The organism is Azospirillum himalayense (assembly GCF_042657465.1).
GTDB classification, from domain to species: Bacteria; Pseudomonadota; Alphaproteobacteria; order Azospirillales; family Azospirillaceae; genus Azospirillum; species Azospirillum himalayense.
In genome coordinates, this window is the sequence record NZ_JBHSLC010000023.1 from 1 (window position 1) to 112,300 (window position 112,300).

Annotated in this window: 100 protein-coding genes, 1 tRNA gene, 1 rRNA gene and 1 pseudogene (1 of these 103 cut by a window edge); 55 read left to right on the plus strand and 48 right to left on the minus strand. The window is 68.8% G+C overall.

From position 1 onward, the window contains the following. Window positions 1-178, plus strand: a 23S ribosomal RNA gene (locus tag ACFPMG_RS14080); the annotation flags it as partial. A gap of 151 nt (window positions 179-329) precedes the next feature. On the opposite strand, the gene ACFPMG_RS14085 is transcribed toward ACFPMG_RS14080, so the two are convergent. From ACFPMG_RS14085 to ACFPMG_RS14135, 11 genes and pseudogenes are all read right to left on the minus strand, one after another. Further along, window positions 330-1,436, minus strand: coding sequence for a GNAT family N-acetyltransferase (locus tag ACFPMG_RS14085; protein WP_376995721.1), 1,107 nt, complete (start codon window positions 1,434-1,436; stop codon window positions 330-332). Beyond that, on the minus strand, window positions 1,433-2,440 hold the full coding sequence (gene nadE / locus ACFPMG_RS14090; protein WP_137141467.1) for an NAD(+) synthase: 1,008 nt from the start codon (window positions 2,438-2,440) through the stop codon (window positions 1,433-1,435). The genes ACFPMG_RS14085 and nadE overlap by 4 nt, the downstream gene beginning before the upstream one ends. Window positions 2,441-2,532: 92 nt before the next feature. Further along, entirely contained in the window at window positions 2,533-4,551 is a 2,019-nt protein-coding gene (gene asnB / locus ACFPMG_RS14095) for an asparagine synthase (glutamine-hydrolyzing) (RefSeq protein WP_376995722.1), read from the minus strand. A 54-nt stretch (window positions 4,552-4,605) separates the two neighbouring features. Next, window positions 4,606-6,165, minus strand: coding sequence for a class I adenylate-forming enzyme family protein (locus ACFPMG_RS14100; protein WP_376995723.1), 1,560 nt, complete (start codon window positions 6,163-6,165; stop codon window positions 4,606-4,608). Between the two features lie 64 nt (window positions 6,166-6,229). Continuing rightward, entirely contained in the window at window positions 6,230-6,526 is a 297-nt protein-coding gene (locus ACFPMG_RS14105; RefSeq protein ID WP_376995724.1) for an acyl carrier protein, read from the minus strand. Window positions 6,527-6,926: 400 nt separating this feature from the next. Next, window positions 6,927-7,838: a polysaccharide deacetylase family protein gene (locus ACFPMG_RS14110; protein WP_376995725.1), complete on the minus strand. Its 912-nt coding sequence runs from the start codon at window positions 7,836-7,838 to the stop codon at window positions 6,927-6,929. 117 nt (window positions 7,839-7,955) lie between these two features. Then, a pseudogene (locus ACFPMG_RS14115) lies at window positions 7,956-9,104 on the minus strand (glycosyltransferase family 4 protein); the annotation flags it as partial. Between the two features lie 57 nt (window positions 9,105-9,161). Continuing rightward, entirely contained in the window at window positions 9,162-10,370 is a 1,209-nt protein-coding gene (locus ACFPMG_RS14120) for a glycosyltransferase family 4 protein (RefSeq protein ID WP_376995726.1), read from the minus strand. Window positions 10,371-10,377: 7 nt separating this feature from the next. Next, entirely contained in the window at window positions 10,378-11,310 is a 933-nt protein-coding gene (locus ACFPMG_RS14125; RefSeq protein WP_376995728.1) for a glycosyltransferase family 2 protein, read from the minus strand. A 61-nt stretch (window positions 11,311-11,371) separates the two neighbouring features. Further along, entirely contained in the window at window positions 11,372-12,709 is a 1,338-nt protein-coding gene (locus tag ACFPMG_RS14130) for an O-antigen ligase family protein (protein WP_376995729.1), read from the minus strand. A gap of 281 nt (window positions 12,710-12,990) precedes the next feature. Next, window positions 12,991-14,436: an exopolysaccharide biosynthesis polyprenyl glycosylphosphotransferase gene (locus ACFPMG_RS14135; RefSeq protein ID WP_376995730.1), complete on the minus strand. Its 1,446-nt coding sequence runs from the start codon at window positions 14,434-14,436 to the stop codon at window positions 12,991-12,993. 860 nt (window positions 14,437-15,296) lie between these two features. Here ACFPMG_RS14135 and ACFPMG_RS14140 point away from each other — a divergent pair. Next, entirely contained in the window at window positions 15,297-16,778 is a 1,482-nt protein-coding gene (locus tag ACFPMG_RS14140; RefSeq protein WP_376995731.1) for a lipopolysaccharide biosynthesis protein, read from the plus strand. A 171-nt stretch (window positions 16,779-16,949) separates the two neighbouring features. Here ACFPMG_RS14140 and ACFPMG_RS14145 read toward each other — a convergent pair whose 3' ends face one another. The 5 genes from ACFPMG_RS14145 to ACFPMG_RS14165 all read right to left on the minus strand — a co-directional run bounded on the left by ACFPMG_RS14145 (window position 16,950) and on the right by ACFPMG_RS14165 (window position 25,249). Next, complete coding sequence (locus ACFPMG_RS14145; RefSeq protein ID WP_376995733.1) at window positions 16,950-19,433, minus strand: cellulase family glycosylhydrolase; 2,484 nt, start codon at window positions 19,431-19,433, stop codon at window positions 16,950-16,952. Window positions 19,434-19,662: 229 nt separating this feature from the next. After that, window positions 19,663-20,589, minus strand: a complete 927-nt coding sequence (locus ACFPMG_RS14150) for a class I SAM-dependent methyltransferase (RefSeq protein ID WP_376995734.1) — start codon at window positions 20,587-20,589, stop codon at window positions 19,663-19,665. 146 nt (window positions 20,590-20,735) lie between these two features. Continuing rightward, a complete protein-coding gene (locus ACFPMG_RS14155; protein WP_376995735.1) occupies window positions 20,736-21,995 on the minus strand; it encodes an endo-1,4-beta-xylanase in 1,260 nt (419 codons plus the stop codon). A 191-nt stretch (window positions 21,996-22,186) separates the two neighbouring features. Beyond that, a complete protein-coding gene (locus ACFPMG_RS14160) occupies window positions 22,187-24,553 on the minus strand; it encodes a GumC family protein (RefSeq protein ID WP_376995736.1) in 2,367 nt (788 codons plus the stop codon). A 3-nt stretch (window positions 24,554-24,556) separates the two neighbouring features. Then, window positions 24,557-25,249 (minus strand): WecB/TagA/CpsF family glycosyltransferase, encoded by a 693-nt coding sequence (locus ACFPMG_RS14165; RefSeq protein WP_081863175.1) that lies wholly within the window; start codon window positions 25,247-25,249, stop codon window positions 24,557-24,559. Window positions 25,250-25,807: 558 nt separating this feature from the next. Between ACFPMG_RS14165 and ACFPMG_RS14170 the strand changes: the two genes are divergently transcribed. Continuing rightward, window positions 25,808-28,084, plus strand: coding sequence for a helicase-related protein (locus tag ACFPMG_RS14170; protein ID WP_376995737.1), 2,277 nt, complete (start codon window positions 25,808-25,810; stop codon window positions 28,082-28,084). Window positions 28,085-28,240: 156 nt separating this feature from the next. On the opposite strand, the gene gpmA is transcribed toward ACFPMG_RS14170, so the two are convergent. After that, window positions 28,241-29,002, minus strand: a complete 762-nt coding sequence (gene gpmA, locus ACFPMG_RS14175) for a 2,3-diphosphoglycerate-dependent phosphoglycerate mutase (protein ID WP_376995738.1) — start codon at window positions 29,000-29,002, stop codon at window positions 28,241-28,243. A gap of 225 nt (window positions 29,003-29,227) precedes the next feature. On the opposite strand from gpmA, the gene ACFPMG_RS14180 reads away from it, so the two are divergent. After that, window positions 29,228-29,506 carry a MarR family transcriptional regulator gene (locus ACFPMG_RS14180; protein ID WP_236778250.1) on the plus strand — a complete coding sequence of 93 codons (279 nt, stop codon included), beginning with the start codon at window positions 29,228-29,230 and terminating at the stop codon, window positions 29,504-29,506. A gap of 12 nt (window positions 29,507-29,518) precedes the next feature. Beyond that, window positions 29,519-29,860, plus strand: a complete 342-nt coding sequence (locus ACFPMG_RS14185; protein ID WP_035678243.1) for a hypothetical protein — start codon at window positions 29,519-29,521, stop codon at window positions 29,858-29,860. Window positions 29,861-29,875: 15 nt separating this feature from the next. Here the strand turns inward: ACFPMG_RS14185 and ACFPMG_RS14190 are convergent, their stop codons facing one another. Together ACFPMG_RS14190 and glgX are read right to left on the minus strand one after the other, a co-directional pair. Then, window positions 29,876-30,073, minus strand: a complete 198-nt coding sequence (locus tag ACFPMG_RS14190) for a Nif11-like leader peptide family natural product precursor (protein ID WP_376995740.1) — start codon at window positions 30,071-30,073, stop codon at window positions 29,876-29,878. A gap of 170 nt (window positions 30,074-30,243) precedes the next feature. Then, window positions 30,244-32,529 (minus strand): glycogen debranching protein GlgX, encoded by a 2,286-nt coding sequence (gene glgX / locus ACFPMG_RS14195; protein ID WP_376995741.1) that lies wholly within the window; start codon window positions 32,527-32,529, stop codon window positions 30,244-30,246. Window positions 32,530-33,098: 569 nt separating this feature from the next. Here glgX and ACFPMG_RS14200 point away from each other — a divergent pair. The 3 genes from ACFPMG_RS14200 to ACFPMG_RS14210 all read left to right on the plus strand — a co-directional run bounded on the left by ACFPMG_RS14200 (window position 33,099) and on the right by ACFPMG_RS14210 (window position 37,158). Further along, a complete protein-coding gene (locus ACFPMG_RS14200) occupies window positions 33,099-35,237 on the plus strand; it encodes a hybrid sensor histidine kinase/response regulator (RefSeq protein WP_376995742.1) in 2,139 nt (712 codons plus the stop codon). Window positions 35,238-35,345: 108 nt separating this feature from the next. After that, on the plus strand, window positions 35,346-36,638 hold the full coding sequence (locus ACFPMG_RS14205) for a pentapeptide repeat-containing protein (RefSeq protein ID WP_376995743.1): 1,293 nt from the start codon (window positions 35,346-35,348) through the stop codon (window positions 36,636-36,638). Window positions 36,639-36,678: 40 nt separating this feature from the next. After that, entirely contained in the window at window positions 36,679-37,158 is a 480-nt protein-coding gene (locus ACFPMG_RS14210; RefSeq protein ID WP_376995744.1) for a hypothetical protein, read from the plus strand. 28 nt (window positions 37,159-37,186) lie between these two features. Here the strand turns inward: ACFPMG_RS14210 and ACFPMG_RS14215 are convergent, their stop codons facing one another. After that, entirely contained in the window at window positions 37,187-37,456 is a 270-nt protein-coding gene (locus ACFPMG_RS14215; protein ID WP_376995746.1) for a hypothetical protein, read from the minus strand. A 167-nt stretch (window positions 37,457-37,623) separates the two neighbouring features. Between ACFPMG_RS14215 and hisG the strand changes: the two genes are divergently transcribed. From hisG to ACFPMG_RS14295, 16 genes are all read left to right on the plus strand, one after another. Next, window positions 37,624-38,358, plus strand: coding sequence for an ATP phosphoribosyltransferase (gene hisG, locus ACFPMG_RS14220; protein WP_247877033.1), 735 nt, complete (start codon window positions 37,624-37,626; stop codon window positions 38,356-38,358). Next, a complete protein-coding gene (hisD, locus tag ACFPMG_RS14225) occupies window positions 38,342-39,649 on the plus strand; it encodes a histidinol dehydrogenase (protein WP_376995748.1) in 1,308 nt (435 codons plus the stop codon). Before hisG ends, hisD begins: the two co-directional genes overlap by 17 nt. Then, window positions 39,646-40,128: a UPF0262 family protein gene (locus tag ACFPMG_RS14230; RefSeq protein ID WP_376995749.1), complete on the plus strand. Its 483-nt coding sequence runs from the start codon at window positions 39,646-39,648 to the stop codon at window positions 40,126-40,128. Before hisD ends, ACFPMG_RS14230 begins: the two co-directional genes overlap by 4 nt. A gap of 16 nt (window positions 40,129-40,144) precedes the next feature. After that, window positions 40,145-40,606, plus strand: a complete 462-nt coding sequence (locus tag ACFPMG_RS14235) for an arsenate-mycothiol transferase ArsC (protein WP_376995750.1) — start codon at window positions 40,145-40,147, stop codon at window positions 40,604-40,606. Window positions 40,607-40,741: 135 nt separating this feature from the next. Continuing rightward, complete coding sequence (locus ACFPMG_RS14240; RefSeq protein WP_376995751.1) at window positions 40,742-43,048, plus strand: hybrid sensor histidine kinase/response regulator; 2,307 nt, start codon at window positions 40,742-40,744, stop codon at window positions 43,046-43,048. 109 nt (window positions 43,049-43,157) lie between these two features. Continuing rightward, a complete protein-coding gene (locus tag ACFPMG_RS14245) occupies window positions 43,158-44,237 on the plus strand; it encodes a lysozyme family protein (protein ID WP_376995752.1) in 1,080 nt (359 codons plus the stop codon). A gap of 142 nt (window positions 44,238-44,379) precedes the next feature. Then, window positions 44,380-44,598 carry a translation initiation factor IF-1 gene (gene infA, locus ACFPMG_RS14250; RefSeq protein ID WP_014198195.1) on the plus strand — a complete coding sequence of 73 codons (219 nt, stop codon included), beginning with the start codon at window positions 44,380-44,382 and terminating at the stop codon, window positions 44,596-44,598. A 56-nt stretch (window positions 44,599-44,654) separates the two neighbouring features. After that, window positions 44,655-45,275: a Maf family protein gene (locus ACFPMG_RS14255; protein WP_376995753.1), complete on the plus strand. Its 621-nt coding sequence runs from the start codon at window positions 44,655-44,657 to the stop codon at window positions 45,273-45,275. Beyond that, window positions 45,272-46,528: a ribonuclease E/G gene (locus ACFPMG_RS14260; protein ID WP_376995754.1), complete on the plus strand. Its 1,257-nt coding sequence runs from the start codon at window positions 45,272-45,274 to the stop codon at window positions 46,526-46,528. Before ACFPMG_RS14255 ends, ACFPMG_RS14260 begins: the two co-directional genes overlap by 4 nt. Window positions 46,529-46,531: 3 nt before the next feature. Next, a complete protein-coding gene (gene yacG / locus ACFPMG_RS14265) occupies window positions 46,532-46,732 on the plus strand; it encodes a DNA gyrase inhibitor YacG (RefSeq protein ID WP_376995755.1) in 201 nt (66 codons plus the stop codon). 98 nt (window positions 46,733-46,830) lie between these two features. Then, window positions 46,831-46,906 (plus strand) — tRNA-Phe (locus tag ACFPMG_RS14270). Window positions 46,907-47,072: 166 nt separating this feature from the next. Continuing rightward, window positions 47,073-48,050, plus strand: a complete 978-nt coding sequence (locus ACFPMG_RS14275) for a glycosyltransferase family 10 domain-containing protein (RefSeq protein WP_376995756.1) — start codon at window positions 47,073-47,075, stop codon at window positions 48,048-48,050. Between the two features lie 22 nt (window positions 48,051-48,072). Next, window positions 48,073-48,795, plus strand: coding sequence for a hypothetical protein (locus tag ACFPMG_RS14280; protein ID WP_376995757.1), 723 nt, complete (start codon window positions 48,073-48,075; stop codon window positions 48,793-48,795). Window positions 48,796-48,803: 8 nt separating this feature from the next. Further along, a complete protein-coding gene (locus ACFPMG_RS14285) occupies window positions 48,804-51,290 on the plus strand; it encodes a tetratricopeptide repeat protein (RefSeq protein ID WP_376995758.1) in 2,487 nt (828 codons plus the stop codon). Beyond that, window positions 51,287-52,072 (plus strand): galactosyltransferase-related protein, encoded by a 786-nt coding sequence (locus ACFPMG_RS14290; protein ID WP_376995759.1) that lies wholly within the window; start codon window positions 51,287-51,289, stop codon window positions 52,070-52,072. Before ACFPMG_RS14285 ends, ACFPMG_RS14290 begins: the two co-directional genes overlap by 4 nt. Before the next feature lie 131 nt (window positions 52,073-52,203). Beyond that, window positions 52,204-53,283 (plus strand): ParA family protein, encoded by a 1,080-nt coding sequence (locus ACFPMG_RS14295; protein ID WP_376995760.1) that lies wholly within the window; start codon window positions 52,204-52,206, stop codon window positions 53,281-53,283. 16 nt (window positions 53,284-53,299) lie between these two features. Here the strand turns inward: ACFPMG_RS14295 and ACFPMG_RS14300 are convergent, their stop codons facing one another. Both ACFPMG_RS14300 and ACFPMG_RS14305 read right to left on the minus strand, forming a co-directional pair. After that, window positions 53,300-53,728, minus strand: coding sequence for an Lrp/AsnC family transcriptional regulator (locus ACFPMG_RS14300; protein WP_376995761.1), 429 nt, complete (start codon window positions 53,726-53,728; stop codon window positions 53,300-53,302). Between the two features lie 74 nt (window positions 53,729-53,802). After that, entirely contained in the window at window positions 53,803-55,233 is a 1,431-nt protein-coding gene (locus ACFPMG_RS14305; protein WP_376995762.1) for a DUF2142 domain-containing protein, read from the minus strand. A gap of 314 nt (window positions 55,234-55,547) precedes the next feature. On the opposite strand from ACFPMG_RS14305, the gene rocF reads away from it, so the two are divergent. The 3 genes from rocF to ACFPMG_RS14320 all read left to right on the plus strand — a co-directional run bounded on the left by rocF (window position 55,548) and on the right by ACFPMG_RS14320 (window position 59,206). Continuing rightward, a complete protein-coding gene (gene rocF / locus ACFPMG_RS14310; protein ID WP_376995763.1) occupies window positions 55,548-56,522 on the plus strand; it encodes an arginase in 975 nt (324 codons plus the stop codon). Window positions 56,523-56,565: 43 nt separating this feature from the next. Further along, entirely contained in the window at window positions 56,566-57,783 is a 1,218-nt protein-coding gene (gene rocD / locus ACFPMG_RS14315) for an ornithine--oxo-acid transaminase (protein ID WP_376995764.1), read from the plus strand. Window positions 57,784-58,024: 241 nt separating this feature from the next. Further along, window positions 58,025-59,206 carry a M14 family metallopeptidase gene (locus ACFPMG_RS14320; protein WP_376995765.1) on the plus strand — a complete coding sequence of 394 codons (1,182 nt, stop codon included), beginning with the start codon at window positions 58,025-58,027 and terminating at the stop codon, window positions 59,204-59,206. A gap of 153 nt (window positions 59,207-59,359) precedes the next feature. Here the strand turns inward: ACFPMG_RS14320 and ACFPMG_RS14325 are convergent, their stop codons facing one another. Continuing rightward, window positions 59,360-60,118, minus strand: coding sequence for a hypothetical protein (locus ACFPMG_RS14325; RefSeq protein WP_376995766.1), 759 nt, complete (start codon window positions 60,116-60,118; stop codon window positions 59,360-59,362). A 235-nt stretch (window positions 60,119-60,353) separates the two neighbouring features. Between ACFPMG_RS14325 and ACFPMG_RS14330 the strand changes: the two genes are divergently transcribed. The 5 genes from ACFPMG_RS14330 (at window position 60,354) to ACFPMG_RS14350 (ending at window position 63,127) form a co-directional block, all read left to right on the plus strand. Further along, window positions 60,354-61,034, plus strand: a complete 681-nt coding sequence (locus tag ACFPMG_RS14330) for a calcium-binding protein (protein WP_376995767.1) — start codon at window positions 60,354-60,356, stop codon at window positions 61,032-61,034. A gap of 121 nt (window positions 61,035-61,155) precedes the next feature. Then, window positions 61,156-61,806, plus strand: coding sequence for a TetR/AcrR family transcriptional regulator (locus ACFPMG_RS14335; protein WP_376995768.1), 651 nt, complete (start codon window positions 61,156-61,158; stop codon window positions 61,804-61,806). Then, complete coding sequence (locus ACFPMG_RS14340; protein WP_145689923.1) at window positions 61,793-62,257, plus strand: SRPBCC family protein; 465 nt, start codon at window positions 61,793-61,795, stop codon at window positions 62,255-62,257. The genes ACFPMG_RS14335 and ACFPMG_RS14340 overlap by 14 nt, the downstream gene beginning before the upstream one ends. Window positions 62,258-62,291: 34 nt before the next feature. Beyond that, entirely contained in the window at window positions 62,292-62,723 is a 432-nt protein-coding gene (locus ACFPMG_RS14345; RefSeq protein WP_376995769.1) for a VOC family protein, read from the plus strand. A 38-nt stretch (window positions 62,724-62,761) separates the two neighbouring features. Beyond that, complete coding sequence (locus ACFPMG_RS14350) at window positions 62,762-63,127, plus strand: DUF1428 domain-containing protein (RefSeq protein ID WP_145689925.1); 366 nt, start codon at window positions 62,762-62,764, stop codon at window positions 63,125-63,127. A 9-nt stretch (window positions 63,128-63,136) separates the two neighbouring features. Here the strand turns inward: ACFPMG_RS14350 and ACFPMG_RS14355 are convergent, their stop codons facing one another. The 3 genes from ACFPMG_RS14355 to gabD form a co-directional block, all read right to left on the minus strand. Then, a complete protein-coding gene (locus ACFPMG_RS14355; RefSeq protein WP_376995770.1) occupies window positions 63,137-64,021 on the minus strand; it encodes a CgeB family protein in 885 nt (294 codons plus the stop codon). A 146-nt stretch (window positions 64,022-64,167) separates the two neighbouring features. After that, the gene (gabT, locus tag ACFPMG_RS14360) at window positions 64,168-65,454 is read right to left on the minus strand and encodes a 4-aminobutyrate--2-oxoglutarate transaminase (RefSeq protein WP_376995771.1); all 1,287 of its coding nucleotides are present in this window, start codon (window positions 65,452-65,454) and stop codon (window positions 64,168-64,170) included. 27 nt (window positions 65,455-65,481) lie between these two features. Further along, a complete protein-coding gene (gene gabD / locus ACFPMG_RS14365; protein ID WP_376995772.1) occupies window positions 65,482-66,942 on the minus strand; it encodes an NADP-dependent succinate-semialdehyde dehydrogenase in 1,461 nt (486 codons plus the stop codon). 140 nt (window positions 66,943-67,082) lie between these two features. On the opposite strand from gabD, the gene ACFPMG_RS14370 reads away from it, so the two are divergent. Continuing rightward, window positions 67,083-67,667 carry a cupin domain-containing protein gene (locus tag ACFPMG_RS14370; protein ID WP_014198218.1) on the plus strand — a complete coding sequence of 195 codons (585 nt, stop codon included), beginning with the start codon at window positions 67,083-67,085 and terminating at the stop codon, window positions 67,665-67,667. A 17-nt stretch (window positions 67,668-67,684) separates the two neighbouring features. On the opposite strand, the gene ACFPMG_RS14375 is transcribed toward ACFPMG_RS14370, so the two are convergent. The 6 genes from ACFPMG_RS14375 to ACFPMG_RS14400 form a co-directional block, all read right to left on the minus strand. Then, complete coding sequence (locus ACFPMG_RS14375; RefSeq protein ID WP_376995773.1) at window positions 67,685-67,966, minus strand: CCDC90 family protein; 282 nt, start codon at window positions 67,964-67,966, stop codon at window positions 67,685-67,687. Window positions 67,967-68,062: 96 nt separating this feature from the next. Then, window positions 68,063-68,893, minus strand: coding sequence for an ABC transporter permease (locus tag ACFPMG_RS14380; protein WP_014198219.1), 831 nt, complete (start codon window positions 68,891-68,893; stop codon window positions 68,063-68,065). Beyond that, complete coding sequence (locus ACFPMG_RS14385; protein ID WP_376995774.1) at window positions 68,890-70,152, minus strand: ABC transporter permease; 1,263 nt, start codon at window positions 70,150-70,152, stop codon at window positions 68,890-68,892. The genes ACFPMG_RS14380 and ACFPMG_RS14385 overlap by 4 nt, the downstream gene beginning before the upstream one ends. 169 nt (window positions 70,153-70,321) lie before the next feature. After that, window positions 70,322-71,368, minus strand: coding sequence for an ABC transporter substrate-binding protein (locus ACFPMG_RS14390; protein ID WP_376995775.1), 1,047 nt, complete (start codon window positions 71,366-71,368; stop codon window positions 70,322-70,324). Between the two features lie 96 nt (window positions 71,369-71,464). After that, window positions 71,465-72,562: an ABC transporter ATP-binding protein gene (locus ACFPMG_RS14395; protein ID WP_376995776.1), complete on the minus strand. Its 1,098-nt coding sequence runs from the start codon at window positions 72,560-72,562 to the stop codon at window positions 71,465-71,467. A gap of 290 nt (window positions 72,563-72,852) precedes the next feature. Further along, complete coding sequence (locus ACFPMG_RS14400; protein ID WP_376995777.1) at window positions 72,853-73,770, minus strand: LysR substrate-binding domain-containing protein; 918 nt, start codon at window positions 73,768-73,770, stop codon at window positions 72,853-72,855. Window positions 73,771-73,878: 108 nt separating this feature from the next. Here ACFPMG_RS14400 and ACFPMG_RS14405 point away from each other — a divergent pair, with 108 nt between their 5' ends. The 3 genes from ACFPMG_RS14405 to ACFPMG_RS14415 all read left to right on the plus strand — a co-directional run bounded on the left by ACFPMG_RS14405 (window position 73,879) and on the right by ACFPMG_RS14415 (window position 77,480). Further along, window positions 73,879-75,081 (plus strand): acyl-CoA dehydrogenase, encoded by a 1,203-nt coding sequence (locus tag ACFPMG_RS14405; RefSeq protein ID WP_137104749.1) that lies wholly within the window; start codon window positions 73,879-73,881, stop codon window positions 75,079-75,081. Window positions 75,082-75,265: 184 nt separating this feature from the next. Next, the gene (locus ACFPMG_RS14410) at window positions 75,266-76,468 is read left to right on the plus strand and encodes a CaiB/BaiF CoA transferase family protein (protein ID WP_376995778.1); all 1,203 of its coding nucleotides are present in this window, start codon (window positions 75,266-75,268) and stop codon (window positions 76,466-76,468) included. 85 nt (window positions 76,469-76,553) lie between these two features. After that, a complete protein-coding gene (locus ACFPMG_RS14415; protein ID WP_376995779.1) occupies window positions 76,554-77,480 on the plus strand; it encodes a DMT family transporter in 927 nt (308 codons plus the stop codon). Here the strand turns inward: ACFPMG_RS14415 and ACFPMG_RS14420 are convergent. The 3 genes from ACFPMG_RS14420 to ACFPMG_RS14430 are packed head-to-tail and all read right to left on the minus strand — an operon-like array spanning window position 77,477 to window position 80,292. Beyond that, window positions 77,477-77,857 carry a hypothetical protein gene (locus ACFPMG_RS14420; RefSeq protein WP_376995780.1) on the minus strand — a complete coding sequence of 127 codons (381 nt, stop codon included), beginning with the start codon at window positions 77,855-77,857 and terminating at the stop codon, window positions 77,477-77,479. The genes ACFPMG_RS14415 and ACFPMG_RS14420 overlap by 4 nt on opposite strands. Window positions 77,858-77,875: 18 nt before the next feature. Continuing rightward, window positions 77,876-79,186 carry a hypothetical protein gene (locus ACFPMG_RS14425; protein ID WP_376995781.1) on the minus strand — a complete coding sequence of 437 codons (1,311 nt, stop codon included), beginning with the start codon at window positions 79,184-79,186 and terminating at the stop codon, window positions 77,876-77,878. 2 nt (window positions 79,187-79,188) lie between these two features. Then, window positions 79,189-80,292: a hypothetical protein gene (locus ACFPMG_RS14430; RefSeq protein ID WP_376995782.1), complete on the minus strand. Its 1,104-nt coding sequence runs from the start codon at window positions 80,290-80,292 to the stop codon at window positions 79,189-79,191. A 192-nt stretch (window positions 80,293-80,484) separates the two neighbouring features. Here ACFPMG_RS14430 and ACFPMG_RS14435 point away from each other — a divergent pair, with 192 nt between their 5' ends. After that, window positions 80,485-82,503, plus strand: a complete 2,019-nt coding sequence (locus ACFPMG_RS14435; protein ID WP_376995783.1) for an AsmA family protein — start codon at window positions 80,485-80,487, stop codon at window positions 82,501-82,503. Between the two features lie 32 nt (window positions 82,504-82,535). Beyond that, a complete protein-coding gene (locus ACFPMG_RS14440; protein WP_376995784.1) occupies window positions 82,536-84,317 on the plus strand; it encodes an SLC13 family permease in 1,782 nt (593 codons plus the stop codon). Window positions 84,318-84,479: 162 nt separating this feature from the next. On the opposite strand, the gene ACFPMG_RS14445 is transcribed toward ACFPMG_RS14440, so the two are convergent. Both ACFPMG_RS14445 and ACFPMG_RS14450 read right to left on the minus strand, forming a co-directional pair. Then, window positions 84,480-85,304: an aldo/keto reductase gene (locus tag ACFPMG_RS14445; RefSeq protein WP_376995785.1), complete on the minus strand. Its 825-nt coding sequence runs from the start codon at window positions 85,302-85,304 to the stop codon at window positions 84,480-84,482. Between the two features lie 41 nt (window positions 85,305-85,345). Further along, complete coding sequence (locus tag ACFPMG_RS14450) at window positions 85,346-86,539, minus strand: MFS transporter (RefSeq protein WP_376995786.1); 1,194 nt, start codon at window positions 86,537-86,539, stop codon at window positions 85,346-85,348. Window positions 86,540-86,668: 129 nt separating this feature from the next. On the opposite strand from ACFPMG_RS14450, the gene ACFPMG_RS14455 reads away from it, so the two are divergent. From ACFPMG_RS14455 to ACFPMG_RS14480, 6 genes are all read left to right on the plus strand, one after another. Continuing rightward, entirely contained in the window at window positions 86,669-87,568 is a 900-nt protein-coding gene (locus tag ACFPMG_RS14455; RefSeq protein ID WP_376995787.1) for a LysR family transcriptional regulator, read from the plus strand. 57 nt (window positions 87,569-87,625) lie between these two features. After that, entirely contained in the window at window positions 87,626-88,090 is a 465-nt protein-coding gene (locus ACFPMG_RS14460) for a MarR family winged helix-turn-helix transcriptional regulator (RefSeq protein WP_376995788.1), read from the plus strand. A 223-nt stretch (window positions 88,091-88,313) separates the two neighbouring features. Next, the gene (locus tag ACFPMG_RS14465; RefSeq protein WP_376995789.1) at window positions 88,314-89,219 is read left to right on the plus strand and encodes an efflux RND transporter periplasmic adaptor subunit; all 906 of its coding nucleotides are present in this window, start codon (window positions 88,314-88,316) and stop codon (window positions 89,217-89,219) included. Continuing rightward, complete coding sequence (locus ACFPMG_RS14470; RefSeq protein WP_376995790.1) at window positions 89,216-91,288, plus strand: FUSC family protein; 2,073 nt, start codon at window positions 89,216-89,218, stop codon at window positions 91,286-91,288. Before ACFPMG_RS14465 ends, ACFPMG_RS14470 begins: the two co-directional genes overlap by 4 nt. Continuing rightward, window positions 91,285-91,491 carry a DUF1656 domain-containing protein gene (locus ACFPMG_RS14475; RefSeq protein ID WP_014198238.1) on the plus strand — a complete coding sequence of 69 codons (207 nt, stop codon included), beginning with the start codon at window positions 91,285-91,287 and terminating at the stop codon, window positions 91,489-91,491. The genes ACFPMG_RS14470 and ACFPMG_RS14475 overlap by 4 nt, the downstream gene beginning before the upstream one ends. Window positions 91,492-91,881: 390 nt before the next feature. Then, window positions 91,882-92,115 (plus strand): hypothetical protein, encoded by a 234-nt coding sequence (locus tag ACFPMG_RS14480; RefSeq protein WP_014198240.1) that lies wholly within the window; start codon window positions 91,882-91,884, stop codon window positions 92,113-92,115. Here ACFPMG_RS14480 and ACFPMG_RS14485 read toward each other — a convergent pair. Next, window positions 92,106-92,870 carry a glycosyltransferase family 2 protein gene (locus ACFPMG_RS14485; protein ID WP_376995791.1) on the minus strand — a complete coding sequence of 255 codons (765 nt, stop codon included), beginning with the start codon at window positions 92,868-92,870 and terminating at the stop codon, window positions 92,106-92,108. The genes ACFPMG_RS14480 and ACFPMG_RS14485 overlap by 10 nt on opposite strands. A 74-nt stretch (window positions 92,871-92,944) precedes the next feature. Here ACFPMG_RS14485 and ACFPMG_RS14490 point away from each other — a divergent pair, with 74 nt between their 5' ends. Beyond that, a complete protein-coding gene (locus ACFPMG_RS14490; protein ID WP_376995793.1) occupies window positions 92,945-94,618 on the plus strand; it encodes a CHAT domain-containing protein in 1,674 nt (557 codons plus the stop codon). Between the two features lies 1 nt (window position 94,619). Here the strand turns inward: ACFPMG_RS14490 and ACFPMG_RS14495 are convergent, their stop codons facing one another. From ACFPMG_RS14495 to ACFPMG_RS14505, 3 genes are all read right to left on the minus strand, one after another. After that, window positions 94,620-94,865, minus strand: a complete 246-nt coding sequence (locus ACFPMG_RS14495) for a hypothetical protein (RefSeq protein WP_376995795.1) — start codon at window positions 94,863-94,865, stop codon at window positions 94,620-94,622. Between the two features lie 116 nt (window positions 94,866-94,981). Next, the gene (locus tag ACFPMG_RS14500; protein WP_376995796.1) at window positions 94,982-97,144 is read right to left on the minus strand and encodes an O-linked N-acetylglucosamine transferase family protein; all 2,163 of its coding nucleotides are present in this window, start codon (window positions 97,142-97,144) and stop codon (window positions 94,982-94,984) included. 45 nt (window positions 97,145-97,189) lie between these two features. Further along, on the minus strand, window positions 97,190-97,708 hold the full coding sequence (locus ACFPMG_RS14505) for an RT0821/Lpp0805 family surface protein (protein ID WP_376995798.1): 519 nt from the start codon (window positions 97,706-97,708) through the stop codon (window positions 97,190-97,192). A gap of 176 nt (window positions 97,709-97,884) precedes the next feature. On the opposite strand from ACFPMG_RS14505, the gene ACFPMG_RS14510 reads away from it, so the two are divergent. The 5 genes from ACFPMG_RS14510 to ACFPMG_RS14530 all read left to right on the plus strand — a co-directional run bounded on the left by ACFPMG_RS14510 (window position 97,885) and on the right by ACFPMG_RS14530 (window position 102,142). Next, window positions 97,885-99,510 (plus strand): acyl-CoA synthetase, encoded by a 1,626-nt coding sequence (locus tag ACFPMG_RS14510; RefSeq protein ID WP_376995799.1) that lies wholly within the window; start codon window positions 97,885-97,887, stop codon window positions 99,508-99,510. A 192-nt stretch (window positions 99,511-99,702) separates the two neighbouring features. Next, entirely contained in the window at window positions 99,703-100,446 is a 744-nt protein-coding gene (locus ACFPMG_RS14515; protein WP_376995800.1) for a sulfite exporter TauE/SafE family protein, read from the plus strand. Window positions 100,447-100,552: 106 nt separating this feature from the next. After that, the gene (locus ACFPMG_RS14520; protein WP_376995801.1) at window positions 100,553-101,257 is read left to right on the plus strand and encodes an ABC transporter ATP-binding protein; all 705 of its coding nucleotides are present in this window, start codon (window positions 100,553-100,555) and stop codon (window positions 101,255-101,257) included. A 92-nt stretch (window positions 101,258-101,349) separates the two neighbouring features. Continuing rightward, window positions 101,350-101,763 (plus strand): MerR family transcriptional regulator, encoded by a 414-nt coding sequence (locus ACFPMG_RS14525; RefSeq protein ID WP_376995802.1) that lies wholly within the window; start codon window positions 101,350-101,352, stop codon window positions 101,761-101,763. After that, window positions 101,714-102,142, plus strand: coding sequence for a carboxymuconolactone decarboxylase family protein (locus tag ACFPMG_RS14530; protein ID WP_376995803.1), 429 nt, complete (start codon window positions 101,714-101,716; stop codon window positions 102,140-102,142). Before ACFPMG_RS14525 ends, ACFPMG_RS14530 begins: the two co-directional genes overlap by 50 nt. A 3-nt stretch (window positions 102,143-102,145) precedes the next feature. On the opposite strand, the gene ACFPMG_RS14535 is transcribed toward ACFPMG_RS14530, so the two are convergent. Both ACFPMG_RS14535 and ACFPMG_RS14540 read right to left on the minus strand, forming a co-directional pair. Continuing rightward, complete coding sequence (locus ACFPMG_RS14535; protein WP_035678432.1) at window positions 102,146-102,424, minus strand: GNAT family N-acetyltransferase; 279 nt, start codon at window positions 102,422-102,424, stop codon at window positions 102,146-102,148. A gap of 43 nt (window positions 102,425-102,467) precedes the next feature. Continuing rightward, entirely contained in the window at window positions 102,468-103,100 is a 633-nt protein-coding gene (locus ACFPMG_RS14540; protein ID WP_376995804.1) for a trimeric intracellular cation channel family protein, read from the minus strand. A 169-nt stretch (window positions 103,101-103,269) separates the two neighbouring features. On the opposite strand from ACFPMG_RS14540, the gene ACFPMG_RS14545 reads away from it, so the two are divergent. Next, window positions 103,270-103,968, plus strand: coding sequence for a pirin family protein (locus ACFPMG_RS14545; RefSeq protein WP_376995805.1), 699 nt, complete (start codon window positions 103,270-103,272; stop codon window positions 103,966-103,968). A gap of 228 nt (window positions 103,969-104,196) precedes the next feature. On the opposite strand, the gene ACFPMG_RS14550 is transcribed toward ACFPMG_RS14545, so the two are convergent. From ACFPMG_RS14550 to ACFPMG_RS14560, 3 genes are read right to left on the minus strand one after another with little or no spacing between them, the layout of a single operon-like run. After that, the gene (locus tag ACFPMG_RS14550; protein ID WP_376995806.1) at window positions 104,197-104,757 is read right to left on the minus strand and encodes a hypothetical protein; all 561 of its coding nucleotides are present in this window, start codon (window positions 104,755-104,757) and stop codon (window positions 104,197-104,199) included. Window positions 104,758-104,816: 59 nt separating this feature from the next. Beyond that, a complete protein-coding gene (locus ACFPMG_RS14555) occupies window positions 104,817-105,242 on the minus strand; it encodes a hypothetical protein (protein ID WP_376995808.1) in 426 nt (141 codons plus the stop codon). A 12-nt stretch (window positions 105,243-105,254) separates the two neighbouring features. Then, window positions 105,255-106,094 (minus strand): TIGR02587 family membrane protein, encoded by an 840-nt coding sequence (locus tag ACFPMG_RS14560; RefSeq protein WP_376995809.1) that lies wholly within the window; start codon window positions 106,092-106,094, stop codon window positions 105,255-105,257. A gap of 150 nt (window positions 106,095-106,244) precedes the next feature. On the opposite strand from ACFPMG_RS14560, the gene ACFPMG_RS14565 reads away from it, so the two are divergent. The 3 genes from ACFPMG_RS14565 (at window position 106,245) to cueR (ending at window position 109,535) form a co-directional block, all read left to right on the plus strand. Further along, window positions 106,245-106,451 (plus strand): heavy-metal-associated domain-containing protein, encoded by a 207-nt coding sequence (locus ACFPMG_RS14565; RefSeq protein WP_376995810.1) that lies wholly within the window; start codon window positions 106,245-106,247, stop codon window positions 106,449-106,451. A 253-nt stretch (window positions 106,452-106,704) separates the two neighbouring features. Next, window positions 106,705-109,104 (plus strand): heavy metal translocating P-type ATPase, encoded by a 2,400-nt coding sequence (locus ACFPMG_RS14570; RefSeq protein WP_376995811.1) that lies wholly within the window; start codon window positions 106,705-106,707, stop codon window positions 109,102-109,104. Beyond that, the gene (gene cueR / locus ACFPMG_RS14575) at window positions 109,101-109,535 is read left to right on the plus strand and encodes a Cu(I)-responsive transcriptional regulator (protein ID WP_465252021.1); all 435 of its coding nucleotides are present in this window, start codon (window positions 109,101-109,103) and stop codon (window positions 109,533-109,535) included. The genes ACFPMG_RS14570 and cueR overlap by 4 nt, the downstream gene beginning before the upstream one ends. 128 nt (window positions 109,536-109,663) lie before the next feature. On the opposite strand, the gene ACFPMG_RS14580 is transcribed toward cueR, so the two are convergent. Further along, a complete protein-coding gene (locus ACFPMG_RS14580) occupies window positions 109,664-110,629 on the minus strand; it encodes an NAD-dependent epimerase/dehydratase family protein (protein ID WP_376995812.1) in 966 nt (321 codons plus the stop codon). Between the two features lie 18 nt (window positions 110,630-110,647). Further along, entirely contained in the window at window positions 110,648-111,268 is a 621-nt protein-coding gene (locus tag ACFPMG_RS14585; RefSeq protein WP_376995813.1) for an ABC transporter substrate-binding protein, read from the minus strand. Window positions 111,269-111,441: 173 nt separating this feature from the next. Between ACFPMG_RS14585 and ACFPMG_RS14590 the strand changes: the two genes are divergently transcribed. Beyond that, on the plus strand, window positions 111,442-112,300 hold the 5' portion of the coding sequence (locus ACFPMG_RS14590) for a sulfotransferase family protein (protein WP_376995815.1). The gene runs 269 nt beyond the window's last position; only the first 859 of its 1,128 coding nucleotides appear in the window; it begins with the start codon at window positions 111,442-111,444; the stop codon falls past the right edge of the window.

Sequence of the window (112,300 nt, forward strand, 5' to 3'; positions counted from 1 at the left end):
CATGGCCGGGTAGCTAAGTATGGACGGGATAACCGCTGAAAGCATCTAAGCGGGAAACCCACCTCTAAACCAGAACTCCCTTGAGAGCCGTGACAGACCACCACGTCGATAGGAGGCATGTGGACGGGCGGCAACGCCTGAAGCTGAGCCTTACTAATCGCTCGATCGGCTTGATCCTTCATGAACGTCGCGTGCAGCGGCAAACCGCTCATGCGCTCGGAAAATGCATCCTCACATTCTCGACTTTACGCACGACCCATACGAAAAGGGCGCCCGCAACGATGCGGGCGCCCTTTTCGTTTTGACCGAGTTGCCGTTTGCGAAACCGTTTATCCGCCGAGATCCTTGAAGCCCATATCGCTGTCGGCGGCGGTGACGAACCAGTTCTTCGGATCGCCGATCAGCGGAGTCAGTTCCGGACGGTCGGCCGCGGGGCGGGCCATCATCCGGGTCGGCTGGCGCAGACCGTTCTTCAGGCAGAGGAAGCCCATCATCGACAGGGGACGGGCGGCCTGTGCGTTCAACGTGCGGCAGACCAGGGCGGCCAACCGGTCCCGCCGGGCGCGCTCGACCAGAAGGGCGAAGGCGGGCATCAGCCAGCCCGGACGGGCCAGATAATCGCAGACCACCCCGACGCTCTCGCCGCGCCAGCGGTCCACCCGCAGAACCACATAGGCCATCACCGTGTCGCGGCGCATGACGAGGAAGCGGCGGTGCCGCGCCGCGTTCGGGATCTTGTCGAAGCGCCACTGGAGATAGGCGTGGTCGCGCCGGGCGGCGCACAGATGCTGCGGCGCTGCGGCCTCCCACAGCCCGTCCATGCGCTCGTCGAAGCGGTCGACCTCGACCAGCCGGGCGCCGAAGGTCCGGGCGGCCGCGTGGCCGACCAGCGAGGCGGCGCTCATCGCCGGCTTTCCCAGCCGCGCCATGAGGCGGGCCAGCCCGCCGTCGTAGGGGCTGACGCGCAGGCAGCGCGGCGGATCGATCACGCGCAGATAGGTCGGGATGTTCCCGAGATCGAGCCAGCCCGCCCGCTTGTAGGACTTGTAGGCGGCGTCGGTCATCGACAGGGAGACGCTCACCTCGCTGGCGGCGGCGTGGGTCTCCGACAGGCCCGGCCCGACGCCGCGCAGCCGCCATTCCGGGGCGACCATCAGGTCGACCGCCCAGGAGGCGCGGCGCATCCGCTGCCCCACCTTCAGCGCGAAGGGAATGCCCGCCTGCTGGCCGACGATCCCCCCGTTCCGCTTGCAGACCCAGAGCTGCATCCCCTCCGGATCGGGGGTCGGCGGCTCCTCGAACAGCCAATTGAAATGGGTGTCGTCCAGCAGCGAGGAGTCCGCGCCGAAGTGGTCGCGCTGGAAGGACTCCAGCGCGACACGATCCTCGGACATGAACCGTTCCACACCCCGCTGAAGCCAGGGCATTGCGGTCATGCGTCGCTCCCATCCACCTCGACCGGCTGCACCAGCGCGGCGTTGCGCAGGATGCGGCCCGACGTGCGGCGCTTCAGGACGATGTCCTTGTAGACACGGCGGACCTGCTCGACCGACAGGTTGAGGGCGCGGGCCGCCTCGTCCTCCGGCACGCCGCGGCCGTAGGCGCAGAGCGCCAGGTCCAGCTTGTCGTAGGGGATGGCGTAGTAGAACTCCTCCTGCGACTGCGGCAGGGTGTAGGTGTCGGTGCTCGGCGACTGGCTCTGGATGTCGTCCGGCAGGCCGAGATAGGCGGCCATCTGGTAGACCTGGGTCTTGAACAGGTGGGCGATCGGCTTCAGGTCGGCCAGACCGTCGCCGCCGCGCACGAAGAAGCCCAGCTCATACTCCAGCCGGTTCGGCGTGCCGAGGACCGCGTAGTTCAGCCGGTCGGCGTGGGTGTATTCCATCGTCTTGCGGACGCGCTGCTTCAGGTTGGTGGCGGCGACCACCGACAGATAGACGTCCACCGGCATGCGGCTGGTCTGGCGGTCGCCCTCCGGCGATTCCACCGTCATGGTGAAGTAGTTGACGCGGTCGGCGTCGAGCAGGCCGGCGGCCAGGCCGATCTTCTGCTTCCAACCCGGACCGTATTCCGGGAAGAGGCGGCGGATGGCGCTGTCGCGGCGGTCGTAGCAGCCGAGCGCGGTCAGCGGAGCGGTAAGGTTCTCCATGATCGGCTCGATGCCCAGGCTCTCGCAGAGCAACCGGCCCCGGCGGGTGCTGTCGGGCGAGGATTCCTTCTCCGGCATCAGGATGGCCAGGACGCGCTCCGGCCCAAGCGCGCGGACGGCCAACGCCGCGCAGACCGAGCTGTCGATGCCGCCGGACACGCCGAGCACGATGCCCTGGCGCTTCAGGTCGTGGGCGACGGTGCGCTGGATGAACTGTTCGATCTCCCGGGCCGCGGCCGCGCAGTCGAGCGAGAGGGCGTTGGCGTCGAAGGGATGCAGGGCGTTCAGCATGGTGTCGGTTTTCCCGGTTGGCGTTGTTGCATCGACTGTGGAAGGGGACTGTAAGACGGACTGTGCCTTGGGGACCGCGCCGGGCCGCCGGATCAGGCGGCGGCGGCGCTGTCCAAATGCTCTTCGAGAATGTGGATGGGAGCGGCGTCCAAGCGGGCGCGGAGCGTCGAGGCCCGGCCCGGAAGCTCGTCCAGCACGTTCCGGGCGAGCATCTGGAGGGTGAGAACGCCGACCAGGGCCATCTCCTCGCGCTCGCCGGCCATGCGGCCGTCGGTGCGATGGGCCTTGGCGGCGAGGGCAGCGACGCCGGCGGCATCGACCAGCCCGTAGCGGTTCAGCGACTCCTCGGACAAAAGGTCCCGGACATAGGCCGGGGCCTGGGCGCCGAAGAGGGCGGTGGTCATCGGGGCGCGGTAGGGGCGCTTCGGGCGGTGGAAGATCTCCGCCGGCAGCAGGCGCGAGGCGACGCGGCGCAGCGCCAGCTTGTCGCGCAGCCCCAGCATCTTGACCCGGTCGGGGAGGGCGGCGCAGAGGTCGTCCACCTCCGGATCGAGGAAGGGGTAGCGGACCTCGATGCTGTTGGCCATCGCCACCCGGTCGCCCTGGCTGGTCAGCAGGTAGGGCGACATGAAGGCGGCAATCTCCGTCCACTGGGTGCGGGCGAGCGGGCTCCAGCGCGACCAGCCGGCGGGCAGATGGGCGGCGACGGTCTCGTCGAAGGCCTGCGCGTTGGCGGCGGAGCGCACGTCGGGGGCCAGCAGGCGCTGGGTCCAGGCGGTGTTCTGCCAGCGGATGCGGTGGGCGTAGAAGGGATCGTCCGTCTCCGTCATGCCGCGCTTCCAGAAGGCCTGCCAGAGCGGGCTGTCCTTCTGGCCGCTGGTGGCGGCGTAGGGATGGATGCGGCTGAGCAGCTTCGGCCGCGCCGCGGAGTGCGGCTGCCGCGCCCAGAAGCGGCGGACCTTGTCCTCCTTGAAGATGTCGTAGCCGGCCAGCCACTCGTCGGCGCCCTCGCCGGACAGCACGACGCGGATGCCGCTGTCGCGGACAAGGCGGGACAGCAGGAAGAGCGGCGCCGGGGCGGTGCGGACCAGCGGCGATTCGCCGTGCCAGATCACGTCGGGCAGGGCGGCCTGGATGTCCTCCGCCGTGCAGAGGATGTCGTGATGCTCCGTCCCGACATGGCCGGCGACCAGCCGCTGCTGCGGCGTCTCGTCGAAGGCGTTGTCGGCGAAGCGCACGCCGAAGCTGTGCATCTGCGTGGTGTCGAGCTTGCGGGCCAGCGCCGCGATCACCGAGCTGTCCAGGCCGCCGCTGATGTATACGCCCACCGGCACGTCGGCGCGCAGCCGCAGGCGGATGGCGTCGAGCAGCTTCTCCTCCAGCCGGTCCGCCGCCTCGTCCAGCGTGATGCCGGACAGGGCGGGATCGCCGGCCATGTCCGGCTCCCAATAGCGGGCCTCGTGCAGGCGCAGGTCGGCGTCGATGCGGATGGCGGTGGCGGGCGGTACGCTCTGCACCCCGGCGAAGACGCTGCCCTGGGGGGCGACGCTCCAATGAGTGAAGACCTGGGCGAGCCGGGCGGCGTCGAAGCGCGGCTCGATGCGGCCGCCGCCGAACAGGGCCTTGGCCTCCGACGCGAAGGCGAGGTGGTCGCCGCTGCGGGCGTAGAACAGCGGCAGGATGCCCAGCCGGTCGCGGACCAGCCACAGCTCGCGCTTCACCGCGTCCCACAGGCTGATGGCGAACTGGCCGTTCAGCTTGGCCCAGGCGGCGGGGCCGTACTCCTCGAAGGCGTGGACGATCACCTCGGTGTCGGTGCGGGTGTAGAAACGGTGCCCGCGCGCCTCCAGGTCACGCCGCAGCTCGACGTGGTTGAAGATCTCGCCGTTGAAGGTGATCCACAGCGTCCGTTCCTCGTTGTGGATCGGCTGGAAGCCGCCGGCCAGACCGACGATGCTGAGGCGCGCGTGGGCGAGCCCGATCCGCCCATCGCGGTAGAAGCCGTAGCCGTCCGGGCCGCGATGCCCGATCATGGCGATCATGCGCTTCAGTTCGTCGAGTCCGGCGGGCTCGGCACGCGGCCCGGCGAGAACTCCGGCGACACCACACATCGCACGTTCTCCTGTGTGTTGAAGGCCAGCGGAAAAGGATCAGGCGGAAAAGGGTCAGGCGGTTTCGGCGAGCATCGCGCGCTTGATCTTGCCGGACTCGGTCTTCGGCAACTCGTCGCGGATCTCGATGAATTTGGGCACCAGATGGCTTTCCAGGCGGCCCCGGCAGTGCTGGCGGATCGCCATCTCGGTCAGGGTGGCGCCGGGGCGGACGACCAGATAGGCCTTCACCGCCATGCCGTCGGCGGAGTCGGGCACGCCGAGAACGGCGGCCTCGACAACGGCTTCCAGCTCGTAGAGGGCGTTCTCGACCTCCTTGGGGCTGACCTTCTCGCCGCGGCACTTGAACACGTCGTCCTTGCGGCTGACGAAGTAGAGGCAGCCGTCGGCGTCCATGGTGAAGAGGTCGCCGGTGTAGAGCAGGGTCTCGCCCTGCGGCCCGCTGCGCAGGCGCTTGGCGGTTTCCTCCGGACGGTTCCAGTAGCCGCGCATCACGTTGGCGCCGCGGACCACCAGCTCGCCGACCTCGCCGGGGGCGGCGCGGTTGCCCAGCTCGTCCACCACATAGGCTTCGCAGTTGGGGATGGCCCGGCCCACCGAGGCGGTCTTGGTGCCGAGGTCGCGCGGGTCGAGGTAGCAGATGCGGGTGCAGCATTCCGTCATGCCGTACATCGAGTAGAAGGCGGCATCCGGGAAGCGCTCGCGCAGGCGGTCGATGTGGGCGGTCGGCAGGGGGGCCGCAGCGTTGGTCAGGTAGCGCAGGGAGGACAGGTCGGCGGTCTTCAGCGCCTCCATCCCGAGAAGGGTGGAGAAGAAGGTCGGCACGCCGGGCAGGCCGGTGATGCGGTGCTTCACCATGCGCGCCAGCGTTTCCGCCGGGAAGGCGAAGGAGCGTTCCAGAACCACCGTGAAGCCGACCCGCGCCCCGGTCAGGATCTGCGACAGGCCGTACCCGAAGGTCAGCGGCAGGACGCACATCACGACGTCGTCGGGCGTGTTCTCCAGATAGGTGGAGATCGACCAGGTGGTGTTCACCAGCGCGGCGTGGCTGAGCATGACGCCCTTGGGCCGCCCGGTGGTTCCCGAGGTGTAGAGGATGGCGGCCAGATCCTGGTCGATCAGACCGCGGCTTTGCGGCTTGGTGCGTCCGGACTGGGGGTCCGGGTGGGTGGCCACGATATCCGTGAAGGAGAGCCCGCCGGCCCCGGCCGGCACGGCGGGCCCAACCCACAGCGTGGTGGCGAGGTGAGGCGCCTCGCCAGCCGCCGGCACAACCTGCCGGGCGAGCGCGGAGGGCGCGATGAGCGCCCGCACGCCGGCGTCGGTCAGGATGTAGGCCAGCTTGTCCGCCTTGGTGGACGGGTTGACGGGAACATAGACGGCCCCGGCCTTCAGCGCGCCGAACAGGCCCGCGACATACTCGATCGAGTTCTCCAGCATGACCGCCACGCGGTCGCCGCGCACCACCCCGGCGGACTGGAGCGCGCAGGCGACGGCGTCGCTCTGGCGGTCCAGCTCGGCGAAGGTGACGGCGTTCTCCCCCGCGATCAACGCGGTGTGGTCAGGCCGCCTTGCGGCGGTTTCGCTGAGGAACTGATGAAGCAGGTGCGCCATGACGCTGTTCCCTTGCCTGGCTTCGGTGACTGTCCCGATGGCCCGTTCCGTCCTGGCGGACGGATCAGGCCGCGTCCTTCAGGGTCCGCTTGCGCTCGACATAGGCGGCGATGCGGCTGACCGATTCGAGGTTGTCGGCCACCATGTCGTCATCCTCGACGATGATGCCGAAGTGCTCTTCCAGGAAGGCCACGACGTGCATGATGCCGGTGGAGTCGATGATGCCGGTTTCCAGCAGGGATTCGGCGTTGTCGAAGCCGGAGTCGCTGCCGAGCAGGAAGTTCTCCACGATAAAGGCGCGGATCTCCTGGGTGGCGGGTGCGCTCAGGGTCGTCGTATCGGTGGTGATGGCGGTCCGCATGTCGCTGGCAACTCCTGTGGGTGTGGTCGTCGATCCTTGGCCGGCAGATCGGGACGGAGGGTCGACTACGTTGGGGGTTAATCCAAAGGGGCCGATCCGTTCCTTTCGGTGTTACCGCCTCGTTGCGTGGGATCGGGAAAGGCAATTCCCGTTCCTTGCAGCGAGTTTTCGGCAACGCCGCCGAGTACGTCATTCTTTATTGCATTCGAATGCGGTGTTTTCGAGAGTGCAAAGGACGATCGGACGGTGAAGACAGTGGCTAACCACTCAGGGTCATTGCAATTGAGCAAGGAATACCTTCTCGTACTCTTGGGGAGCCCTCTCTGACTTGCGGCGTAGGAGGGCCTATCGCTCTCGTCATGGTTGCTGAGGGGGCAAGGAGGAACGCGCGTCGCCAGGATCACGCCGCCGGCAGCGGATCGCCGTGCGTCGGGGTTGGGGCTTGCGCGACGCCGCCGTTCTTGCGCTTGCGCAGCCAGGCCGGAATGCCGGTCACCTGCACCGACAGCCAGTCGACCGAGGCGTCGTCGGAAATGGGCACGGCGTGCAGCCGCAGCGGGTCGGTCTTCGGGCCGTTCCAGCCCGGATCGATGGTGCGCGCGGTGCGGTAGCCGGCCTGCCGGATGATCGCCACCTCACGGTCGCTGAAATCGCCGTTGGGGAAGGCGAAATGACGGCAGGGCAGGCCGGTGGCCTCCTCCAGCTCGGTCTTGCACAGCGCGATCTCCTCGGCGCAGCGCTGGTCGTCGCATTGCAGGAGGATCGGGTGGGTGCGGGTGTGGGCGCCGTAATCGGTGACGGCGGCCAGATGCCGGACCTCGTCCCAGGTCAGCGACTGGCGGTCGGCGCCGTCCCGGTCGGGGTCGTCACCGGCCTCGGCGAGCCGGCGGCGGCGTTCCGGGTCGGGGAGGCGTTTCAGCGTCTCGGCGCCGATTCGCCCGGCGGCGGCGGTCTTCCACCAATAGGGGCGGGCGGTGCCGACCACGCGGCTGCACAGGTAGATGGTCGGGCGCACCCCGAACTCTTTGAACAGGGGTTCCAGGCGGGCGTTGTTGCGGTGGCCGTCGTCGAAGGTGACGACAAGAGGATAGGGCGGCAGGTCGCCCCACCGCCCGCTCTCCAGCGCGTCGGCCACCGCGTCCAGCGTGGTGAAGCTGTAGCGTTCGGCGTACCAAGCGAGGTGCGCGCGCATCACCTCCGGGTCCGGGTCGTGATACACGACGATGGTCACGTTCCGGCGCGCGAACAAGTTTCGGAACAGGGCACCGACTCCCGTCCAGCGCACGATTCCGGCCGCGATGGCTTGCTTCATGGGGATTGGACCTCTGCTGTGTGTCCGGTCCTTTGTTCACGGCTGGCGAGGCGGTTGCGGACCGGTTGAAAGGCAGGACGGGCCCGGTGCTGGACCGGGCCCGAAGCGGCAGGAACCTCAGCCGGAGCGTGCCCGGCGCGGGCCGATCGAAGCCGCGGGCGCCGGCTCGGACATCCAGCCGCGGGCGTTGCGGCGGTAGATTTCGACGATGCGCTCCCGGTAGACGGCGATGTCGAACTGGCGTTCAAAGCGGCGACGAGCGCCCTGGCCCAGCCGGCGGCGCAACTCCGCGTCGTCGATCACGCGGGCCAGCGCCTCGGCCAGGGCCGCCCGGTCGCCCGGCGGCACCAGCAGGCCGGTCTCCTCGTCGGCGATGGCGTCGCCCACGCTGCCGACCGGGGTGGCGACGATGGTCAGGCCGTTGGCCATGGCCTCCAGCACGGACATCGGCAGCCCTTCGAACATCGAGGGCTGGACCAGCACATGGGCCTGCACCAGCTCCTTGCGGCAGCCGGTCTGGTCGAGCCAGCCGGTGAAGCGCACGCGCTCCTCCAGCCCCAGCGCCTTGGCCTGGGCGCGGTAGGTCTCCAGGTCGCCGTCGCCGGCGATGGTCAGTTGCCAGGAGCGGCTGCGGCACGCGTCGGACGCCAGGGCGTCCAGCAGGACGTCGATGCCCTTCAGCTTGATCAGGCGGCCGAGGAACAGCAGGCGCACCGGCCCGCCCTCCGCGCGCTCCGTGATCGTCTCCGGCCCCGGCACGGCGTTGTGCAGCAGAGTCACGCGGCGCACCGCCGGGAAGGTGGTGACCACCCAGTTGCGCCAGTATTCGCCCAGCACCACCACCTCGCTGGTCATCTCCATCATGTGGCGGATGGCCCAGCGGGACAGCGGCTTCGCGTCCTCGTAATGCTTCGGGAAACGGCCGCCGTGCAGATGCAGGACGACCGGCACCCGGAACAGCGAGGCCATGGCGACGATCAGCCCCTTGCGGAGCACGCTGCCGTATTCGGCCATGTGGATGTGCACGAGCTGGGCCTTGCCGGTCGCGAAGCAGCCGAACAGGCGCAGCATCGCTGCGGCGAAGTAGAAGGGCATCAGGTGGAATTTCGCGTCCGGCCCGTAACTGTCGATCACCTCGAACTTCACGTCGGGACGGTTCTCCCGTAAGTCCGCCGTGAAGTTGTCGACGATTCGCCCCATGCCGCCCTTTTCGAGCGTGCCGCCGGGTGAAACGATGTAGATCATATCCGCTCCTGACTGTCGCGCTCCCCTCGCGAGGCTTCAGGGAGGAAGGAATTAGGGACCCCGCGGAAAAATGGGTTCTTACTGCCGGCCCGCGCGGGTCAGCGATGGCTTCGCCGCCGCGGCGTCGGGCAGCGCTCCCAATGAGGGGCGCCGAACGGCGTCGGGGCGGTTCAGCTCCGCATAGATGTCCTGAAGGCTGCGGCCATAGGACTCGATGACGAATTTCTCCAGGAACAGCTGGCGCCCCTGCGCCGACAGGCGCGCGTAGAGCGCCGGCCGGGCGGCGAGATCGCGGACCGCGTGGGCCAAAGCCTCCGGGTCGTTGACCGGAACGATGCGCGCCGTCTCCCCGTCGGTCAGCACCTCCGGGATCGAGCCGACCGGGGTGGTGACGACCGGCATGCCGGTGGACAGCGCCTCCAGGATCACCATGGGCAACCCCTCGTGGGTGGAGGGCAGAAGCAGCATGTCGTGGTCGCGCAGATGGGCGTGCGCCTGCTCGCGGGAGATCCAACCCTCGAACCGGCATTCGCCGTCCACGCCCAGCTCCGCCGCCATGCGGCGGTAGCCCTCGACGTCGCCGCCGCCGCCGATCGTCACGCGGAAGCGGAAGCCCCGGTCCTTCATCAGCCGGCAGGAGCGCAGCAGCGTGCCGATGCCCTTGCGCTCCGACAGGTTGGCGAGCACCAGGAGCGACACGATCGCCCCCTCCGGCGGCGCCGCGCGGACGGGCAGGTCGGCGCCGATGTCCGGCACCGCGTTGTAGAGCACGCGCACCTTGTGCGGGTCCGTCCCGACCGACTGCACCAGGAAGTTCCGCCAGCTCTCGCCCAGCACAAGCGCGACGCCGCAGCGGTCGAACAGCCAGCGGCTGATCGCGCGGGACACCGGCCCCTTGTCGAAATACTCCATGAAGGACGCGCCGTGTAGATGCACGACCGTGGGGCAGGAGAACAGCCCGGCGAAGAGCTGGACCACCGCCTTGCGCCAGACGCTGGCGTTCTCCGACACGTTAATGTGCACGACCGTCGGGCGGCGGCGCAGCATCAGGGCGCCCAGCCGCGCCAGCGTGCCGGCCAGATAGGCCGGCGACAGCAGGGCGCTGCCGGTGCCGCGGGTGTCGAGCACCACGGTGTCCGGGGCGTTGGGGCTGTTCTGGAAGGCGTCGACGATGTAGCCCGTCATCCGCCCGATCCCCCCGCCGCCGTCGAGCGCACCGGGGGTGGCGAAGACAATGCAGGCGCGGGACGCCTTCTTGCGCCGGAAACCCATGTCGATCAAACCCATGCTGACCTCACGCCGCGCCGGGAGCCGAAAAGATGGCCTGACGCAGCCGGCGCCGCAGCCCGACCGGCATCAGCGAATGCATCAGGAAGGTGGTCAGCGCCATCGGGGTCGGCGCGCCGTCCCGCAGCGCCGATTTCAGGATGCGCTTGCGCACCGCCGGGGTGCGCGCCGCCTGCTCTCCGCCGGTGGCCTGGAGCAGCAGGCTGGCGTAGGCGCGGGGCGACAGCTTGGGCCGCACCGTCTCCGCCCAGTTCAGGGCCATGTCGATGTTGTGGCAGGTCGACAGGGTGATGCGGTCCGATTCCGTGTAGTGGATCGCCAGCACCTCCGGCACCGTCACCAGGGCGCAGCTTTCGATCTGCCCGCAGGAGATCAGCCACTCCCAGTCGTCGAAGGCCGATTTCGGGATCGGCTGGCGCTGGAGCAGGGCTTTCGGGGCGAGAAGGGTGGTGGTGGGGGCGAAGGTCTCGCCTTTGAACAGCCCGTGGCGGACGAACAGGTAGTCGCCGATCCGGTCCCGCGGGGTGCACAGGCGCCGCGGCCATTCGAAATCGCCGCGGGCCGTCACCACCTTGCAGCGGCAGCTCATGATCGGGTAGCGCACGCCGGGCGGGCGGGCGGCCATCTGCAAGGCGATCTTGCCCGGCATCCATTCGTCGTCGTCGTCGAGGAAGGCGATCCAGGCCCCCTTCGCGCGCTCCACGCCCAGATTGCGGGCGCCGGCGGCGCCGCGATTCTGTTCCAGCGCGATCACGGTCAGCCGCGGATCGCCGAACGCCCTCAGGCGCTCCTCGGTGGCGGGGTCGGGGCCGTCGATCACGACGACGACTTCGAGCGGGGCGTAGGTCTGGGCCAGGGCGCTCTCCACGGCCCGCGCGACCATGTCCGGTCGGTTGCGGGTGGGGATGACGACGGTGACCATCTCTTGCGGGGACGTCATGACATTACCTTCTGTCGCGACGGAAATTTCGGGGGGCGGAACATGAGGGGGCCTCCTTCCGTCAGCCGGGCCGGGCCGGACCGCTCCAGCCGGCGGCCGGAGGCCCGCCGTAGGAGGTTCCGTAGGGGGAGGAACTGGCGAAGCCGGCGTGATACGCCTGCTGCTGGTCCTGCATCCGGGCCTGCATCTTCGCCCAGCGGCGGCGCTGCACGAGGCGGGTCACCGCGATCACCAGCACGATCCAGTTCAGGGAATGGCGTTCCAGGAACACGCTCTCCGACACCGAGATCAGCATCAGCGCGCAGCCGACGGTGAAGATCCAGGCGGGCTCGGCGCGGTTCTCGCTGTAGCGGATGGCGGCGAAGCCCTGGATCAGCAGGCGGCCCATCAGCATCGCCGTCAGGATCACGCCAGCCAGGCCGAGGTCGAGCCACGCCTCCATCCACCCGTTGTGCGCGGAGTTGATGCCCCAACCCTGGGTGAAGGTGCTGCCCGGCCCGTAGGCTCCGTACCAGTAGGCGCCGTAGCCCCAGCCGAGCAGGAAGCGATCCTGGATGGACATCAGCGTGTGTTCCCACAGCACCGTGCGTCCGGTCAGCGTCGGGTCGCGGCCCAGCATGTAGAGGATGTCGTGCCAGAAGGTCGTGCCGCTGGTGATGCCGATCACCGCGACCAGCAGGACGAAGGCCATGGCCGGCGCGAAGCTGCGGATGCCGCCGCGCACGAAGCCGCTGACCAGCAGCAGGCCGGCGACCAGGATCGAGGTCACCAGACCGGTGCCCGACCGGCTCATCACGATCAGCAGCAGGGCCATCAGCAGCAGCGGGCGGACAACCCAGCGCTTGCCCTCGCGCGTCCAGTCGAGCCAGAGCAGACAGAGCACCAGCCAGACCATCATGCGGCCCGTGACGTTCTTCTGCCAGAAGATGCCTTTCCAGGCGCCGACATGCTGCTCGTGGTCGAGTCCGACCGCGGGCATGGCGAAGACCGAGACGTAGGACAGCACCATCAGGATCGACAGGCCCGTCGCCAGCATCCGGACGATTTCCGGGAAGGTGTAGCGCAAGGCGAGATAGACGGCGAAGGCGGTGGTGAACAGGAAGGCCACCGCGCGGCGCAACGTCACGTCCGGGTAGATCGACCACAGGGCCGACAGGAAGGCCAGGGCCACGATCAGCGACACCGCCGGGCTTCCCGTCGGGATGCGGAAGGCCAGGCTGGGCCGCAGCGCCATCAGGCCCAGGATCATGACGTAGACGGCCATGAAGTAGATCACCGCGCCCGGCGCGTCCGGATCGGTCGCGCCGCCGCCGGTCAGCAGCGCCGGGAGCACCGACCCGCCGAACGAGACGATGCAGAAGACGGTGATGCTCTTTTCCAGAACTTCGAGGACTTTCATGGGGCCGCTGTTCCGGTGAAAGGGCTGCTATGGCAGTGAACGCCCGTGACGGGCGCACCGCATCGTTTTCTGAAGATGCCAACCCGATGCTCGGACCTGTAGCCGGGCGGAGGCATTAGGCCTAAGGAGGCCGCCCCCGTCAGGGCTACCTCCGGTTGGGCCACCCACCCCGATCTTGCGGGTCCCGCAGGGCATAGGCAGCCCAGATCCCGAAAAGACCCCAGAAAAGGGAAGGCCCCTCTCCCGCGTGGGAAGAGGGGCCTGGATGGAGCGCCGCGGGGTCATGACCCTTCGCCCTTGAGGACGATCACCGCGGTCTTGCACAGGATGTAGAAGTCGAACAGAAGGCCGCAGTTGCGGACGTAGAAGACGTCCATCGCGACGCGTTCCTGGAAGGTGGTGCGATGGCGCCCCGACACCTGCCAGTAACCTGTCAGGCCCGGACGGACGGAGCCGATGACCTCGGCCGCAGCGCCGACCTCCGGCAATTCCTTCGGCATGTAGGCGCGCGGGCCGATCAGGCTCATGTCGCCCATCAGGATGTTCACCAACTGCGGCAGCTCGTCGAGCGAGGTCTTGCGCAGGAAGCGGCCGATCGGGGTGATGCGCGGGTCGTAGGTCAGCTTGTGGTAGGTCATATACTCTTCGCGCATCTTCGGATCGTTCTCCAGCAGGCGCTGGAGATGCTCCTCCGCGTTGATGTGCATCGAGCGGAACTTCAGCACGTCGAAGGTCTTGTCGCCGCCGGCCCAACGCTTCTGGCGGAACATGACCGGACCCGGGCTGTCCAGCCGGATCGCCGCGGCGATGCCCAGCATCAACGGCGCCACCGCCACGAGCAGGATGCCCGACAGCAGGATGTCCAGGGCGCGGCGGATGCGCAGGTAGCTGGTCGGCGGACGGACCGAGACGCGCAGCGCCAGCGAGCCGTGCAGGTTGTGGTAGGTGGCGTCCACCGCGCTGACGTTGCCCTCGCCCAGCAGGCAATAGACCTGCTTGAAGGGCAGCCGCCCGACCAGCGTCGTCAGGTCCGCGCCATGGCGCCCGATGTCGGCGACGATGGCGGCCTGGGCCTGCTGCGCGTAGGCCGGGGACTTGGCGAGCAGGTCGGTCGAGCCGACCACCGGCAGGTTGGCGACGCGGGTCTGCCACAGCGTGTCGTCATCGTCGAAGAAGCAGACCGGACGCATCCCCAGCCAGGGCAGGCGCTGGAGCTTCTCGGCGATGGCCGCACCCTGCGGGCCGGCGCCGACGATCACCACCGGGGTGCGCCAGTTCAGCGCGCTGGCCATCAGGCCGTGCACCAGCAGCAGGTCGGCGGCGTAGGTGATCGCGAAGCCGATCAGCGCGACCGACAGCGCCTCCACGAAGAAGGAGCGGAAGCCGTCCATGACGATGAAGGGCACGGCCAGCACGGCGACCGACAGCAGGGCCGCCTGGAAGGTGCGGCGGGTCCGCTCCAGATAATCGAAGCGGCCCAGCGAATAAATTCCGAAAACCGATTTCACCAGCGGCACCAGCATCAGGCCGGTGACCAGGGCGCGCTGCGACAGGTCCGCTTCCGGGGTCAGGGTGTCGCTTCCGAACAGCTGGATGAGCGTCCAGCCGAGCAGGGCGAGCATGAAGCCGTCGGACAGCGCCAACAGCAGCCCGGGTCCCACCGTCGGCATGGCCGTCTTCTTAACCGGGGCCAGATTGATGACCGCTTCTGGGTCGAGTTTGCTCATCGCAGGTCCCATTTATGTGTGAAACGGAATGTCATCCGTCTCGCGCTTGACCTAACGCGCCGCAGCGTAAGACGGTCTCTCATCAGCTTTTTCTTTGAGTCTTTCTGTGTTCCGAAAGACACACAAATATCAGCGCTTGCTTCGCCTCTGTGCAGACAGATCAGAAGGTTGCGCTGTTCTCCACGAATTAGGATAAAGGCGGCCGTCAATCAACAAATCACAAGAGGCCTCCTCGGCCAGCGGCGATACCCCTTACATCCGCAGTGGATTCCCTTGGGTGACTGTGAAGAGATTAAGGAAAGTGGGTGACTTCGTCCGGATCATCCGGATCGGTGGCGACGCTGCCCCCGCCGCTCCCCGGCTACCCCTTTCCTTCCCGCAAATTGGGGGTATCCGGGGGATGTTCCCGGTCTCCTATGGTCGGGTGTGGCGCCGTGCGGCGGCGGGTTTTCCCCGGGTTGGCCTGCCCGTCCCGTCGAGGCGGCGGCGCGGACGTATCCCATAAGAATCCAACCGACGATTTCGGATGAGGCGGTGTCTCCAACGCCCCGTTGATCGCGGTGGAGTGCCCTCGCAGGCTGGGTCGGTTGCCTGCCGGACTGGTGGACCGTGTTGCCCCCACCCTAACCCTCCCCCGCTGTCGCAGGGGGAGAGGACGGCCGCCGCTCCGCGATCATCTCCTTCCCCTGCGCAGCGGGGGAGGGCCGGGGTGGGGGCACAGGTTGCCATCGGGATAAGTCCGAAGAGGACGTCGACGGCACCAACGCGAAATTGAAACGTCCCGGTCCGGTCCCAATCATCGGAATTGCGTTCGCGGGTGCGGCAGAGCCGCCCCACCGGAGTTCTAGGCGGAGTTCCTGATGGCGTCCGAAGCAGCGACGATCTTGAAACACGGTTGGCTGTTCATGCTGGCCAACGTGGTGAACCGGGCTGCCGGGCTTCTGCTCCTGCCGCTCTACACCCGGCTTCTCAGCCCTTCCGAATTCGGCGTCTACGCGCTGGTGGTGGTGGTCGCCGACCTGCTGGCGGTCATGCTGATGATCGGCATGAACAACGCCTTCACCGCCGTCTATTTCGAACACGCGGAGGAAGGCGACCGGCGGCGCGTCGCCAGCACCTGCCTGCTGGCGGTGGTCGGCACGTCGGTGGCGATGGTCGGGCTGGCCTGGCCGCTGGGCATGGCGGGAAGCTGGGCGATGTTCGGCGACACCGGCCACGCGGCGGTGATGGCGATCGCGCTGGCCGGCGTCGCCCTGACCACCCTGTTCGAGCTGGCGCTGGCCTATTACCGGGCGCGCAAGCGGTCGGGCCTGTGCCTGCTGGTGTCGCTGGCCAAGGTGGTTGCCCTGCTCGCCTTCAACCTGCTGTTCCTGTGGGCGCTCGGCCTCGGGGTGGAGGGCATCTTCCTGGCGAACGGCGCGTCCTTCCTGGCGCTCGGCCTCCTGCTGGTGGTGGCGATCCTGAAGGACACCGGCTTCTCCTTCTCCCTGCCGATCCTGAAGCGGGTGGCGGCGCTGGGGCTGCCCTACGCGCCGCAGTCGCTGCTGGACATCGCCAACAACTTCGTTTCGCGCTGGCTGCTGAACATCCTGCTGTCCACGGCGGCGGTCGGGCTGTTCGCCTTCGGGATGCGGCTGTCGCAGATCCTCTTCATGTTCCTCACCGCCTCCTTCCTGCAGATCTGGTCGGTCAGCCGGCTGGAGTCCCAGCATGGCGCGGCGGACCACGCCCAGGCGGATTTCGTCTTCCACCTGTTCGTCGTCCTGCTGACCGGGGCCGGGTTGGGGCTGGCGCTGACCGCGCCGGAGATCCTCTGGCTGATCGCGTCGGCCGACTACACGCCGGTCCTGACCAGCATGCCCTTCCTGGTCCTTGCCTATGTGCTGCACGGGGTGCGGATGAACCCGGAGGTGGCGATCCTGAAGGCCAAGCGCGTCGGCGTGCTGCCCTGGATCTCCGCGGCCAGCCTCGCGGTGGGCTCGGCGCTGGCGCTGGCGCTGGTCTGGCAGTGGGGCCTGCCCGGCGCCGCGCTGGCCAACCTCGGGCGCGAGGTCTTCCAGATTGCGCTCACCGAGACGGTGCGCCGCCGCATCTGCCGCGACGAGGTGCCGCTGAATGCCGTGCGGATCGGCTGGATCCTGGTGCCGGCGGCCTTCGCCTACGCGGCGGGCTGGTACCTGTTCGGCACCGAGGTCGACCCGGCCTTCACCGCGGAGAAGGTGGTGTTGGTGCTGGTGTTCCTGGCGGCAGCGGTGTTCGGTCCGGGCATGGGGTCGGCGGGCCGGGCGATGCTGGGCAAGCTGCTGCTCGGCCGCGTCCGCCGCCTGCAATCGGCGTCCTGAGATTTTCCCTCTCCCGGCCCGGGAGAGGGAAGGGGCCCACGCGCCGGCGTGGGAAGGGTGAGGGTGCCGCCAAGGATCGGTGCCCTGATCCTCGTACGACCCTCACCCGCCCGCTGACGCGGGCACCCTCTCCCGAGGCGGGAGAGGGGTCCTTCACCGCTTCGGCGGTCGTTAGGCGGCCTGATGCTCGAGCATCAGGTTCGCGGCGTCCACCGTCATATGCGAGACGTCGACCGACGACAGGTCGAGCGCGGCCTGCGCGTCCACCGACTGAGCGGTCGCCGTGTCCTGGGCCAGGGCGTGGGCCAGCAGGTCCGCCGACAGGGCCTGGGCCGAGCCCGGCGGGTTGATGGTGCCCACACCGGTCCCGTCGGCGATGGTCGCCTGCGTCGGGTTGGAGAGCTTCAGGTTGAAGGTCTCGACGCCCTCGACCACGTCGTCGCTCAGCACCTTGACGGCGACCGTCTTGGTGGTCTCGCCGGCGGCGAAGGTCAGCTTGCCGCTGGTCGCCAGATAGTCCGAACCGGCCTTGGCCGTGCCGTCCGCCGTGGCGTAGTCCACCGTCACCGTCTGGTTGTAGGCCTGGGACAGCTTGATCGTGAACACCGCGTCGGTGGTGACCGGGCTGGCGGCGGTGCTGCTGTACAGACCCGCCTTGATGGCGTTGTACTTGTTGTAGTCCACCTTCCAGCTGTCGTTCATGATGCCGCCGGTGTCGCCCGAGCCGGGGCTCCAGGCCCAGTAGGTCCAGCTCGCCCCCTGGTCGCCCGCGGCGAGGTCGATCTTGCCGTCACCGTTCCAGTCGCCGTTCATGTACTGGATCAGCTTGGGCATCCACGCCTTGTCGATGGCGGTTTCCATGCGGCTGCCGAACTCGCCGACCAGGATCGGGGTCTCGTCGTTCTGGATGAAGTGGCCCCACATCTGGTCCCACTTCGCCGGCATGTTGTTCGGGAAGTTGTTGGCCTTGAACCAGTCCATCATGTAGAGCGACGGGCCGTAGTCGTGGACCGAGTAGACCAGCTTGCCCGGCTCGTTGAACTTGACCTCGTAGTTCTTCTCGCCGAGCAGGTTGCCGCCCCACCAGTACCACTGGTTCTGATAGGTCTCGACGCCCTCGACGATCAGCAGCCAGTCCTTGTTGACCGACTGGATGGCGTTGCCGATGCGCTCCGCGGCGCGGGCCCAGTCGTTCGGGCCGCCGTCGCCCCAGGTGGCCGGGTTGTGCGGCTCGTTGTGCAGGTCGGCGCCGATGACGGCGTCGTTGCCCTTGTAACGGGTCGCCAGCATCTTCCAGTTCTCGATCATCTTCGATTCCGGGTACTGGCTGGTGTACCAGAGCCCGTTCTCGTTGGCCGACGCGCCATCGCCGGAGCGGTGGTGGTCGAGGATGATCTTCATGCCGATCTTGTCGGCGTAGTCGATGATCTTGTCGAAGACCTCCAGCGAGGTCTTGCCGCGCAGGTCCGGGTTCTTCGAATAGTCGATGCCGGTCGGCATGCGGCCGTTGTCGAGCATCGCGTCGGAGTAGGGCAGGCGGATGGTGTTGAAGCCCAGATCCTTCATCTGGTTCATGTGGCTCTGGTAGCTGTCCATCCACAGCCCCTGCGGCGCAAAGGCGTAGCCCTCGGACCCGAACCAGTTCACGCCGGTCAGCTTCACGGCCTTGCCGCTGCTGTCCATGATCTGGCCGCCCTCGGTGTGCAGGAAGCCCGGCGCGATGCCGCTGGTCTTGCCGGTCGGCTCGGTCACCGAGACGTCGCTGACCGTCAGGGTCGGCTTGGTCGGGGTGGGGGCCGGCGGGTTGGTCGGCGTGGTGGGGTTGGTCGGGTTGGAGGAGCCGGGGAAGAAGCTCTTGTCGGCGTCGACCACCAGCGTGCCGTTCCACCACATGCCGGACTGGCCCTTAACCACGTCCTTGCCGTCCAAGGCACCCTTGTCATAGGTGACGATGCTGTCGGTGGGCATGACCGACTTGCCGTTGATGGTGATCTTGTTGACCAGCAGGTTGCGGTCCTGGCCGTTCACCGTGGCGTCGTTGTCGTACTGGATCTGGATCTTGTGCGCCTGGTCCGCCGTGGCGTTGATCGAGAAGGCGTAGTCCTTGGCCGACGCGCCGGCGACGCCCTCGCCGACCTTCTTGCCGTCGATCAGCAGGTTGAAATGCGCGTTGACGCCGCCCGCGGCGTTGCCCTGCAGGTTCAGGATGACCTGGGTGTTGCCGGCGGGGGCCGGCGGCGTCGGGACCGGGAAATAGTCCTTGGTCAGCGCGAAGTCGAGCGAACCGTCCCACCACATGCCTTCCTGGCCGGGAATCACGTCCTTGCCGTCGGAGGCGCCGCGGTCGTAGCTGACCAGCGAGCTGGTGGAGGCGACGGACTTGCCGTTCACTTCCAGCGACTTGACGAGCAGGTTGCGGTCCTGCCCGTTCACATAGCCGTCGTTGAAGTAGACGATCTGCAGCTTGTGAGCCTGGTCCGGAGCGACCTGGGCCTTGAAGGTGTAACGGCCGGCGCTGGTCGAGCTGACCGTCGCCTGGCCGAGGTTGACACCATCCAGGAGCAGCCGGAACTGCGGCCAGATCCCGCCGGCAGCCTGCCCCGAGGCGTTGACGACGAAGGTCGTGTCGACGAGACCCGTGGTGGTCGTTGCCATTGGAAGTAACCTCTCTCCATTTTCGGTGGAGCAAAGGTGAGGCCCAATTGGTTAACGAGGTATTTCGGATTTTAGGGAAATGCGGCTTAAAAGCCACGACGGGCTGTGAAAAGAATGAGGCGCGAAAAACCGCCTTCGCTGCGGTTTCCGCGCCACAGTGGGGCCTTGCGGCCACGGGGAGGGGAAAGTGTAAAGTCTTGTTACAGAATGGTTTCCGGAATCCGCTGCCTCAGCCCTCGTGACTTTTGTGAGCCACCATGAAGACCTCCGGCCGGAACAGATAGAGCTGGCCGAGCTTGCCGAGCTTGCGCCGCAGGGTTAACGGCATTGCACCCATGACGGATTCCACGGCCTTCACGTAGGCGAGGTATCCACGCCCGGACCCATGGATGTGCATCCGCCGGCGGACTGCCATCGGGGCGACGTAGACGGCCTCCATCCGGTTGAAGCCGGCCTCGCGCAGCGCGCGCTCCGTCTCGCTCCAGGTGTATTCGCGCAGGTGCATGCAGATCGGCTCGTCCAGCCCGAAGACCTCCGACAGGTCCATCGGCCCGGCGTGCTTGTGCGGCATGCTGAGCACGTAGCGTCCGCCCGGCTTCAGGATGGCGTGCACGTTGGACAGGTGCACGGACACGTCCTCCGGGTGGAGATGCTCGATGACATGGGTGGAGACGACGGCGTCGTAATGACCGCGCGGCTCGAACTCGGCGAGGTTGACGCCGTCGCAGCAGCGCCACGTCACGTTGGAGCGCTCGTCGGTCCAGCGCTCACCGCGCTCGCGGGTGATCTCGGTGGCGACGCAGCGGTGGCCGTGGCGGGCCAGATAGCTGAGCAGCCGGCCCTTGCCCGACCCGACCTCGTAGACGTCCCGCGCGCCCTTGAGCAGCGTCAGGAAATGGCGGAAATCCAGCTCGTCGTTCTGCGCCGCCGTGTCCACCGCGTCGTTCAGCCAGGGGCATTCGCTGTAGAGGGTGGTGTAGTTCCGCTCGAACACCGTCCAGCGCTCTTCGCGGCGGGAGTCCAGCAACTCGCGGGCGAGCTGGCGTTCCAGGTCCCAATGCTGGCGGACCATGGTTTCGCTGAGGGGATAGTTCGGGGCCAGACCGAACTTCCGCTTGTAGCGGGCGACCAGCTCATCCGACGTCAACGTGTCCACAGATCACCTCGTTGGGAGAAACGCCGCTGTTCCGATAATCTAAGATCGCTGTCGGAAATCCTTACAGGCGCGGACGGCGGAGCGGGCCGCGCGATCGGGCGGGGTAGCGGGACCGGAAGGGGTACCGCGCCGCCTGCCGACTGCGCTTATCCAGACCGGTTGCGCCCGCGCAGCGCCTGCACCGACGCCTCGTACAGCGGCAGCGGGCGCGACGCCGCGTCGTAGGGGGAGGGGTGTGGCTTCAGTTCCGGCATCTCCCGGGAGATGTAGTTGAGGTCCGAGCGCAGGTGCCACCAGCACAGCTCGGCCAGCCGGGCGTTGCCGGCGATGTCGCCCAGATACTGCCCGGCCAGGAAGGCCATGGCGCGGTCCTTCTCCGCCCGCGACCAGGAGCGCGGCAGGTGCTTCTCGTTCACGTCGAACTCGGTGACGTGGATGGGCAGGCCCATCCGGTCCATGGCCCGCAGGAAGCCCTTCATGCCCTCGCGGTCGTAGGGCTTGCCGGCCATCAGGTGGCTTTGCAGCCCCACCCCGTCGATCGGCACGCCGCGCTTGACCGCGTCGGTCAGCCAAGTCTGGAAATAGGCGCGCTTGCGCTGCTGCCAGCCCTCGTCGATCTCGATGCCGAACTCGTTGATGACCAGCTTGGCGGAGGGAAACTCCTTGCGGATGTGGTGGAAGAAGGGGTCGAGCCACTCCGGTCCCTTGGCGCCGCCGGCCACCACCCACCACATGCCCTTGCGGAAGCCGTAACGGTCCTGCTCCTGGGGGTGGCTGCGCTCGGTCTCCCAGAAGAAGGCTTCGTTCATCACGTCGATGCGGTAGAAAGTGTCGCCGTAGCGCCGCTTGACCGCCGCGACCATGGCGGTGAAGCGCGGCCAGTAATTGTCCTCGGACAGCGTGCCGTCGGCCGAGAAATAGGCGCTCTCCGCGATGCCCAGCGCGCGCTGGCGGCTGGCCGGCAGCGTCATGTAGTCGGGCATGCCCATGTGCTGCCATAGGGCGCAGTGCCAGTTCGGCTTGGCGCCGATGCGGCGGGCCAGCTCCACCCCGGCGTCGAAGCGGCCCCAGTCGAAATTGCCCTCCTGCGGCTGGAAGACGGCCCATTTGCCGCCGTTCTCGGGCGTCACCACGTCGCATTCCCGCGCCATCAGCGTGTCGAGCATGGGGTCTTCCGGCTCGATCAGATGGTCGCGGGCGGCGCCGTGGAGGATGCCGGCGGCCCGGCAGGCATCGCGCAGGGTGGGGTTGGGCACCGCGGCAACGGACGCCGCTTCGGCGACGGCGGGGCCGGCGGCGGCCTTGCAACTCGCCAGCACCGCGGCAGCGGCGGCGGCGCGCAGCGCGTCCCGGCGCGTGACGGAGATGGGGTTGGGCGAGGAGGATTTCGGCGAGGTCTGGGCCATGGGCGTCGGGCCTCGTGTGGTTTGGAATGAAATGAAAATTTCCTCTCCCGTCCCGGGAGAGGGAAGGGGCCCGCGCGATGCGCGGGAAGGGTGAGGGTGCCGCCGAGGATAAGGCTGTGATCCTCGCGGTACCCTCACCCGCCCGCTTCGCGGGCCTCCTCTCCCGGGACGGGAGAGGGAGGAGACGTCGCTTACGGCGCGGCGCGCAGGGTCTGGTCGCCGTAGTATTTCCGCGTGGCGACGTAGCTGTTGTACGGACCCTGGTAGCCCTTGCTGGCGGCCTTCTTCAGGTTCACGTCGGTCATCACGCAGACGAACTTGCTGTGGTCGATCGGCCCCAGGTCGGCCACCGCGTCCAGGTCGCTCGCCGTGGTGTGGCCCCAGCGGGTGACGAACAGCACCTTGGAGGCGGCGCCGCAGACGATGCGGGCGTCCGACACGGCCAGCGCCGGGGCGGTGTCGAACACCACCAGATCGAAGCTGGGCGACAGGCCGGCCATCAGCTGCACCAGGCTGTCGACGTTGAAGCGGTCCAGCGTCATCGGGTTCAGCTTGCCCGCCGGAACCATGGCGAAGGGCACGTCGTCGGAGGTGTGGACGATCTCGTCCAGCGTGGCGTCACCGGCGATCCAGTCCGACAGGCCCTTCTTGGAGGACAGGTCGAACAGCCCTTCCATGCGGGAGCGGCGGAAGTCGGTGTCCACCACCACCACCCGGCGGCCGGCCTGGCTGGCGACCTGGGCGACGGCGAGCGTCAGCGAGGTCTTGCCGTCCTGCGGGCGGGCCGAGGTCACCGCCAGAGCACCGACCGGGCCGAGATCCGACAGGTGGTTGCGGAACAGGGCGCGCAGGGATTCGCTGAACAGCGAGAAGGGGTGGCGCTGGAAGATCTTGTAGAGCCGGCCCTTGGCCCCGCGGTCGCTGTGGTGCGGCACGATGTGGACGGTGCCGACGCCCAGGATGCGGCGCACGGCGTCCGGGGTGTGGATGCGGCGCTGGAGAAGCTCCAGGCCGAAGACGCTGAAGATGGCCAGGGCGAGGGCGGCGACGAAGCCGGCCAGCAGCAGGAGGACGCGGAAGGGACCCGACGGCTCGTGCGGCACCTGCGGCGCGGAGACCAGCTTGACGGCGGCCGGGAAGGCGCGGCTGTCCTTCTGGGCCTCGACCTCTTCCAGACGGCCCAGCAGGCTGTCGAGAAGCTGGCGCTTGGCGGTCGCCTCGGATTCCAGGGTGCGCAGCGGGATGGCCTGCTCCTGCATGGTGGCGTAGCTGCCTTCCATGCGGGTGATCATGGCGCGCAGCGCGGTCTCCTGCTCCACCGCGACCTGGGCGGCCTCGCGGACACCATTGATCTCGCGGCGGATTTCCTGCTGGAGCGAGGAGTTGGCCTCGTTCAGGCGGCCCTGGAGCTCGACGATGCGCGGGTGCTTCGGACCGTACTGGCGGGAGAGCTGGGCCATCTCCGTGGAGATGGCGGCGACCGTGGCGCGGAGCTGGGCGACGACCGGGGAGGCGATGCTGCCGCCGATGGCGTTCCAGTTGCCGGCCTTCAGGTTGCGCTCCAGCGTGTCGGCCTGGGCGACCGAGCGGGCGCGGATGGCCGAGGCCTCGCTCAGGCGCAGGCGGGTCTGCTCAAGCTCGTTCTGGGCCATCAGGCCGGTGCCGCCTTTCAGCAGGCCACCCTTGACGCGGGCTTCCTCGACCTTGGCGTCGGCCTCGGCCACCTCCTTGCGCAGCAGGACGATGCGGTCCTGCAGCCAGGAAATCGCGCTGGTCGACAGGTCGCGGTCCATCTGCTGGCGGGTTTCCATGTAGCGGCGGACGATGCCGTCCACCACGTCGCGGCTCAGTTGCGGCTCCTTGGAGGTGAAGCGCACCTGGATCACGCGCGACCGGCCGACGATGGCGACGTCCAGCTTGCGGTGGATGCGCGCGATGATCTGGTCGTTGCCCAGCGCCGCATGCGCCTCGCGCGCCCGGATGTCCTGCGCCACCTCGTCACCGTGGCTCAGCAGCCAGGCGACCGGGGCCGGCGGGGCGCCGTCCCAGAAGCGCGAGGCGAGGTCGCGGCCGTAGGCCACCGCGCGCTCGACGAGCGGGAGCGTCTCGTCCTCCTGCGCCGGCGGGTTGAATTCAGGATGCTGGGCGAGCTGGAGATCGTTCACCACCTGGTTCAGCACCTGGGGCGACTTCAGGATCTCGATCTCGCTCAGGATGGCGGCGTCCTCGGTTGGGATCGCGCCCACCACCTGCTCGACCTCGCGGACGACGCGGACCTGCCGGTTGTCGACCAGCAGAAGGGCTTCGGACGTGTACTGGTCCTTGAGCGTGGAGACGCCCAGGGCCGACAGGCCGGTCAGCACCACCACGATGGCCGCGATCAGCCACTTGTGGCTGCCCAGCACGCGCAGGATGAAGCGGAAGTCGGGACCCATGGACGGGGTCTGGGATTCGAACTCGCTGCGCCGGGACGGGCCGGGGGCGGCGGGCCATGCCGGAACCGGAGCCGGCGGACCGCCGTGGTGGCCGCCATGATTGACTTGGGGCAGATTTTCCACGTCTCAAAGCTCCTTATGCATGGGCGCTGGTGCTGGGGCGCTGGACGAACGCATGGCGGCACGGCGCATAAGCATGACGGTGTGGGCGAAGCCGAAAGCGCCGACGCAATAGCGGCGAAACAGACGGCGGGGCTCCTGGACCAGCCGGAACGCCCATTCCAGCCCGATGCGCTGGACGGCGGCGGGGGCCCGGGTGAAGCGCCCGGCGAGGAAATCGATGATGGCGCCGCCGTTGACGATCAGCACCTTATGATCCAGCGCGCGCTTGAGCTGCACCGCGACCTCCTCCTGGCGGGGCATGCCCATGGCCAGGATGATGACGTCGGGCTGAAGCTCCCGCGCACGGGCGATGTAATGCTCCACGGAATGGAACCCGTGCTGGGCATCGACATAGTCGTGCGGGGTCCGCTCCTTCAGCCGCTCGATCCCTTCGTCCAGCCAGGGCGCCGCGGTGCCGTAGACGGCGACCCGACGGGGCGACAGGTGGCGGAGGAGAAGCGGGATGAAGTCGGTGCCGTTCATGTTCAGCCCGACCGGCTGGTCGAGCCACGGCAGGGCCGTCTCCAGCGCCACCCCGTCCCGCAACAGGACGTCGGAGGCGCGGAAGGCCGACCAAGCGGCGGAGGACCCCGCGCAGAGGTTCACGCCGTGAGCGTTGAGGAACGACAGGATGGTCGGTCGCTCGACGGCTGACAATGTCTTTATCAATGCATGGCGCTCGTCCTCGCAAGAAATACACCGTATTCTCTCGATCAGTGCCAGGACGTCACGAGGGGTCGGCATGCACATCTCCTAACCAAATCTGCGAAGCGACGACAGTTACGTTGTCTGTGCAACGATGATGCCCGACGGTTTGCGGTGCAGTAAGACGATATTGCTTGCTAACACTTTCGATTGGTGGCATCCGGCAAGACCGTTACCGGGTACCCCTTTCGACGCGACCGCCGGACAACAGGGAATGATGTGGCCGGCACCGCCCCTTTTTCGCAGCGGTGGGATGGGAGAAGGGAAAGTTCAGGCGAATTAGCCCGGCCACGCCGGGGGAACCCCTGAATCGGCTTGCCCTATCCTATGGCTCCGACCATATAGGTACGCCCGTGGGGCGCCGGTGTGCAGAATAGGGGGTGGGCGTCCGCCCCGCGGCGCGGCACTGTTCGAGAGCCGGCAAAGCCCCCTTGAGACCGCCAGCCCCAACCAGTTCCTTGAATCCCCAGGCCGATCTCTCAGGGGGCGGCGACGGAAGAAGACCAGTCCATGAGCAACGACGAGACCACCCCCCGCCAACCGGGCACCGCCCCAGGGACTGCTGACGAGTTCGACCGCCGCGACGCGCTGCGCGCCATCGCCGCGGTGGTGCGCGGCGACGGGATCGAGGTGGACGCCGACAGCACCCCGGCCCGCTGGTCGGTCGCCGTCGTGCATGAGGTGGTCGTTCCCGGAACCGACCGGAAGCTGAAGCTGCGGTTCCGCGTGGCGCTCGGCCCGCTGCCCGACATCGAGGCGGACCTCTGGGGCCTGATGACCGCGGAGGAGGGCTTCGGTCGTCCTCAGGCGAAGGCGCTGGGCAAGCGGGTCAAGGCCGCCTGCCTGTCCTCCGCCGCCATCGAGAAGGCGCGCGGGCGGGTCGATGGCTGGTTCGCTTCCATGGCCCAGCGCGCCAACGGCTTCGGCGAGGCGTGGCGGCCCAAGGGCTTCGCCGACGAGCTGGGCCGGGTGATCGGCTTCGGCGGGCGCATCCCGCGCCTGCAGACGCTGCTGGACGCGCTGGAGGAAGCCTTCTCCACCGCCGCCGCCCGCGCCGGCTTGAAGGTCCGTCGGGAGCGGCTGGAGAACGCCTCCGGTCTCGGCGTCTATCTCGACAGCTTCGCCACGGCCCGCGCCATGGTGCGCAAGCTGCGGCTGTTCGTCGGTCCGACCAACTCCGGCAAGACCCACGCCGCGATGGACCGGCTGGCCGAGGCGCAAAGCGGCTGCTACCTCGCCCCGCTGCGCCTGCTGGCCTTGGAAGGGCAGGAGGCGCTGGAGACGCGCGGCCGCCCGTGCAGTCTGGTGACCGGCGAGGAGCGCGATGTGCGGCCCGGCGCCTCCTTCACCTCTTCGACCATCGAGATGGTCAACACCTCGAAGGTCTGGGGCGCCTGCGTCATCGACGAGATCCAGATGATCGGCGACCCCGACCGCGGCTGGGCCTGGACCCAGGCGGTGGCCGGCGTGGCCGCTCCGGAGATCCTGATGACCGGCTCCGCCGACGCCATCCCCTACGTTCAGCGCCTCGCCACCGCGCTGGGGGAGGAGCTGGAAGTCGTGGAGTTCACCCGCAAGTCGCCGCTGCGCGTGCAGGAGGAGCGGGTGCCGCTCGAGAATGTCCGCCGTGGCGACGCGGTGATCGCCTTCTCGCGCAAGGACGTGATGGGGCTGCGGCGCGAGCTGCTGGCCCGCGACCACACGGTGGCGGTGATCTACGGCGCCCTGTCGCCGGAGGTGCGGCGGGCCGAGGCGCGGCGTTTCCGCGACGGCACGGCGGACGTGCTGGTGGCGACCGACGCCATCGGCATGGGGCTGAACCTGCCGGTCGCCCGCGTCGTCCTGTCGACCACCCGCAAGTACGACGGGCGGGAGGAGCGCGAGCTGAATTCCTCCGAAATCCGCCAGATCGGCGGGCGGGCCGGGCGTTTCGGCATGCACGAGGAGGGCCGCGTCGCGGTGCTGGAGGGGGAGAACATCAACCCGGTGCGCCGGGCGCTGACCACCCCGCCGGTCCCGCCCGAGGACCCGCGGGCCTGGATCAGCCCCAACCTGACCCACGTCGAGGCCATCGCGCGGGAGCTGGACACCGACAGCCTCGCCAAGGTGCTGCGCACGGCGGGGCAGGAGTTGCTGCGCGCCAACCAGACCTTCCGGATGACCGACCTGGAGCAGCGCATCCAGGCCGCCGCCGCGGTGGATCGGGCCAAGCTGCCGCTGGCGGTGCGCGACATGCTGGCGCGCTGCCCCATCGACGTGCGCGACCAGAACAACCTGCGTCTGCTGGCGCTGTGGGCGACCAACCAGGGCAAGGGGATACGCAATTCCGCCCCCGACGCCGCCGAGCGCTTCCACCACCGCGTCGGCACCGACGTGGAACTGGAGAAGGCGGAGCGCGCGGTGAAGGAGCTGACCGCCTACGCCTGGCTGGCCTACCGCTTTCCCGACGCCTATCCGGACATGGACCTGTGCCAGGAGCGCCGGGCCATGCTGAACGCCTTCATCGAGCGGACCCTGGCGGAACGCTCGCTGGCCCGCGCCTGCCCGGTCTGCGGCACGCGGCTGAAGGCGAACCACCGCTTCCGGGTCTGCGACAGCTGCTACGCCGGTCGGGTGGAAGAGCGGCAGGGTGAGCGGCGCGGGCGCCGTCCCGATGGGGCACGCGGCCCGGACAAGGGAGCGGCTCCGGCGGAGGGCGGCCACCCGCATTTCCACCACCCGCTGCCCGGCCGCAAGCGCGGCAAGGGCGGGGCGGGGCATCGCGGGCGACGCCCCGCGGGGGGATGAGTTCGTTCCCTCTCCCGCCCCGGGAGAGGGTGGCCCGAAGGGCCGGGTGAGGGTTATGCGAGGATCAGGGGCTGATCCTTGGCTGGACCCTCACCCTTCCCGCGCTTTGCGCGGGCCCCTTCCCTCTCCCGGGGCGGGAGAGGGAAAGTGTCGTCGTCACGCTGCCACGACGCCGCTTTGACCAGCGTCGTCCCGGCGGGTCCAGGTGATCTCCTCGGCCCCACCGTCCTCGGTCAGGAAATAGCGGCGCAGCGGGACCAGATCGGCGCCCAGCTCATAGACCAACGGGCGGCTGGTCGGGATCTCGAACAGCGGGATGTCCTGGTCGGGCACCTTGTCGAGATGCTTGACGAGGCCGCGCAGGCTGTTGCCGTGGGCCGACACCAGAACCCGCGCGCCCAGCCGGAGGGCCGGGCAGATGCCCTCCTCCCAGAAGGGGATCACCCGGTCCGTGGTGTCCTTCAGGCTTTCGCCGCGGGGCAGATTCGCGCGGCCGATGCCGGCGTAGCGCCGGTCCGACACCGCGGAGCACGGGTCCTCGGGCTCGACCGGCGGGGGCGGGACGTCCCAACTCCGCCGCCACAGGAAGACCTGGTCGGCGCCGTGGCGGGCCGCCGTTTCCGTCTTGTTCAATCCCTGGAGCGCGCCGTAATGGCGCTCGTTCAGGCGCCAGTGCTTGTGCACCGGCAGCCACATCCGGTCCATCTCGTCCAGCACGATGTCGAGCGTCTTGATCGCCCGCTTGAGGACGGAGGTGAAGGCCACGTCGAAATCGAACCCGGCCTGCTTCAGCAGGCCGGCGGCGTGGCGGGTCTCGGCCACCCCCTGTTCGGTCAGATCGACGTCGGTCCAGCCGGTGAACAGATCCGAGCGGTTCCAGACGCTCTGACCGTGCCGCAGCAGCACGAGCCGATGCATGGTTCCTCCTCCTGACGTGACGGTGTCTCCTTCCGGGAACCGCAGGCCGGGGGAAAGGGTTCCGGCCGGGGCGTCACGAACGGCGCGGGTTTATGTCAATTTGGAAACGCGCGAGACACATTCGGACAACAATGGCGGGGTAACCTGCGGAGCAAGCGAAATTATACGTCCGGCGCGTGCGCAGCCGGACTGCGACGCCGAGCCAACTTGCGTTCCGAGGCCGCCATGCAGCATCATGACCTCCTCTCCAGGACCGTTTCCACCGATCGGGACATCACCCTGGAGGCGCTTCGTGTGTTCACCTATCTGAGCCGGCGGCTCCATTTCGACCGTCCCGTGCCGGTGCTCCAGTCCGAATTGGCTGATGCGCTCGGCATGCAGCGGCCCAACGTCAACCGGGCCATCAAGCTGCTGGAAACCAAGCAGATTCTTCTGCGGGATTCCAAACTGGGGCGTGCGATCACGTTCCGGTTGAACCCGGAACTGGAGGGCGGCCGGGCCTGAAACTGGTCCGGAATGATTTTCGAAACGCGTCACCTTGTCTTCACGAACTCGGCCCTCAAGAAAGCCTTCGGCTGGTATCAAAAGGTGCCGAATCAAACCGATCTTCCCTTGGGGCTGATCGCCTCCGTCGTTCCGAAATCGGACGGAGGTGTGGTGGTCATGGTGCAGCAGGGGGCTGCGAAGGTGAGGGACGTCGCCTTCATGCCCAGCAAGACGCTCGGCATCCTCCTGCTTTTCTGCCGCCGTCAGAAAATTCCCATTCCGCGCGATGCCGACAAGGACATCTTCCCGTCCGACGATGGGATCATGCTGACGATCCGTGGCAGCTGCAGCACGACGGCTCCGCCGCCGTGACCTCGTCGGGTGTGGTCAGTCGATCCCACAGCCCGTGGGTCGGGCAACGGCCAGGGGAATGTCCGCCTCGGTGAAGCGGTAGCCGTGACCGGCGGCAAAGTCCACCAGATCGCCCAGCGTCAGCAGGCCGCGCGACGCCCGCCGCAGCGCCGCACGCAGGGCCGGATCGGCCTCGGTCGCGACCAGGAACCGGATGTAGTCGCCATGACACATGCCCAGACCTCCTGATGTCGTTGCGGCGTTGCAGACACAAGCAATGGCGCGACGCTGATAGTCAGCTGCCTTGATATCGTCTATTTGCCTAAAATTGTAGATAAAAATCAGAAGAGAACGGTGCGGCGTCCTGCCGCACCGTTCCTTGACGGCCTATCCGGACCCGGCGATCACTCGCCCGGCTGCTGCACCGTCTCGGCGGGGCTGGAGCCCGTCGCGATGCTGTCCGGCGTGATGGCCGCCACCGGTTCGCCCGGCCCGGAAGCGGCGCGCAGAGCCCGCGCAGCGGCCTTCAGCCCCATGTCGGAGCGGCGATCGGGCATCAGCTCGAACAGCAGCAGGGAGCGTCCGTTGACCGGGATCTCGTCACCGGTCCGGGCGGTGGCGACTTCCAGCCGGTCGGGCTCCGTGGTGTCCACCAGCGTCAGCCAGCGGCTGCCGCCGGCGACCTCCGGCAGCTTGAAGGGCACCACGTCGTGGTAGGCGTTGATGATCAGCAGCAGCGTGGCGTCCGACGCCACCTTCTTGATGCCGGTGGCCTGCGCCCGCCCGTCGAGCAGCATGCCCAGACAGCGCGCCATGGGGTCCTGCCACTGCTCGGTCGTCTTCTCCTCGCCGGCGGGGGTGATCCAGGTGAGGTCCTTCACCTCCAGATCGGGGTTGTAGGCACCGGTGAAGAAGCGCCCGCGGCGCAGCAGCGGATGGCTCTGCCGCAGCCCGATCAGGTGGCGGACGAAGTCGGTCAGCGCCCAGCCCTCGTCGCTGACGCCCTCCCAGTCGATCCAGCTGATCTCGTTGTCCTGGCAATAGGCGTTGTTGTTGCCGTTCTGGCTGCGGGCGAACTCATCGCCGGCCAGGATCATCGGCGTGCCCTGGGACAGCAGCAGCGTGGCCAGCAGGTTGCGCATCTGGCGGAAGCGCAGGGCGTTGATCTCCGGATCGTCGGTCGGCCCCTCCGCCCCATGGTTCCAGGAGATGTTGTGCGAATGGCCGTCGCGGTTGTCCTCGCCGTTGGCGTCGTTGTGCTTGTCGTTGTAGGAGACGAGATCGTGCAGCGTGAAGCCGTCATGGGCGGTGACGAAGTTGACGCTGGCCCAGGGCTTGCGCCCACGCCGGTTGAACACGTCCGCCGAGGCGGCCATCCGGGTCGCCAGCTCGGGCAGCTTGCCCTCGTCGCCCTTCCAGTAGGAGCGCACGGTGTCGCGGAACTTGTCGTTCCACTCCGCCCAGCCCGGCGGGAAGCCGCCGACCTGATAGCCGCCGGGGCCGCAGTCCCACGGCTCGGCGATCAGCTTGACGCGCGACAGCACCGGGTCCTGGCGGCAGGCGTCGAGGAAGCCGCCGCTGTGGTCGAAGCCGTAGGTTTCCCGCGCCAGGATGGTGGCGAGGTCGAAGCGGAAACCGTCCACATGCATCTCGGTCACCCAGTAGCGCAAGGAATCGGTGACCATCTGGAGAACGCGCGCATGCACGAGGTTCAGCGTGTTGCCCGTGCCGGTGTCGTTGATGTAGTAGCGCGGGTCCGGCGCCAGCCGGTAGTAGGAGGCGTTGTCGATGCCCTTGAAGGACAGCGTCGGCCCCATCTCGTTGCCTTCGGCGGTGTGGTTGTAGACGACGTCGAGGATCACCTCGATCCCGGCGTCGTGCAGGCGGGCGACCATCTCCTTGAACTCGTGGATCGCGCCGGTCGCCATGTAGCGCGGGTCGGGCGCGAAGAAGGAGATGCTGTTGTAGCCCCAGTAGTTGCGCAGCCCCTTTTCCAGCAGGTAGCGGTCATCCACGAAGGCATGGACCGGCAGAAGCTCCACCGCCGTGACGCCCAGCGAGCGGATGTACTCCACCACCTCCTGCTGGGCGAGGCCGGCGAAGGTGCCGCGGTACTGCGGGGGCACCGCCGGGTGCCGCATGGTGTAGCCGCGCACGTGGGTTTCGTAGAAGATCGACTTCTCCCAGGGGATCGCCGGGTGGCGGTCGTGGCCCCAGGTGAAGGCCGGGTCGATCACCACGCATTTCGGCATGCCGGGGGCGCTGTCGCGCCGGTCGAAGGACAGGTCGCCGCGCGGCGAGCCGACGCGGTAGCCGAAATGCGCGTCCGACCAGCGCAGCGGCCCGACCATATGCTTGGCATAGGGGTCGAGCAGCAGTTTGTTCGGGTTGAAGCGGTGGCCCGCCTTGGGCTCGTAGGGCCCGTGCACGCGGTAGCCGTAGACGGTGCCGGGCCGGGCGTCCGGCAGATAGCCGTGCCACACCTCGTCGGTGTATTCGGGCAGCTCGATCCGTTCCAGCTCGCGGCGTCCTTCCTGGTCGAACAGGCACAGCTCCACCTTGGTGGCGTTGGCGGAAAACAGCGCGAAGTTGACGCCCAGCCCGTCCCATGTGGCGCCGAGAGGGTAGGGAAGACCTTCCCGGATGCGGGACTGGCGGAAGACCTTAGGAGCGAACGGCGGCTTCTTCACGGTTGAACCTCGTGTGGGCGCGTTGCGGCATGAAGCAGCACAGGAACGCGCAGACCGTCCCGGTGATCCCGTCATCGGCACAATTTCCGATGAATGCCGAAGCCTCAACTCCTGGCCGAAGCAATTCGTGATCCCTCACCCAAAGAGTGGGTCCGGTATGAGCATGGTCATAGTCGTCATGGCGAGTCGCGCCGATAACTATCGCATGCTATCATCGGTTCCGGACAATAAAGGCAAATAAACTTCTGGGAGGTGTCCGGGAGCTTTTCGACAAGAGGCTGAGGAAACGGGTGTAACGCAAATGACAACTTTCGCCTTTCCATGCCGTTGCCGGGTCTTCGAATGTGAAGACGTGGAAGGATCAATGAAGGGCGAAGCCGGCGGCCATTCCTCTGCGACCTTCCCGACACAGGCGCGCTTTGCTGTCCGGCGATCCGCGGACCATTGAAACCGCTTCCCACCCATCGATCATCGCCTCAGGCACAGGCTTCGCCGGTGACCCATGGCATCGTGCATCCGGCGGACCGGCGACGCCGTCTCCGCTCCGCCTCACCAAGACGCCCCCACCCATGATCCGGCTCTCGGTCAACGCCCTGCTGAACTTCCACCCGAAGGCCATCCTGGCAGCCATCGTCCTCGTGATGACGCTGCTCGGCGGTGTGGCCTGGGGTGCGCTGTCGCTGGTCGATTACGTCAGCACGCTCGACCGCGCCGAACACGGCACACGGCAGGCCGCGGCCTTCCTCGAAGGGCACGCCGACGCGGTGCTGGACGGCGCCGCCGCCGCCCTGGCGCGGGTGGCCGATCGCCTGGAGGAGGGCGGCATCGCGTCGCTTCCCGACCACGCTCTTGGTGAAGCGCTGGCGGCGTCGCGGTTCGGCGCGCTGTCCATCCTGGACGCCGGCGGCCGGACGGTGTTCGGCCCATCCATCCATCCCGACGGCGGCACCTCCGGACTGTTCCAGGGGGCGGATGGCGCTCTTGAACTTTTGCACGGACAGGTGGACGGGCTTGATTCCATCCTGATGGTCCGCCGCATCCTGGGGCGCGAAGGCATCCTGGAGGGGGTGGTCCTGCTGGCGCTTCCCTCCTCCACCCTGCACACGGTGCTCGACGTCTTCGGCGACGGGCGGCACAGCGTCGCCGGACTGTTCCGCTTGGACGGCACGCGGTTGGCCGGAATCGGTGGCGCCGTGGTCGGTCCGCTGCCGACGCTGGAGCCGGGAGAGGAGAGCGGCGAGAGCGATTGGACCGTTGGCGGAGACGGCGTCGTCATCGGCCTGAAGCGGATGCGCGACTTCCCGGCGGTGGCGGCGGTCGCCCTGCCGCGCAACGTCGTTCTGGAGCCGTGGAGCAGCCGCCTGCAGCACGGCTTCATGATGGTCGGCGTCAGCGTCGTCGCGCTGTTCGGGCTGGCCGCGCTCGGCTGGGCCAGCCTGCGGCGCGAGGCGGCGGCCCGTGACGCCTTGCGCGATGCCAACGCCCGGCTGGAGCAGCGGGTGGAGGAGCGCACCGCCGACTTGCGCTCCCTCAACCAGAAGCTGGTCCGCGCCTTGGCCGAGAAGGAGCGCGCCAATCAGGCCAAGGCCCGCTTCCTGTCGGCGGCCAACCACGACCTGCGCCAGCCCTTCCAGGCGCTGCGCCTGTTCCACCATCTGCTGATGGAGCGGCTGAAGGAGACGCGCGAGCGGTCCATCGCCGAGAAGATGGGCGAGGCGCTGGACAGTGGGGAGAAGCTGCTGCACGCGCTGCTGGAGGTCGCCACGCTCGACGCCGGGGTGGTCCGCCCGAACATCGCCGAGGTGCCGGTCGCCACGGTGCTGGACAGCGCGGCGGCGGAGTTCCGTGGGCTGGCGGCGGACAAGAAACTGGATTTGCGGGTGCGCGGCTGCCCCGCCATGGTGCGCACCGACGCCACCCTGCTGACGCGGATGCTCGGCGACCTGCTGCGCAACGCCATCGCCTACACCCCGGCGGGCGGCGTCGTGGTCGGTTGCCGGCGGCGCGGACAATGGTTGCGCATCGAGGTGTGGGACAGCGGCTCCGGCATCGCGGCGGAGCATCTGGACGCCATCTTCGAGGACTTCGTGCAGTTGGGCAACCCGGAGCGCGACCGTCGCCGCGGCCTGGGTTTGGGGCTTCCCAAGGTGCGCCGCAAGGCCGCGCTGCTGGGCCACGCGGTGGAGGTCCGCTCGCGCCCCGGCCGGGGCTCCGTCTTCTCGATCATGGTTCCGCTGGCGGCCAGCGAATCGCGGACGGACGCGGCGGCTCCGGCCCCCGCCGGACGGGCGGAGGATACTGACACCCGCCTGATCCTGGTCGTGGAGGACGACCCGGTGCAGAGCGCAGGGATGCAGCTTCTCCTGGAAAGCTGGGGGCATGACGTTCTGGTGGCGGCGGACGGTCCGGCGGCGCTGGCGACGCTGCGCGCGGCGCCGCGCTGTCCGGACGTGATCCTGTCCGACTTCCGCCTGCCGGGACCGCTGACCGGCGCCGAGACGGTCACCCGCGCGGCAGAGCAGGAGGGGCGACCCATCCCCGGCATCATCCTGACCGGCGACACCGCCCCCGAACGAATCCGCGAGGCGGTGGCCGTCGGTTGCCGCCTGCTGCACAAGCCCGTCACCCCCGACGTGCTGCGCGACGCGCTGAACGCTCTGGGCACGGAGCGCCAGCCGGTCCGCCACAGCCAATCGTCCGCGGCATGACGGACGGGGCTTTCCGCGACAGGAAAAGCCTCCTATAGAGAGTCGCATTAATCTTTCGTGAAGGCCGCAAAGGGTACTCTGAAACCGTGATCGGAGGCGAACACGGCCATGCAGCAGCGTCCTCTCACCCGTCTGGATCAGGTCCAGCTCGACGCGGTGGTGCGCCGGCACGAGATGTTCCGGAACGCCCGCATCGGCGGGGCGCGGGCGACGCTGTCCTTTTTCGACCTGAGCGGGCTGGACCTCATGGGGCGTGACCTCGCTCACGCCGACTTCGTCGGAGCCAGCCTGCGCGGCGCCAATCTGGCCGGGGCGCGGCTGGACTGCGCGTCGATGTTCGCCACCGACCTGCGTCTGACCAACCTGGAGAACGCCAGCCTCATCAAGACCGACCTGCGCGGCGCCTGCCTGCGCGGGGCCATCCTGATCGGCGCCAACCTGTTCGAGGCCGACCTGCGCGACGGTTCGCTGGCGGAAAAGGACCGCGACGGCAGCCTGCGCGTCATCCGGGTGGAGGGCCAGCCGACGGAAGCGTCGGGGGCCGACCTGTCGGGCGCCAACCTGACGAACGCCCGGCTGTCCGGGGCCATGGCGATTCACACCGACTTCACCGACGCGCTGATGCGCGGATGCAAGCTGGTGCGCGCCACCATGCGCGGGGCCAACTTCACCGGATCGAACCTGGAGGGGGCGGACCTGTCGGGGGCGGACCTGCGCGGCGCCTGCCTGCGCGGCGCGGTGCTGACCGGCGCCACCATGGTCATGACGGAGCTGGCCGACGCCGACCTGGAGGACGCCCTGACCGACGATCCGGTGGGCCGCGTCGTCGCCGAACTCGGGCGTCCCCTGGACGAGCTTCTGCACGAGCACATCCGCTGGGTCGGCTCCAGCGGGGCGGAGGGAACGGCGCTCGACCTGTCGGGCTTCGACCTGCGGCACGCCCCGTCGCTGGCCCACACCTGCCTGACCATGCTGCGGGCGGTCGGGGCGACGCTGTACGGGCTGGACCTGACCAGTGTGCAGCTTCAGGCCGCGGTGCTGGAGAAGGGCGACCTGCGTCTGGCCAAGCTGATCAGCGGCGACCTGCGCGGCGTGAACCTGCGGCTCGCCAAGCTGAACAACGCCGACCTGCGCAAGGCCAACCTGCGCCCGCTCTATTTCGATGAGAAGCGGTCGATGGCCTCCGACCTGTCGGGCGCGCGGCTGCGCTACGCCGACTTGCGCGGCGCCTGCCTGCGCGAGGTGAATTTCGCGGGCGCCGACCTGTCCTTCGCCAATCTGGCCGGCTGCGACCTGACCAAGACGGACCTGACCAACGCCCGCATGTTCGGGGCGAAGCTGGACCGGCGCTCGCTGTCCGACGGCGCCATTCTCGACGGTGTGGCGGGGCTCAAGCTTTAGGGCTATATCTGTTGCGGATTTCCTGCGGGAGTGCGATCCCATGTCCGGGCGCGTCGGTGCGGTTTGCGGTGGCGTGGTCTTCAGTGGCGTTGTGTTCGGTTTGGCGCTGGCGGTCGGGCTGACGGCCCTGTCCGCTCCGGCGCAGGCGCGGTCGTCGGTGTTCCTGTCCTTCGGGGGGCCGGTCTATCCCGACCATCCGCCGCCCTACCGGCATTTCCACGGCTATCCGCCGCCGATCTACAGGCACCCGGTCTATGGGCCGCCGCTCTATGTGGTGCCGGCCCCGCCGCCGGTCGTCTATGTGCAGCCGGCGCCCGTTCCGGCCCCGTCGCCCACGGTGGTCTTCACCGAGCCCGCGCCGGCCCCCATCGCCGCCACCCCGACCGGTCCGGCCTACACGGCGCGCAACGGCCAGCTCTGCCGCGAGTACCAGACGACGGTGATGGTCGGCGGTCTGGCGCAGCCCGGTTACGGCACCGCCTGTCGTCAGCCGGACGGAAGCTGGCGGGTGGTCAACTGACCGGCGGGCGCGGCCGTCGAAGGCGTCGTCAGACCGAGCCGCCCGACGTGCCGATGGTGGCGCTGCCCTTCTCGTGCCCGTCCGGGTCCATCGCATCGGCGTAAGGCTTGCCGTCCGGCGTGGTCGTCTTGGGGTGGCGACCTTCCTTTTCGGCCTGAAGCCGTTCGGAGATGCCGGTCGGTGCGTCGTCGGCGCGGCGCGGGTCGGCGTTCGGCGCGGGGCTGCCCGCGCTGCTGGGGTCGCCCGGGATCTGCAGGCCCCGCGGGTTGATCGGCTGGTTGGAACGGTCCTGTGCCATGGCGTCTGTCCTTTGCTGGAAAGGCGAATCCAACCGGTCCGGCTGGGCGGAGTTCCCCAAACCCCCGTCCGGCACAACCGTTCTGCGCCGCACTATGCCTCCTAAGACCGTGACGGCGGCGCGGAATGTGGTATATCCGGGCAGCGGTTCAGCCCGAGGAGAGTTCTTTGCCCGCCGATACCCGTGCTCTTGGCGCGCCGGCGCCCAGCGCGTTGGCCGATGAGTCGTCGACTGTGCCGGCCGGTCAGCCGCTGGTTCTGGCCCTGCCCAAGGGACGCATCCTGAAGGAGCTGCGCCCGTTGCTCGCCCACGCCGGCATCGAGCCGGAAGCGGCGTTCGACGACGCGGACAGCCGGCTCCTGCGTTTTGCGACCAACATCCCGAATCTCAGCATCATCCGCGTCCGGTCCTTCGACGTGGCGACCTTCGTCGCCTTCGGCGCCGCCCATCTGGGCGTGGCCGGCAACGACGTGCTGATGGAATTCGACTACCCGGAAATCTACGCGCCGCTCGACCTCGGCATCGGCAAGTGCCGCCTGTCGGTCGCCGAACCGGTCGAACTGGGGGAGAGCGACGATCCGTCGCGTTGGAGTCATGTCCGCGTCGCGACCAAATACCCGGAGGTCACCAGGAAGCATTTCGCGGCGCGCGGGGTGCAGGCGGAGTGCGTGAAACTGAACGGCGCGATGGAACTTGCCCCGACCCTCGGCCTGTGCCGCCGCATCGTCGATCTGGTGTCCACCGGTTCGACGCTGAAGGCGAACGGGCTGGTGGAGATCGAGCACATCGCCGACGTCACTTCCCGCCTCATCGTCAACCGGGCCGCCTTCAAGACGCGGCCCGAGGAAATCTCCGGCTGGATCGACCGCTTCCGGGAGGCTGTGAATGCCCGTCAGGCTTGATGCCCAGGACCCCCGCTTCGCCGAAGGTTTTGAGGGCCTTCTCCACGCCAAGCGCGAAACCAGCGAGGACGTGCAGGTCCTGGTCGCCGGCGTCATCGACGACGTGCGCAAGCGCGGCGACGCGGCGCTGATCGATTACACCGCCCGCTGGGACCGCCAAACGCTGACCCCCGCCACGCTGCGCATCTCCCAGGAGGAGGTGGACGCGGCGGTCGGGCAGTGCGGCGACGACCTGCTGCGCGCGCTCGACACCGCGGCGGAGCGCATCGAGAGCTTCCACCGGCTCCAGGTGCCGGAGACGACCGACTACCGCGACGCCCAGGGCGTGCGGCTGGGCGCCCGCTGGACGGCGGTCGGGGCCGCCGGCCTCTATGTGCCGGGCGGCACGGCGTCCTACCCCAGCTCCGTCCTGATGAACGCTCTGCCGGCCAAGGTCGCCGGGGTCGAGCGCATCGTCATGGTGGTGCCGACTCCGGACGGGGCGATCAACCCGCTGGTCCTGGCCGCCGCCAAGCGCTGCGGAATCACCGAGATCTACCGCATCGGCGGCGCCCAGGCTGTGGCCGCTCTGGCCTACGGCACAGAGACCATCGCGCCGGTGGACAAGATCGTCGGCCCCGGCAACGCCTTCGTCGCCGCCGCAAAGCGGCTGGTCTACGGCACGGTCGGCATCGACAGCATCGCCGGCCCGTCGGAGATCCTGGTGGTTGCCGACAACCGGAACGACCCGGCCTGGATCGCCATGGACCTGCTGTCCCAGGCGGAGCACGACACCTCGGCCCAGTCGATCCTGATCACCGACGACACGGCTTTCGCCGACGCGGTGGCGGCGGCGGTGGACAAGCACCTGGAGACGCTGCCGCGCGCCGCTATCGCCGGGGAGAGCTGGCGGGAGCACGGCGCCATCATCGTGGTGCGCGACCTGCTGGCCGAGTCGCCGGCCCTGATCGACCGGCTGGCGCCGGAGCATCTGGAACTGGCGGTCGAGGACCCCGACGCGCTGGCCGCAAAGGTGCGCAACGCCGGGGCCATCTTCCTCGGCCGCTACACGCCGGAAGCCATCGGTGACTACGTCGCCGGTCCGAACCACGTCCTGCCGACGGCGCGCTCCGCCCGCTTCTCGTCGGGCCTGAACGTGCTGGATTTCATGAAGCGGACGACCTTTGTCGCCTGTGACGCGGACAGCGTGAAGGCGATCGGCCCGGCGGCGGTGACGCTGGCCCGGTCGGAGGGTCTGGACGCGCACGCGCTGTCGGTGGCGCTGCGTCTGCCGGGGGGAGATCAGGGGTGAGCACGAAGGGCAACCGCCGCATCGTCCATGTGACGCTCGACGAGAAGACCGTGATCCGGCGCAAGCCGGAGGTGGAGCACGAGCGCGCGGTTGCCATCTTCGACCTGCTCGAAGACAACGAGTTCTTCCCCTGCGATCACGCGGATTCCGGCCCCTACCACCTGCATCTGTCGATCGAGGACAACCGGCTGGTCTTCGACGTCCGGCGCGACGACGACAGCGCGCTGGACAAGATCACCCTGCCGGTGACCGGCTTCCGCTCCATCGTCCGGGACTATTTCCTGATCTGCGAAAGCTACTATCAGGCGATCAAGCGCTCCACACCCTCGCAGATCGAGGCGATCGACATGGGTCGCCGCGGCCTGCACAACGAAGGATCGGAAATGCTGCGCGAACGGCTGGCCGGAAAGGTCGAGATGGATCTCCAGACGGCGCGTCGGCTGTTCACGCTGATCTGCGTCCTCCACATCCGCGGCTGACGGGGTCGGGCGGCGCATGGCCCCGGTGCTGCAACCGCTCCCCGTGACGAGCGTGTTGTTCGCCTGCACCTACAACATGATCCGCTCCCCGATGGCGGCGGCGATCATGCGGCATTTCCATGGCACGCGCGTCTATGTCGATTCGGTCGGCGTGCGCGAGGGGGACGAGGTCGATCCCTTCGCCGTGGCGGTGATGGAGGAGCTGGGCATCGACCTGTCCCGCCACCGCTGCCGCAGCTTCGAGGATCTGGAGGACACGAATTTCGACCTGATCGTGTCGCTGTCGCCGGAGGCGCAGCACCGCGCCATCGAGATGACCCGCACGATGGCCTGCGACGTGGAGTTCTGGAACACCTTCGACCCCACGCTGGTGGATGGCAACCGCGAGGCCATGCTGGACGCCTACCGCAAGGTGCGCGACGGGCTGCTGGGCAAAATCAAGGAGCGCTTTCCGTTGTCCCGCGGTCCGACGGTGTGATCTTCCGCGGGTTCGGCGGCGACATTCGGGGAAGTGCTTTTTCAAGGCTGGGTTGAAGTGCTATTGAGATGAATCATCGAATGACGTGCTTTTCTCCCCCTAGACTCTAGCGGCCCCTGAGAGGTTCACCGCCTGATGCCCGCCGGTTTGCCGTCCCGCCTGTTTCGTGCCGCCGGCCTGCGGAGTCTCCGGCTGCGCCTGATGGGCGTTGTTCTGGCGTCCCTGGCCCTGCCGCTGGCCGGGGCGCTGTACTTCTTCGACCAGCAGCTCGACCAGCGTCTGAGCAGCGCTCGGGAACTGGCGCGGCACCTGACCGAGGATGGGGTGGAGCGCCAGCGCGACCTGATCGGCGAAGCGCGGAACCTGTTGGGGGTTCTGGCCCTGGTGCCGGCGGTTCGCGACGCCGCCCACGGCAACACCGACGCCTGCGTCGCCACGCTGGCGCCGATGCCGCGCCAGCACCGTTGGACGACCGGCGTGTGGGTGACCGATCCGAACGGCCTTCTGATCTGCGACACGACCGGCCCCGGTTCCGGGATGAGCCTGCGCGAACGCGAGTATTTCCAGCGGGCGCTGGACACCAAGTCCTTCGTGCTGAGCGAAGTGGTGATCGGCAAGCGCTCAGGGAAGCCGCTGATCCTCGCGGTGCAGCCGGTGCTGGTGAACGGAGAGATCGAGCGGGTGCTGGGAGTCGCCATCGATCTGGCTTGGCTGACCGATCTCGTGAAGGTGACGAAGCAGGACGACGCGCGCATCCTGGTGCTGGACCGTCACGGCGTGGTGATCGCGCGCCAGCCCGATCCGGAAGGCTGGGTCGGACGCAGCATGGCGGATTTTCTGCACATCCGGCGCATGCTGGCCGAGGGCAGCGGCGCGTTCGAGGGCGAAAGCGCCGACGGGCTGAACCGCATCTGGGCCTTTCGCCACTCCCCGGAAACCAACACCGTCTTCGCCGTGGGCATGCCGACCGGGCCGATCGTGGCGGACGCCCAGCGCGACTTGCTGCGTGGGCTGGTCCTGCTCGGCATCGCCGGGCTGCTCAGCGTGGCGGCGCTCTGGTCGCTGCTCCACGCCTCGGTCCTGCGATGGATGCGCGTTCTCAGCCAGGCGGCGACCCGGATCGGCGCCGGCGACGTCGGGACCGTGGTGGAGGCCCGCGGCGCGCCCGACGAGATCCGGCTGGTGGCCAACGCCTTCAACGACATGTCGGGCCGGCTGAAGCGGCGCGAGCAGGAACTGCGCGCCGCCATGGAGGAGGCCCGCGCCGGCAGCCGCGCCAAGGAGGACTTCCTGGCGACCATGAGCCACGAGATCCGCACGCCGATGAACGGCGTGATCGGGTTCGCCGACATGCTCCTGGAAACGCCGCTCACCGCGGAGCAGCGGCGCTACGCCTCCCAGGTGCGGGAAGCCGGGCGCTCCTTGTTGACCGTCATCAACGACGTGCTGGACCTGTCGAAGCTGGAGGCGGGCAAGCTCGATCTGGTCTGCGTGCCGTTCCGGCTGGACGATCTGGCCGACCGCTGCCAGGCCATCGTGCGGCTGGCCGCCGAGCAGAAGGGGCTGGAGATCCACACCTCCGTCTCCGCGGCGGCGCGCGGCTATGTGATGGGCGATCCCGACCGGGTGCGCCAGATCCTGCTGAACCTGCTCGGCAACGCGGTGAAATTCACCGACACCGGCAGCGTCCGCCTGACCGTCAAGGCCATGGGCGACGAGTCGGGGCCTCGCCGCTACACCTTCACCGTCAGCGACACCGGCATCGGCGTGCCCGAGGATCGCCAGCGCGAACTGTTCCAGCGCTTCAGCCAACTGGACCGCGGACGCGGCGGCACCGGGCTGGGGCTGGCCATCTGCCGCCGTCTGGTGGAACTGATGGGGGGCGAGATCGGCGTGGAGAGCCGCCCCGGCCTCGGCAGCACCTTCTGGTTCAGCCTGCCGCTGAAGCCCGCCAGCGCCCCGGAACGGGACGACCATGACGGGGGCGCCCTCCACGATCACCAGCCGTCCAGCCGTGGCGCGCGAATTCTGCTGGCCGAGGATCTGGCGATGAACCGCGATCTGGTCGTCGCCATGCTGACCCGGGCGGGTCATCATGTGGATGCGGTTCCCGACGGCGCCGCCGCCGTGACCGCGGTGCAGGAGCGCGCCTACGACCTCGTCCTGATGGATGTGCAGATGCCGGTGATGGACGGGCTGGAGGCGACGCGGCGCATCAGGGCGCTTCCAGGCGCGCTGGGCCGCATCCCGATCCTGGCGCTGTCGGCGGGCGTGCTGGCCGTGGAGGTGGAGCGCTGCCGGCAGGCCGGGATGGACGATCATCTGGCCAAACCCCTGGAGAAAAACAAGCTTCTGGCCGCTGTCGATCATTGGAACGGCGAGGGGCGGCGGACCGCCGTCGACGCCGACCCCATCCGGATGGCCGACACACCGGGTGATTGAGAGCGCAACGCTGACTCCGGCAATGATTAAGAAAAATTAAGGCTTTTGTGCTAAAGCTGCGACGAAGGGTTCCGCGAGAGCGGTTCCGGTCTGACGGTTCCGGTGTTCCATGAAGGTCGCGCTGCCTCCACTCGCCCCGCTCCCCGAGCGCAAGCCGGATGTTTCCGCGTCGCCGTCCTCCACGGGCAACGCGTCGGCCGGGTCGTTCCAAAGCGCGCTGGCCGACGTTCAGCCGGTCGTTCGCGGGCGGCTGACCAACGGGCAGAAGGCGCCGCCCCTGCCGGCGACGAAGCCGGAGGCACCGATCCAGCTCGCTGACGGGACCCGAGTTCCATTTCCCGCCCGCAAGCCCGAAGCCTCCGCAATGACGGCCGTGCCGTCGGGCACCGGGACGACGGTGATCGGCGCCGCCCTGGCGAACAGCCCCGCCGCCGGGCAGGTGGTTCTGGCGGCCCAGCAGGTCGCCGGCCTGTCGGGCCACAGCTTCACCGCCATCCTCGCCCAGGCGACGCAGGAAAGCGGGCTGGACCCGGCGGCCCGCAACCGCTCCAGTTCCGCCGCCGGACCGTTCCAGTTCCTGGAGCGCACGTGGCTCGACCTGTTCCGCCGCCATGGCGCCGCCTACGGCCAGGGGGAACTGGCGAGCGCGATCCAGAGCCGCAACGGCATCCCCTCGGTCAAGGATCCGGCGGTGCGCCGCCAGATCCTGGCGTTGCGCCACGATGTCGACCTCTCCGCCGGGATGGCCGCGCGCTACCTGTCCGAGGGCCGCGACCGGCTGGAGGAGCGGCTGAAGCGCCCGGTGTCGGAGACCGAGAGCCGCATCGCCTATGTGCTGGGCGTCGGCGGAGCGGCCAAGCTGATCCGTGCCGCCGAGTCGTCGCCCAGGGCCGCGGCGGCGGAGCTTCTGCCCACTGCGGCGCGGAGCAACCGGGGTCTGTTCTACGACCGCGCCTCGGGCCGGACGCTGACCGCGTCGGAAGCCGTCGCGCGGCTGACGCGCCGTATGGACACCGACCAGAAAGAGATGTTCGAGCGCATCGCGCAGGCCGCGGAACCCCGCCTCCGGCTCGACGGCGGCCCGTCGCCGCTCAGTTCTTTCCAGTCGGCGGCGCTTGGCGGCACCGCGGGCATGGACGCGGGCGGCGCGGGGGAGTATGAAAACGGCGACGGAAACCCGCTTGGCTGAACCGCCGGCTGTTTGCGTCCCATCTGGAAGGCTTTGGCCAACCCCCACGCCGGAGGCTCACCGCCCCCGGTGGAATCCCCCTTGACCGGGCGGCTTCGGGAGGTCAGTTATTGCCTCGAAACTGTTACGGACTTAAGGGGCTATGGCTAAGGAAGATCTGATCGAGTTCTCCGGAACCGTCGTCGAGCTGCTGCCGAACGCGATGTTCCGTGTGAAGCTCGACAACGAGCATGAAGTGCTGGCGCACACCTCCGGCAAGATGCGCAAGAACCGCATCCGCGTGCTGGCCGGTGACCGCGTCAACGTCGAGATGACGCCCTACGACCTGACCAAGGGCCGGATCACGTTCCGGTTCAAGTGATTGAACCGGTTTCCCGTGTTGAACCGGTTTCCACCGTCGGCCATCCTCCCCGCGTTATGAGCACCGAAACCACCCACCGGCTCGTGCTGGCGTCCGCCTCGCCCCGCCGGCTCGACCTGTTGCGCCAGATCGGCGTGGTGCCCGACGCGGTCGACCCCGCAGACATCGACGAATCGCCCCTGCCGCGGGAGCTTCCGCCCCAGCACGCGCTGCGTCTGGCCGGCGAGAAGGCCGCCGCCGTGGCCGCGCGCCACCCCGGTGCCTTCGTGCTGGCCGCCGATACGGTGGTCGCCTGCGGCCGCCGCATCCTGCCCAAGGCGGAGGAGGAGAAGCAGGCCCGCGCCTGCCTCGACCTGCTGTCCGGGCGGCGGCACCGGGTGTTCGGCGGGGTCGTGCTTCTGTCACCCGCGGGGGCGGGGCCGGCGGCGGAGGGGGAAGCGTTGCGCCGGTCGGAACGGCTGGTGCGCACCGACGTGACCTTCAAGTCACTGTCCCACGAGGAGACCGAATCCTACATCGCTTCCGGCGAATGGCAGGGCAAGGCCGGCGGCTACGCGATCCAGGGCCGTGCGGCCGCCCATGTCCGCTGGATCGGCGGCTCCTACAGCAACGTGGTCGGGCTGCCCCTGTTCGAGGTGGCGGCGCTGCTGCGCGGCGCGGGGTTCCCGCTGCCGTGAGCGGCCCGGCGGGCGGGACCGGATCGGACATCCTCATCGACCGCGCCGGTCCGCTGACGCGGGCCGCCGTGCTGACCGGCGGCCGGCTGACCGACCTCTACATCGACCATGCCGAGCGTCCCTCCCTGCTGGGGCATGTGTTCCTTGGCCGGGTGGAGCGCATCGCGACGGGGCTGGACGGCGCCTTCGTCGATCTCGGCACCGGCAAGTCGGGCCTGCTCTCCGCGCTGGACGCCCGCGGGCCGAAGGGGCGCCCGAAGGCCAAGGGCGAGCGGATCGGCAACCTGCTGCGCACCGGCCAGACCGTGCTGGTGCAGGTGAAGGCCGACGCCACCGGGTCCAAGGGACCGTCCCTGACCATGGACATCACCCTGCCGGGCCGCTTCCTGGTGCACGCGCCGCTGGGACGCGACGTGGCGGTGTCGAAGCGGCTGGGCAGCGGGCCGGAGCGCACCGAACTGGCCCGCCGCATCCAGGAGATCGCCCCCGGCGCCGGCTGGATCGTCCGGGCGGGCGCCGTCACGGCGCCGGACGGGCTGCTGGTCGCGGAGTCGGACGCGCTGCACTTGGCGTGGCGGTCCATCCGCGACGCGGCGGAGCGGGGCGGCGGACCTGCATTGCTGCTGACCGGTCCCGATGCGCCGCGCCGTGCCCTGATCGAGCATGGGGCGGCCGCTCCGTCGCGGATCATCGTGGACGACGTGGCCCTGGCCCGCGACCTCGCCGACTGGTGCGCCGATCGCGCGCCGGACCTGGAGGAGCGGGTGGAGCCCTTCGACGCCCGGCTCCTCGCCGTGCCGTCCGATAGCCGTCAACGGCTGTTCGACCTGCGCGACCTCGACGCTGAGATTGACACGCTGCTCGGCACGCGGGTGCCGCTGTCCGGCGGCGGGTCGCTGGTCATCGAGCGGACCGAGGCGATGACCGTTGTCGACGTCAACGCGGGGGAGCGCGGCAACCCGCTGGACGTCAATCTGGAGGCGGCGGCGGAGATCGCCCGGCAGCTGCGCCTGCGCAACGCCGGGGGGATCGTCGTCGTCGATTTCGTCAACATGCGCAACCGGGGCGACGCCGAACGGCTGCTGAACGCCCTGTCCCGCGCGGTGGAGGACGACCCGGCGCAGACCCAGGTCTATGGCCTGTCCAAGCTGGGCCTGGTTGAGATGACCCGCGCCCGGCGCGGCACGGCCCTGGCCGAATTGCTGGGAACCGTCCGCCTGGACTCCAACCGCACCGGCGCGGCTGAGGATTGAGCGATGAACGACAACCAAAAGCCCACAGGCCAAAAGCCTTCTGAGAAAGCCTGCCCGATCTGCGGCCGTCCGGCCGTGGAGGAGACCAAGCCCTTCTGCTCCAAGCGCTGCGCCGACGTGGATTTGTCGCGTTGGCTGGGGGGCGTCTACCGCATCGAAAGCCCCGACCGCCCGGACGCCGAGGAGGCGGACGAGCGGGAGTGACGGGGCGGCGGATTTCTGCATTTTAGGGCTGGACAGGCCCGGCGAATTTGCCTACAAAGCGCGCCTCGACGCGCCGCGGTCTCCCCCGCGGCCTCGGTGCCCAGGTAGCTCAGTTGGTAGAGCAGGGGACTGAAAATCCCCGTGTCGGCGGTTCGACTCCGTCCCTGGGCACCACTTCTTCCCTTCATGGGGTTGTGGTGTTGCAAACGCTCCGTCATCCGCGGGGCGTTTTTTGTTGTCCGCATCGCTCCACCCGACCCGACCAGCACGCGGAAGAGGTGGCGTTCCCGCCGCGGCGACCGTATCGTGCGTCGCGCAACGATCCGGCACGGATGGCGGGATGCTCGATCAGCGGACAGGCGCGTTTCTTGAAGACTTCCTGGCAAAGCCCGGCGGCGACCCGGAGCGGCTCGACCGCTTCCTGCTGCACGGCCCGTACCGCGGGCGGCGCGGCGGCAGGCCCCGGCTGAAGCTGGCCTTCCACGACTTCTGGCCGGAGTTCGACACGGGCACGAACTTCTTCATCGAGATCCTGTCCGGCCGCTTCGACCTGTCGGTGGTCGACGACGACAGCGACCTCGCCATCGTGTCGGTCTTCGGCGGGCGGCACCGCACGGCGCGCAGCCGCCGCACCCTGTTCTTCACCGGGGAGAATGTGCGCCCGCCGCTGGACGGCTTCGACATGGCGGTGTCCTTCGACCGCGTCGACGACCCGCGCCACCACCGCCTGCCGCTCTACGTCATGCACGCCTACGAGCACATGCGGGAGGGGGCGGTGCCGCATTTCTGCTCGCCGGTGCTGCCGCCGGTGCCGCCGACGCGGGCGGCCTTCGCGGAGCGCAATTTCTGCGCCTTCCTCTACAAGAACCCGAACGGGGAGCGCCGCAACCGCTTCTTCCCGGCGCTGGACGGGCGGCGGCGCGTCGATTCGGTGGGCTGGCACCTGAACAACACCGGCAGCGTCGTCAAGATGGGCTGGCTGGCGAAGATCCGCGTCTTCGAACGCTACCGCTTCGCCTTCGCCTTCGAAAACGCCAGCCACCCCGGCTATCTGACGGAAAAGATCCTGGACGTCTTCCAGGCCGGGGCGGTGCCGCTCTACTGGGGTGATCCCGATGTGGAGCGCGAGGTGGCGGCGGGTAGCTTCATCGACGTGTCGCGCTTCGCCACGGACGAGGAGGCGGTGGACCACATCCTGGCGGTGGACGGTGATTACGACGCCTATCGCGCCCACCGCGCCGTGGCGCCCTTCCTGGGGACGGAGGAGTTCCATTTCGACGCCTACCGCCTCGCCGACTGGATCGAGAGCCGGCTGTAAGGGCCGGAGGGGAGGGAGAGCGATGGCGCGGGTGCTTCTGAATTACGCGGACGGGGCCTTTCTGGCGGCGCAGAAGCGCAACGCCCGCAGCGGGTTGGAGGTCGGCGGCTTCGATTCCGTGGCCATGCTGGGCCGAAGCCACATCGATCCGGCCTTCGTCGAGCGCAACCGCTTCATCCTCGACCAGCCGCGCGGGGCGGGCTACTGGCTGTGGAAGCCCTGGGCCATCTGGACCCTGCTGCGCGACCATCTGAAGGACGGCGACGTGCTGTTCTACTGCGACAGCGGCGCCCATTTCGTGCACCGCGCCGACCCGGTGATCGACCTCTGCCGGGAGCGGCGCGACCTGCCCATTCTGCTGTTCACGTTGCAGGACGAATTCAAGAACCGCGGCTGGACCAAGCGCGACTGCTTCCATTTCATGCGGCTGGACCGGCCCGAATACACCGACGCCACCCAGATCCTGGCGAGTTTCATCATCTGCGAACGGACGCCGGAGACCATCGCCTTCGTCTCCGAATGGCTGCGCTTCGCCCAGGACGAGCGCATCCTCACCGACGCGCCAAATGAGTGCGGCAAACCCGACTATCCGGAGTTCCGCGACCACCGGCACGACCAGAGCATCCTCAGCCTGCTGGCCCGCCGTCGCGGGGTGAGCACGATCCCCGACATCTCGCAATGGGGCGACGACCGTCGCCCGCCGGAGATCCCGCGCATCCTGCTGCACACCCGCCAGCGGGACTGAGAGGGCGCATGGACCTTCCCGAAACCGCCGAACGGGCCGCCGCGCTGCACCGGCAGGCCGTCGCCGCCCAGCGCGAGGGTCGCGTGCGGGACGCCGTGGCTCTGTTCCAGCAGGCGTTGGCGCTGCACAAGGACGCCGACATCTATCTGGATTTCGGCAGCCTGCTGGCGGGTCTGTCGCAATGGGGGCCGGCGGGGGCGGTCTACTCCGCGGCGCTGAAGCTGGCGCCCGACTCGCCCGACGCCCATTACGGGCTGGCGCTGTCCCTTCACGCCCAAGGGCGCCCGGCGGAGGCTGAGCCGCATTACCGCGCCGTCCTGGCGGCCTGCCCAGGGGTGGGCGAGGTGTGGAACAATCTGGGCGTGGCGCTTCAGGATCAGGGCCGCCCCGGCGCGGCCGAAACCGCTTACCGCGAGGCGCTGCGCCACCGGCCGGAGGACGCCGGCACGTGGAAGAATCTGGCGGTCGCGCTGGACGCTCTGGGCCGGACCGCCGAGGCCGAATCCGCCTACCGCGCGGCGCTGGCGCGCAACCCGGAGCACGCGGTGTCCCTGAACAACCTCGGCGGCCTCGCTTTGGCCGCCGGGCGCCGGGACGAGGCGTGGCGGATCGGCCGCCGCATGGCGGCGCTGAACCCGGCGGACCGGCACGGCTGGATGCTGCTCGGCAACGCCGCCCACGCGGCAGGCCGCTGGGCCGAGGCGGTGCGGGCGAACGCGCTGGCGGTGCGGTTGGCGCCGGACGATCCCGCGTTGCGCCACAACCTCGCCAACGCGCTGTCCGCCGCCGGCCGGCGGGAGGAGGCGGTGGCGGAGTACCGGGCGGTTCTCGGGCTGCAGCCCGACTCGGCGACGGCGGCGGTCGATCTGGCGGTGGAACTGCTTGGCCTGCACGACACGACGGGTGCCCTGGCGGTGCTGCGCGGCGTGATCGGGCGGCATCCGGAGCATGGCGCGGCGTGGCGGATTCTCGGCCAGACGCTGACCGGCGCCTTGCGGCCAGACGCCGCGCTCGACGCGCTGCGCCGGGCGGTGGCCCTTGATCCCGGTGGACAAGCGGGGTGGGAGGACCTGGCCGCCGCGGCGACGCTGGCCGACCGGATCGCGCCCTCCATCGAGGCCCTCCGCCGCGTGCGCCGGCTCTCTCCCGCCTACAACCCGGCGCTGGCGCAGCTGGTGCAGCAGCAGAGGCACGCCTGTGACTGGCGCGACCTGCCGGCGCTGGAAAGCGACCTGATCGGGCGGCTGCGCGCCGGTGCCCTGGGCGTGCCGCCCTTCGGCCTCCTGGCGGTGGACACGACGCCGGCGGACCAGCGGGCGGCGGCGGAGCGCTGGGCACGGCAGAAGGCGCGCGGCGTTTCGGCGGTGGCACGGCCCGCCGTCCCCGGAGATCGGCGCCTGCGCATCGGTTACCTGTCCGCCGACTTCCACGAGCACGCCACCGCCTATCTGATGGCGGAGCTTCTGGAGCGGCACGACCGGACGCGCTTCGCCGTCACCGCCTACTCCACCGGCATCGACGACGGCAGCCCGATGCGCCGCCGCCTGAGCGCGGCGGTGGAGCGCTTCGTGGACCTGCGCGACCGCTCCGACCGCGACGCCGCGCAAGCCATCGCCGCCGACGGCATCGACATCCTGGTGGACCTGAAGGGCTACACGGCCTTCGCCCGCACGGCGATCCTGGCGGCGCGGCCCGCCCTGGTGCAGGTGAACTGGCTGGGCTATCCCGGCACCCTGGGGGCCGATTTCATCGACGTCATCCTGGCCGATGCGGTCACCATCCCGCCGGGCGAGGAGGGCTTCTACAGCGAGGCGGTGGTGCGGCTCCCCCATTGCTATCAGCCCAACGATCGCCACCGCGCCATCGCCGAGCGCACGCCATCGCGCACCGATTGCGGGTTGCCGGAGGACGGCTTCGTCTTCTGCTGCTTCAACAGCCCCTACAAGCTGACGCCCGTTGTGTTCGACGTCTGGACGCGGCTGCTGTGCGCCGTGCCGGGGAGTGTTTTGTGGCTTTATGCCGGCAACCCGCTGGTGGCCGGCAACCTGCGGCGCGAGGCGGCGGCCCGCGGAGTGGCGCCGGAACGCCTCGTCTTCGCGCCGCCGCGTCCCCTGGCGGAGCATCTGGCGCGGCACCGGCTGGCCGACCTGTTCCTCGACACGCTGCCCTACAACGCCCACACCACGGCCAGCGACGCGCTGTGGGCCGGACTTCCGGTGGTGACCTGCCGTGGTGCTACCTTCGCCGGGCGGGTGGCGGCCAGCCTGCTCGACACGGTGGGGCTGCCGGAACTGGTGACGGACTCGTTGGCGGCCTACGCGGCGCTTGCCCTGGACCTCGCCGGCGACCCGCAGCGGCTGGCCGGGCTGAAGGCGCGCTTGGCATTGGCGAGGACGGCCGGCCCGCTGTTCGACGGCGACCGCTTCGCCCGCGATCTGGAGGACGCCTATCGGGCCATCTGGAGGCAATTCACAGCGGCAGGAGACGCGCGATGACGACCATGGACCGGCGGCTTCACATCGTCGTGCCCTACCGCGACCGCGCGGCCCATCTGCGGGACTTCGTGCCGCGGGTCGGCGCTTACTTCGCAACGCTCGCCGATCCCATCGATTACCGCGTCACCATCGTCGAGCAGGAGGCCGGGCTGCCCTTCAACCGGGGCGCCATCAAGAATGTCGGCTTCCTGCTGGGGGAGGCGGAGAGCGGCTACACCTGCCTGCACGACATCGACTATCTGCCCGTCGACGCCGACTACTCCTGGGTCGACCGGCCGACCCCCATCCTGTCCTTCGGGGCGGAACAGCGGCCGGTGGCGCCGGGTCGCTCGGACCAGACGGTGACCACCGACCTGGAGAGCACGATGGGCGGCGTGCTGCTGATGCCCAACGACGTGTTTCGGCGCATCGACGGCTATTCCAACGCCTATTGGGGCTGGGGCTACGAGGATTTCGACCTGTCGCTGCGCATCCGCTCCCGCCGCATCCCGACCGCGCGGCGGCCCGGCCGGTTCGAGCCGCTCGACCACGACAACGAGGGCTTCAACCCCGACGCCTCGGCCTCGCCCATCTCGCGGGTCAACAAGCGGGTGTTCCAGGCGAACTGGGCCGGCGGGACGATCCCGGAGGAGGACGGCCTGTCCAGCCTCTCCTTCGACGTCCTCGACCGCCGCCCTTGCGACGGCGTCGTTCCCGGCGCCGAGAGGCGGTGGGAGATCGTGCGCGTCCGCCTGACCATGGCGCCGCTGCCCGGCCAGCTGGCGGCCTTCAAGGCACGCTGAAGCTGTTACCTTTCGGGACACCCGCGCATCTGCGGGAAGACACCGGCGCGTTCCAATGCGTATAGTGCGCCGCTTTCAGCGGCTCTTGGCCCGCAGGACGAACACCCGCGAAACGACGAAGCGGAATGGACATGACCAGCCACGAAGACGTCTTCGACGCGCCGGAGACGCGGCAGCCGACCATCCTGGCGGTGTACAATCAGAAGGGCGGCGTCGGCAAGACGACCACCTCGGTGAACCTCGCCCTGGCGCTGGCCGCGCTGGGCAAGAGCGTGGTCCTGATCGACTTCGACCCGCAGAGCAGCGCCACCAGCAATTTCCTGCTGCGGGAGAAGGCGCGCGTCGGCATCAACGACCTGCTGAGCCAGGACACCTTCGTCGAGGACGCCATCACCCCGACCAGCTTCGACGGGCTGTCGATGATCGTCGGGGCGCGCAAGCTTTATTCGCTGGAACACGCGCTGGACGCCCGCGGCGGGTCGCAGCGCGGCTTGCGCAAGGCGCTGCATTTCTCGCGCAACCCGCCGGATTACGTGGTGATCGACTGCCCGCCGGCGCTCGGCCATCTGGCGGCCGGCGCGCTGGCGGCGTCGGACCGGCTGGTGCTTCCGGTCTTCCCGGGGCGCTACGCGCTGGACGGGCTGAAGCGCACCCTGTCGGTGGTCGAGCACATCCAGAAGGGCATGAACCCCAACCTGTCGGTGGCCGGCATTCTGATGCTGTCGATCACCAACGACGAGGTCGGGCGCGAATCGCTGACCCTGCTGCGCTCCGAATTTCCGGAACTGATGTTCCGCACGGCGATCCCTTACGACGTGGACGTCGTGAAGGCAACCTACCGCCGGATGCCAGCCGCGATCTTCAGCCCGGAGGGGCGGACGACGACCCGCTTCCTGGCGCTGGGCTGGGAGATCGTCCACGGCCGCGGCTCCTCCCCGACCGACGAGCAGCTGAAGCCGGCGCAGGACCGCATCCGCGCGTGGCACGCCGACACCGACTCCTCCTACAGCGCGCGCCGCGCGGCGGCGCCGGACGAGGGCGACGACTCCACGGGCGGCGGCAACGGGCGCGGCGCTGGAGCGGAGGCGCCGAAGGGTGGCGGCGGCCGGGCGCTGGTCGCGGCGGCGGTCGGGCTGATCGTCGGATTCGCGCTGGGCGCTCTGTTCGGCCAGCCGCTTCTGGGCGGCGTCCTGGCCGGCCTGGGGGGGTGATCTCTCGGCGGGTAGGCTACAGCACCGCCTTGCGGGCGGAGAGCAGGATGCTGGTCTCGGTGGAGGCGATGCCGGCGATCTGCCGGACGCGGCGCAGCGTGTCGTCGAAGGCCTCCAGCGACTCCGTTTCGATTTCAGCGACGACGTCCCAGCGCCCGTTGGTCGTGTAGACCGTCCGCACCTCCGGGAAGCCGTGCAGGCGGGCGATGACCGTCTCGGCGGCGCGGCCTTCCACCTCGATCATCGTGATCGCCCGGACCATGGCGGGCCGAAGATCCTTGCGCAGCAGCACCGTGAAGCCGGCGATGATCCCGCTTTCGATCAGGCGGTCGATGCGCGCGCGAACCGTCGCGCGCGACACCTTCAGCACGGCGGCGAGGCTGGCGACGGGCTGGCGCGCGTCGGCGCGCAGCAGGGCCAGAAGGCGGTGGTCCAGATCGTCCATGCGGTCTGATAAACCGCGGCGGGCAACCTGTCAAAAACCGTCTCCGTTCGTTGTCTCCGCAGCCGTCGGTGGCGTCATTGACCGACAAACCGGACAAACAGGGCTCTTGCGGCGATCAGGCAGACCGGAAGCAGCAGGAGCAGGCCCGCGAACCCGAGCATCCGCCGCCACTTGGCGAAGCGGGCCGGAAAGGGAAGGGTCAGGATGAGCAGCAGCGGCGCGATCGGCAGGAAATAGCGGCCCTGGACACCGTCGATCACCGGTGCGCCAACCGCGGTCCAGGTGAGATACTGCGCCAGGAAGACCCCACCGGTGCTCAGGACAAGGGCCAGTCCGACGAGCGCCAGATCGGCGGTCGTTCGATTGGCCGGCGGTGGCGCTGCCGCGAAGGTCGCCATCAGCGAGACCATGGCAAACCGGTAGCCCCATCGCGGGAGCGAGATGCTCAGCCATCCCAGAATACCGATAAACCCGGCCGTATAGGATGTCAGATTCGCCAGCAAGGTGTTCAGTGTGAGATGCCACACGAAGGTCGGATTGCGAACGAGAAACAGGAGCTGATCGGTGGTGGACACGACCTTGTCGTTGAGCGGGTATACCTTTACCCGCACCGGTTCGGTCATCACCAGCCAACCGGCGAAAGCGGCCAGAACGAACAGAGTGCACAGCACCATGGGGAGCCGGACGGTGAACCGGCGACCGCCGCCGTGCGACCACAGGGCGGGCATCCACAGCAGGGGGAGAAGGGCGAGGTAAGGAAGGCGGGCCAGGGCCAGGATGGTGATGCAGGCCGTTGCGGCGTAGGGCAGCCAGAGGCCGCGCCCCGGCTCCCGGTCGAAGGACCGGGCGACCACCGCCGCAAGCAGAGCGCCGAGGCCCAGCAGGATGCCGTCCTGAGACGTCGATGCGATCAGGAACACGCTCATCGGCAGGAGAAGCAGCGACAGGATGAAGCCGGACGCCGCCGTTGTCCGGAGCATGACGACGGCGGTCACCGCCAGAATCGATGCCGTCAATGCGGCAAAGGTGCGTGCCAGAACGTAGCTGTCCATCACGGACAGGCCCAAGGCCTTTCCAATCGCCAGGGCCGCCGCCTGAGGAGCGTAGGCAAAGGGCGCATACTGGACGGTGTTGCGGAAATCGGCATTGACCTTCTGCTCTTTCCAGCCGATGGCCCGCACCGCTTCATAAAGGTTCGGGTCGACCGGGGGAGCACCGCCTGGAATGTACGGGTCGAACCGGTTCAACAGTTCAAAAAGCCCAACGTCGACACCGCCACCGCTTGCGACGTCGTTTATCTTTTTTCCGACAATCTCCCCCTGCGAAATCTGGTAGGCGCGGAAAAGGTGAGCCGGCTCGTCGGGGGCCTGGAACGGCGGGGTAAGATATGAGAATACAATAATGAATCCGAGAAATAGAAAAACGAAACACCCAGTGATCGTCTTGTTGCTTGGCGGTTTTATGGAATCCGTGATGCCATTAATGGTTGTGGACAGCATTTTCATGCCTTTTGCGTTGTTCTGCTAGATGACTGTAATGAATGGAGGCAAGGAGAAGCCTTTGCGTAGGCTATACACCGAAACAGGCCAGAGTAGCATTAATTTTCTTATCGTTTTCTGCCGGTGGCGCCTGCAGTCGGCAGGCGTGCGGACGACCTGCCGTCGGTGTGGGGGAGGTTCGCCACTTTGACAGGTTCAGCATGTCAATGTGATCAAGCATCTGCCGAATCTTACCATTTTTCCGTCTTTTTGTCGCCCGCACCAATCCCGATACTTGGAAGGAATGCGCCTTGGCGTAGCAAAGCTAAGAGAGACGAAGCATGGTGTCACAGGCGTCGGCGGATCGGGACGATCAGCGCTTCGTGGAGATCATCGGTGTTCCCATCGAGGCGGGGGCCGGCCATCCGGGCGCCCTGATGGGGCCAGCGGCGCTGCGCACGGCGGGGCTGGTCCGCGCCCTGCGCGATCTCGGGCACGAGGTCCGCGACCTTGGTGACCTGACTCCCAATCCCTGGAGCGAGGACGACGCCGCCACGGCCCGTCTGGCGGAGATCACCGCCTGGTCGCGGGCGCTGGCCGACCGCTCCTACGCCATGATGCAGGGCGGGGGCGTGCCGGTGTTCCTGGGCGGCGACCACAGCCTGTCCATGGGCTCGGTCACCGGGGTGGCCCGCCATTGCCGGGAGGCCGGCACGCCGCTGTTCGTGCTGTGGCTGGACGCGCACGGCGACTTCAACACCCCCCACACCTCGCCGTCGGGCAACATGCACGGGATGCCGGTGGCCCTGCTGTGCGGGGAGGACGGCTTCGACGACGTCTTCCCGCCGGAGCAGCGGGCCACGGTGAACCCGGCGCACGTCCATCTGTTCGGCATCCGCTCTCTCGACCCCGGCGAGCGGCGCCTGCTGCGCGCCCGCGGGGTGGACGTGGTGGACATGCGGCTGATCGACGAGCACGGGGTCGGTGTCCACATGCGCCGCATCATCGAGCGGGTGCGGCAGGCCGGCGGTCATCTGCACGTCAGCCTGGACGTGGATTTCCTCGACCCCGCCATCGCCCCCGCGGTGGGAACGGCGGTGCTGGGCGGGGCGACCTACCGCGAGGCGCACCTCATCATGGAGATGCTGCACGACGCGGGCGTCGTCGGCTCGCTGGACGTGGTGGAGCTGAACCCCTTCCTGGACGAGCGGGGCAAGAGCGCGCTGCTGCTCGTCGATCTGGTGGCGAGCCTGTTCGGGCGCCGCATCATCGACCCCGCCGTCACCCAGTCGCAGATCGGCGGCCAAGCCGTTTGAAAGACGACCGTCTGAAGAAGAAACAACCCCCGGAGAGAACGCCATGCTTCAGCACGCCGCCGACCTGATCGGGACCGAACACCGCCTGGGCGCCCACAATTACAAGCCGCTGGACGTCGTGCTGGCGCGCGGCGAGGGCGTCTATGTCTGGGACACCGAGGGCAACCGCTATCTCGACTGCCTGTCGGCCTATTCCGCCGTCAACCAGGGCCATTGCCACCCGAAGATTTTGGAAGCGATGGTGCAACAGGCGTCGAAGCTGACCCTGACCTCCCGCGCCTTCCGCAACGACCAGTTGGCGCTGTTCTACGAGGAGCTGGCGGCGCTGACCGGCTCCCACAAGATCCTGCCGATGAACAGCGGGGCGGAGGCGGTGGAATCGGCGATCAAGACGGTGCGCAAGTGGGGCTACGAGGTGCGCGGCGTGCCGGAGAACCAGGCGGAGATCATCGTCTGCTCGGACAATTTTCACGGCCGCACCATCACCATCGTCAGCTTCAGCACCGACCCGGACGCCCGCGGCGGCTTCGGCCCCTTCACGCCGGGCTTCCGCACCGTGCCCTTCGGCGACGCGGCGGCGCTGGAGGCGGCGCTGACCCCCAACACGGTGGCCGTCCTGCTGGAGCCGATACAGGGCGAGGCCGGGGTGGTCATCCCGCCCGCCGGCTATCTGCGCCGGGTCCGCGACCTGTGCACGGAGCGCAACGTCGTGATGATCCTGGACGAGATCCAGACCGGGCTGGGCCGCACCGGCAAGCTGCTGGCCGAGGAGCATGAGGGGGTGGAGGCCGACGTCACCCTGATCGGCAAGGCGCTGTCCGGCGGCTTCTACCCGGTGTCGGCGGTGCTGTCGAACTCCGAGGTGCTGGGCGTACTGAAGCCCGGCCAGCACGGCAGCACCTTCGGCGGCAACCCGCTGGCCTGCGCCGTCGCCCGCGCCGCCATGCGGGTGCTGGTGGAGGAGGGCATGATCGACAACGCCGCCGTCCAGGGCGCCTATTTCCTGGAGCAGCTCGGCGCCATCCGCAGCAACGTGATCCGCGAGGCGCGGGGGCGCGGCCTGATGCTGGCGGTGGAGCTTCACCCGGAGGCGGGTGGGGCGCGCCGCTATTGCGAGGCGCTGCGGGCGCGCGGCGTCCTGGCGAAGGACACCCACGACCACACCATCCGCATCGCCCCGCCGCTGGTCATCACCCGCGAGCAGGTCGATTGGGCGCTGGAGCAGTTCGACGCCGTTCTGACGGGAACCGCCGCTCCGTAAAAGGCCAGGGTCATCGCATTCGCCCTTTCTAACCCTTTCCCCTCCGGGGAGAGGGTGACCCGGAGGGCCGGTGAGGGGGTTGCGCTTGTGCCGGACGTACCGCCAAGCGCAACCCCCTCACCCTAACCCTCTCCCCGCTTTCGGCGGACCAAAGGTCCGCCTGTCGCGTCAGCGCAAACTGTGTTTGCGCGTGAGCAGGGGGGAGAGGGGATTTTAACGAACAGCCCAGCGCAAAAGGCGCTTGCGGCCCGCCCCGGCCTTCGCCACGGTGGGGGCGGGCTTCCCATCCATCCAGCAGCGATCCGCCATGCACAGCGCCATCATCGACCTCCCGTCCGCCACCCCCGGCACCCGGCGGACCCTGACCGTCCAGCGCTTCGGCACGGCGGGCGCGCGGCCCTGCGCCTACATCCAGGCGTCGCTGCACGCCGACGAGATCCCGGCGATGCTGGTGGCCGACAAGCTGCGCCGCATCCTGACCAAGCTGGAGGCCGAGGGGCGGATCGCCGGCGAGGTGATCCTCGTCCCGGTCGCCAACCCGGTGGGTCTGGGCCAGTCGCTGATGGACCATCACCTCGGCCGCTTCGACCAGGACGACGGCAAGAACTTCAACCGCGACTACCCGCACCTGACCGAGGCGGTGGCCGAGCGCGTGGCCGACCGGCTGACCGACGACGGCGAGGCCAACAAGGCCGCCATCCGCGCCGCCCTGGCCGAATCGCTGGCCGAACGCACCCCGCGCACCGAGACGGAGCACATGAAGCACCGTCTTCTGGCTCTGGCGCTTCAGGCCGATTGGGTGCTGGACCTGCATTGCGACCTGGAAGCGGTGATGCACCTCTACACCCTGACCCCCTCGGCGGAGGCCTTTGCCCCGTTGCAGCGGCTGCTGGGCGCGCGGGCGGTCTTCCTGGCCGAGGAATCCGGCGGCGACCCCTTCGACGAGGCGGTCAGCCGCCCCTGGAACGAGCTTGCCAAGCGCTGGCCCGACCACCCGATCCCCTTCGGCTGCCATTCCGTGACCGTGGAACTGCGCGGGCAAGCCGACGTGGAGCACGCCCAGGGCGAAGCGGACGCCCAGGCCATCGCCGGCTTCCTCACCCATGCCGGCGTCCTGTCCGGCGAGCCGCCGGCCCTGCCGGAGCCGCTGTGCGCCCCGACCCCGCTGGAATCCTCCGAACCGCTGACCGCCCCGGTGGGCGGCGTGGTGGTCTTCCATCACAAGGCGGGCGACCGCGTGGAGGCCGGCGCCGTGGTCGCCGACATCCTCGACCCGCTGACCGGCGAGGTGACCCCGGTGCGCAGCGAGTCGGCGGGCGTGCTCTACGCCCACAGCGCGACCCGCTTCACCCTGGCGGGCAAGCGGATCGCCAAGGTGGCGGGGACGACGCTGCGGCGTACGGGGCCGTTGCTGAGCGCGTGATACAGCCGGACGATGATTGCGTCCGTTATTGTCCAACCGTGACATCCGGCAGATCAATGCGTTGGCACGGATCGAGAGGGCTATGTCGGCAGCGCCTTGCAGGGGGCCGGCATGAGGTGGCAGCCTTGCCCATGCTCGCTCTCTCAATCCGTGTCACCAAGCCGATCCGGATTTGATTTTAGCAAGGATCTTTTCGTTTTCTTTCGCGTGATTGTTCACGTCCGCTTCGGCCAACATCTTGATGGCGGATTCGAATTTTTCCGATTTGAAGCCAAGCTCGTTTAGCCGCTGTCCAGCTTGGCGTTCTTCGTCACTCTGCACGTAGCGCTCATCGCCAGCGTTCATAAAATACGGAGTGCTAACATTTCCAAAAGATCTTTTGGCGGCTTCGAATTCCGCAGAGCCCTCGGCATTCTTGCCGAAGATTTCGCTTTGCATTTGCTGCATCGCGGCGATTTCCTGAGCGCCGGTCATGCCGCTGTTTTTGATCGCGCTGCGCCGCGCGGCGGTCTGACTCATCTGCTCTGCCGAAATGTCAAGCGGGCCAGGCGTTCCGGATGCACGGCCTGAGAGGGATTCGACGGCATCAGATGCCTTCCCCCAGAATGTGTTGGCGCGTTGTTGCTTCAAATGACTGGACAGAGCAAGTCCCAGGTCCCGCGCGTTCATCGCTCCGGAGGAAACCAAGTTTCCAAGTTTGCTCCGATCCTCGGTTGAAAGCTGTGAGAAGACTTTAAGGGAGTCTCCCTTCAACTCCGAGGCGAGAGGGCTGAGGACAACCGAGTCCTGTTGAGAGCCGGCGCGGCTGGAGGCCTGAGCGCCATCGCTTTTCGTCGATGCAGCGCCGGGCGGGGGCGTGGCCGGGATTGTCTTTGCTGCGCTGGCGGCTCCCGATAAATCGGAGACAATCATATCGATCTCCTTCGTCTGCGAAATTGCCAAATGGCGTTTCGGGGGGGCGTCTCTTCGATATCTAAGTATTAGATTTCGAATGATCGCGTCGTCTGCCTTGTATGTTCTCATTGCGCTGTTAATAAAAACTTAAAATGATCGACTACTGTATTATTCTAATGATTTGAATTATAAGCAATGCAAACGTATTAATCAAAATATGTTGCCGGTTTATAATTTTTGTGGGATAGGTGCGTTGCTGTATTATTTGTCTATAACTATGATGATGGGGGCTGTTATGGGTGTTTATGTTCTTCCGTCTACGCAGTACAACTGGAGCGCAACCAACGTTAGTGAGTCGTGGTCTGTGTACGGAAATAATCTTGATAACTATATTATTGGCGGTAATCTTGGCGATTACATTGACAGTGGTGCCGGAAATGACAAGATAGACGGCAATCCCGGTAACGATACGCTCAATGGTGGCACCGGCAACGATACACTGCTTGGCTGGACCGGCGATGACAATCTCATCGGGGGCAGTGGCGAGGATTGGCTTGAAGGGGAGGCCGGCAACGACACGCTCAACGGTGGCGCCTCGGGATTTCGTGATGTTCTCCTCGGTGGCGACGGAAATGATACATACATTCACTATTACAACGATACCGGACTCTCTTGGATCGCTGACAGCAGTGGGTCAAGTGACAGGATCGTAATCAACGATGTTTCATCCATCTACGATCTCCGTTTCGCTTTGGATTCGAGCAATGCCAACAACTTGGTTATATACACCGATGCGGACGCGGTTAACGGTATCGGCGATGGCGTGGTGATTCAGGATTACTTTAGCGGCGGCGGGCATGGCGCTGGAGAAGTCGAGTATATTCAGGTGGGCAGCTACACCACTTCCCTCTGGGGCTTCCTCGGTCTGCCGTAAGCTTGGTATGCATTTGTGGTCGAAGAAACTGGCGAAGGGAATACTCGCCAGTTTCTTTGAGTTGATCCGAACGCCCGAACGTGTTTGACAAGCATACCAACCAACCGGTATGTTTCCGCCCATGCCGAGACCCGCCAAACATAACCCCGAACGCGGCGATGCCCGCACCCGGCTTCTCGAAGCGGCGCGGGACGTCATCCGGGCCAAGGGCTTCGCGGCGACCTCCGTCGATGATCTGTGCAAGGCGGCGGGGGTCACCAAGGGCGCGTTCTTCCACCATTTCGAAACCAAGGAAGCGCTCGGCGTCGCCGCCGCCGCCTATTGGGCGGAAACCACCTCGGCTTTCTTCGCGAACGCGCCGTACCACCGGCTCGACGATCCGCTCGACCGCCTGTTCGGCTATGTCGACTTCCGCAAGGCGATCATCGACGGCGACCCCGCCGAGTTCACCTGCCTCGTCGGGACTATGACGCAGGAGGTCTACGGGTCGCACCCGGCGATCCGCGACGCCTGCGCCGCCAGCATCTTCGGCCACGCGGCGACGCTGGAGCCGGACATCGCGGCGGCCATGACGGCACGCGGCATCGAGGCCGACTGGACCCCGGCGAGCCTCGCGCGGCACACCCAGGCCGTGCTCCAGGGCGCCTTCATCCTCGCCAAGGCGACGGGCGGGCGCGAGGAGGCGCTGGAGAGCGTCGATCACCTGAAACGCTACCTCACGCTGCTCTTTTCACAGCCCCATTCGAAAGGGAATCCCCATGACGGAAGGTGAGCGCGACCTCGTTCTGACCCGCAGCCTCGACGCGCCGCGCGGCGCGCTGTGGCGCTGCTGGACCGAACCCGAGCTGCTGAAACAGTGGTTCTGCCCCAAGCCCTGGTTCGTGTCCGAGGCACGGATGGACCTGCGGCCGGGCGGCGAGTTCTTCACGCTGATGAACGGCCCGAACGGCGAATCCTTCGGCGAGCCCGGCGTCTTCCTCGACGTGGAGGAGGGGCGGCGTCTGGTCTTCACCGACGCCTTCCGCCCCGGCTGGCGGCCGTCGGGCCGGGCCTTCATGACCGCCGACGTGCGCTTCGAGGACGCGGGCGACGGCCGGACCCTCTACACCGCGCGCGCCATGCACTGGAGCGCCGAGGCGCGCGACGAGCATGAGAAAATGGGCTTCCACGAAGGCTGGGGCAAAGCGACCGATCAGCTCGAAGCCCTCGCCAAGACGCTTTGACTCAGAAACAAACGAACCGGGAGGAAACGAAACCATGGAACCGACGATCTACCTGTTCTTCAACGGGACCTGCCTGGAGGCGATGACCCACTACGCCGAGATCCTCGGTGGCGAGGTCGTCTACGTGTTCCGCAACAGCGATGCCCCGGATGCGGACAGCCGCATGCCCGGCGGCGATCACCTCGTGATGAACATGATGGTGAAGCTGGGGGCGACCACGGTGATGGCGTCCGACTCGCCGGATAGCATGTACAGCAAGCCGCAGGGCTTCCGGGTGCAGATCGCCCCGCCGTCGCTCGCCGAGTTCGACCGCATCTTTGCCGTGCTGGCGAAGGACGCCCGCGCCGTTGAGATGCCGCCGGGCGAGACCTTCTGGGCCGAGCGCTTCGCCATGTTTACCGACCGCTTCGGCACGCCCTGGATGCTGAATTACGAGGGCGCGAAGAACGCGGGCGCGGCGACCTGACGGCGGGGCAAGGCATTCAAACAAAAGGGAGGAAGGACATGGCCTACATCGACGGGTTCGTTATCGCGGTTCCGACGGCCAACAAGCAGGCCTTCATCGACCACGCGAACAAGATCGACGTTCTGTTCAAGGAGCTTGGCGCTACGCGCGTCATCGAATGCTGGGGCGACGACGTGCCCAACGGCAAGCTCACCGATTTCCGCCGGGCCGTGCAGGCGACGGAGGACGAGACGGTCGCCTTCTCCTGGATCGAATGGCCGGACAAGGCGACGCGGGACGCCGGGATGGGGCGGATCGAGGAGCTGATGAAGACCGACGAGCGGTTCAGCCCGGAGAAAAACCCGATGCCCTTCGACGGCAAGCGGATGATCTTCGGCGGCTTCACGCCGGTCGTCGAGGTGTGAGCGGGCGCGTCAGGAGCCGGTGAGCACGCCGGCTTCACTGTTTGAAAGACCGAGGTCCGCGGCGGCGCTGCGCATCAGCGCCACCGCGTCCCGGTCCCTCATGCGCCGGTATCCCGCCTCGGCCAGCGCCTCCCGCCGCGCACCGTCGGCGACCAGCGCGCAGGCGGCCTCGACCAGCCCGTCGTAGGGGGCGAAGGCCATGGCGTCCAGCAGGTCGGGGTCGATCTCGGTGCCGGGGTGGCGCTCGGCCAGCACAGCCTTGCGGTTCGACAGCAGGTGCGAGACGCGGACGATCTCGAAGATGCCCGCCTCGTAATAATGCAGGTTCAGCACCAGCTTGGCGTCGGCGACGAAGCCGTCGCGCAGCGCCCCGTAATAATGCTGGAGGCTGACCACGGTCAGGCCGCGCTCGCCCAGCGCGTCGAGGATCGCGCGGCGGCGCGGGTTCACGGCGCCGTAGAACAGCACGTCGATGCCGGGGGAGGGGCTGTTCGGGATGCGGGTCATCTCGTCGGCGTGCCCGATGGGAACGAGGCGCGCCCGGATGCCCCGGCCGGCCAGATCGGCGATGTTGCGCGGGCTGTAGTCCCACACCCGGCAGCGGCGCAGCAGATCCAGGTAATGGGCGTTGCGCGGGTGGAGCGTGGCGATCTGCTCCAGATTGTAGAGGATGGTGCCGCTGGGCAGCCGGTCGCCTTCCTCTGGCGTCAGGTCGTGGCCGCCCAGGACGATGGCGCGGCGTCGGCGGCCGACGCTGTTCCACACGATCTCCGCGTCGATGCCCAGGCGGCGCAGCGCGAAACGCAGGGTTTCCGCGACCTCGGCGAAGACGCTGGCCCCGGCGTCGGCCAGCCCGTTCTTCTTGATGATGACGATGTCGATCCCGCCGGCCATGCGCTCGCCCCTCCGCCCCGCACCCTCATCCTAAAGCGCGGACGGGCGGGCGCACAAAAAGAAACCCTCCTTCCCTTGCGGGAAGGAGGGCGTGCAGTCTGGGGACTTCACTGAAAAATCGGGGCTGAAAAATCAGGACTGAAAAATCAGGCCGAAACCAGCTCCTCCAGGGAGCGCTCGATGATGTCCAGGCCCTCGTCCACCAGCGCGTCCGACGCGGTCAGCGGAACCAGGATGCGGATCACGTTGCCGTAGGTGCCGCAGGACAGCAGGACGAGGCCCTTTTCCGCCGCCTTGGCGACCAGCGCCTTGGTCAGCTCCGGCGCCGGCTCCTTGGTGCCGCGGTCCTTCACCAGCTCCATGGCGATCATCCCACCCAGGTTGCGCACGTCGCCGATCACCGACAGCGTGTTGCGCTGGGCCATGGTGCGGAAGCGGCCGGCGATGCGCTCGCCCAGGTCGTTGGAGCGCTGGATCAGCTTCTCCTCCTCGATGACGTCCAGAACGGCCAGAGCCGCGGTGGTCGCCAGCGGGCTGCCGGCGTAGGTGCCGCCGATGCCGCCGGGGATCGGGGCGTCCATGATCGCCGCCTTGCCGGTGACCGCCGACAGCGGGAAGCCGCCGGCCAGGCTCTTCGCCATGGTCATCAGGTCGGGCTCGACGCCGGAATGCTCGATGGCGAACATCTTGCCGGTGCGGGCGAAGCCGGTCTGGATCTCGTCGATGATCAGCAGGATGCCGTTGTCGTCGCAGACCTTGCGCAGGGCCTGCAGGAACTCCGGCGGGGCGATGTTGAAGCCGCCCTCGCCCTGCACCGGCTCCACGATGATCGCGGCGACGCGGGTGGCGTCGACGTCCGACTTGAACAGCTGCTCCAGCGCCTTCAGGCTGTCCTGGACGCTGACCCCACGGTAGGCGTTGGGGAAGGGCGCGTGGTAGACCTCGGCCGGGAAGGGGCCGAAGCCGACCTTGTAGGGCACGACCTTGCCGGTCAGAGCCATAGCCAGCAGCGTGCGGCCGTGGAAGGCGCCGGAGAAGGCGATCACGCCCGGACGGCCCGTGTGGGCGCGGGCGATCTTCACCGCGTTCTCGACGGCTTCCGCACCCGTGGTGAAGAAGGCGGTCTTCTTCGGCGTGGAACCTGGAACCAGCGCGTTCAGCCGCTCCGCCAGGGTCACGAAGGACTCGTAGGGCGTGACCATCGCGCAGGTGTGGGTAAAGCGGTCGAGCTGGGCCTTCACCGCCTCGATGATCTTCGGATGGCGGTGGCCGGTGTTCAGAACCGCGATGCCGCCGGCGAAGTCGATGAAGCGGTTGCCCTCGACGTCCCACAGCTCGGCGTTCTCGGCGCGGTCGACATAGACCGGCATGGCGTTGGCGAGGCCGCGCGGAACGGCGGCGTTGCGACGATCCTGGAAGGACTGGTTGCTCATCTCAAACCCCCGATTGGAAAGATGGCGTCAGGCGCCCAGGCCGACGCACAGGTACTTGATCTCCAGGAAGTCCTCCACACCGTACTTGGAGCCTTCCCGCCCGATGCCCGACTGCTTGATGCCGCCGAACGGCGCGACCTCGGTCGACAGGATGCCTTCGTTGATGCCGACCATCCCGTATTCGAGCTGCTCGGCGACGCGCCACACCCGGCCGATGTCCCGGCTGTAGAAATAGGCCGCCAGACCGAACTCGGTGTCGTTCGCCATGCGGATGGCGTCGGCCTCCGTCTCGAACTTGAACAGCGGGGCCACCGGGCCGAAGATCTCCTCGCGGGCCACGCGCATCTCGGTGGTGACGCCGGTCAGGATCGTCGGCTCGAAGAAGGTGCCGCCCATCGCGTGCCGCTTGCCGCCGAGCGCGACCTTGGCGCCCTTGGCCAGCGCGTCGCCCATCAGCTCCTCGACCTTCTCGACGGCCTGCCCGTTGATCATCGGGCCCTGGGTGATCCCGGCCTCCATGCCGTTGCCGACGCGGATCTGCTTCACCGCCTCGGCCAGCTTGGCGGCGAAGGCGTCGTAGACGCCGGCCTGGACCAGCAGGCGGTTGGCGCAGACGCAGGTCTGGCCGGAGTTGCGGTACTTGGACGCCAGGGCGCCCTTAACCGCCTCGTCCAGGTCGGCGTCGTCGAACACGATGAAGGGCGCGTTGCCGCCCAGCTCCAGCGACACCTTCTTCACCGTGTCGGCGGATTGGCGCATCAGGATCTTGCCGACCTCGGTCGAGCCGGTGAAGGACAGCTTGCGCACGATCGGGCTGGCGGTCAGCTCGCCGCCGATGGCGACCGGGTCGGACCCGGTGACGATGTTAAACACCCCGGCCGGGACGCCCGCGCGCTCGGCCAGCTCGGCCAGCGCCAGGGCGGACAGCGGGGTGTCCTCCGCCGGCTTGACGACGATGGTGCAGCCGGCGGCCAGCGCCGGGCCGACCTTGCGGGTGATCATCGCGTTGGGGAAGTTCCAGGGGGTGATCGCCGCGACGACGCCGATCGGCTCCTTCAGGACGACGATGCGCTTGTTGCCGGCGAAGCTGGGGATCACGTCGCCGTAGACCCGCTTGCCCTCCTCGGCGAACCACTCGATGAAGCTGGCGCCGTAGGCGACCTCGCCGCGGGCTTCGGCCAGCGGCTTGCCCTGCTCCAGGGTCATCAGGACGGCCAGATCCTCCTGCGCCGCCATGATCAGCTCGAACCAGCGGCGCAGGATGGCCGCGCGCTCCTTCGCGGTCTTGGCGCGCCAGGCGGGCAGGGCGGCGTCGGCGGCGTTGATGGCCTGCCGCGTCTCTTCCGCGCCGACGTCGGCGACCTGGGCCAGTTCCTCGCCCGTCGCCGGGTTGGTCACCGCGAAGGTCTTGCCGGAGAAGGCGTCGCGCCACGCGCCGTTCACATAGGCTTGTGTCCGAAGAAGGCTCTGGTCGTTCAGCGACAGCATGGGAATCAGCCTCGATTTGCGGTGTGAAGGGAGCGTACCCATGTTTAATAAATTAAACAACCCTAATCGGGTGTTGAGTTTTTGATGACGCACACACGCGAATCCGGTATGCCTTCCGGTCAGGAGCGAGGAACCGATCCATGGATGTGGACGCTGTCGATTTCAACGTGGGCGCGCGCCTGAAGCAGGTTCGGGAAGCGCACGCCCTGTCCCAGCGCCAGTTGGCGCAACGGGCGGGCGTGACCAACGGCACCATCTCGCTGATCGAACAGAACCGGTGCAGCCCGTCCGTCTCCTCGCTGCGCAAGGTGCTCCAGGGCATTCCGATGACCCTGGCGGAGTTCTTCTCCTCCGACGACCTGCCGCCGCGCGAGCAGATCTTCTTCAAGGGCGGCGATCTGGTAGAATTGACCGGGCTGGTGAAGAGCCGGGTCGGCTCCATCTCCTTCCGGCAGGTGGGCGACCTGCGCGGCCGCAACCTCCAGGTGCTGCACGAGAAGTACGCCCCCGGCGCCGACACCGGCGGCCGCACCATGCTCCAGCACGAATCGGAGGAGGGCGGCATCGTCATCAAGGGCCGGATCGAGCTGACGGTCGGCGACCGCAAGGAGATCCTCGGCCCCGGCGACGCCTATCTCTTCGACAGCCGCATCCCGCACCGCTTCCGCAACCTCGGCGACGAGGAATGCGAAATCATCAGCGCCTGCACCCCGCCGTACCTGTAAAAACGAATCGACGACCTCTACAGCAGCTTGATCGCCGCCGCCGCAAGCCCGACCAGGGCCGTGATCGCGGTCAATTGCCACGCCATCATCTTGCCGAACCAGATTTTCAGGTCGCGTTCCAGGATCTGCGCGTCGTTGCGGAGTTCGTTGCGCAGATAGGCGATGTCGGATTTCGTGGCGATGTCCTGCCCGGTGGCGTCGGCGAAGGCTTCCGCCGCGGCGCGGGCCTGATCGGGTGTGAAGCCGCCGGCTTGCAGCTTCGTCGCGAACTTCAGCGTGTCGAACGGCACGGCGGACATCGGAGCCTCGCATATCACCTTCACCGCTCATGATATGGCCTGGACCGTCCGAATTCCAGGTGTGGAACGCCGCAGGCGGCGTTCCACAGGGACAAGTCAGCGCAGGTTGCCCTTCAGCCGCTCGTTGCGGCGGCGCAGAGCCTCCAGCGTGGCGAGCAGGATGACCGAGATGGTCGTCAGGATCACCGCCGCCGCCGTGATGGTCGGGCTGATGTTCTCGCGGATGCCGCTGAACATCTCGCGGGGCAGGGTGCGTTGCTCCGGACCGGCCATGAAGAGCACCACCACCACCTCGTCGAAGCTGGTGGCGAAGGCGAACAGGGCGCCCGAGGCCAGACCCGGCAGGATCAGCGGCAGGATCACCCGGCGGAAGGCGTAGATCGGCGAGGCCCCGAGCGAGGCCGCGGCCCGCGCCAGATTCATGTCGAAGCTCTGCAGCGTCGCGCTGACCGTGATGACCACGAAGGGCGTGGACAGCGCCGTGTGCGCCAGGATCAGCCCGGCGTAGCTGCCGGTCAGGCCCAGCGGCGCGAAGAAGAAGTACAGGCCGACCGCGGTGATGACACCCGGAACGACGACCGGCGACAGCACGATGGCGAGCACCAGCGGCTTGAACTTGCTCTTCCACTGGGCGAGGCCGAGCGACGCCAGCGTGCCCAGCACCATCGACAGGATGGTCGAGGCCACCCCGATGATGACGCTGTTCTTCAGCGACGACACCCAGCGCGGGGAGTTCAGGAAGTCCTCGTACCAGCGCAGGGAGAGGCCCGGCAGCGGGTAGGTCAGGTAGGAGCCGGAGCTGAAGGACAGCGGCATGATCGCCAGGATCGGCGCCATCAGGAAGACCAGCACCAGCGAGGCGACGACCACCGTGGTGATCCAGGCGACGCGCTGGCTGGCCGTGCGGGGGGCGTGATTGTCGCTCAATTCTTCATCCCTCCCGTGACCTGCTGGCCGTGGACCAGCTTTCCATAGACGACGGCCAGCAGCAGCGTGGCGAGCAGAAGCACCGCGCCCAGTGCCGAGGCCAGACCCCAATTGACGGTTTCCGTCGTGTAGAAGGCGATGAAGTAGCTGATCATCTGGTCGGCAGCACCACCCACCAGGGCCGGCGTGATGTAGTAGCCGATGGCCAGGATGAAGACGAGCAGGCTGCCCGCCCCGATGCCGGGCACGGTCTGCGGCAGGTAGATGCGCAGGAAGGCGGTGACCGGCGAGGCGCCGAGCGACGCCGCGGCCCGCATGTAGGCCGGGGAAATCGAGCGCATGCTGCTGTAGAGCGGCAGGATCATGAAGGGCAGCAGCACGTGCGTCATCGCCACATAGACGCCGAAGCGGTTGTAGATCAGCCGCAGCGGCTCGTCGATCAGGCCGATCCAGCGCAGGCTGTCGTTGACGATGCCCTCGCTCTGCAGCACGACGATCCAGGCGCAGGTGCGCACCAGAAGCGAGGTCCAGAAGGGCAGCAGCACGAAGATCATCAGCACGTTCGACTGGCCCGTGGGCAGCGTCGCCAGCATGTAGGCGACCGGGAAGCCCAGGATCAGGCAGAGGACCGTCACGCCCAGGCTGATGGTGAAGGTGCGCCCGAAGACGTCGCGGTAGATCGCCTGCTCCTCGGGGGCGGCGACGATGGCGCCGTCCAGGTTGCGGGTCAGGTCGACCGCGCCCAGCAGGTAGAAGCTGGTGAGCGGCCCGCTGGCCCCCTTGATCGCCGCCCAGGTGGCGCGTTCGCCCCAGGCCGGGTTGATGCCGATCAGCGTGTCCTTGGCGGTGCCGGGTTCCGGCAGGGCCTTCAGGTTGCGCGCCGTGCCCGACATGATGGTGCGGAAGCCGTTCAGGGCGTAGTTCAGCCGCTTGGACGCAATGGCGATGGTGCCGGCCTCGCGGGCCGTCCGGATGTCGCCCGCCAGCGCGGCGAAGGCCGGTTCGCCCGGAACGTCCTTGCCGTCCCAGTCGGCCAGGGCCGCGACGGTGTGGGGCAGGACCTGACGCACCTCCCAGTCGTCGACCGACCGCCAGAGCATGCCGGCGATGGGACCGAGGAAGGTGAAGAGCAGGAAGAGGAGGAGCGGCAGGATCAGCGCCAGGGCCTTGAGCCGGCGCGTCCGCTCCGCCCGTTTCAGGCGGCGCTTGAGAGGCACCTCGGACGACGCATCGGCGCCGGCGACGAACGCGGCTGTCATGGGCGGCCTATTTCGAAAATGCGGTAGAGACGTGTGCGGGGTGGTCGAGGTGGGCCCCCACCCTAACCCTCCCCCGCTGACGCAGGGGAGGGGACCAATCTCCCTCCCCTGCGAAGCGGGGGAGGGCCGGGGTGGGGGCCCGTCGCAACCACTCAGAGACTGAGGCGGCTTACTTCGCCGCCCACTTGTTGAAGCGCTCGGTCAGGCGGTCGATGTTCTCCAGCCAGAAGGGAACGCTGATCTCGACCGCGTTCTTCATGTTCTCCGGAGCGGTCGGCAGGTCCGTCAGAACCGCCGGGGCCAGCTTGGACGGGGCGTCCTTGTTGGAGGTGCCGTAGGCGATGTTCTCGGACAGCTTGGCCTGGTTCTCCGCCTTGCCGACGAAGTCGAGGAACTTGTAGGCGGCGTCCTTGTTCGGGCTGCCCTTCAGGATCACCCAGCTGTCGATGGTGTAGAGCGCGCCGTTCCACACCATGCCGAAGTTCTTCTTCTCGGCCTTGTTGGCGGCGTCGATGCGGCCGTTGTAGACCGAGGTCATCGCCACCTCGCCCGAGGCCAGCAGCTGCGGCGGCTGGGCGCCGGCCTTCCACCAGACGATGTCGTTCTTGATGGTGTCGAGCTTCTTGAAGGCGCGCTCCAGGCCCTCTTCGGTGCCCAGGACCTTGTAGACGTCCTTCGGCGCGACGCCGTCGGCCATCAGGGCGATCTCAAGGGTGGTCTTGGCGCCCTGGCGCAGGCCGCGCTTGCCCGGATACTTGGTGGTGTCGAAGAAGTCGGCCCAGCTCTTCGGCGCGTCCTTCAGCTTGTCCTTGTCGTAGCCGAGCACGAAGTCGTACACGATCGCGCCGACGCCGCAGGCATCGACGGTCTGCGGCAGGTAGGCCTGCTCGCCGCCGATCCTGTTGAACTCCATCGTCTCGAACAGGCCCTCTTCGCAACCGACGGCCAGTTCCTCGCTCTCCACCTGGACGACGTCCCAGGTCGCCGCACCGCCCTGGACCTTGGCGCGCAGCACGCCGATGCCGCCGTCCCAGGACTCGTCGTTCATCGGGGTGCCGGCCTTCTTGAACGGCTCGAAATAGACCTTCTTCTGGGCTTCCTGATAGGCGCCGCCCCAGGACACGACCGTCAGGTCGCGGGCCTGCGCGGCGGTGGCCAGCGCCACACCGGCGGTGAACGTCGCAAGGAACCCAACTGCCACCTTAAGCTTCGACATCGTCCCCGTTCCTTCATTATGTGTGGTTGCGTCAGGAGGTTTTGCGCGCCCCCGGTCCCCCCTCCCGGAGAGACCGGACGGACGGGTTGCTGCCGATCACACGGGATCGAGCGCCCGGCAGTCCTCGGGGCGGAAGCCGATGGACACGCTCTGGCCGTGGCTGAGGCCCGCGTGGGCGCCCGGCGGCAGCTTGACCATGAATTCCCCGTTGCCGGCGACCTTCAGCACGGCCAGCGCGTGGTCGCCGAGATAGATGGTGTCCTGCACCTGGGCGGGCAGGGCGTTCATGCCGTCCGGGGCCTGCCCGTCGGTCAGGATGCTGATGCGCTCCGGCCGGACCGACAGCGCGGTGGCGGTCCCGGCGCCGGCGACGTTGACCGCCTGGGCCACGACCGAACCGCCAGACGCCAGCGCCACGCGGCAGAAGCCCTGTTCGATATTCTCGACGGTGCCGCTCAGCACGTTGTTCTCGCCGATGAAGTTGGCGACGAAGCTGTTGACCGGGCGTTCGTACAGCGCGTCCGGCTTGTCGATCTGCTGCACGATGCCGTCGTTGAACACAGCGATGCGGTCCGACATGGTCAGCGCCTCGCTCTGGTCGTGCGTGACGTAGACGACGGTGATGCCCATCGTCTCGTGCAGCTGCTTGATCTCCAGCTGCATGTGCTCGCGCAGCCGCTTGTCCAGCGCCCCCAGCGGCTCGTCCATCAGGACCAGCTGCGGGTTGAAGACCAGCGCGCGGGCGAGCGCCACGCGCTGCTGCTGGCCGCCCGACAGCTGGCCGGGATGGCGGTGCGCCAAGTTCTCCAGCTTGATCATGCGCAGCGCCGAGCGCACCCGCTCCTTCACCTCGGACCGCGGCATCTTGCGCACGGTCAGCGGAAAGGCGACGTTCTCCTCGATCGTCAGGTGGGGGAACAGCGCGTAGTTCTGGAAGACCATGCCGATGTCGCGCTTGTGCGGCGGCATGTTCTTGATCGGCCGGTCGGCGAGATAGATCTCGCCATGGGTGGGGACCTCGAAGCCGGCCAGCATCATCAGCGTGGTCGTCTTGCCCGAGCCCGAAGGGCCGAGCAGGGTGACGAACTCGCCCTTCTTGATGTCGAGGTCGAGGTTCTTCACCACGAGGTGTTCGCCGTCATAGGTCTTCTGGACCCCGACGAAGCGCACCAGTGCCTGTGCGGTCGTGACCATGCCGCCGTCCATCATCCTCCCCCCGTCCGAGGTGTCCCGAGCGCGGTCCGGGGCCAGGGTTGCGTTCCCGACACAGGACCTATGCAATGGGTCAGACGGTATACCCGTTTAATAAATTCGACAAGCCCGTTGCTCGCGTCGCGATCAGTTCAACGGTCTGACGAAAATTTGTGCATCTGCGAAGGCCGTGCACGCGGTTTGAACGGGAGTTTGCTCCTTCCTTGACCTCTTGAAAACCCAGACTTTGGGAGGTTTGGGGTCCAGGAGGGCGATTCTTCCCGATTCGCCGCTCATCCGCCGGGGATGGGTGGAACAAACGGAACGATCCGCTCCACGAGACCGGTGAATTTTTTCACCAGGGGCGAACTTTCGTTGCTCCGTTGGGCCAGTTGCAGGGTGGTGACGGCGTCCGGCGTGTCGAGCGGCCGGTACACCACCCCTTCCAAGGCGACCTGCCGCAGCTGGCCGGGCAGAATCGACACGCCCAGCCCGGCGGCGATCAGCCCGATGATGGTGAAGGCTTCCCGCGCGTCCTGGGTCACGTTGGGGCGGAATCCGGCGGCGGCGCACAGGGCGAAGACCTGCTCGTGCGTGCTGGTGCCGAAATCGGCGGGGTAGAAGACGAAGGGCTCGTCGCGCAGGGCGGCCAGCGGCACGACCTCCCGCCCGGCCAGAGGATGGTCGGCGCGCATCACCGCCAGCAGCGGCTCCCGCACCACGTCGTGGAAGCGGAAGGAGTCGGGATCGGGGACGAAGCGCGGCTCCCGGATGAAGCCGACGTCGAGCCGGCGGTCGGCCAGCGCCGTCAACTGCTGCTTGGACGGCAGCTCGACCAGGGTCAAATGCACGTCGGGATGGGCGCGGCGGTAGGCGTCGATGATCCGCGGCACCATCGGCAGGAAGGGGGCCGCCGCGGTGAAGCCGACGCGCAGTTCGCCGACCTCGCCCTTGGCGGCGCGGCGGGTCAGCACGGCGGCGCGCTCCGCCCGCGCCAGGATCTCGCGCGCCTCGCCCAGCAGGAGCTGGCCCGGCTCGGTCAGCTCGACCCGGCGCTTGGTGCGCTCGAACAGGCGGGCGCCCAGCTCGGCCTCCAGCGCCTGGATCGACTGGCTGAGCGGCGGCTGGCCGATGCCCAGCCGGGCGGCGGCGCGGCTGAAATGCAGCTCCTCGGCGACGGCGACGAAATGGCGGAGATGGCGCAGGTCCATGCTGGTGTCTTATATGAGGATCATATTAAAGTCCCCTGATAAATGTATTTGAACCATGAAAGCGACCACGCCATGTTGGGGCGCATCGGACCTAGGGAGACATCAATCATGGCCGCCAAGACCGGAGCCGCCTCCGCCAAGCTCGCTTCCTTCGCCTGGGAAGACCCGCTGCTCCTCGACGAGCAGCTGACCGAGGACGAGCGGATGATCCGCGACGCCGCGCGCAGCTATTGCCAGGACAAGCTGCTGCCGCGCGTGACCGAGGCCAACCGGCACGAGATCTTCCACCGCGAGATCATGAACGAGATGGGCGAGCTGGGCTTCCTCGGCTCGACGATCGACGGCTACGGCTGCGCCGGGGTCAACTACGTCTCCTACGGTCTGGTCGCCCGCGAGGTCGAGCGGGTGGACAGCGGCTACCGCTCCGCCATGTCGGTGCAGTCCTCGCTGGTCATGCACCCGATCTACGCCTACGGCAGCGAGGCCCAGCGCGAGAAGTACCTGCCGAAGCTCGCCACCGGCGAATGGATCGGCTGCTTCGGCCTGACCGAGCCGGACGCCGGCTCCGACCCCGCCGGCATGAAGACCCGCGCGAGGAAGGTCGCGGACGGCTACATCGTCAGCGGCGCGAAGATGTGGATCACCAACTCGCCGGTCGCCGACGTCTTCGTCGTCTGGGCGAAGAACGACGAAGGCAAGATCAACGGCTTCGTGCTCGAAAAGGGCATGAAGGGCCTGTCGGCGCCGAAGATCGAGGGCAAGTTCTCGCTGCGCGCCTCGGCCACCGGCGAGATCGTCATGGACGAAGTGTTCGTGCCGGAGGAGAACCGCCTGCCGAACATCGAGGGCATCGTGGGTCCCTTCGGCTGCCTGAACCGCGCCCGCTACGGCATCGCCTGGGGCGCCATGGGCGCCGCGGAGTTCTGCTTCCACGCCGCCCGCCAGTACCAGATCGACCGCAAGCAGTTCGGCCGCCCGCTGGCCGCGAACCAGATCCCGCAGCTCAAGCTCGCCAACATGCAGACGGAGATCGCGCTCGGCCTGCAGGCCGCGCTGCAGGTCGGCCGCCTGCTCGACGAGGGCAAGGCGGCGCCGGAGATGATCTCGCTCATCAAGCGCAACAACTGCGGCAAGGCCCTGGAGATCGCCCGCGTCGCCCGCGACATGCACGGCGGCAACGGCATCGCCGACGAGTTCCACGTCATCCGTCACGTGATGAACCTGGAGGCGGTGAACACCTACGAGGGCACGCACGACATCCACGCCCTGATCCTGGGCCGCGCCATCACCGGCATCCAGGCCTTCGCGTGAGGTGATGTTGTCCCTCTCCCGCCTCGGGAGAGGGAAGGGGCCCACGCCCGTGGCGTGGGAAGGGTGAGGGTGTCGCCGAGGATCAGCGCCTTGATCCTCGTACGACCCTCACCCGCCCGCTGACGCGGGCACCCTCTCCCGGGGCGGGAGAGGGAACGAGGCGCTATTCCATAAGGACCCCACCATGCCCGGCCCGCTTTCCCATGTCCGTGTCCTGGAACTCTCCCGCGTGCTCGCCGGGCCGTGGGCGGCGCAGACGCTGGCCGATCTCGGCGCCGACGTCATCAAGGTCGAACGGCCCGGCGCCGGGGACGACACGCGTGCCTGGGGTCCCCCCTGGGCCGGAGAGGAGTCGGCTTATTTCCTCTCCACCAACCGCGGCAAGCGGTCGATCACGATCGACTTCGAACGCCCGGAAGGCCAGGAACTGGTGCGCAAGCTGGCCGCCCAGGCCGATGTCGTCATCGAGAATTTCAAGGTCGGCGGGCTGGTCAAGTACGGGCTGGACTATGACAGCCTGAAGGCGATCAACCCGGGCCTCGTCTACTGCTCGATCACCGGATTCGGGCAGGATGGCCCCTACGCCAAGCGGGCCGGCTACGATTTCATGATCCAGGGCATGGGCGGGCTGATGAGCATCACCGGCCAGCCCGACACCGAGGCGGGCGGCGGGCCGGTCAAGGTCGGCGTCGCGGTCACCGACGTCTTCACCGGCCTTTACGCCACCATCGGCGTGCTCGGTGCGCTGGCCCACCGCGACCGGACGGGAGAGGGGCAGTGGGTGAACCTCGCCCTGCTCGACGTGCAGGTGGCGGTGCTGGCGAACCAGGCCATGAACTATCTGGTCGGCGGCAAGGCGCCGCAGCGGCTGGGCAACGCGCACCCGAACATCGTGCCCTACCAAGCCTTCGCCACGCTGGACGGCCACATCATCCTGGCGGTCGGCAACGACGGGCAGTTCGCCAAATTCTGCCAAGTCGCCGGGCGACCGGAACTGGCGCAGGACCCGCGCTACGCCACCAACCCGGCCCGCGTCGCCAACCGCAAGGAGCTGGTGCCGATCCTGGAACGGCTGCTGGAGCAGCGGACCAGCCGCGACTGGCTGTCGGCGCTGGAGGCGGTGGGCGTGCCCTGCGGGCCGATCAACGACGTGTCCCAGGTCTTCGCCGACCCCCACGTCCAGGCGCGCAACATCCACCAGGACCTGCCGCACCCGACCGCCGGAACGGTGCCGACGGTGGCGAGCCCGATCCGCTACTCCGCGACCCCCATCGAGCACACGGTGGCGCCACCGACGCTCGGCCAGCACACCGACGCCGTGCTCGGGGAGGCGCTGGGCCTATGCGCGGCGGACATCGCGGCCCTGCGGGAGAAGGGCGTGGTCTGAACCGCGCGCACCCGTCATTTTGCCGCCCCGATCCCATCCCTTCCCCCGCCGTGCGCGGGGGAAGGGATTTTTTGCGTGAACCGAGATGATCGCCTCCACCACCCCGTCCTCCGCCGCCACCGACACCCGCCTGGGCATCCTGCTGATGCTGCTGGGCATGTCGCTGTTCACCGTCAACGACGCGCTCGGCAAATGGCTGGTCGCCGACTATCCGGTGGCGATGCTGCTGGCCATCCGCAGCCTGTTCGGCGCGATGCTGCTGGCCCCGCTGATCCTGCGCGAGGGGGTGCGGTCGGTCTTCGCGGTGAAGCGGCTGCCGTTGCATCTTCTGCGCGTCGGCTGCGTGGCGGGGGAGGTCGCCTGCTTCTACTGGGCGGTGCGGTCGCTGCCGCTGGCCAACGTCATGACCATCTACATGGCCGCCCCGTTGATCGTCACCGCCCTGTCGGTGCCGCTGCTCGGCGAGAAGGTGGGCTGGCGCCGCTGGGCGGCGGTGGTGGTCGGCTTCGCCGGGGTGGTGATCGTGCTGAACCCGACGGGCCAGTTCGACGCGGTGCCGTCGCTGGTCGCCCTGTTCGGCACGCTGGTCTTCTCCACCGGCCTGATCTCCACCCGGCTGCTGCGCGAGTCGAGCAACCTGTCGCTGGTCAGCTTCCAGACCTTCGGCACCGGCCTGCTCGGCGGGGCGGCGCTGCCGCTGGTCTGGGTGCCGCCGCCGGGGCTGGACTTCCTGTTGCTGGGGGCGCTGGGTGTCACGGCGCTGGCCGGGCACGCGGCGATGAACCGCTCGCTCCAGCTCAGCCCGGCGGCGGTCGTGGTGCCGTTCCAGTATGTCTCGATCATCTGGGCGGTGGTGCTGGACCTGCTGGTCTGGGGAACGGCGCCGACCCTGCGCATCATCGTGGGCGCGCTGCTCATCATCGGCAGCGGCCTGTTCGTCTTCCACCGGGAGCAGGCGCTGAACCGCGGTGCGGCGGCGGAGGCCAACGCCAGCGGCGGCCCCGGTGCCTAGAATGGGAAGAAGCGCGGCTCCAGCCGGACGGCAACCGGCGCCACCGGGCTCCAGCCGAGGCGGGCGATCACCGCGTTCGACTCCACCGCGCGGCGGCCCGGTCCCAGCGACCATGTGATGTGGTAGGTCCCGCCGCCGGGGCGGTCGGTCGTCCCGGCGATGGCGACGACCAGCGCCTGCACGCCCTCCCCATCGTCGGCCAGCCCCAGAACCGTTCCCTCGCGCTCCGTGGGCAGCGGATGACGTGTCCCGACGCCGTGGGCCAGCGTGACGTGATGGGCGACGGTGCGGGCGTAGCGCGTCGGGAACCGCGCCAGCAGGCGGGCGCGTTCGGCCTCCGGCAGCGCCCAGCCGACATAGCCTCCGCGGCGCGTCATGCGATCTCCCCGGTACCCTCAGCGGCGCCCACCCCTCAGGATGTCATCCATGATCTGGTTGGCCTCCGCCGGTCCGGCAATCAGCTCGATCATGCGGATGGCGGTGTAGCCGGTTCGCACATCGCCGACCCCGTCCGCCAGCGACTGCCGCGCCGTGCCGGTCAGCGAGGCGGTGGCCTGCTGGGTCACGCTCTTCAACGCGCCGCGCAGGCCCAGCGTGTCGGCGATGGTCGAGCATTTGCGCAGGGCGCGGGCTTGGTTCTCCGCCTGCACCATCCGGGCGGTGTCGGTGCCGGGAGCCATGGTTTCCACCGCGGAGAGGATCTCGGTCTCCGCCCCGTCGAGCACCTGGGTGCGCACCAGCTCGTGCACGGAGTTCCGGATGATCTTCAGCCGCTGGTCGAACTCCTTGTTGCGGCTGTGCTCCATGGCGTTGCGCGTGGCCTCCAGGCTGGCCACCAGATCGACCGCGAGGGTGGCGGCGGCCATGCGGTCCACTGTGCCGCCCGCGGCCGAGGCGACGCCGCGCGACCGTTCCTCGATCTGCGCCACCACCGTGCCGCTGAGATCCAGGAACAGGGCGGCGCGGTCGCTGGACTTCTGGCCCAGATCCATGTCCCACAGGTTGCCCAGCAGGATCGACGGGTCGGACAGGCGGGCCGCGGCCAGCAGGATGAACAGCTTCAGCGCCTCCGGCCGCCCACGCGCGACCTGCCGCCCGATGGCCTGGATGCCGTCCAGATGGTCTTTGTGCAGCTTCTGGATCGGTTTGGGCGACAGGACGGCCTTCAGCTCGGCCACCGGCTGGGCGATGGTCAGGATGCGGGCGATGTCCTCGATGGTGCGGAGGCGGTCGGGATTCAGCCGCAGCCCCAGTTCGTCCGCGAAGCGCCCCGTTTCCGTCTGCTCCAGAATGTCGGCCACGGCGGCGGAGGCCATGGACCAGAAGGCGCGGGCCGGCTCCGCCCGCGACGCCCCGTCGCCCAGCGCGCCGGCGGCGCCGCGCAGCCGCTCCTTGCCGATGTGGTCCTCCACCAGCGGCCACAGGGCGTTGACCACCCCGCGGTCCACCTTGTTCAGCGGAGCCGGCTGGTTGCCGGTGGGAAGCTGGAACAGGTCCTCGAACGGTTCGCAGAACAGCCGCTTGAAGGTCGCGCGCCGCCGGGGCCGCACCTCCGCCAGACGGGGGCGGATCAGCGAGAAGGTGTGCCGGACCTCCGGATGGTCGCCGATCTGCTGCAACAGGTCGACCACCTGCCGGAAGCGGGCCTCGTCGATGTCCAGCAGCTTGGTGCCGAGGCTGAGAAGGGCCTTGGGGTCCGTGGTCATGGTCAGGCCGCCTTCCCCTTGATCGCCTCGATCCGCATCACGAGGTCCGTGTCGAGCTGGCCGCTGCGCCAGTCCACATAAGCGCGCACCGTGCGGCGGTTCGCGGCCAGCAGCCCGTCGGCCAGCAGCGCGTGATCGGACTTCTCCTCGTCCTTGGGCAGCAGGGGCAGGACGCGGAACAGCTCGTGCACGGCCATGTCCTGCTCGTGCTTGCTCCGGGTCTGGGCCTCCGCCCAGCTCGTGATGATGAAGTCCCAGCCGTCGAGCAGCCAGGACAGCCGGGTGGTCGACCGCCGCACCAGCGTGCGCTTGGTGTCCCACTGGCGCAGCAGCAGTTCGAAGGCCGCCACCGATTGGTCGAGCTGGTTCACCACGTTGCGGACCTGGTTGAGCGTGTGCTCCGCCACCTCCGCGCAGAAGGTGCCTATGGGTGCGGCCTCCGACACGTTTCCGGTCGCCCAGTCGGTCATGCTGTCGCGGAACTGCAGCAGGTCGCGCGCCAGACGGCGCAGCCGCGCCGGCCGGGGCGAACTGGCGATGCCCACCGGCTCCATGAAGGTCGCCAGCTCGGCCACCCGCGCGTACAGCTCGGTCGGCTCCAGGGCAAGGCTCTGCGCCGCCTTGGTCATGTAGCTGCGGGTCAGCTGCTCGCCCTTCTCGGAGCCGAGGCCGGCGCGCAGGATGTCCGTCGATTCCAAGCCGACCGCCTTCAGCACCTCGACGATCAACTGGTAGTTGATGAGCAGCCGCTGTTCGTCCTCGTCGCGCAGAGCGGCCTCCGCCGCCTCCACGGCCAGCGGACCGGCGAGGCCGCAACGTGCCGCCTGGAGCACCGCCTTGCGGATGTCGTCCGGGGAGCAGCCGTCTCCCTTGCGGATCAGGTCCTGCAACATGCGGTCGTGGACCGTCATCGGGAAGGCGAGCGGCAACCCCTTCCACGGCACCACATAGACCCCGTGCCCGTCCGACAGGTTGGGAATCAGAACCTCCAGCTTGTCCCGGTCATCCTTGCGCACCCGCGTCTGCGCCAGCACCGGGGTGGTGAAGGCCACGGCGGCGCCGCGCTCCTCGAAGGTGGAGGGAGCAAAATTCGTAAGTGAACGCATGGTTCTCGGGTTCGGGAGGGAAGTGGAAAGCCGCGCGGTACCACACGTAGCCTGATTCGCTCAATTTTTCGTTAAATCCGCATAAGATCGTCCTTTCCTCAGCCCTTTGGAGGTAAGGCGCCACATCGGCGGTCATTTGCCCGTTATTCAGCCAGAGGGTGCGGTGCGGGCAGGCAAGGGGGGGCGCGGCGGATGGCCGTGGTGAAATGGATCGGCTACGGCCTGTTGGGGCTGGTGGTGACCGTGGTGGCGGGCGCCGGCATCGCCTTGGCCGTCTTCGACTGGAACGACGCCCGCGGCTTCGTCGCCCGGCAGGCGTCCAAGGCGCTGAACCGCGAGGTCGCCATCGACGGCGATCTCAACGTCCGGTTGGGGGACCCGCTGCGCATCCGTGTCGAGGGGCTTCGGGTCGCCAACGCGGAGTGGAGCGACGACAAGACGATGGCGGAACTGCGGGTGCTGGACCTTCAGCTTCGCCCCTGGCCGCTGCTGCGCGGTGACTTCGAGTTTCCGGAGATCCGCCTGTCGGGTCCCAAGCTGCTTCTGGAGAAGAACCGGGAGGGCGCGGCCAACTGGGATTTCGGCGGGCCGGACCCGCGCAAGGAGGCGGCGAAGGAGACGATGAAGCCGGAAGACCGCGGCGACCTGCCGATCATCGAGACGCTGGTGGTCGAGGAGGGGCGCCTGCGCTTCCGCGACCCGATCCGCAAGATCGACATCGACAGCGGCGTCAACACGGCGGTCGGCGGCAACGGCGACCAGGAGGTTCGGCTGGAGGGCAAGGGCGACTTCGCCGGCAAGCCCTTCACCCTGACGGCGGCCGGCGGCTCGCTGGAGTATCTGCGCGACGATCCCAAACCCTATCCCCTGCGCGTCGAGACCGCCATCGGCAAGACCCGCGGCAAGATCGAGGGCTCGATCGCCGAGCCGGTGCTGCTCCAGGGCGTCGACCTGTCGGTGGAACTGCGCGGCGACGATCTGGCCGACGTCTTCCCGATCCTGGGCATTCCCGTGCCGACGACGCGGCCCTACGCCATCTCCGGCCATCTCGGGCGCGAGGGCGACGTCTGGCGGTTCGAGGGGATGAACGGCAAGGTCGGCGAGAGCGACCTGTCCGGACAGGTGGCGGTCGATCTGGGTGGCGAGCGTCCGCGGATCACCGGCGACCTCACGTCGCGCAAGCTGGCGGCGATCGATCTGGCGGGCTTCATCGGCGCCTCGCCGGAAGGCCGCGGGGACTACCCGACCAAGGGGCGGGAGCGGATCATCCCGGCCACCGAGGTTCCGCTGGAAAAGCTGCGCACCGCCGACATGGACGTGAAGTTCCGCGGCGAGCATGTGGAGGCGCCCTTCTCCACACTGGACGCCCTCGACGCGCGGGCCAAGCTGGAGAACGGGCGGCTGGTGCTGGACCCGCTGTCGCTCGGCGTCGGCGGCGGGCGGGTCGCCGGGACGGCCGTGCTGGACGGCGGGCGCAAGACTCCGGCGCTGGACGTCAACCTGGACGTCCGGCAGATCAAGCTGGCCCGGCTGTTCCGCGAGACGGCCTTCGCGCAGGAGATGGGCGGCACGGCCAGCGGGCGCATCCAGCTCAAGGGGCAGGGCACCACGGTCGCCAACATCCTGGGGTCCTCCGACGGCAAACTGGGCGTCGCGGTGGACGGTGGGCGGATCACCAGCTACGCGGTCAAGGGGCTGAAGACAAACATCCTGGAAACGCTGGGCGTCGTCCTGTCCGGCGACAAGCCCTTGCCCTTCAACTGCCTGGTTGCCGACGTGACGGTGAAGGACGGGCTGGTGGAAAGCCGCGCGCTGGTGCTCGACACGCCGGAAACGCTGGTGACGGCGGAAGGCACCATCAACCTGCGCAGCGAGGCGATGGACATGACCGTGCTGGGGCGGGCCAAGAGCCCCCAGATCTTCGCCACCCATGTCCCGGTCCATGTCCGCGGCACGCTGGGTGCGCCGGACATCGGGGTGAACGCGGCGGAATCGGCGGCGCGCGGCGCCGCGGCGGTGGCGCTGGGCGTCCTGCTGACGCCGCTGGCCAGCGTCCTGCCTTTTCTTGACCCAGGCAGTGACGAGCAGCCACACTGCGGCGAACTCGTCCGGAACGCCCGGTCGCCGTCGAACGCCAACACCGGCTCCAGCGGGGCCGGCAAAGGGCGCGACGCGGCTCCCTCGGGCTCCCCGTCCGGAAAATCGCAGTAACGACGCACCAACAATCCCCAAAAAAGGGCTGCATGACGCTCGACCAGGGACTCGCCTTCGGCATCATCGGCGCGGTGATCGCGCTGCTGATCTGGGACAAGCTGCGCTACGATCTCGTCGCCATGCTGGCGCTGCTGGCGGCGGTGGCCGTCGGGATCGTCAAGCCAAAGGACGCCTTCAGCGGCTTCTCCGACGACATCGTCATCATCGTCGGCTCGGCGCTGGTGGTCAGCGCGGCGGTCGGCCGCTCCGGCATAGTCGAGGAGGTGATGCGCCCCCTCGGCGCCCGCATGAAGACCGTGCCGGCGCAGATCATCGTGCTGACCGGGGCGGTGACCCTGCTGTCCGCGGTGGTCAAGAACATCGGGGCGCTCGCCATCTTCATGCCCATCGCCATGCAGGTGGCGCGGCGCAACGGGACGAAGGTGTCGTCGCTGCTGATGCCCATGGCCTTCGGCTCGCTGCTGGGCGGGCTGATGACGCTGGTCGGCACCTCCCCCAACATCATCGTCAGCCGCCTGCGCAACGAGATGGTCGGCGAACCCTTCGGCATGTTCGACTTCACGCCGGTCGGCCTGACCATCGCGGTGGCGGGGTTGGCCTTCCTGACGGTCGGCTACCGCCTTCTGCCCACCGGACGCCAAGCGGCCTCGGGCAGCGCCGGGGGGTTCTCCATCGACGACTACACGGCGGAGGCGCTGCTGCCGGAGAAATCGCCCTTCGTCGGCAAGACGGTCGCCGACCTGGAGGCCTACGGCGAGGGCGACGTGACGGTGGCGGCGATCATCCGCGAGCGGCATCGCCGCTTCATCCCGTCCGGCCATTGGGTGCTGCTGGCGGGCGACGTGCTGGTGCTGGAGGCCGACACCCAGGCGCTGGGCGACCTCGTGAAGCACGCTGGCCTGGAGCTGATGCACGAGAAGGAGCTGGAGGGGGTGCAGAGCGACGAGGATCTGGCGGTCCTCGAAGCGGTGGTGGAGCCGCGCTCCCCCCTGATCGGCAGCAACGTGGAGGATGTCGAACTGCGCGAGCGCTACGGCGCCAACCTGCTGGCGCTCAGCCGGCGCGGCCGGCCGATCCGCCAGCGGCTGCGCCGCGTCCGCTTCCAGCCGGGCGATCTGGTGGTGCTTCAGGCGCGGGCGGCGGGGCTGTCGGACACGCTGAACGAACTCGGCTGCCTGCCGCTGGCGGAGCGCAACCTGTCCATCGGGCGGCGGCGCAAGCGGCGGATCGCGCTGGCCGTGATGGCGGTGACCATCGGGCTGGTGGCGACCAGCCTCGTCCCGGTGACGCTGGCCTTCTTCGGCGCCGCGGTCGCCATGACGGCGCTGCGGGTGATCACGCTGAAGGAAGCCTACGAATCGATCGAGTGGCCGATCCTGGTGCTGCTGGGCGCCCTGATCCCGGTCAGCGAGGCGTTGCGCACCACCGGCGGAACGGAGCTGATCGCCGGCTGGCTGTCCATCGCCGCGCAAGGGCTGCCGCCCGTCGGCGCGCTGGCCCTGATGCTGATGGCGGCGATGGCGGTAACGCCCTTCCTGAACAACGCGGCCACCGTGCTGGTGATGGCCCCCATCGCGGCCAGCCTCGCCAACCATCTGGGCTTGCGGCCCGACGCCTTCCTGATGGCGGTGGCCGTGGGGGCGGGCTGCGATTTCCTCACCCCCATCGGGCACCAGTGCAACACGCTGGTCATGGGGCCGGGCGGCTACCGCTTCAGCGATTACGCGCGCCTCGGTCTGCCGCTGTCGCTGATCGTCATCGTGCTGGGCACGACGGCGATCGCGCTGTTCTGGCCCCTGATGCCGCATTAGACGCCCTCTCCCGTCCCGGGAGAGGGAAGGGGCCCGCGCCGAAGGCGTGGGAAGGGTGAGGGTATCGCCAAGGATCAGCGCATTGATCCTCGTACGACCCTCACCCGCCCGCTACGCGGGCACCCTCTCCCGGGACGGGAGAGGGCTTCTTGCTCGACCACATCAGTCCCAGGCGGGCGCCAGACCGTCCGGGCTGACGATCCGCCCGTCGGGGCGGGCGAGGCCGTGGATGGCCGCCATGTCCGCCTCCGACAGCGCGAAGTCGAAGATGGCGAGGTTCTCGGCGGCGCGCTTCTCGCCGACCGTCTTCGACAGGGCGATCACACCCTCCTGCTGGACCAGCCAGCGCAGGACCACCTGGGCGGGGCTCCTGCCCAGCCGGGCGGCGATGTCGGTCAGCACGGGGTCCTTGAAGACCTTGCCGTCGGCCATGGCGTAATAGGCGGTGATCGACTGGCCATGGCAGCGCGCCGCCTCCAGCATCGCCGACTGGTCGAGATAGGGATGGTACTCGATCTGGTTGGTCACGATGGGCGCCTTGCTGAGGCGCACGGACTCGTCCAGAAGCTTGCGGTTGAAGTTGCTGACGCCGATGTGGCGGGTCTTGCCGGCGGCTTGGACGGCGTTCAGCGCCTCGATCTGCTCGGCGAGCGGAACGGCCTCGTTCGGCCAGTGGAGCAGCAGCAGGTCCACGTAATCGGTTCGCAGCTTCGCCAGGCTCTCGTCCACCGAGCGGCGGAAGTCGTCGGCCTTGTAGTTGCTGACCCAGACCTTGGTGGTCAAGAAGACCTCGCCGCGCGGCAGGCCGGACGCCTTGATGGCCTCGCCGACCTCGCTCTCGTTGCCATAGATCTGGGCGGTGTCGATGTGGCGGAAGCCGAGCTTCAGGACCTCCGGCACCATGCGCAGCACGTCGGGGCCGCTCATGCGGAAGGTGCCGAAGCCGAGGGCGGGGATGGAGGCGCCGTTGGCGCTCACAGTGTGCATTGGTCTCGATCCTCTCGAAGGCAGTGTTCTTCTCAGTATAATCAAGCGGGCTGAGCGACGGCCTCGCCGCGGCGCCCGTCCTTGCGGTCGAGCGCGCCGCTGAGCAGGGTCAGCGCCAGCCCACCCAGGACGAACAGCCCACCCACCCACGGCGTTGCCGCGAGGCCGAGCGCGCTGTCCACCACCCGCCCGCCGAAGAAGGCGCCGGCGGCGATGCCCAGGTTGAAGGCGGCGATGTTCAGGGCCGAGGCGACGTCCACCGCGCCGGGCGCGTGGCGCTGCGCCAGCTGCACGACGTAGAGCTGAAGTCCGGGCACGTTGGCGAAGGCCAGCGCGCCCATGCCGGCCAGGGTGACCAGCGCCGGAACCGGGCTGGAGGCGGTGAAGGTGAAGACGATCAGCACGACCGCCTGAAGGGCGAACAGCCACGCCAGCGCGCGGACCGGGTTGCGGTTGGCGAGCTTGCCGCCGACCATGTTGCCGACCGCGATGGCCGCCCCGTAGAGCACCAGGACGAGGCTGACCGTGCCGCTGGAGAAGCCGGTGATCGTCTCCAGGATCGGCGCCAGATAGGTGAAGGCGACGAAGGTCCCGCCATAGCCCAGCGCCGTGATGGCGAAGGCCAGCAGCAGGCGCGGCTTGGCCAGCACGCGGACCTGCGTGCCCAGCCCGGCGGCGGGCGGCTGGCTGAGCTTCGCCGGGACGAGCGCCGCGACGCCCAGCGCGCCGATCACGCCCAGCGCGGAGACCGCCAGGAAGGTGGAGCGCCAGCCGAAATGCTGGCCGATCCAGGTGCCCATCGGCACGCCGGTGACGATGGCGATGGTCAGGCCGGAGAACATCATGGCGATGGCCGAGGCCCGCTTGTCCTCCGGCACGAGGTCGGCGGCGATGGTCGCGCCGACCGAGAAGAAGACGCCGTGGGCGAAGGCGCTGAGCACGCGGGCGGCCAGCAGCGTCTCGTAATTGGGGCTGACCCCGGCCAGCAGGTTGCCGGCGATGAAGAGGCCCATCAGGCCGAGCAGCAGCGGCTTGCGCCGCAGCCGGCCGGTCAGCGCGGTCAGGACCGGGGCGCCGACGGTGACGCCCAGCGCGTAGACGCTGACCACCATGCCGGCCATCGGCAGGCTGACGTTCAGGTCGGTGGCGACGGTCGGCAGCAGGCCGACGATGACGAATTCCGTCGTTCCGATGGCGTAGGCGCTGATCGCCAGCGCCAGCAGTGCGAGTGGCATGACTGAAGGCTCCATCCATGCGAGCTGTGCAGGACGCATCAGATGCGCCAAAAGGACAGGATGCGGAATGCCGTCCGTTTTCGCATGATCGTGTCATTGAATGACAAGATCGGCGAAGGGGCGGACAGGATGAGCGACAGCCGGGCCTGGGACATGAGGGTCTTCCTGCGCGTCGCGGCGCTGGGCAGCTTCAGCGCCGCCGGGCGCGAGGTCGGCATGACCCCTTCCTCCACCGCCAAGCTGGTGACCCGGCTGGAGGAGCGGCTCGGCGTGCGGCTGGTCGAACGCTCCACCCGCCGGCTGCGCCTGACCGCGGAGGGGGAGCTGTACCGCGAGCGGGCCGAGAGCCTGCTGGGCGACCTCGACGCCATGGAGGCGGAGGTGGCGGGCGGCGCCCGCTCGCCCACCGGAACGATCCGCATTAGCGTGTCGGTGCCCTTCGGGCGGCATTGCCTGCTGCCGCTGCTGCCCGACTTCACGCGGGCCTATCCCGGCATCCGGCTGGACCTGACCCTGACCGACGAGGTGGTGGACCTCTACGCGGCGCGAACCGACGTGGCCTTCCGCGCCGGACGGCTGTCCGATTCGGCGCTGCTGGCGGTGCGGCTGGGCGATGTGCGGCGGCGGATCGTGGCCTCGCCGGACTATCTGGAGCGCATGGGCACGCCGGAGAGCGCCGCGGACCTGGAGCGCCACGACTGCCTGGGCTTCAACTTCCGGCGCGCCGCCGCGGTCTGGCCGCTGAAGTCCGGCGGGCGGCTGGTCGACCGCGAGGTCGACACGCGCATCGTCGCCAACAACGGCGAGACGGTGCGCCACTTGGCGCTGCTCGGCCTCGGGCTGGGGCGGCTGGCCGAATACCACATCCGCAATGACCTCGCCGACGGGCGGCTGGTCAGCGTGCTCGATGACGTCCTGGTGGACAGCGAGGAAATCCACGCCGTCTACACCGGGCGGGAACGGGTCCCGCACCGGGTCCGCGCTTTCCTCGACCACATGACGCCGCGGATGCGCGCATGCCTGCAATGACCGAGCGGCGGGGTGGGGCGTCTTGCCGAAATTAGATAGCAAAGCTATTAAATAGGCATGCAATCGAATAACCCGTCCACCCCCGCCCCGGACTTTCCGTCCAACTTCGGCATCCACCTGTTCCGCGCCGCCCACCTGTGGCGGCGGGAAGCGAACAAGGTGCTGGCGGAGAGCGGCTTTTCCTCCTCCGTCATCTCGCCGCTGATGCTTCTGAACGAACTCGGCGACGGGATGCGCCAGCGCGAGCTGGCCGAGGAGATGGGGGTGGAGGGGCCGTCGCTGGTCCGACTGCTCGACAGCCTGGAGGCCGCGAAGCTGGTCGAGCGCCGGGAGGCCCCGGACGACCGGCGGGCTAAGACGCTGCACCTGACGGACGAGGGCCGCGACCTGCTGGCCCGCGTCAACGCCGCGCTGAACGACGTGCGCCGCCGCCTGCTCCAGGGCGTCTCCGGCCCGGAGATCGCCGGCGCGGTGCGCGTCATGGCGTTGATCGAGTCGAACGCCCGAGCCATGAAGGGCTGACGGCGGTTTATGGCAATGGAATTCCCCTCTCCTGCCCCGGGAGAGGGAAGGGGCCCGCGCCGCAGGCGTGGGAAGGGTGAGGGGGCCGCCAAGGATCAGCGCCACGATCCTCGCAGGGCCCTCACCCACCCGCTGTTGCGGGCACCCTCTCCCGGGGCGGGAGAGGGTTGGATTCGCAAACATCGCTCCCGGCCGGGCCGGTGGAGCGCAAGGACGAACAACGGTGAAACTCTTCTCCCTCCTCATTCGGATCACGGTCACGCTGGTCGTCACGCTGGGCGCCGTCGGCGGCGGCTGGTGGCTGTGGGACTACTACATGAACCAGCCCTGGACCCGCGACGGGCGGGTGCGGGCCGACGTGGTGCAGGTGTCCTCCGACGTCGCCGGTCTGGTGACCGAGGTGCGGGTCATCGACAACCAGGCGGTCCGCAAGGGCGACGTCCTGTTCGTCGTCGACCCCAGCCGCTACCGCCTCGCCGTCGATCAGGCCGACGCCAACCTGGAAAGCGCCCGCGCCGAGCTGTCCTTCCGCAAGGCCGAGGCCGACCGCTACGCGCAGCTCGGCAACAACGTCGTCTCCACCGCCCAGCGGCAGGAGGTCGCCTCCGCCCAGGCCAAGGCCGCCGCCGCCGCCCGCCAGATGGAGGCGGCGCTCGACCTCGCCCGCTTCAATCTGGAGCGGACGGAGGTGCGGGCGACGGTGGACGGCTTCGTCACCAACCTCCAGCTCAAGGCCGGCAACTACGTGACGGCGGGCCAGCCGGTGGTCGCGGTGATCGACCGCCACTCCTTCTACGTCGTCGGCTATTTCGAGGAGACCAAGCTGCCGCGCATCCGCGTCGGTGATCCGGTCCGCGTCACCATCATGGGCGAGCCGGAGCGGCTGACCGGCCGGGTGGACAGCGTGACCCACGCCATCGTGGACCGCGACCGCACCGAAGGTACCGGCCTGCTGCCCAACGTCAACCCGACCTTCAACTGGGTCCGTCTGGCCCAGCGCATTCCCGTGCGCGTCGCGCTGGAGCGGGTCCCCGACCCCCGCGACCTCGTCGCCGGGCGCACCGTGACCGTCGAGGTGGTGCGGGAGGCGGAGCAGGGGGCGCCCGCCAAGCGGGTGGCCGAGCAATGAAGACGCCCGCCCTGAAACTGGTCTCGCTGAACGAGGCGCTGTTCTCGGTCAAGGCCTTCGCGGCGGCCATGGCGGCGCTCTACATCGCCTTCTCCATGGGACTGCCGCGGCCCTTCTGGGCGATGGCGACCGCCTACATCGTCTCCGGCCCGCTGTCGGGCGCGGTGCGGTCGAAGGCGGTCTTCCGCGTCGCCGGGACGGCGCTGGGCTGCGCCGGGGCCATCGCCCTGGTGCCGGCGCTCGCCGATTCGCCCGAGCTGCTCACCCTGGCGCTGGGGCTGTGGGTGGCGGTCTGCCTGTTCATCTCGCTGCTCGACCGCACGCCGCGCAGCTATCTGTTCATGCTGGCCGGCTACACCATCGGCCTGATCGGCTTTCCCGCGGTGACCGACCCGTCGACCATCTTCGACACCGGTCTGGCCCGCGTCGAGGAGATCCTGATCGGCATCCTCTGCGCCACCGTGGTGCACAGCGTGGTCTTCCCGCAGAGCGTCGGGCCGGCGCTGCTCGGCCGGCTGGACGCCACGCTGCGCGACGCGGAGCGCTGGACCCGCGAGGCCCTGTCGCGCGAGCGGGCGCCGGAAGGGGCGGCCAACGCGCAGGAGCGCCAGAAGCTGGCCCGCGACATCACCGAACTGCGCGTCATGGCGACCCATCTGCCCTACGACACGTCCGACGTGCGCTGGATGACGCGGGCGGTGCGGGCGATGCAGGACCGCATGGCCTATCTGCTGCCGCTGACCGCGGGCATCGAGGATCGTCTGGACGCCCTGCGCGGCCAGTTGCCTGCCGAGGTCTCGGCGCTGCTGGCCGATCTCGACCGCTGGGTGGGGGGGGAAGACGCGGAGGGCGGCGCCGACCGTCTGCGCGCAGAGATCGCCCGGCTGTCCCCGGTCATCGGTGCGGACACCGGCTGGAAGGAGGCAACGCTTCTCAACCTGCTGACCCGGCTGCGCTCGCTGGTGGACATCCATCAGGACTGCCGCGACCTGCGGGCGCACATCCGCGACGGCAAGAGCAGCCTGCCGGAGCGTCTCGACCCGCTGACCCGCCGCCGCTCGCGCGACGTCTTCCATCTCGACGCCGGCATGGCGCTGTGGTCGGGCTTCGCGGCGCTGCTCGGGATCGCGGTGGTCTGCGCCTTCTGGATCGGCACCGGCTGGTCGTCGGGATCGGCGGCGGCGATGATGACGGCGGTCTTCTGCTGCTTCTTCGCCTCGCTGGACGATCCCGCGCCGGGCATCCGCCTGTTCCTGGTCTTCACCCTGCTGTCGGTGCCGCTGGCCGCCTTCTACCTGCTGGTCGTGCTGCCGTCCTTCGACAGCTTCCCCATGCTGGTGCTGGGCCTGGCTCCGACTTTTCTGCTGTTGGGCGTCTTCGTGGCACGGCCGGCGACCATGGGCAAGGCGATGGCCCTGCTGATGGGGGTGGTCGGCTCGCTCAGCCTGCTCGACCTCGGGACGGGGGACTTCGCCTCCTTCCTCAACAGCAACGTCGCGCAGGTGGTGGGCATCGCCACGGCGCTGCTGGTCACCCAGCTCTGCCGCTCGGTCGGCGCGGCCTGGAGCGCCCGGCGCCTGCTCCGCGCCGGCTGGAGCGAGATCGCGGCGATGACCGCCGCCCGCTCCGGCATTCCGGTGGGCAGCTTCGAGAACCGTATGCTCGACCGCGTCGGGCTGCTGTCGTCCCGTCTGGCGCTGGCCGGTCCGCAGCAGGATCTGGCCGCAGCAGACGCGGTGAACGACCTGCGCGTCGGTCTGAACGTGGCGGAGTTGCAGCGCGCCCGCCGCGCCCTGGGCGGCCCGGCGGCTCCCCATGTGGCGCGGCTGCTGGGCGCGGTGGGGCAGCATTTCCGCGGCCTGTCCAGCCGCCGCCTCGGCACGCCCCCGGCGGAGGTCCTGCCGATGATGGACGCCGCCCTGTCCAACCTGTCGGCCGAGCCGCGGTCGGCGGAGCGCGACCGCGCGGTGATCGCGCTGGCCGGGCTGCGCCGCGCGCTGTTCCCGCACCTGACCTTCGCCGCGCCTGAATCCTCCAGCGAATCGCTCCGCGAGCCGGTGACCGCATGATCGGCGAAATCGACATCTATGGGCTGTTCATTCCCCCGCTGCTGATCCTGGCGATCGCGGCCTGGTTCGTCTCGGGCCTGCTGCGGCGCGGCCTGCGGGCGGTGGGGTTCTACGGCTGGGTCTGGCACCCGCCGCTGTTCGATCTGGCGCTCTATGTGCTGGTGCTGAGCGCGCTGACGGCGCTGACCGCGTGGCTGCGGTGAAGGGGAGAAGGCGGATCGGGGCGCTTATTGTTATGGACTTCCCTCCGACGCCCCGAACCACCTATACCCATCCAAACCGTAAGGTTTAGAGACGTATCGGTTACCGCTGATATAACAGTTTGTCAAGCGATGGGACGGTCGAGACCAGTTCCCTCTCCCCTCTGGGGAGAGGGTTAGGGTGAGGGGGTTGCGCTATTGCCGGACTTCAAGCCACGCACGACCCCCTCACCGGCCCTTTGGGCCACCCTCTCCCCAGGGGGGAGAGGGTTATGAACGTCGGGTGCTTTGGCTGGGGGTTGGAACGGAGCCATCGCTTCCGCGCGCGACAACGGATGGACCGCGCCGGCTCCGCCTTGCCGGTGGGGCGGCCTTTGCGGTACCATTTCGGCCATGGTTGAAACGCGACGCACCGGTGACCGCTCCAACGAACCGATCCGCTCCGAGGTCGGCGGCGGGCGAGTCGCGTCGCCGGGAACGGTCGGCGTCCGCAACCGGGCGGAGCAGGTTGGCGGCGGGCGCCAGCGCATCCCCAGCGTCCGTGAACTGGCCAGCCTTCTGGTGAACGGCATCCTGACGCTGCCGCGCAATTACCGCCGCGGCATGTATCTCGACGTTCAGGTCTGACCCGGCCCACCCCCGGTGTAAGCCGCGATCTCCGGTCCGAACAGGCGCTCCAACAGCAGTGGCGGCAACTCATACTGCGGCAGGCACAGGCTGGTGCTGCGGGCGTGCAGGGTGTGCAGGCACAGCCCCTCGGCGTCAGGAAAGGCGGCGACGCGGAAGCGCTCCCGCGCGCTCTTCATGAACGGGGCGTCCTCGCAGGCGTTGACCGGCGGGAAGCGCACCGCCTCCCACACCGACCGGCGGTAGGCGTAGGAAAAGCCGTAGCCGAGCAGATTGTCGTCGGACGGCGGTGTCTCCGGCGCCTCGACATACGAACGCGTCGTCCGGCCCCAGCGATGGTGCGAGCCGCCGCGCGCCGTGTCCCAATAGCCGAAGGCCCCGTGCACCGCGCTGTGCAGGAACCAGCCGGACAGGGTCACCGCCTCGTGCCCCGCCTCCAGCCAGCCGAGCAGCCGCTCCACATAGTTGGGCGCGTAGAAGTCGTCATCGTCGAAATGGACGATGACCTCGCCGCGCGCGTGCTCTGCCAGGATGTTGCGCTTCTCCCCGATGGCGTAGCGGCGCGGCGCGTAGAAATACTTCAGCCGCGGCCCGGCGAGGGGCTGGAGATAGGCGGACGGGCGCGGGCTGTCGTCGAACACCAGCCACTCGATGTCGGGGACGGTCTGGGACAGGACGCGGGCGTGGCACAGCGGCAGGATGTCCTCCCGTCCCCAGCTTGGCGTGATGACGCTGACGAGCGGCCGGTCGGCCATGGTCTCTCCTTGGGAACGTGCCCGACCGCGGCGCCGCATGGACTCCAGCCCCGCGGCGCGTGTAGACAGGCGGCATGGTGACACTTCGGGATGCTTTGGCCGCCGCGGTCGGCCACCATCAGGCGGGCCGGTTGGACGAGGCCCGCCCCCTCTATCATAGCATCCTGCGCAGCCAACCGGGCCATCCCGACGCGCTTCACCTGCTGGGCGTCCTGGAAAGCCAGACCGGCCGGCTCGGCGCGGCTCTGCCGCTGCTGCGCCGCGCCGTGGCGCTTCTGCCCGGTGACGCCGATTTCCTCGGCAATCTGGCGCGGACCCTGCGCGCGGCCGGACAGCCCGACGAAGCGGAGCGCGCCTTCGCCCGCACGGCAACGCTCGACCCCGCGGACGTCCAGGCCGCCTTCACGCTGGGTTCGCTGCGGCTGGAGCGCGGGGATGCGGCGGGCGCGGCAACGGCCTTCGCCCAGGCGCTGGCCCGGCGTCCCGACTTCGCCGAGGCGCGCATCAACCGCGCCAACGCTCTGGCCGCGCTGGGCCGGGCGGAGGACGCGGCGCGGCTGCGCCGGCAGGCGGTGGCCCTGGCGCCCGCCCACCCCGACGCGCTCCACAACGCGGCGGTGAGCGCGCTCGCCGACGCCGGGCTGGACCGTCCGCTGTCGCACGCCCGGCGCCTCGACCCGGAGTTGGTGGAGCGCGCGGGGCGTGCCCTGACCCACGCGCTCGTCGCCGATCCGCGGCACGGGGCGGCGGCGGATGCGCTGACCGGGGCGGCGCTTTCGCTCGTCCAGGCCGGGCAGGCGCCGGAACGGCTGCTCGACCGTGCCGCCCGCACCGCCCTGACGGTCCTGCGCCGCAACCCGCGCGACACACGGGCGGCGGCGGTGGTCGCCTACCGCTTCTACCGGCGGGGGCGGACGGACCTCGCCAGCCGCTTCATGCGGCGCTTTGCCCGGAGATTCACCGCGGCGGAGGTGGCGGCGGATTTCGAGCTGCGCCTGTGGTCGATGGTGCGGGCCGGGCGGCGGGCGCTGGACGGCCTCCCCGACGCCGACGCCCTGCTCAGCGCCTTCCCCCCTCTGGAACTGCTGGCCGAGCCGCCGGCGGGGAACGGGCCGCTGCTGGCGGTGTCCTGCGACGACGGCTATTACCGGCGCTTCGCAACGGGCCTGCTCGATTCGGTGGAGGCGCAAGCAGGGAGCGTGGCGGTCCATGTCCACGTGGTGAATCCCTCGCCGGAGACTCTGGCCGACCTCGCCCGGCGTCGGGAACGCCTGCCGCTGGGCACCAGCCGGGAGGAGGTGGACTTCACGGGCTGGGACGACCATCGCCGCACCACCTACTACGCCTGCATCCGTTTCCTGCGCTGGCACCAGCTGATGACGCTTTGGGGGCGGCCCCTGCTGCATCTGGACGCCGATTGCACGCTGGCCGGGGGGCTTGATGCGCTGGCGACGCTTCTGGATGGAGCCGACGTCGGGCTGCTGCGCGATGCCCGCTGGCGCGGCCCGACGCGGGAGATCACCGTCTGCTTCGCGGCGTTCCAACCCACTCCGCGGGGGCGTGCCTTCCTCGCTTCGACCGCGGCCTACATCGGGGCCTTTCTGCGGGAGGGGCGCGGGTTCTGGATGCTGGATCAGGCCGCACCCTTCGCGGTGCTCGACGCACTGGAGCGGCGGGGGGAAGGGCCGGGGGTGCGCTGGTTCGACGTTCTGGATTTCCCCTGGGTCCGCTTCATCGGCGAAAAGTGACTCAGGAGGGAAGCCGGGCGCAACGTCCATCCGGGCAGTCGCGGCAGCATTGTCCGCAGATGTCGTCCAGATCCACGGCGATGCCGTGCCGCTTGAGAACGCCCTGGGCATAGGCGGTGTAAAGGCGCGCCAGCGCCCGCCGGTTCGCGGCCACCTTACTGGCGGTCAGCGCTTCCGGCGCCAGCACCGCGCCGATGGCCTGCTCCACGTCCTCAATGGCCGTGCGGACGGCCGAAAGGTTCAGCATCCAGGACCTCCCTGGGGCGTCGCGACCCTTAATGAATCTGATATACAACATGTGACGAAAAATTAGTGTCCAAACAACCCCTAATTTCGGATTGGGCGTCGTCCTATCCGGAAAGGCTAGTCCCGCCGCGACAGATCACGCAGAGACGTTGCCAGCGCCTCGGCCAGGCGCCGCCCATCGCAGAGCGGCCCGGCCGCCATGCGCGGGCGCAGGGTCCGGCGCAGTTCCGCCAGCCGCGCCGGGCCGGCGGCCCAGCCGGCGGCAAGGTCCACATAGTCCGCCGGGTCGCGGGCGACGCAGCCCTCCACCCCCGCCACGCTCAGGAAAGCCAGCGAATGGCGGCTGGAGAAGGTCTCGCCGGGCAGCGTGACGACCGGAACGCCCATCCACAACGTCTCCAGCGTCGTCGTGCTGCCGGCGAAGGGGAAGGGGTCCAGCGCCACGTCCACGCGGGCGCACCAGCCCATATGCTCCCGACTGCCGGTCGCCCCGGCCAGGATCAGCCGCTCCGGCGCGATGCCCGCCGCGGCCAGCCGTTCGCGCCACTGGGCGGCGGTTTCCGGGCAGGACAGGGCCTTGGTCTTCAGCAGCAGGCGCGACTCGGGCAACCGGGCGAGCAGGGCGGTCCAGGTGGCGAGGACCTCATCGGTCAGCTTGGTCAGGATGTTGAAGACGCCGAAGGTGACGGGCTGGCCGGTCAGGCAGGGCGGCAGGCCGGGCTCCGGCGCGTCCGGCGGCGGGTCGTAGGCGATGAAGGCGCCGGGCATGCGCAGGATGCGCTCGCTGTAGAAGCGCTCCGCCCCCTCCGGCACATGGTGGGCGTCGGCGACCAGCGCGTCCATGGCGGCGAGCCCGGTGGTCGCCATGTAGCCGGACCACGCCACCTGCACCGGCGCCGGCTTGCGCGCGAAGACGCCCAGCCGCCCGCGGGCGTTGTGCCCGGCGAGGTCGATCAGCGCGTCCAGCCGGTCGTTCCGGATCAGCGTTGCAAGTTCAGCGTCGGTCCGGTCGGCGACCGGCACCCAGCGCGCCGCCGCGGCGCGGAAGCGGTCGGTGAGGTCGTCCGCTTCCAACTGGTTGGCGTAGAGGGTCAGCTCGACGCCGAAGTCCGGCAGCGCCTCCACCGCCCGCACCGCGAACTGCCCCGCCGGGTGACGGCGGAAGTCGCCGGACAGGATGCCGACGCGCAGCGGACGGGAGTCGTCCCGAACCGCCGGAGCGCGCGGCGTCCATTCGGGCCGCAACGGCGCGCCGTGCACGGCGTCCCAGCCGCGGTGCGCCTCCAGCACGCGCGCCAGCGTCACGCCCGGCCGGAACAGCTCCAGATAGGCGAGGTTGGAGCGCACCTCGGCCAGATCGGGCCGCAGCGCCAAGGCGCGGCGGTAGCCGGCCTCAGCGGCATCCAGATCGCCCTGTGTCTGGCGCACCAGCGCGAGATTCGCGTAAGCCTCGGCCAGATTGGGGCACAGGGCGGCGCCCCAGGCGTAGGCGCGGGCGGCCTCGGCCAGACGGTTGCGCTTTTGCAGCGCATCGCCCCGGCGCAGCGCGGCCTCCGCGAAGTCCGGGCGCACGGATTCGGCGCGGCGGGCGGCCCGTTCGGCGTCGGCGGGGGCGTCGAGGGCCAGCAAGGCGGCCGACAGGTTGGCGAGCGCCGTGGCGTGGTCGGGGCGCAGCGCCAGCGCGCGGTGCAAGGTCCGCTGCGCCTCCGCCGCCCGGCCGCGTTGCAACATCAGCGAGGCGCGGTTGGCGTGCGCCTCCCCGAATCCGGGATCGTCGGCCAGGGCGGCGCGGAAGGCGCCGTCCGCTTCGTCCGGCCGGCCGAGCGCCGTCAACGTGTTGCCGAGGTTGAAGCGGGCGCGCGCGTAGCCGGGGCGCAGCGCGGCGGCCTGCCGGTAGGCGTCCGCGGCCTCCTCCAGCCGGCCCAGCCGGTCGAGCGCGTTGCCGAGGTTGTAATGGGCCTGCGCGAAGGCCGGGCGCAGGTGGATCGCCGCGCGGTGGGATTCCGCCGCCTCCGCCGCCCGGTCCAGGGCGCGCAGCGCACTGCCCAGATTGTCGTGATAGTCGGCGACGGTCGCGTCGGCGCGGATGGCGGCACGGATGCGCGGCTCGGCCTCCGCCGGGTGTCCGGCCTGGAGATAGACGACGCCCAGCAGATGCAGCGCGTCGGGGTGCTCGGGCAGCGTGTCGAGGACGGCCTGATAGCCGCCTGCCGCCTGCGCCAGCCGTCCGGCCTGATGATGGGCCAGCGCCGCGGCCAGCACGTCCTTGATCGTCGCCATGCTGGCTTGTGTAGAGCATTTCACCGCATGGCTGAAGAGCGCGCGTCAGCTCACCATGCGCCAGCTTCCGTCCGACTGGCGGCAGGCGGTGCCGTAGCCCTGCTGAAGCTGCCCGCCGACCACGATGCTGGTCTGGAACTCCCGGCACGGCTCGCCATAGGGGCCGGTGCCGTCGCGGGTCGGGGTGTAGGTGCCCCAGTTGCCGGTCTGCGGGTTGTTCCACTGCACGGTGGCGCCGGTCGGCGCCATGTAGGCCTGCCCCGCGGCCTGCTGCGCGTACATCAGGTCGGCGCGGTCCATCGACTGGCCGGCGGCGTTGCCCAGCGCGGCGCCGAGCAGGGTACCGACGCCGACCGCCACCAGCTTGCCCGTGCCGCCCCCGAAGCGCGACCCGGCGAGGCCGCCGACCACGCCGCCCAGCAGGGTGCCCGCCGTCGCCTTGTTGCCATAGCCGGGGGCGTAGCCGCCGCCATAGTTGGCCCCGTACCCGCCACCACCATACCCGGCGCCATACCCATAGCCATAGGGGCTGGCGCAGCCGGCCAGCAGGCCCACGGACAACACAACCGCAACAATCCCCTTGGCCTTCATCTCGAACCCCACGGAACGGAACCTGCCCCCGTAAACATGGCAGCCCCGCAAACTATTCCGTCCGCGTGACGGAACGCCGCCGTTGCCCCTATGATGCAAGGAAATGGCCGCGTCCAAGCGGCCGGCAAGAACCTGTCGGGAGGAAAAGCATGCTGCCGGAAGCGGACAGCTACGAGGGCCTGCGCGACCGTTTCGTCTGGTCGGTGCCGGAGCGTTACAACATCGGCGTGGACGTCTGCGACAAGTGGGCGGAGCGCGATCCGGACCGCACCGCCCTGATCCACAAGCGCCGCGACGGCGCGGTGGAGACCTACAGCTTCGCCGACATCCGCCGCCTGTCGAACCGCCTCGCCAACGCGCTGGCCGCCCATGGGGTGGCGCGCGGCGACCGGGTGGGCATCCTGCTGCCCCAGGCGCCGGAGACGGCGGTCAGCCACGTCGCCGTCTACAAGATGGGCGGCGTCGCCGTCCCCCTCTTCTCGCTGTTCGGCGTCGAGGCGCTGGAATACCGCCTCGGCAACTGCGGGGCGAGGGCGGTGGTGACCGACGCCGTGGGTGCGGCCAAGATCGCCCAGATCCGCGACCGCCTGCCCGAACTGAAACTCGTCCTGCGCATCGACGAGGCCGGGGAGGGCGAGCTGGACTGGCACGCGCTGGTCGATGCCGCGTCGGAGGACTTCACGCCGGTGGACACGGCGGCCGACGACCCGGCGGTGATCATCTACACCTCCGGCACCACCGGCCAGCCCAAGGGGGCGCTGCACGCGCACCGGGTGCTGCTCGGCCATCTGCCGGGGGTGGAGATTTCCCACGACCTGTTCCCGCAGCCGGGCGACCGCATCTGGACCCCGGCGGACTGGGCGTGGATCGGCGGGTTGCTCGACGTTCTGATGCCCGCCTGGCACCATGGCGTGACCGTGGTCTCCCACCGCTTCGAGAAGTTCGACGCGGAGGAGGCCTTCCGCCTGATCGCCGATTTCCAGGTGCGCAACGCCTTCCTGCCGCCGACCGCGCTGAAGATGATGCGCGCGGTGAAGGACCCGCAGACGCGCTGGAATTACAGCATGCGCTCCGTCGCCAGCGGCGGCGAGACGCTGGGGGCCGAGCTTCTCGACTGGGGCCGCCAGACCTTCGGGCTGACCATCAACGAGTTCTATGGCCAGACCGAGTGCAACATGATCGTGTCCTCCTGTGCCACGGTCATGCCGCCCAAGCCCGGCATCATGGGCCGCCCGGTGCCCGGCCACGACGTGGCGGTGGTCGACGGGAAGGGCAACCGCCTTCCTCCCGGTGAGATCGGCCTGATCGCCGTGCACCGCCCGGACCCGGTGATGTTCCTTCAATACTGGAACAACCCGGAGGCCACAGCGGCGAAGTTTGTCGGTGATGGGGGCGACTGGCTGGTCACCGGCGACCAGGGTGAGTTGGACGCGGACGGCTACATCCGCTTCGTCGGGCGTGACGACGACGTGATCACGTCGGCCGGCTACCGCATCGGCCCCGGCGAGATCGAGGATTGCCTGATCGGCCACCCCGCCGTCCGCATGGCCGCCGTGGTCGGTATGCCCGACCCTTTGCGCACCGAGATCGTGAAGGCCTTCATCGTCCTCCAGGACGGCGTGCGCCCCAGCGACGAACTGGCGGCGGAGATCCAGGCCCATGTGAAGACGCGGCTGGCCGCCCACGAGTACCCCCGCGCCGTGGAGTTCGTGGACAACCTGCCGATGACGACCACGGGCAAGATCATCCGGCGCGAGCTGAGGGGGAGGGGGTAGGCTTCCCAAACCCCTCTCCCGCCCCGGGAGAGGGAGGGACCCGCCGCGCAGCGGCGGGAGGGTGCGGGTGCGGCCAAGGATCAGCGCATAACCCTTGCACGACCCTCACCCGCCCGCTCTCGCGGGCACCCTCTCCCAAGACGGGAGAGGGGAATAAGCAACAAACAACAAGAAACGAAAACGACCCGAACGATGGTGACGACATCCCTGCTCCTGCTCGCCGCGGCCTTCCTGGCCGGGGCGATGAACGCGGTCGCCGGCGGCGGCAGTTTCCTGACCCTTCCCGCGCTGATCTACGCCGGGGTTCCACCCGTGGCGGCGAACGCCACCGGCACGGTGGCGCTGCTGCCCGGCTACGCCAGCGGCGTCTACGGCTACCGCCACGATCTGGAGCCGGTGGGCGGGGTCGGGCTGGTCACGCTGTCGGTGGTCAGCCTGACCGGAGGGCTGATCGGGGCGGCGCTGCTGCTGGTGACTCCGGATTCGGTGTTCCGCAGCATCGTGCCCTGGCTGCTGCTGGTCGCCACCGCGCTGTTCGCCTTCGGCGGCATGCTGGCGGCCCGGCTGCGGGTGGTGGGGCTGCACGGGACGGGGGCGATGCTCGCCACGCTGTTCGCGGTGTCGGTCTATGGCGGCTACTTCAACGGCGGCCTCGGCATCCTGCTGCTGGCGCAGCTGAGCCTGTTCGGGATGACCAACCTGAACGCCATGAACGCGCTGAAGAACCTGTTCTCCGCCGTGCTGACCGCCATCGCGGTCGCCGCCTACGCGGTCGGCGGGGCGGTGGAGTGGTCCTACGCCGCGCTGATGACCGTGGCGGCGGTGGCCGGCGGCTATGCCGGGGCTCGGGTTGGACGCAAGATCCCGTCGCGCATCCTGCGCGCGGGCATCATCGCCGTGGGCTTGGCGATGAGCGTCCTGTTCTTCCTGAAGTAGGGCGGCTGAAGTAAGGCGGCCTGCAGCAAAAGCCGTTCGGTTCCGGCGGCGCCTGCGCTAAGGTGGCGGCCCTCTCCATGATGGCCGCCACGACGCAAGACCCCGCATGCTGACCGTATCCGACCTCGACCTCTTCTACGGCGACGCCCAGGCGCTCGACGGCGTGTCCATCGCGGTGGCGGAGGGCACGACGACCGCCATCGTCGGCGCCAACGGGGCGGGCAAGACCTCGCTGATCCGCACCATCTCCGGCATCCTGAAGCCGGCCCGCGGCACCATCCGCTTCCGCGGCAAGGACATTGCCGGCCTGCCCAGCCACGTCGTCTGCGACCTCGGCATCGGGCAGGTGGCGGAGGGGCGGCAGATCTTCCCCACACTCAGCATCCGCGAGAATCTGGAGATGGGCGCCGTCATCCCGCGTGCCCGCGCCGAGGCGAAGGACACGTTCGAGCGCGTGCTGACCCTCTTCCCCCGCCTGAAGGAGCGGCTGGAGCAGGCCGCCGGCACCCTGTCGGGCGGCGAGCAGCAGATGCTGGCCATCGGGCGCTGCCTGATGGGCAAGCCCGACCTGATCATGTTCGACGAGCCGTCGCTCGGCCTCTCCCCGACCATGGTGCAGGAGCTGTTCCGCACCATCCGCGCGCTGGCCGCCGAGGGCATGACGATCATCCTGGTGGAGCAGAACGTCGCCGCCTCGCTGAAGCTGGCACAGCGCGCCTATGTGCTGGAGAACGGGCGCGTCGTTCTGGCCGGCACGGGCCAGGAGTTGCTGGCCGACCCCGCGGTGAAGCAGGCCTATCTCGGCCTGTGACGTGTCAGCGGTCGCGGTGGCTGAAACCCTCTTGACTTAGAGCGCGCTCGAACCCGTAGCGTCCTGTGCATCGTGATGAGAAGCAGACGCGCATGAAGATCGGAGACCTCGCGAAACGCTCGGGGCTGACGGCCCACACCATCCGCTACTATGAGCGGATAGGGCTGCTGCCCTACGCCGACCGGAACCAATCCCGACACCGCGATTATGACGCCTCGATCCTGATCTGGATCGAGTTTCTCGGCCGGCTGAAGACGACCGGCATGCCGATCCGCGACATGCTCCGCTACGCGGCGCTTCGCGAGGAGGGCGCCGGGACCGAAGCGGAACGGCGGGCCTTGCTGGAGCAGCACCGCGACCGCGTGCGTGCCCAGGTCGATGACCTGAACGCCTGTCTTCTCGTCCTCGATACCAAGATCGACGGCTACGTCGAAACGGAACAGAGGAAGACTGACGATGACACACCTGTCCAAAATCGAATCCGGGGTCGAAGAAAGCCGGCTTGAACGCGGGCAACGGGCGCTTGCCGAAATCGACGGCGCGGCCGGTCACAAGGTGGTGGCGGCGCTTGCCGACATCGCGCCGGACTTCGCGACCTACCTGTTCGAATTTCCCTTCGGCGACATCTATTCGCGGCCCGGCCTCGACCTGCGCTCGCGCGAGATCGCCACCATCGCGGCGCTTGCCGCCATGGGGAACGCGGCACCCCAGCTCAAGGTGCACATCGAGGCCGGATTGAACGTCGGGCTGACCCGCGACGAGATCGTCGAGGTTCTCATCCAGATGGCGGTCTATGCAGGGTTCCCGGCCGCTCTCAACGGGCTGCTCGCGGCCAAGGAGGTCTTCGCGGCGACCGACGGGCAACGGCCGCAGGGACCGTCATGAGACCTACCGCGCCAGCAGGTCGTGATGCTCGCGGTGGCGGTGCATCCAGTTGGCGGCGTAGCCGCAGATCGGGACGATGGTCAGCCCTTCGGCGCGGGCGATGGCCATCACCCCTTCCAGCAGCCGCCCGGCGGCGCCGGTGCCGCGCAGGGACGGCGGCGCCTCCACATAGGGGATGTGCAGGATGGTGCCGCGGCGGCGGTAGGTCGCGAAGACCGTCTGGCCGTTCACGTCCAGTTCGAACCGGCTCATGGCCGGGTTGTCGGTCACGGTGTCGCTCATGCCCATTCCAACAGCCGAAGCCTTTGGTTGTTCACTGCAAATGTCATGAACCGGGGGCGCGCGGGGCGCTCCAGCCGCGCAGCACGCTGACCACCCGCAGCAGGAAGGCCGCCGCCGCCCCGGCGATGGCGATCGGCGCCTTCGGCAGGTCCAGCATGGCCCCGGCGATGACGATCGCCGCGCCCAGCAGGGCGGCCACCGCGTAGATCTCCTCGCGCAGGACCCGCGGCACCTCGGCCACCAGCACGTCGCGCACCAGCCCGCCGCCGCAGGCGGTCAGCACGCCGAGCAGGACCGCGGGCAGCGGGCCCAGCCCATAGGCCAGCGCCTTGCCGCAGCCGGCCACCGCGAAGATGCCGAGGCCGGCCGCGTCCAGCACCATCACCGGCTTGACCAGACGGTTGATGAGGGGGTGGAAGAAGAAGGCGAACAGGCCCGAGGCCAGCGCCGTGATCAGGTACCGCTCGTCCTGCATGGTGGCCGGCGGGATCGCCCCGATCAGCAGATCGCGCAGCACGCCGCCGGCCAGCGCCGTCACCAGCGCCAGCACCATCACGCCGAAGATGTCCAGACGGTGCCGCACGGCCAGCGTCCCTCCCGTCAGCCCGAAGATGAAGATCCCGGTCAGGTCCATGGCGAGGAGGAGGGGCGAAACATCGGGTATGATGGCGGGCATGATGGCGGTCGGCGACGCTGGTTGAGGGGAGCCGCCATCATAGCCGTTTGTTGCGTCTCATGGAACAGATAAGCCGCAACTCCGGCAATTGTTGTTTTGCGGAAACGGGAGCACATTCCTCTCCAGACGAGGGGCCACAGGGCCTCGTACAGGACGAGGAGGAGCAGAGATGATCACGATCCGCAACCGCGACGAACGGGGCGCCGTCAACATGGGCTGGCTGAACAGCAAGCACAGCTTCTCGTTCGGCCACTATTACGACCCGGCCCATATGGGCTTCCGCGCGCTGCGCGTCATCAACGACGACCGCGTGATCCCCGGCGCCGGCTTCCCCACCCATGGGCACGCCGACATGGAGATCGTGTCCTATGTTCTCGACGGCGCGCTGGAGCACAAGGACACGCTGGGCACCAGCTCGGTCATCCGCCCCGGCGACGTTCAGCGGATGAGCGCCGGGTCGGGCATCCGGCACAGCGAGTACAACGCGTCCAAGAAGGACCCGGTGCACTTCCTGCAGATCTGGATCCTGCCGAACGAGGAGGGGATGGTCCCCGGCTATGAGCAGAAGGCCTTCGAGCGGGAGGAGAAGCAGGGCCGCCTGCGCCTCGTCGGCTCCCGGGACGGGCGCGACGGCAGCGTGACCATCCACCAGGACGTGGACCTCTACGCCACGCTTCTGGACGAGGGTGACAGCGTGACCCACGAGCTGCGTCCGGGCCGCCACGCCTGGGTGCAGGTCGCCCGCGGTCAGGTCCGTCTGAACGGCGAGGTTCTGAAGGAAGGCGACGGCGCCGCGATCAGCAAGGAGGAGTCCCTGACGCTGGACGGCGTGGTCAGCGCCGAGGTGCTGCTGTTCGATCTGGCGTGAGGCATGAACCCCTCTCCCGTCCCGGGAGAGGGTGGCCCGCAGGGCCTCTCACGCTGGCTGAAAGCCAGCGCTGACGGCGACAGGCGGATGCCATTGGCATCCGCCGAGAGCCGGGTGAGGGGCGTGCGAGGATTGATGCATGAATTCTCGGCGGTACCCTCACCCTCCCGCCGCTCGCGCGGCGGGTCCCTCCCTCTCCCGGGGCGGGAGAGGGTAACTCGGGAATCTTCACATCCCCTGTGGTGCGGCGAGGCGGATGCCCATGCGGCGGGCCTCCAGCATGAAGGCGCGGGTCATCTGCACGAGGTCCGTGCGCCAGTAGAGCTGCTCCAGCGGGTTGTCGAGGAAGTCCTCGGGCAGCATGGCGTAGCAGTAGGTCTCCACCACGCGCCGGTCGGGTTGCCAGGGGTCGGTGCCGTCGCGCCAGCCGATGGTCCAGCCGGCGTGGCCGGCGCCAATGGCCCAGCGCTCGAAATGCGGGGAGATGGTGGCGCTGGCCACCGGATCGGCGACCGGCACCTGATAGATCGCCACGAAGCGGCGGACGTTCAGTTGCAGCCGCATCACCAGCGATTCATCGAAGGCGTCCACGCGGTACAGGCAGTCGGACGCTCCTTCGACGTGGCTGAAGCGCACCGCGGCCCGCCGTGCCGCCTCCAGCGTCAGGCCGGACGGCTGGTCGGCCAGCGGCGGGGATTCGTAATCCACGGCGCGCAGCGCCTCCACCATGTCGCCGGTCAGGAAAAGGCGGATGCGCTGCTGCGCCTCGTCGATGGTCAGGCGGGTCATCGCGGGGTCGGTGTCCTCTGTTGCCGGTGCCAGGACAACAGGCCGGGGGCCCGCTTGGTTCAGGGCTCCACATAGCCGAGCACGCGCAGGCGCACGTCATGCGCCCGCGGGTCGCGGTCGAAGAACAGGCCGCCCTTCTGTTCGGAGCCGGCGGGCACATAGTCGAACTCCGCCACCGAGGTTTCGAGCGCCTCGCCGTCCGCCATCAGCTCCCCCTCCACCTGGACCTTCGCGCCGGTCTTGCCGCCGTCGTTGGTGACCTGGATGTGGGCGAGCCAGCGCGGGCCGGCGGGAACCACCGCCTCCACCGTGGCGGTGATCACCGGTGGGCCGTTGCCGCGGGTGATGCCCTCGTAACCCAGCACCCCCACCGAGCCCAGGAACAGCAAGAGCCCCAGCCCCGACGAGATCCAGGCCAGGCGCGACACCGACGCGCTGCCATCCTCGTCCCTGGAGGCGGTATAGTCCTCTCGGGTGTCGGCCATGAAAATCTCCCGTCACACGATCAGGCGGGCGGTGGCGGCACCCAGCGCGCTGGGGAAACCCAGCACCACCGTGGCGGTCACCAGCTCCATCATCGACAGGCCGGCGATCCGCTCGAAGGTCCACAGCAGATAGAGGCTGATCAGCAGGGCGATGCCGTAGCCGGCGACCGAGAAGCGCAGGAAGACCGACAGGAACCCGTCGTCACCGGCGCTTTCCTGCCCGGCGAAGCCGACCGTGTAGACGAAGATGTGCAGCAGCCCCAGCGACAGCACCGCCAGCGCCACCGCGTGCCAGGGCGACATCTTGTAGGAGATCAGGATCATCTCCTCGGTCGGGGCGACGTTGAAGCCGACGAACAGCGCCCCCGCCCCCATCAGGAACAGTTCCCCCGGATAGCTGGAGCGGATGCGCCGTTCCTTGTCGCTGTCGTCCTGCTGGCCGAGCTGTTTGCGCGCCAGCATGGCGCCGATGCTGGCCGGCACGGACTGGAGCGCGATCTTGCCGATGATCTCCGGCAACGGCTGGTCCAGGCGCACGATGGCGAAGACGGTCAGCAGCGCCGCCGACATCAGGAAGCCGACGGCGAAGGCCGACAGCGCGTCGATCAGGTCGTCCTGCCAGCAGAAGGTCTCCTCGAAGCCGGCGAAGTAGGACAGGCCGAACAGCACCGGCAGGGTCACCAGGATGAACAGGGCCAGCCGGAAGCGGTCCATGTAGAAGCCCAGCTCCCACATCTCCATGGTCATCAGCAGCGGCAGGGCGAAAATGATCGCCCCCGCCGACGCGCGGGCCAAAGCGCGGGCGAATTGAGCTTCGTCATGGAGAAAGCTGCGCTGGCGGGTGATGTCCATGGCCCATGAATGCGCGAGCGGAGCGGTTGGTTCCGGCGGTACCACGGCAGTGATCGGGTCCATGATCGGGACCGCGAATTTCCTCTTGACCTTCCAATCGTTGGAAGGAGGAAGCTGACGGCAACACCACCTTGTGGGAAGGAGTTCGTCATGATTGCGTTCAAGGTTCCCGGTATGACCTGCGGCGGCTGCGCCGCCTCCGTTCGCCGCGCGCTCGGCGCCGTCGCCGGGGTCGAGGATGTGCAGATCGACCTGGACTCGAAGGACGTCCGCGTCGGCGGGACGCCCAGCGCCGACGCCTTGCGGACGGCCCTCGACAAGGCCGGCTTCGAGGCCGAAGGGCTGCCGGTCGCGTAACGGAAATTCCAATCCCCCTCTCCCGCCCCGGGAGAGGGAAGGGGCCCGCGCCGAAGGCGTGGGAAGGGTGAGGGTATCTGCGACGGGCAAGCGCCTTGATCCTCGAACGACCCTCACCCGGCGCCTTCGGCGCCACCCTCTCCCGGGGCGGGAGAGGGAATGACAGCCTGGACCGGTGCAACGGGCACCCTTGACCTTCCAGTCATTGGAAGCCTTATCTGGGAAGCCGGTTGACGACGAAGAAAGGACGATCATGTCCGCCACCACCACCGACCTCGACATCGGCATTTCCGGCATGACCTGCGCCTCTTGCGTGGGGCGGGTGGAAAGGGCGCTGTCGCGCCTGCCGGGTGTCACCGACGTGTCGGTCAACCTTGCCACCGAGCGGGCGCGGGTCGCCTTCGCGGGCGATCCCGATCCGCGGGCGGTGGCGGAAGCCATCGAAAACGTCGGCTTCGAACCGCAGAGGCAGGCGTTCGACCTGACGGTTGGCGGAATGACCTGCGCCTCCTGCGTCGCGCGCGTCGAAAAGGCGCTGCTGCGCGTGCCAGGGGTGGAAAGTGCCGCCGTGAACCTCGCGACGGAGCGGGCGCACGTCACGGCCTATGCCGGGACAGTGGACGCCGCCCGGCTGGCCGAGGCGGTGGAGATGACCGGTTTCGCCGCCACGCCGGTCGCCGAGGCCGATTCCATGGATGCGGCGGAGGATCCGGCGCAGGATCGCAACCGGCGGGACCTCCACCATGTGCTGATCGCCGCCGCCCTGTCGGCGCCGCTGGTTCTCGGCATGGCGGGGGACCTGCTGGGGCTGAACCTGATGCTGCCGCCCTGGGTGCAGTTCCTGCTGGCGACCCCGGTGCAGTTCTGGCTGGGCTGGCGCTTCTACCGGGCCGGCTGGATGGCGGCGCGCGCCGGGTCCGGCAACATGGATCTGCTGGTGGCGCTCGGCACCTCCGCGGCCTGGGGGCTCAGCGTCTACATGATGCTGACGGCGCATCCGGGCCACACGCCGCACCTCTATTTCGAGGCGTCGGCGGTGCTCATCACCTTCGTGCTGCTCGGCAAGTGGCTGGAGGCCCGCGCCAAGGGCCGGACGGCGGCGGCGATCCGCGCGCTGATGCGGCTTCGCCCCGACACCGCCCGCGTCCGTCGTGATGGCGTGGAAATCGAGCTTCCCATCGCCCAGGTGCGCGTCGGCGACCGCGTGGCGGTCCGCCCCGGCGAGCGCATTCCCGTGGACGGGCGCGTGGCGGAGGGGGCGGGCAGCGTCGACGAATCCATGCTGACCGGCGAAAGCCTGCCGGTGGAAAAGGCGCCGGGCTCCCGCGTCACCGGCGGGTCGATCAACGTGGACGGGCTGCTGCTGGTCGAGACGGTGGCGGTGGGCGCCGAAACGATGCTCGCCAAGATCGTCCGCATGGTCGAGGGCGCCCAGGCGTCCAAGGCACCGATCCAGCGGCTGGTCGACAAGGTGGCGGCGGTCTTCGTGCCGGTGGTGCTGGTCATCGCCGGGCTGACGCTCGTCGGCTGGTGGATCGGCACGGGGAACGCGGAGACGGCGATCATCACGGCGGTGTCGGTGCTGGTCATCGCCTGCCCCTGCGCGCTGGGCCTCGCCACGCCGACCGCGATCATGGTCGGCACCGGAGCGGCGGCCCGCCACGGCATCCTGATCAAGGACGCGGAGGCGCTGGAGCGCGCCCACGCCATCACCGCCGTCGCCTTCGACAAGACCGGCACGCTGACCGAGGGCAAGCCCCGCGTCACCGATCTGGTGCCCGCGGATGGCGTCGACGACGTGGAACTTCTGCGGCTGGCCGCAGCGCTTCAGAGCGGCAGCGAACACCCGCTGGCCCGCGCCGTCCGCGACCGCGCGGCGGAACAGGGCGTGCCGGCGGCCACTCCGGAGGGCTTCAAGGCGCTGGCCGGGCGCGGCGTGTCGGCCACCGTGGAGGGCCGCGCCCTGCTGCTGGGGAGCAGCCGGCTGATCGCGGAAAGCGGCCTGTCCGACGCGGCGCTGGAGGCGCGGGCGGCGGCGCTGGAGTCCGCCGGGCGCACCGTGTCCTGGCTGGCCGAAACGGCCCCGGAACGGCGCGTTCTGGGCCTCGTCGCGTTCGGCGACACGGTGAAGGAGAGCGCCCGCGCCGCCGTCCGCTCCCTGAAGGCGCAGGGGGTGGAGACGGTGATGGTCACCGGCGACGGTGCCGGGGCCGCCCGCGCGGTGGCCGCCGACCTGGGCATCGACCGCGTCTTCGCAGAAGTGCTGCCGGACGGCAAGGCCGAGGTGGTGGCGACGCTGAAGGCGGAGGGCAAGGTCGTCGGCATGGTCGGCGACGGCATCAACGACGCCCCGGCGCTGGCCGCCGCCGACGTCGGCATCGCCATGGCGACCGGCACCGACGTGGCGATGCACACCGCCGGGGTCACGCTGATGCGCGGCGATCCGGCGTTGGTGGCCGGCTCCATCGACGTGTCGCGCCGCACCTACTCCAAGATCCGCCAGGGACTGTTCTGGGCCTTCATCTACAATCTGGTGGGGATCCCGCTGGCGGCCTCGGGCCTGCTCAGCCCGGTGCTGGCCGGGGCGGCGATGGCGCTGAGTTCGGTCAGCGTCGTCTTGAACGCCCTGTCGCTGCGGGGGTGGAAGCCATGAGCATGGGCGGCATGACCATCGGCGACGCGGCGAAGGCGTCCGGCGTCAACGCCAAGCTGATCCGCTACTACGAGTCCATCGGCCTGATCCCGGAGGCCGGGCGGACCGCGGCGGGCTACCGCGTCTATTCGTCCAGCGACGTGAATGTCCTGCGCTTCGTCAAGCGGGCGCGGACGCTGGGCTTCAGCATCGAGCGCATCCAGATCCTGGTCGGGCTGTGGCAGGACCGCAGCCGCTCCAGCGCCGAGGTGAAGCGGGTGGCGCTCGACCATGTGGCGGAACTGGAGGCCAAGATCGCCGAGCTGCGCGCGATGAGCGACACGCTGACGCATCTGGCCCACGCCTGCCATGGCGACGAGCGGCCGGATTGCCCGATCCTGCGCGATCTGGAGGAGGGCGGGGGAAGTTGCTGCCACGGGGCCCCTCCGTAACTCCACCCCACGAGCCCCCACCCTGACCCTCCCCCGCTGACGCAGGGGAGGGGACAAGCTCCCTCCCCTGCGAAGCGGGGGAGGGAAGGGGCCCGCGGCGAAGCCGTGGGAAGGGTGGGGGCAAGCCGCTACCCCATCGCCGCCCGCAAACTCGCCTCCAGCGGCCGGACCGTGTAACCCAACTCCCGCGCCGCCTTGCCGCTGTCGAAGCCGCCACCGCCCAGCGCCAGCCGGACGCCCGTCACCGACGCCGTGGGCGGGCGTCGCGTCACATGGTCGGACAGCCATTCCTCCACCCGCGCGGCCGCCAGCGCCAGGGCGGGCGGCACGGAATGGCGGCGGAGCGGCACCCTGCCGCACAGCCGGTCGATCCGCTCCGCCAGATCGCCCAACCCGATATCCATTCCCCCCAGGATGTAGCGCTCCCCGATCCGTCCCCGCTCGGCGGCCAGGATTATGCCCTGCGCCACATCGCGCACATCCACGAGGTTCAGCACGCAGTCGAGGATCAGCCGCGGGCCGCCGCGCCGGAACAGGCGCAGCATGGCGTTCGGCGGGGTGGGCAGCCGGTCGCCGGGGCCGATGGGCGCCGTGGGGTTGACCACCACCACCGGCAGCCCCTGCGCCGCGGCGGCCAGCGCGTCCTTCTCTGCCCGATACTTCGACCGGCAGTAGGGGCCGGCCAGCGCCTCCAGCCCCGGATCGGCGCTCTCGTCTAGCCGGCGGGGCGGCGGATGGCCGATCATCACGGCCTCGGTCGAGCAATGGACGAAGCGCCGCAATCCCGGCGTCCGCGCCGCCGCGTCCAGAACCATCCGCGTGCCCTGCCGGTTCACCCGGTCGAAGATGGTCGGGTCGCGGTCCCACAGCGTGGCGACGGCGGCGAGGTGATGGACCCGCTCCACCCCCTCCAGCGCGCGGGTCACCGCCGCCGCGTCGAGGATGGAGCCGCGCTGGACCTCCACGTCCGGCGGCAGGCCGTCCGGCGGGTCCTGAAGGTCGAGGATGCGCACCCGCTCGCCCCGCGCCGCCAGCGCCGCCACCAGATGCCCGCCGATGAAGCCGCAGCCCCCGGTGACGAGGGTGATGCCCATGCGCCTCCGCCTCCGCCTCTACGCCCCGCCGAGGATGCGGTCGGCGTTGCTGTTCAGGTCGCGGGTCAGGGCGGCCAGCCCGCCGCCGCGCAGCGTGTTCTGGAATTCCGAGCGCTGGGTGGCAAGCTGGCTGACCGTGCCCTTCGCCAGCACGTCCAGGATGCGCCAGCGGTCGCCTTCCGGACGCAGCAGATAGCTCAGCCGCACCGGCGTCTTGCCCGCGCGCACCAGATCGGTGTCGACCAGCAGCATCCCACGCGGAGCCGGCCGCTCGCCGACGATCTCGAGCCGCTGGCCGTCGTAGCTGTCGAACCGGTCGACATACTGGGCGGCGCTGCGTCGCGCGAAGGCGTCCAGCGCCTGCCGCTTCTCCGGCTCCGCCGACTGATCGAAATAGGGAGCGGCGGCGACGCGGAGCGCCGCTTCCAGGTCGAAGGTGTCGAGCATCACCGGCAGGAATCGTTGAAGCCGCGCCCAGGCCGGCTCCCGTCCCGCGGCCTCCCGCATCAGGGACAGGATGGCCTCGTTCAGCCGCGCCACCGTGGCGCGGGCGCCCGGCGTGGTGCCGGCTTGCTGCGCCACGGCGGGGACCGGCAGCAGGCCAGCCGCCAGGACGGCCAGCGCGAGCGCAGCGCGCATCCATGTTCGGCGTGAGAAAGACCCAGTCATCGCGGTGCGCCCCGTCCTGTTCCGGCAAGAGTCGATGGAAATCTGCCCGTTCGGGGCAAGCGGATTCAACCGTCCGTGTGGGATGTAACAGCGTCCGGGCCGGTCTATCCTCCTGCGCGGCGCTGTCGAAGGGAGGTGTCCGGATGGGTGGATCGGCGAAGAGGGGAAGCGGATGGCTGCCGATCCCGGACCATCCGCTGTATGGCTGCGACGCCGTCACGCTGCTGACCGTGCTGGCGCGCAACGGCGGGCCGCGGGGGCGCGGCTGGCCGACGGCGCTGGCGGCGCTGGCCTCGGCCGTCGGGCGCGCGCCCTTCTCGCTGGCCGAGGCCGGATGGGTGGCGGCACGGCGCCGGACGTCCGCCGGCCTGCCGCCGCCGGTCTTCATCCTCGGCCATTGGCGCAGCGGGACCACCCATCTCTACAACGTGCTGAGCCGCGACCCGCAGTTCGGCATCATCGACCCCTTCGCGGTCGGCCTGCCCTGGGACATGCTGGGGCTGGGCCCGGTCCTGCGGCCGCTGCTGGCCCGCGCCCTGCCGGAGCGGCGCTACATCGACAACGTGCCGGTCAAGGCCGACAGCCCGCAGGAGGATGAGATCGCGTTGGCGAACATGTCGCCGGTCTCCTTCTACCACGGGCTCTATTTCCCGGAACGGTTCGACGAGAATCTGCGCCGCGGCCTCTATTTCGACGGTTGCACGGTGGCGGAGCGGGACGCCTGGAAGCGCCGCTTTCTCTATTTCCTGGAGAAGGTGTCAATCGCCCAGGGCGGGCGCTGCATCCTGCTGAAGAACCCGGTCTACAGCGCGCGGGTCGCCATGATGCGGGAGATCTGGCCCGACGCGCGCTTCATCCACATCCACCGCGACCCGCGGGCGGTGTTCGTGTCCACGGTGGGCTTCTACAGGACGCTGCTGGCGCGGCTGGCGCTCCAGCCGCACGGGCACATCGACGTGGAGCGGGTGGTTCTGGACCACTATCCACGCATCATGCAGGCGC

What these genes read in the sequence shown, in the direction of transcription:
- ACFPMG_RS14085 (WP_376995721.1), bottom strand. Translation starts at nt 1,436, where the DNA reads ATGACCGCAATGCCCTGGCTTCAGCGGGGTGTGGAACGGTTCATGTCC.
- nadE (WP_137141467.1), bottom strand. Translation starts at nt 2,440, where the DNA reads ATGCTGAACGCCCTGCATCCCTTCGACGCCAACGCCCTCTCGCTCGAC.
- asnB (WP_376995722.1), bottom strand. Translation starts at nt 4,551, where the DNA reads ATGTGTGGTGTCGCCGGAGTTCTCGCCGGGCCGCGTGCCGAGCCCGCC.
- ACFPMG_RS14100 (WP_376995723.1), bottom strand. Translation starts at nt 6,165, where the DNA reads ATGGCGCACCTGCTTCATCAGTTCCTCAGCGAAACCGCCGCAAGGCGG.
- ACFPMG_RS14105 (WP_376995724.1), bottom strand. Translation starts at nt 6,526, where the DNA reads ATGCGGACCGCCATCACCACCGATACGACGACCCTGAGCGCACCCGCC.
- ACFPMG_RS14110 (WP_376995725.1), bottom strand. Translation starts at nt 7,838, where the DNA reads ATGAAGCAAGCCATCGCGGCCGGAATCGTGCGCTGGACGGGAGTCGGT.
- ACFPMG_RS14120 (WP_376995726.1), bottom strand. Translation starts at nt 10,370, where the DNA reads ATGGGTTTGATCGACATGGGTTTCCGGCGCAAGAAGGCGTCCCGCGCC.
- ACFPMG_RS14125 (WP_376995728.1), bottom strand. Translation starts at nt 11,310, where the DNA reads ATGACGTCCCCGCAAGAGATGGTCACCGTCGTCATCCCCACCCGCAAC.
- ACFPMG_RS14130 (WP_376995729.1), bottom strand. Translation starts at nt 12,709, where the DNA reads ATGAAAGTCCTCGAAGTTCTGGAAAAGAGCATCACCGTCTTCTGCATC.
- ACFPMG_RS14135 (WP_376995730.1), bottom strand. Translation starts at nt 14,436, where the DNA reads ATGAGCAAACTCGACCCAGAAGCGGTCATCAATCTGGCCCCGGTTAAG.
- ACFPMG_RS14140 (WP_376995731.1), top strand. Translation starts at nt 15,297, where the DNA reads ATGGCGTCCGAAGCAGCGACGATCTTGAAACACGGTTGGCTGTTCATG.
- ACFPMG_RS14145 (WP_376995733.1), bottom strand. Translation starts at nt 19,433, where the DNA reads ATGGCAACGACCACCACGGGTCTCGTCGACACGACCTTCGTCGTCAAC.
- ACFPMG_RS14155 (WP_376995735.1), bottom strand. Translation starts at nt 21,995, where the DNA reads ATGGCCCAGACCTCGCCGAAATCCTCCTCGCCCAACCCCATCTCCGTC.
- ACFPMG_RS14170 (WP_376995737.1), top strand. Translation starts at nt 25,808, where the DNA reads ATGAGCAACGACGAGACCACCCCCCGCCAACCGGGCACCGCCCCAGGG.
- gpmA (WP_376995738.1), bottom strand. Translation starts at nt 29,002, where the DNA reads ATGCATCGGCTCGTGCTGCTGCGGCACGGTCAGAGCGTCTGGAACCGC.
- ACFPMG_RS14180 (WP_236778250.1), top strand. Translation starts at nt 29,228, where the DNA reads ATGCAGCATCATGACCTCCTCTCCAGGACCGTTTCCACCGATCGGGAC.
- ACFPMG_RS14185 (WP_035678243.1), top strand. Translation starts at nt 29,519, where the DNA reads ATGATTTTCGAAACGCGTCACCTTGTCTTCACGAACTCGGCCCTCAAG.
- ACFPMG_RS14190 (WP_376995740.1), bottom strand. Translation starts at nt 30,073, where the DNA reads ATGTGTCATGGCGACTACATCCGGTTCCTGGTCGCGACCGAGGCCGAT.
- ACFPMG_RS14200 (WP_376995742.1), top strand. Translation starts at nt 33,099, where the DNA reads ATGATCCGGCTCTCGGTCAACGCCCTGCTGAACTTCCACCCGAAGGCC.
- ACFPMG_RS14205 (WP_376995743.1), top strand. Translation starts at nt 35,346, where the DNA reads ATGCAGCAGCGTCCTCTCACCCGTCTGGATCAGGTCCAGCTCGACGCG.
- ACFPMG_RS14210 (WP_376995744.1), top strand. Translation starts at nt 36,679, where the DNA reads ATGTCCGGGCGCGTCGGTGCGGTTTGCGGTGGCGTGGTCTTCAGTGGC.
- ACFPMG_RS14215 (WP_376995746.1), bottom strand. Translation starts at nt 37,456, where the DNA reads ATGGCACAGGACCGTTCCAACCAGCCGATCAACCCGCGGGGCCTGCAG.
- hisD (WP_376995748.1), top strand. Translation starts at nt 38,342, where the DNA reads ATGCCCGTCAGGCTTGATGCCCAGGACCCCCGCTTCGCCGAAGGTTTT.
- ACFPMG_RS14235 (WP_376995750.1), top strand. Translation starts at nt 40,145, where the DNA reads ATGGCCCCGGTGCTGCAACCGCTCCCCGTGACGAGCGTGTTGTTCGCC.
- ACFPMG_RS14240 (WP_376995751.1), top strand. Translation starts at nt 40,742, where the DNA reads ATGCCCGCCGGTTTGCCGTCCCGCCTGTTTCGTGCCGCCGGCCTGCGG.
- ACFPMG_RS14245 (WP_376995752.1), top strand. Translation starts at nt 43,158, where the DNA reads ATGAAGGTCGCGCTGCCTCCACTCGCCCCGCTCCCCGAGCGCAAGCCG.
- infA (WP_014198195.1), top strand. Translation starts at nt 44,380, where the DNA reads ATGGCTAAGGAAGATCTGATCGAGTTCTCCGGAACCGTCGTCGAGCTG.
- ACFPMG_RS14255 (WP_376995753.1), top strand. Translation starts at nt 44,655, where the DNA reads ATGAGCACCGAAACCACCCACCGGCTCGTGCTGGCGTCCGCCTCGCCC.
- yacG (WP_376995755.1), top strand. Translation starts at nt 46,532, where the DNA reads ATGAACGACAACCAAAAGCCCACAGGCCAAAAGCCTTCTGAGAAAGCC.
- ACFPMG_RS14275 (WP_376995756.1), top strand. Translation starts at nt 47,073, where the DNA reads ATGCTCGATCAGCGGACAGGCGCGTTTCTTGAAGACTTCCTGGCAAAG.
- ACFPMG_RS14280 (WP_376995757.1), top strand. Translation starts at nt 48,073, where the DNA reads ATGGCGCGGGTGCTTCTGAATTACGCGGACGGGGCCTTTCTGGCGGCG.
- ACFPMG_RS14285 (WP_376995758.1), top strand. Translation starts at nt 48,804, where the DNA reads ATGGACCTTCCCGAAACCGCCGAACGGGCCGCCGCGCTGCACCGGCAG.
- ACFPMG_RS14290 (WP_376995759.1), top strand. Translation starts at nt 51,287, where the DNA reads ATGACGACCATGGACCGGCGGCTTCACATCGTCGTGCCCTACCGCGAC.
- ACFPMG_RS14295 (WP_376995760.1), top strand. Translation starts at nt 52,204, where the DNA reads ATGACCAGCCACGAAGACGTCTTCGACGCGCCGGAGACGCGGCAGCCG.
- ACFPMG_RS14300 (WP_376995761.1), bottom strand. Translation starts at nt 53,728, where the DNA reads ATGGACGATCTGGACCACCGCCTTCTGGCCCTGCTGCGCGCCGACGCG.
- ACFPMG_RS14305 (WP_376995762.1), bottom strand. Translation starts at nt 55,233, where the DNA reads ATGAAAATGCTGTCCACAACCATTAATGGCATCACGGATTCCATAAAA.
- rocF (WP_376995763.1), top strand. Translation starts at nt 55,548, where the DNA reads ATGGTGTCACAGGCGTCGGCGGATCGGGACGATCAGCGCTTCGTGGAG.
- rocD (WP_376995764.1), top strand. Translation starts at nt 56,566, where the DNA reads ATGCTTCAGCACGCCGCCGACCTGATCGGGACCGAACACCGCCTGGGC.
- ACFPMG_RS14325 (WP_376995766.1), bottom strand. Translation starts at nt 60,118, where the DNA reads ATGATTGTCTCCGATTTATCGGGAGCCGCCAGCGCAGCAAAGACAATC.
- ACFPMG_RS14335 (WP_376995768.1), top strand. Translation starts at nt 61,156, where the DNA reads ATGCCGAGACCCGCCAAACATAACCCCGAACGCGGCGATGCCCGCACC.
- ACFPMG_RS14340 (WP_145689923.1), top strand. Translation starts at nt 61,793, where the DNA reads ATGACGGAAGGTGAGCGCGACCTCGTTCTGACCCGCAGCCTCGACGCG.
- ACFPMG_RS14345 (WP_376995769.1), top strand. Translation starts at nt 62,292, where the DNA reads ATGGAACCGACGATCTACCTGTTCTTCAACGGGACCTGCCTGGAGGCG.
- ACFPMG_RS14350 (WP_145689925.1), top strand. Translation starts at nt 62,762, where the DNA reads ATGGCCTACATCGACGGGTTCGTTATCGCGGTTCCGACGGCCAACAAG.
- ACFPMG_RS14355 (WP_376995770.1), bottom strand. Translation starts at nt 64,021, where the DNA reads ATGGCCGGCGGGATCGACATCGTCATCATCAAGAAGAACGGGCTGGCC.
- gabT (WP_376995771.1), bottom strand. Translation starts at nt 65,454, where the DNA reads ATGAGCAACCAGTCCTTCCAGGATCGTCGCAACGCCGCCGTTCCGCGC.
- gabD (WP_376995772.1), bottom strand. Translation starts at nt 66,942, where the DNA reads ATGCTGTCGCTGAACGACCAGAGCCTTCTTCGGACACAAGCCTATGTG.
- ACFPMG_RS14370 (WP_014198218.1), top strand. Translation starts at nt 67,083, where the DNA reads ATGGATGTGGACGCTGTCGATTTCAACGTGGGCGCGCGCCTGAAGCAG.
- ACFPMG_RS14375 (WP_376995773.1), bottom strand. Translation starts at nt 67,966, where the DNA reads ATGTCCGCCGTGCCGTTCGACACGCTGAAGTTCGCGACGAAGCTGCAA.
- ACFPMG_RS14385 (WP_376995774.1), bottom strand. Translation starts at nt 70,152, where the DNA reads ATGACAGCCGCGTTCGTCGCCGGCGCCGATGCGTCGTCCGAGGTGCCT.
- ACFPMG_RS14390 (WP_376995775.1), bottom strand. Translation starts at nt 71,368, where the DNA reads ATGTCGAAGCTTAAGGTGGCAGTTGGGTTCCTTGCGACGTTCACCGCC.
- ACFPMG_RS14395 (WP_376995776.1), bottom strand. Translation starts at nt 72,562, where the DNA reads ATGGTCACGACCGCACAGGCACTGGTGCGCTTCGTCGGGGTCCAGAAG.
- ACFPMG_RS14400 (WP_376995777.1), bottom strand. Translation starts at nt 73,770, where the DNA reads ATGGACCTGCGCCATCTCCGCCATTTCGTCGCCGTCGCCGAGGAGCTG.
- ACFPMG_RS14405 (WP_137104749.1), top strand. Translation starts at nt 73,879, where the DNA reads ATGGCCGCCAAGACCGGAGCCGCCTCCGCCAAGCTCGCTTCCTTCGCC.
- ACFPMG_RS14410 (WP_376995778.1), top strand. Translation starts at nt 75,266, where the DNA reads ATGCCCGGCCCGCTTTCCCATGTCCGTGTCCTGGAACTCTCCCGCGTG.
- ACFPMG_RS14415 (WP_376995779.1), top strand. Translation starts at nt 76,554, where the DNA reads ATGATCGCCTCCACCACCCCGTCCTCCGCCGCCACCGACACCCGCCTG.
- ACFPMG_RS14420 (WP_376995780.1), bottom strand. Translation starts at nt 77,857, where the DNA reads ATGACGCGCCGCGGAGGCTATGTCGGCTGGGCGCTGCCGGAGGCCGAA.
- ACFPMG_RS14425 (WP_376995781.1), bottom strand. Translation starts at nt 79,186, where the DNA reads ATGACCACGGACCCCAAGGCCCTTCTCAGCCTCGGCACCAAGCTGCTG.
- ACFPMG_RS14430 (WP_376995782.1), bottom strand. Translation starts at nt 80,292, where the DNA reads ATGCGTTCACTTACGAATTTTGCTCCCTCCACCTTCGAGGAGCGCGGC.
- ACFPMG_RS14435 (WP_376995783.1), top strand. Translation starts at nt 80,485, where the DNA reads ATGGCCGTGGTGAAATGGATCGGCTACGGCCTGTTGGGGCTGGTGGTG.
- ACFPMG_RS14440 (WP_376995784.1), top strand. Translation starts at nt 82,536, where the DNA reads ATGACGCTCGACCAGGGACTCGCCTTCGGCATCATCGGCGCGGTGATC.
- ACFPMG_RS14445 (WP_376995785.1), bottom strand. Translation starts at nt 85,304, where the DNA reads ATGCACACTGTGAGCGCCAACGGCGCCTCCATCCCCGCCCTCGGCTTC.
- ACFPMG_RS14450 (WP_376995786.1), bottom strand. Translation starts at nt 86,539, where the DNA reads ATGCCACTCGCACTGCTGGCGCTGGCGATCAGCGCCTACGCCATCGGA.
- ACFPMG_RS14455 (WP_376995787.1), top strand. Translation starts at nt 86,669, where the DNA reads ATGAGCGACAGCCGGGCCTGGGACATGAGGGTCTTCCTGCGCGTCGCG.
- ACFPMG_RS14460 (WP_376995788.1), top strand. Translation starts at nt 87,626, where the DNA reads ATGCAATCGAATAACCCGTCCACCCCCGCCCCGGACTTTCCGTCCAAC.
- ACFPMG_RS14470 (WP_376995790.1), top strand. Translation starts at nt 89,216, where the DNA reads ATGAAGACGCCCGCCCTGAAACTGGTCTCGCTGAACGAGGCGCTGTTC.
- ACFPMG_RS14475 (WP_014198238.1), top strand. Translation starts at nt 91,285, where the DNA reads ATGATCGGCGAAATCGACATCTATGGGCTGTTCATTCCCCCGCTGCTG.
- ACFPMG_RS14480 (WP_014198240.1), top strand. Translation starts at nt 91,882, where the DNA reads ATGGTTGAAACGCGACGCACCGGTGACCGCTCCAACGAACCGATCCGC.
- ACFPMG_RS14485 (WP_376995791.1), bottom strand. Translation starts at nt 92,870, where the DNA reads ATGGCCGACCGGCCGCTCGTCAGCGTCATCACGCCAAGCTGGGGACGG.
- ACFPMG_RS14490 (WP_376995793.1), top strand. Translation starts at nt 92,945, where the DNA reads ATGGTGACACTTCGGGATGCTTTGGCCGCCGCGGTCGGCCACCATCAG.
- ACFPMG_RS14495 (WP_376995795.1), bottom strand. Translation starts at nt 94,865, where the DNA reads ATGCTGAACCTTTCGGCCGTCCGCACGGCCATTGAGGACGTGGAGCAG.
- ACFPMG_RS14500 (WP_376995796.1), bottom strand. Translation starts at nt 97,144, where the DNA reads ATGGCGACGATCAAGGACGTGCTGGCCGCGGCGCTGGCCCATCATCAG.
- ACFPMG_RS14510 (WP_376995799.1), top strand. Translation starts at nt 97,885, where the DNA reads ATGCTGCCGGAAGCGGACAGCTACGAGGGCCTGCGCGACCGTTTCGTC.
- ACFPMG_RS14515 (WP_376995800.1), top strand. Translation starts at nt 99,703, where the DNA reads ATGGTGACGACATCCCTGCTCCTGCTCGCCGCGGCCTTCCTGGCCGGG.
- ACFPMG_RS14520 (WP_376995801.1), top strand. Translation starts at nt 100,553, where the DNA reads ATGCTGACCGTATCCGACCTCGACCTCTTCTACGGCGACGCCCAGGCG.
- ACFPMG_RS14525 (WP_376995802.1), top strand. Translation starts at nt 101,350, where the DNA reads ATGAAGATCGGAGACCTCGCGAAACGCTCGGGGCTGACGGCCCACACC.
- ACFPMG_RS14530 (WP_376995803.1), top strand. Translation starts at nt 101,714, where the DNA reads ATGACACACCTGTCCAAAATCGAATCCGGGGTCGAAGAAAGCCGGCTT.
- ACFPMG_RS14535 (WP_035678432.1), bottom strand. Translation starts at nt 102,424, where the DNA reads ATGAGCGACACCGTGACCGACAACCCGGCCATGAGCCGGTTCGAACTG.
- ACFPMG_RS14540 (WP_376995804.1), bottom strand. Translation starts at nt 103,100, where the DNA reads ATGCCCGCCATCATACCCGATGTTTCGCCCCTCCTCCTCGCCATGGAC.
- ACFPMG_RS14545 (WP_376995805.1), top strand. Translation starts at nt 103,270, where the DNA reads ATGATCACGATCCGCAACCGCGACGAACGGGGCGCCGTCAACATGGGC.
- ACFPMG_RS14550 (WP_376995806.1), bottom strand. Translation starts at nt 104,757, where the DNA reads ATGACCCGCCTGACCATCGACGAGGCGCAGCAGCGCATCCGCCTTTTC.
- ACFPMG_RS14555 (WP_376995808.1), bottom strand. Translation starts at nt 105,242, where the DNA reads ATGGCCGACACCCGAGAGGACTATACCGCCTCCAGGGACGAGGATGGC.
- ACFPMG_RS14560 (WP_376995809.1), bottom strand. Translation starts at nt 106,094, where the DNA reads ATGGACATCACCCGCCAGCGCAGCTTTCTCCATGACGAAGCTCAATTC.
- ACFPMG_RS14565 (WP_376995810.1), top strand. Translation starts at nt 106,245, where the DNA reads ATGATTGCGTTCAAGGTTCCCGGTATGACCTGCGGCGGCTGCGCCGCC.
- ACFPMG_RS14570 (WP_376995811.1), top strand. Translation starts at nt 106,705, where the DNA reads ATGTCCGCCACCACCACCGACCTCGACATCGGCATTTCCGGCATGACC.
- cueR (WP_465252021.1), top strand. Translation starts at nt 109,101, where the DNA reads ATGAGCATGGGCGGCATGACCATCGGCGACGCGGCGAAGGCGTCCGGC.
- ACFPMG_RS14580 (WP_376995812.1), bottom strand. Translation starts at nt 110,629, where the DNA reads ATGGGCATCACCCTCGTCACCGGGGGCTGCGGCTTCATCGGCGGGCAT.
- ACFPMG_RS14585 (WP_376995813.1), bottom strand. Translation starts at nt 111,268, where the DNA reads ATGCGCGCTGCGCTCGCGCTGGCCGTCCTGGCGGCTGGCCTGCTGCCG.